This window comes from Pseudodesulfovibrio sediminis (assembly GCF_020886695.1).
Classification (GTDB): Bacteria; Desulfobacterota; Desulfovibrionia; order Desulfovibrionales; family Desulfovibrionaceae; genus Pseudodesulfovibrio; species Pseudodesulfovibrio sediminis.
The window spans coordinates 2,613,567-2,726,824 of sequence record NZ_AP024485.1; the positions used below are offsets into that span (position 1 = coordinate 2,613,567).

Sequence of the window (113,258 nt, forward strand, 5' to 3'; positions counted from 1 at the left end):
GGCGCTGGGCAGGTCCTTGTTGGTTGCCGCGATAATGCGCACATCGATGCGTTTGGCCTGTTTGCCGCCAAGGCGGGTGACTTCGCTCTCCTGAAGCAGGCGCAACAGGCTGACCTGGGCCTCCAGCGGCATTTCGCCGATCTCGTCGAGAAATAACGTGCCGCCGTCCGCCAGTTCGAACTTGCCCGGGCTGCCTTCCTTGAGTGCGCCGGAAAAAGCCCCGGCCACGTAGCCGAACAGCTCGCTCTGGACAAGGTTGCGCGGCAACGCACCGCAGTTGACCACGACAAATGGCTCCTTGCGCCGGTTGCTGGCGTTGTGAATGGCCTGGGCAAACAACTCCTTGCCTGTGCCGGATTCGCCCACCAGCAGCGTAGTGGCTCCGCTCTGCGAGGCGACCTGCGTCAGGCGGACGGTCTCGTGCAGCGCTGGAGAAGCGCCCACGATGTTGTCGAAGGTGTAGACCGCCTTGGCCCCGGCCACTCGTGCCGCGTAGTGGCGCATGCGTTTGACGCCCCTCAGGGTCAGGATCACCCCGGCGTCGCCGAACGGGACACAGGACAGGGCGCAGACGAGTTTTCCCCTGCGCAAATCAAAGGAGACTTCCCGGTCATGAAAGGCGGTTCGATCGGTCAACATGGATTGGAGCACCCCACTGGAAGGGATGTAGGCTTGTATCTTTTCACCTGTGGGCTGGGTGTCCAGACCGAGCATCTTGCTGGCCTGCGGGTTGATGTTGGTGATGACACCGTCGCCCCCCAGGACAATGACGCCTTCGTCCAACTGTTCGAGGATGACCTTGTTGTTGTGCATGAGGCTTCGCAGCCGGAGATGCTCCTCAATGGCATGCGCGGCCGCTTCCACCAGTCCCAGAGTGTGCTGGTGGAAATTTTCCGTGTTGATGGCCAGATTCAATGCGCCGATCAACTGGCCGTCGGGATCATGAATAGGGGCGGCGGAGCAGCTGAGGTAGTGCAGCGAGGAGCTGTAGTGTTCGGAGGCGACAACATGGACCGCCTTTTTCTCGATGATGCAGAGCCCCATGCCATTGGTGCCGATGGTGCTCTCATCACACCGCCGTCCCGGCATGCCATAGGGAACGTTGTCGAGGTCCTGGCTTGTGGCAGAGGCATACAGCACCAGTCCGGTCGTATCGACCAGCGTCACAACGCTTTTGGACAGGTGGATGGAGTGGGCCAGCTTGTCCATGATGCGCTTGGCACTTTCCACCAGATGTCTATTGACAACAGTGGCCTTTTCAAGGGCGAGGGTGTCGATGGGGCAGAGCGGCAGTGAACCGCTGTGCATGTTGGCTCGGCGGCACCGCTCCCAGGAGGCGTGGATCATGGGACGCACAAGACTGGTGTCCACGGGGCAGCGGGCCTGAAAGCGCTGCCATTGTTTGGAAACCTTGGTCCTTTGGTTCATGGAGAAAGGAGGACAGACTGTTTTTTCCATTGATCAACCTCACTGAGACTATGTCATGACCCGGGTGGTCGGTACGTGTGCTTCCACCATAGGATCGCTTGGCGGAAAACAGTGGATACGCCTGCATGGACAGGGGGGCTACTGGCACACTATCCCGATGACCATACTGCGGAGTTTAATAAAACAGTATGAAATGGAGGGAATAATGACAAGTGCATATGCGGACTCTTTTGCATTGAAATAGAGCTTCAATATCAGACGTATACAGTATGAAATGTGGTGTCGGAACAGATGGTGGGTGTGCAACCGAGATGGGTAAGAAAGAAAGCGGCTACGACGAGCTGTCGTAACCGCTTGAAAAAATCGGTCAGGTCGGATTCTGGTTCGATTGAACACAAGGGCCTGTGACCTGAAATCCAATAATCAGGCTCGGGCTCTGTCTGCGCACAAACAGGGGGCTTTTCCCGCTTATTGCGTCGATTCTTTTACCTCAAGGAAGGCATTGACGGCAGAGATGAACACTTCCGGCGCCGCTTCATAGGCCGCATGGCCTGCATAGGGAATGTTGAGGAAGCCGGATTCGGCTATCCGGTTGCGTAATTCGGCGGCCTCCTCAAGCGAAAAGAGATGGTCGTCGTCGCCGCGGGCTATCAGCACGGGGGCCTTTATGGCGCAGACGCTTTCGCCCGGGTAGCCCGTAGGCTGTACGTTTGTCCATAGCCCCACAACGGCCTTCTCCAGTGCGTCGAAATTCGGTTGGGGATTGATCTTTGTATAGTACGCCACTGATTCGGGGAATAATTTTGACCATTTTTTGGCGGTCAGGCTCCGCAATATGGGCAGGGCCATGTCATCAGGCAACAGTCTCCAATGAGAACCCAGGGTGATCAGCTGCCGGACCTTGACGGGACTGCTCGCCGCCATGCGGTAGCCGACAGTGCCGCCGTCGTCGACGCCGAGGATGGAAACATTGGTGATGCCGAGCTTTGTCAGCACGGCTTCGACGTCTTCCTGGTGCTGGGCGTATGTCAGCGGGGCTGTGCCCATGGTGGATTTGCCATGACCACGAAAATCAATGGCTATCATCCGGTATTTGGTGGGCAGTTTTCCGACAAAGCCGTTCAGGTCCGTCATGCTGCCAAGACCACCGTGCAGCAGGAGGAGTGGCTTCCCATCCGCTTTGCCTTGTATCTCATAATAGATGTCAGCCCCTTTTACAGCCAGTGTATGGCCACTCTTGTGGTCGAATTTGATAAGGGCTTTTTTCTTTGGTTTTGCAGGCTTTGGTTTTACTGCCGCCGGTTTTACTTCAATCGGTTTTGCTTCCGTTGTTGTAACTTCCGCCGGTTTCTCCGGTTGTTGTGGCTCTACAGGCGTGGGAGTATGGACGCAGCCAAACCCGGTCATGGCCACCAGCAGCACCAGGAAAAATGTCAGTGTTTTGGATCGGTTCATATCCCTTCCTCTCCGTTGTGGACCGGTTTACTTTCGCCGGACGGCAGCCCTGCTTTCCAGCAGACCGCCGCACCTCTTTCGTGCGAAGTGGCTGGCAATTAAACATATTATGAGAACAATGTCGATGAAAGGAGGGGATTGTGCAAATGCTGTCGCACCGGAAGAATGCGTCGGGGGTCTGCCCTGGTCATTCCTGAGAAAAAGTGGTGCGCCAGGGAGGATTCGAACCCCCGGCCGTTGGCTTGGAAGAGGGCTGCTTCGAGTCGGTTCTTTAAGTGTGTTACGAGGTTGGTCCGTTCGACAGGCGCGTGAAACGTATGAGATTCAACTCGTTTTGTGGTCGGTCTTGTGGCTGAATGTTTGGTAAGCGTTCAATTGGAATGCAGGCCATGGCTCTGTGATCAGCATGCGAGAGTTTTGATGAATCGATCCGAACACAATATGAACAGCCCCGAAGCCAAAACTCCGGGGCTGTTCCTGTCGGTCAAACCTACCAATGAACAAGCCAGGCGTTCATTAGCCCTCCCACAACGAGATAGATGCCGAGAATTACGGCGCTTAGACCTATAACGTAGGACATCGCGATTTTGATTGTTGGTGCGTCCGAAGCAATCTTGTTTTCCAGTTCGTTGTTTGTACGCAATCGGGTAATCCAGGCAGGACGTTCTTGAGAAGACGTTTCAAGATCGGCATCGCCGGAGAACATGGCCCGGTCCATGGGGAAAGTGTGTCTCCGTAGATGGGCGACGGCAAAGTGGATGATGAATATATGCAGCATGGCCAGGCATGCCTCAATGCGGTGTACCCACAGGGCTACATTGAGCCCCCATCCCTTGAAGTACCGAGAGGTTTCAATGGGTGAGTAGAGCATGAGGCCGGTGCCACCCAAGATGAGCATGCCCCAGAATACGGCCCAGTAATCGAATTTTTCCCAATAACCCCACCGGTCGAAGCGGGGGTGCTCGCCACCAAACATCCAACGCAGGTGGGCAAAGGCTTGCCTGATATCCTTGCCTTGCGGCCAGAGCGAGTCGTCGCGGTCAACCTTGTGGGCAAAGACAACGAAGAGTGCATAGATCAGGTGGCACAGGAAGAGGAAGAGCATGAACAGCCCTACATATTTGTGTACGACCAAGCACCCGTTATACCCGTTAAATGGTGCCGCCAGCATCCGGCCCCAATGAGTCTCGATGTACATCCTGGCTGTGCCGGTAACGGCCTGCGTCAGGAACGAGAGCATCAGAAGGATGTGGAAAGCCTTTTGGATCGAGGTGAATCGTTTCAGCCTCATTCTTCACCTCCCGTGTTTTTGCGGGTAAACAATTCTCGCAACATCCACAGTCCTGTGTGGGGAAGGAAGAGTGCGAAGGTTGCCACGGCAATGCAGAGCAGTGTCCATACCGCCCAGTAGAGGACCGGGAAGCTCTCCGCAGTTCCTGCTAGCAGGGGCGATGGCTCGTGCACCACATACATGGCGAACGATCCGCTTGCACCTTGGTGGCACTTTGCACAGACCATGGCATGCCTGCGGATGGGGTTGAGGGGGGAGAAGTAGTAGTTTACCCCTGCAATGGGTTCGCTACCATGACATTGGCGGCATGCGATGTTGTTCCGAGTGACGTGTCTATTGTTCTGCGCATGCGGTTTATGACAGCTTTCGCACCGCTGGCGTTCATAATAGGGCACCAGGGCGTGGGAATCTGCCTGATAGGTGGCTGCAGGCGTCCGTCCACCCAAAGTCACAGGGGTGACAGGAGCGTTCCATTGCAGGAACGGACTGCCTCGGTTGGGCATGACCTCATATTGTTCATAGTAGCCCGTGCTTTCTTCCCACATTCCATACCGGTCAGCCCCGGCGACCTCCTCTTGCGCTGCGCATGGCAATGCAAGGAAGAGGCCCGCCAGGAGCAGGGCTATACGTTGTGCTAATTGTTGCATGACCGCCCCCTATTTGTAGGCGTTCACTGACTCAATGGCCTTCCCCTTTGGGGTCGGCATGGAGGCCAGAACCTCAAACCGCTTTTGTAATTCGATCAGATTGGCGTCCTTGTGCTTGTGACACGTCTGGCAGGAGTTGGGGATTTCCGGATTCTGCAAGGTTTCGGATGGCAGCAGTGTCTTGAAGACGTGGCTGTGAATGTCTGCCGATTCCGCACTTTTAGCGATACGCGGCATATGACAGCCTATGCAATTGGCAAACGAGTGAATGGAATGCGCCATGTTTTGGCTTGTCTGTACATGGCAGCTGAGACAGGATTTGGAACCGGCTTCCTTTGTCTGGAAGCGCGTCGTAGGCATACCCAACTGATGCACGGAATGGCATGATGTACACGTAACACCTTCGCGGCGGTGTTCGGATTGCATCCAGTCAATGTATTGCTGATGGTGTTTCTTGGCAAATTCGTTGGGATAAACGTGGCTTTTGTCTCCGGCGGCGTATGACGTGGAGGTGTAGTAGGGCTCAAGCGCCTTGCCGGGCATGTAGCCCACGGGCCATCCCGCGCCTTTCTGCATGGTGGATTTGCCTCGATTGTGGCAACTGCCGCAGATCTGGACAGCGGTGCCGCGAGGAAGCTTGGCCGGATTGACTATGGTCTGGCGTTTTTCGAACAGCGCTGTTTTGGGCAGGGCAACGTGCCAAGACCCGGCACCATGGCATGCCTCACACCCAACTCCAGGCTCGGTAAATGAACCCATGGCAGGGTTGTCCTTGTCGAGCTTGACGCCAGTGGTGTGACACCCGCCACACTTGAGCAGCCAGGGGCGCTTGTCCCAATCATGTTCATGGTAGTTCACCCAGCGGCCACTTTCGGTGTTGAATTGGATGGGCGTGATATACAGTACACCCTCTTTCTCAACGATGAATCGCTGTTTCCACTCGTTGCCAAGGGTGTATTTAATTTCGTCTTTTTTTGGGAAATATATCTTGTCTATCGGTAGCTTGAGTTTGCCTGCGGCTTCCAGCTTTTTGAAGTCGGCCGTTATAACCTTCTGGTTTATGTCCACGATAAACGCATCTTCGTTTTCGGTTACATCCTGAGCCATACGGCTGTGGTTGGTGGCTTTCCACGAATCGTAATGTTGCAGATGGCATGTTTTGCATGTTTCCGATCCGACATATTCCTTGGGCTGTGATGTTATTTTGGCCACATCCACCATCTGTTCACCAGAGGTACATCCGATAATCAGCAATCCTATCGCAGCAATGACAATGATTGATAGACACCCGTTTTTCATGTCCCCTCCTATAATTAATAGATAGATTCCTATTGTGGAATTATTGGCACATTTAAAACATGTGGAGTATTATAATTGTAATTAGATGCACGAGTTCATTGAGGGAAAATCGAGACAATGAATATGAGGGGTGAGATGATCAGTACATCCAAGCTTGTGGCCGGTACGAAAAAGGGGCTAGCAATTTCTCGCTAACCCCTTGATTTCTTATGGTGCGCCAGGGAGGATTCGAACCCCCGGCCGTCGGCTTAGAAGGCCGATGCTCTATCCAACTGAGCTACTGGCGCACTGGTGGTCTTGATAATAACGAGGGGCAATAAGGTCAAGGATATTCGTACGGTCTTTTTGATGGGGTGGTCTGGTGTCAGACCGTAACGAGAACACAGAACGTGCGCGGCTGCATATAATCATGGCATTGTTGTGTCTGGATTTGGCATGGTCACATAACAGGATGTTTGATTGGAGCAGTTATGATGAGTCCGTCCGAGAGGTATGGTTATGAAGGCATATGTTGATAGGAAAGGGACCCCGGAGGCATTGCAGGAGTTGTTCGAGACCGCCCTGCGCGAAGGGCCTGTCGGGTGTCTGCTCGTTCTTTCCTGTGATGAAAACGCCTTTACGCCCGAAGTGTTGGACCCGATCCTGAAAGCGGTCCCGGTTCCGCTTTTCGGCGGTACCTTTCCGGCGATTATCAGTGAGCATCAGGTCCTGACCCGCGGCAGCATTGTCGTGTCCATGGAGCGCAGCGCCGAGATCTACCACGTGTCGAACATAAGCGACCCGGAGGTGGACATCGAAGCTGTCCTGGATTCCCAGGTGGGCGAGGAAGAGTGCAAGACGCTGCTGGTGTTCATGGATGGGCTGGCGTCCCGCATCAAGGTTTTCATCGATTCCCTGTATACCATCTTCGGCCTTGAAATTAACTATGTGGGGGCAGGCGCCGGATCGGCGTCACTGATAAGGAAGGCCTGTCTGATCACCAACAAGGGCCTTGTGAAGGATAGCGCTGTTCTGGCCACGCTTGATATGGAGAGCGGGGTGGGGGTACGCCATGGGTGGACCTCCATCAGCGGTCCATACAAGGTCACCGAGTCCGAAGGCAACGCCATAATAAGTCTGGATTGGCACCCGGCCCTTGAAGTCTACAGAGCCGTTGTAGAGGCGTATTGCGGGTGTTCGTTTGACGATTCTCCTTTTCTGAATATTGCCAAAGGGTATCCTTTCGGCATCGAAAAGCTGGGGGCCGAGAAAGTTGTCCGCGATCCGGTTGGACTGGACAAGGACGGCAATATGGTCTGTGTGGGAGAATGTCCTGCCGGTGAGTATGTGGACATCCTGCACGGCAGGCCTTCGGGACTTGTCAAAGCCTCCGGGGATGCAATGCGGCAGGCCCGGGCCGATTTGCCAGACTCGGTCACGCCGGGGCTGCGGCTGTTTCTGGATTGCTTCTCCCGTCTGCTCTTTTTGGATGACGCATACGCGGCAGAGCTGGATGCCGTCACCTCCGACGATGTCATCAATATCGGCGTCTGTTCCATCGGGGAGATTGCCAACAGCGGCAAGGACTATCTTGAATTTTACAACAAGACCTCGGTGATTGCCCTTCTGGAGGGTGAATGAAATCATTGATCCAGGAGCGCCTCGCATACGAGATTGTCATGTCCATCGGCAACAGCCTGGAGCTTGTCCCCATGCTCAGGGAAGGACTGCCGACCTATTTACGCAAGCTCAACTGTCTGGCCGGGGCCGTGTTGCGTCATGTGGAGTCGGAAGGGACCCACTCCTTTGAGACCGTGTATGCCATCCCCAAGCGTATGGGGCGCAACAGTGTGCTCAAGACGGTGCTCGGCCTGATTCCTCAGGAACTCGACACGGATGCGTATGCCGCTTTCATGGATGGACTGCCCCATCTGGAAACATGTGACGACTATCGGTCCTATCTTCTGGATCTTCCCGGGTTCGGGTTGCTGCTTCTTATCCGCAGCGCGCCGGGATTTTCTGACACGGATATCAAATCCCTGGCCCCGATAAACGTCAAGCTGGGCGGGGCGTGCCGATCCTGTGACGCCAATGAACGGTTGCAGGCCGAGATACTGGAGCGCAACAAGGCCGAGGAAAAGTACCGTGCCATTGTCGATAACGCCATGGACGGTATCTATCAGACAACCCCTGACGGGCGATATGTCCATGCAAATCCGGCTCATGCGCGCATGATGGGGTATGCTTCACCTGAAGAGCTCATGGCCCAGGTGAATGACATTGGGAAAACCCATTATGTGCATCTTGAGGACAGGGAGCGGTTGATCGAGATTATTGAACGGGACGGGCAGATTCATGGCTATGAATTGGAATTTCGCCGAAAGGACGGCTCTATCGGATGGATGTCCACATCGGCCCGCCTGCATACCGACGCGCAGGGCAATGGCCTGTATTTTGAGGGGACGTCACAGGATGTGACCCGGCAGAAATTGGCGGAAAAAGCCCTGCTTGAAGCCAAACTGGAAGCGGAGCGGTTGAGTCAGGTGAAGTCAAACCTGCTCTCCATGGTGTCCCACGAGTTGAGAACGCCCCTGACATCCATCCTCGGATTTGCCAAGATAATCCGAAGAGGACTGACGCAACTTGATTCCAGGGATGAACAATGTCTTGAGTCCCTGACCCATTTCCTGAGTCGGCTGGAGGGGAATACGAAAGTCATCATCACCGAAGGAGAGCGGCTGACAGAGTTGATCAACAATGTCCTGGATCTGACCAAGCTTGAGGCCGGCCAGTATGAGTGGAATATAGAGCGGATGTCAGTCGCCGAGATGCTCAGGCATTCGCTCGACACGACGAACGTGCTTTTTCTCGATAAGCCCATCACCTTGGTACGGGATGTTCCCGATGATCTGCCGGAGATCGAGTCCGACCACGATCGGCTGGTGCAGGTGAGCATCAACCTCATTTCCAATGCCGCCAAGTTTACGCCGGAAGGCGAGGTGACCGTGTCCGCGCGGGAAGAAGGCGACCGCGTCGTGGTCCGGGTGGCTGATTCTGGCATCGGTGTCCTGGATGATGAAAAAGACCTTGTCTTTGAGACCTTCCGTCAACTGGGCAACACGCTGACGGACAAGCCCAAGGGAACTGGCCTGGGATTGCCCATCTGCAAGGAGATCGTGGAGTACCTGGGCGGGCGGATCTGGCTTGAGGACAACACGGGTGGTGGCAGTGTCTTTGCCTACTCGCTCCCTGTCAAGGCGTCATGCCCCCTGTCTCCCGAAACTGATTGATCGCTACCCGTCGCGGCAGCAGCGAATCGTCCCGATTGCGTTTAGTCGCAGTTGAGCCGACGTGCGATTTCCTTGGCAGCCTTGCGTCCGGCCCCGGCAGCCAGAATGACTGTGGCCGCACCGGTCACGATATCTCCGCCTGCAAACACGTTTTTCATGCTGGTCTCGGAGGTGTTATCGTCCACTTCCAGGTAGCCCCACTTGTTGCATTTGAGGTCGGGCTCGGTTTCCAGCAGTACCGGGTTCGAGGTGGTGCCCACGGCGATGATGGCCAGATCGGTTTCAAGGACGCTGACATCTCCACTCACAGGGACCGGGCTTCTGCGGCCTGATGCGTCGGGTTCACCCAGCTCCATGCGCTGAATGGAAACCGAGCCGAGCTGGCCGTCGCTGTTGGCGTGAAATTCCGTCGGGCCGGAAAGGCAGTCCATGATCACGCCTTCTTCTATGGCGTGTTCGATCTCTTCTTTTCTGGCAGGCATTTCTTCTACTGTCCGGCGGTAGACGATGCGGGTCTCTTCCGCGCCCAGCCGCATGGCGGTACGGGCAGCGTCCATGGCCACGTTTCCGGCTCCGAAGACCGTGACCTTGCGGCCACGCAGGACCGGGGTGTCGTAGTCGGGAAAATCATAGGCCCGCCCCAGGTTGACGCGGGTCAGGTATTCATTGGCGGAAAAGACGCCGCGCAGGTTCTCGCCCGGAATGTTCAGGAAACGGGGGAGGCCCGCGCCCGTGCCGATGAAGACAGCCTGATAGCCCTGGTCAAAGAGCTCCTTAATGGTGAAGGTCTTGCCCGCAACAGCGTTGGTCACGAACTCGACGTCCAACTCTTCCAGCGCCTTGATCTCCTTGGATACGATGCTCTGCTTGGGCAGACGGAATTCGGGGATGCCGTAAACCAGCACCCCGCCAAGCTCGTGCAGCGCCTCGAAAACAGTGACCTTGCAGCCGCTGATGGCCAGGTGTCCGGCTACTGTCAGGGAAGACGGGCCGGAGCCGATGCAGGCCACTTTCTTTTCGGGGTCGATGATGGGACAGGCCCGTTCGCCTGAAAGCAGATCGCAGGCATCGCGGTGCAGGTACACGTCGGCCACGTACCGCTCCAGACGACCGATGGCGATGGGGTTGCCTGTCTTGCCCAGAATACATTGTCCTTCACACTGAATCTCCTGAGGGCAGACTCGGCCACAGACAGCGGGCAGTGCGTTGGTTTTCTTGATGATCTTGTAGGCACCTTCAACATGGCCGGCAGCCAGCTTCTTGATGAAGGCGGGGATGTCCACTTCCACGGGACAGCCCTGAACGCATTTGGGCTTCTTGCATTGCAGGCAGCGTTTTGCCTCGCGCATGGCCAGATCCAGGGTATACCCCAGAGCGACCTCGTTGAAATTCGTGATGCGCACCTCCGGGGCCTGGTTCGGCATGGGGACGCGCTCTTCGATCTTTTTGGGCTTTTTCTTCTTGTTCTTGCCGCAGGTACATTTGTGGTGTTCCAGAGAAGAACTTTCTATGTCCTTGAAGGATTGCAGCCTGTTGCTCAATTCGTCGAAGTCCACTTCGTGGCCGTCGAACTCGGGGCCGTCCACGCAGGTGAATTTGGTCTTTCCGGCGATGGTCACACGGCAGGCGCCGCACATGCCGATGCCGTCCACCATGAGGGAGTTCAGAGACACGGTGGTCTTGACGTTGAAGGGTTTGGTGGTTTTGGACACGGCCGCCATCATGGGAACCGGGCCAACGGCCACGACCTCGAAGACGCTGGTGTCTTCCTTGAGCCGCTGTTCGAGTAATTCGGTGACCCATCCCTTGTGGCCGTAGCTGCCGTCGTCCGTGCAGATCAGCACTTCGTCGGCAAAGGCCTTGAGTTCGTCCTCAAAGAGCAGCAGGTCCTTGCTGCGTGCGCCGATGACGGCCACGACCCGGTTGCCGGACTCGTGATGGCCCTTGGCGATGTGGTGCATGGCCGCGATACCGGTGCCGCCGCCCACACAGATGACCGTGCCTTCTTTTTCGATATGCGTGGCCTTGCCGAGCGGGCCGCAGAGGTCGAGGATCTCATCGCCCTCTTCCAGCTTTTCCAGCATGAGCGTTGTCTTGCCCTGCACCAGATAGACGATGGTGATGGTGCCGTTTTCCTTGTCCGTGTCGGCAATGGTCAGGGGGATGCGTTCGCCTTTGGGGTCCACGCGAAGGATGACGAAATTTCCTGGCTTCGCTTTTGATGCGATCTCGGGTGCCTTGATGACCAGCTTGCTGGTTTGTCCAGGGATAAGCTTGTCTTTCTTGAGTATTTCATTCGCCATAGTATAGTCCTTCTATCCTTTCCAAAGTGAGTCCGGTTGAACAGAGCCTGTAGCTGCACAGGTGCGTATGTCGGGTCGAGGGTTTTTACGTAGATGTTGCAACTTTTGCAAGAAGAGGTCGTTTAAATTTGCTTTCTTCTGCTTATGCAGGGGGTAACCTGCCCTTGTATCGGCCGAAATGTCCAGTCAAAAACAGGTGTTTGAGTGGAAGTGAAGCAGCGAATTACCAGTGCACGATCGAAGAAGTGTCGGGGTTGTATGCCTTTGTCTGCATGAAACACAGGAGGTGATGGCAGAAAAAGAACAAAGCATGAGATTGGTCAGGGTAAGGCTGAAAAAAGAAAACAGCGATACTGCAAAAAAGATGTTTGAACGGAAAGAGTTGGCTCTGCCGAGAGGGTGTGACTATGTCTTCTCCCAGTCGGCGATGTCTCCTGCCTCCACGATGAACTGTGGGTGGGGTTCCGGCTGTGACGTCTTATGGCGCTCCCATCGGGCAGGGTCCCGTTTTTGGAGCTTGCGCAGCAGGTGTTTCCATTCGTAGGCAAGCTGGCCGGTGGTCGCTGCAACTCGGGGACTATGCGCGGATGTATCGATTTTGCTTGCATCGAATTTGTAGCCCCGCTCGCGGGATTCAGCCAGGACGGCGGCGAGGTAGGCGTCAATGGCCAGGAGGGGGTCGGATTGTGCTCGAAAGCGGATGAGCTGAGGGTGGTTGGTGTACCCTTTGGTTTCACCGTGCAGGACCTTGCGCGCCAGCAACCCTTCACGCCAGAGCGCTGTCAGGCCCTTGGCGTCGAGAAAGCGGGGGTGAACGGTCCAGAGCCGCATGATTGATTAGCGGGTTGCGGCCAGATAGCCGATTTCACAGGAGAAGTCGTTAGTATCCACGGGTCTGCCGTTGAGCAGGTGGCCCAGGCGCATCATGGGGCCGGCGGGAAAGTCCTTGTCCCAGCGTTCGTAATAGCCGGTGAAGCCATACATCCAGAGCATTTCCGAGGCCTGGGTGAAGACCTGCTGAGCCAGATCCTGCCACGTGGTCGAGGTCTCGATTTTCCAGACCGGATACTCGTCCCCGTGTACTTCGCGTTTGCCCTTGAACTCCACCGTGATGTCCAGAACGCCATTGGGTCTGGGCGTGATGTTCCAGTAATAGAGCCAGCCTTCGCCTCCCCACTCGAACTCGCAGTGGCGGTAGTCGGTGTCCATGTCAGTGGGCGCTTCCAGTCCGTGCACGTCGCACAGGCAGCGAAACAGATCCTTGATCGGCTCCGAAAAATTGGAGTGGATACTCAGATCATAGTGGGAGTCATCGTCTATGAGCCGAGCTTCCAGCCAGCCGGATCGCGCCTCGGTAAGATATATTTCAAAACGACCTTCAGACATGCACACGCCTCCAGGGACTAGGGACTATTGTACTTAAAGCGAATGGACTCTACACAACTCCGTCAAGATTATCAAAGGATGCCTTTCCCTTGGGTTTGCCCATTATCCGGTGTCAAACCTTGCGAGAAAAGAGTTTACAGCACACCTGATTTCCGCTACGTACATATCTCTTCTTTATATGGGAGGTCTTCTTTTCGCCAACCGGCTTGAATTCCAAGACTTCTTTTTTAGGAGCGTAAAGATGTCGGAATCAGTCCTCGGACTGACCGCGCTGTCGGGGCTCGCCTGCCTCGGAAACGATGACCCGGAAGCGCTGGTACCGTCACCTTCGAAATATACGTTAAATCTAATTTGACCGAGGTCCGTTGTGGAGGTAACCCATGGAAAAAACTACTGAATCTGTTGAAGTCCCTGAAATGGACATGGAAATGAATTTTGCTGATGCTCTTGATGAGTATCTCAATTCCGATTTCGGAGACCTGGACGAAGGCACCATTGTTGCGGGTGAAGTTGTCAAAGTTGACAAGGACTACGTGCTTGTCGATGTGAACTTCAAGTCCGAAGGCCAGATCCCCGTGTCCGAATTCACCGAGGCCGACGGCACTGTCGCTGTCCAGATCGGTGAAAAGGTCGACGTTTTCGTCGCCCGCAAAAACGAAGCCGAAGGCACCATCTACTTGTCCCGTGACAAGGCCAAGCGGATGCAGCTTTTTGATAAATTGGAAGAGCTGCAGGAGAAGGACGGCGAAGTCGTCGGCCGCATCATCCGTCGCATCAAGGGCGGTTACACCGTCGATCTCGGCGGCATTGAAGCATTCCTGCCCGGTTCTCACGTTGACCTCCGTCCGGTCCCCGACATGGACGCTCTGGTCAATCAGGAATTTGATTTCAAGATTCTCAAGATCAACCGCCGCCGCAGCAACGTCATCGTTTCCCGCCGCGTGCTTCTCGAAGAGCTCCGTTCCGAACAGCGCGACAAGCTGCTCGGCACCCTCGAAGAGGGCCAGGTCGTGGAAGGCAAGGTCAAGAACATCACCGAATACGGCGTGTTCATCGACCTCGGTGGCCTCGACGGTCTGCTCCACATTACAGACATGTCCTGGAAGCGTATCAAGCATCCCAAGGAAATGGTCAACCTGGGCGACGATCTCGAACTGAAGATTCTGAACTTCGACCGTGAAGGTCAGAAGGTCTCCCTCGGCCTCAAGCAGCTCGTTGCTGACCCGTGGGAAAATATCGCTGAAAAGTACCCCGAAGATTCCCGTTTCAACGGCACCATCACCAACCTCGCCGACTACGGCGCGTTTGTTGAGCTGGAGAACGGCGTTGAAGGTCTGGTTCACATCTCCGAGATGTCCTGGACCCGCAAGCTCCGTCACCCCTCCCAGATGGTCAAGGTTGGCGACGAAGTCGAAGTCATCGTGCTCGGCGTCGATCAGGACAAGAAGCGCATCTCCCTGGGCATGAAGCAGATCTCCCCGAACCCGTGGGATGTGGTTGCAGAGAAGTACCCCGAGGGTACCGTGCTCGAAGGCGCCATCAAGAACATCACCGAATTCGGCGTGTTCATCGGCATCGAGGAAGGCATCGACGGCCTGATTCACGTGTCCGACATCTCCTGGACCAAGAAGATCCGTCACCCTTCGGAAGTCTACAAATCCGGCGACGCTGTGCAGGCCAAGGTCCTCACCGTGGACAAGGAGAACGAGAAGTTCACCCTGGGCGTCAAGCAGCTGACCGAAGACCCCTGGACTCAGGTTCCCTCCAAGTACCCTGTAGGTCAGAAGGTCAATGGAACCGTCACCAACATCACTGACTTCGGTCTGTTTGTTGAGGTCGAGGAAGGCATCGAAGGTCTGGTTCACGTTTCCGAGATCAGCCGCAAGAAGATCAAGTCCCCCTCCGAGATGTTCAAGGAAGGCGACGTCATCGAAGCCAAGGTCATCCACGTTTCTGCTGATGAGCGCCGTCTCGGCCTGTCCATCAAGCAGACCACCGAGGAACCTGCTCGCTCCGGCGGCGGCAAGTCCAAGTCCTTTGGCGGCGGCAGCGTAGACGCTGGCTCCACCCTGGGCGATCTGCTTCGCGAGAAGCTGGAAGAAGCCGCTGGCGAAATCCCCATGGATGAGCCTGTCGCAGAAGCCGCCCCTGAGGCAGCTGAAGAAGAAAAGTAAGGAACTCCATCATGCGCGTTGAAGGAACCAGAACTCGTTTCTCTCAACGTCACCCCTTTGTCTTTGGGGTATTGATGATTATATTGGCCGTGGTCCTCTTGATGGGGACCATGGCCTTTTTCCGTTCCATGGGCTGGACGCCTGAATCGCTGGCCATGTCCGGCAAGGACAAGATCGGTGTGGTCCATGTAGAAGGCATGATCTTCGACTCCACCGAGGTGGTTCGCTGGATCAAGGAACTCAAGGACGACACCTCGGTCAAGGGCGTGCTTCTGCGCGTCAATTCGCCTGGCGGGGCCATCGCGCCTTCCCAGGAGATGTATCAGGCCGTCAAAGAGCTGAACATGGTCAAGCCGGTGGTCGCGTCCTATGGATCGGTGGCCGCATCGGGCGGGTATTACTGTTCCGTTCCTTCCCAGCTCATTTTTGCCAATCCCGGTTCCATCACCGCGTCCATCGGTGTCATGGCCGAGTTCGTGACCGTCACCGAGTTCATGGAGAAGGTCGGTATCAAGCCGGAAGTGTTGACCACTGGCAAATACAAGGCCGCGGGAACGCCTATCCGTGATCTCACCGATGATCAGCGGGCCCAGATGCTTGACTTGATGCAGGACCTGCACGAGCAGTTCGTGGACCATGTGGCGGCAGCCCGGCATATGGATCGGGACAAGGTCGCAGCCGTTGCAGACGGACGTGCCGTATCCGGTCGTCAGGCGTTGCAGCTGGGGCTTATCGACGAGCTCGGGTCCATGTCGCAGGCCGTTGTCAGGCTCAAGGAACTGAGCGGCATTCAGGGCGAAGCGGTTCTGCTCGAAGGGCCGGTCAAGGAATACAGCCTCATTCAGGAAATTCTGGGGGCCGTGCATATTGATATTTCATCCGGCATGCCGTCGGGCGTGTCCTTTTCCTATAAATAGCGTACACGCGCTGCTTGTTCAGTCAGCAGGAAAGCCGCCTTTTGGCGGCTTTTTTTGTGGTCACGAAGGGAGCCGGATGAGAGGTGAATGAGAGACGGGAACGCGGTGCTGGCAGCGGAGTCGAGGCCGGGCTGTTCGTGGCGAGAGAGTGTTTCCGTATTGGCTTGAGGTCGTTCGGGCAGGAAGGACTATGCGCGAATCGTCGGTGCCGTGTGGAGAAAAGGACTGGGAGGCTGGCGCTGGATCGGCGCTGTTCAGGAGAGCGGCGTAGCAAGGGGGAGCGTGACCTTGATGGTCGTTTGTCCCGGTAAATCCGTATCCACCGTAATATCACCGCCATGGGTGCGCGCTATCAGTCGTGCGGAGTAGGTTCCCAGCCCGGAGCCGCTGGCAGTGTTGGCGGTTGAATATTTTTCAAAGAACGTGTCGCGTATGGCCGCGGGCACTTCGCCCTGGTTGCGGATGGAGAGACTGATCTTCTCCCTCTTGTCCAGCGTGATGACGATGGCCCCTGAATCTGGTGAGGCTTCCAGGGCGTTGAGCAGCAGATTGGAGAGCATGGAGCACAACAGCTCCTCGTCGCCATTGACGGGGAAATGCCTGTCCGACTGGTGCGAGAGCATCTCAAGACCAATGCTGATGCCCTTGTCTCGTATCTGGGGCTGTACTTCGGCCTTGATTCGTTCGAATATGGCCAGCACATCCACGGTTACGCGATTGAGCACGTAGGTGCCGCACTCCATCTTGTAGAGATCAAGAGAGCGGTTGATGAGTTGCAGCATGGTCTTGCCCGCATTCTCCACGGTTTCAAGCATTGTCTTCTGGGCAGGGCTCAGTCCGCCCCGGCTCCGTATTTCAGCAGGCAGGCCGATGACGGCGCCCAGCGGAGTCTTCAGGTCATGTTTGGCCATGCGTTCGACGTCTTCGCGCAACGCTTCAGCCAGCTTCCTGTCCGTGATGTCTCGTCCGACGCCTTGCATGCCGATTTTTTCGCCGTCATCGTTGAGGAGCAGGCCGATGTGCACCTCCAGCCAGACCGTGGAGCCATCCGCGCAGATGAATTCCATGTCTTCCGTAATGGATGGTATGGTGCCCTCGCGTACCATCTGTCCGTCCAGCGCAGCCACGCTTTCCATAAACCGGGCCTTGGAAGCCGGAGACAGAAATTCTTCCACATGCCGCCCCAGCACGTCGTAGCGCTTGAAGCCGCGCACGGTTTCATCCGACGGGCTGACATAGGTGAAACGAGTATCCGCATCGAGTCCCCAGATCACGTCGCTGACGTTCTCGGCCAACAGTCTGTACTGTTTTTCACGTTGCCGAAGGGCTTCTTCCATGAGCTTGCGGTCCGTGATGTCAGTGCCCACGCACAGCAGGCCGATGGTGGTGCCGTCAGAGGCCACAGTGGCGTCGTTGGCCCAGGCGACCCAGACGATTTCGCCGTTCTTCCGCATATTGACGGTTTCGTTGAACGGGTGTGCGGAAGGCGTTTTGAGGAGTCGGTTCCAGTACCGCTTCATGGAGTTGCCTTCCAGGTCTTTCTCCGGGATCAGTGACCCGACAAGGGGTTTGCCTATCAGTTCTCCGGGGTCGTAGCCGTAAAATTCCTCGGCGTACTCGTTGCAGAAGGTGATGGTGCCGGCAAGGTCCATGTGCAAAATAATTGATTTGGCGTTCTGGACGAGTTGGCGATATTTTTCACGGTCCTTGAACCGTCCCATGATCATGATCAGTACGGCCCACAGTGACACCGGGATCAGGAAAATACAGACACCGCCTCCAGCCAGAATATAGGTGCCGTAGGGCGATCTGCCCCATCCCTGTTTGGGGACACCGGCCAGTTGCCAGATACCGGACGGGAGCGCTATCTCGCGGATTTCCGGGTTCATGTCGAAAACCACCGGGGCACCTGCCAGCATGATGCTGCCCGTCCCCTGCGACTCTGGCGAGCGCAATCCCAGGAGCAGGGGGCCGTCCCGCCTGTCCAATTCGCTTTCCCGGAAAAAGGTTGTGGCATCGGCCACCACTGAGACCACGCCGATCACGGTGTCTGTCTCTGCTGCAAAGACCGGCACAAGCACCGTGAGAATGGCGTCATGACCTTTTTCATGGGTAACAATCATTTGGGACTGGCCTTTCTCCATGGCCAGGAGAGCCAGCGCGCGAACGCCACCCTCTGCAAGACTGGACAGGGGGGCTCCCACTTTGCTCAGTTCACTGGCAGGGTAGACCAGTGAGATCGAGGTGCCGCGGGCAAAGTGCATTGAACGGATGCCCCCGACTTCGGCAAGCAGACCTTGTGAGAGGGCTTCAAATTCCTCTTGGGACATGGTGGGGCTGGCTGACAGGGAGTGGTTCAGGGAGTTTGCCAGATGGAGTCTGGCATTGAGTGCGCCATCAAGGGCGGACTTGTAATCGGCCAGAATATGCATGACCTCGGCGTGCTCCTGCTGCCGATATTTTTCACCGTCCGCATAATAGCCGAGCGCGGTCACACCGGCCACGAAGAGGGCGGCCAGGAGCGGTATGAGGTAGACAAGGCGTTTGAACATGGTGACTGGTTGTATGGTATTGCGACGACCCTTATGGCCGCCTCGCGTCAGTCATAGCAAAACAAGGGGGAAAATGAAATAAACCCGGTGAATGCGTGTGGTCGCGCATCAGCCGACCACGGAGGCCGTGCTCTCCGGGCTGCGAGTGAACGCAGGACGGTCCAGGCAGGTCAGTTTTTTCGGGAGCACAAAGGGGAACTCCACCGTGGTTTTCGCGCCCGCCCGCAGGTCCCGGACCACGCGCAGGTTCCGGCTGCCGATGGGGTCATACGAGACGGCCGGGGATTGTTTGGGGTCGGCCAGAAAGTCGAATACGATATTTTCGGACAGGGTATACATCTCGTCAAACTGTCGGTTGGCGAGCGGCCCGGGCAGCAACCTGTCGGCCAGACGCAGGGAGCGTCCCCACGACTTGCGACCGGTGAAGACCAGGCTGCCCTTGATGATCTGTTTCTTGATCAGGAACGGCCAGCGTTTTTTTTCCATGGTGGACAGCAGGGTGTCGTCCGGGGCGCGGTTGGGCGCACGCAGCACGGCCAGCGCTGTCTCGTGTTCGGCACGGAAGCAGCGATCTGCCTGCATTTCCACATAGATATGCGATAATTTGGAGCCGGCGTTTCTGGCAACCATGGCATTGGGCACGAAATAGTTGTGCGCCACCACGTCGGCGGCGAGGTGGGCCAGATATCCGTAGCCGTATGCGAGGACACGGGCGTCCTGTGCGGATTTGAGCAGCTTGAATCCGGTCACCCAGTTATGGCTGTGGCCCGGACGGAAATCCGTTCCCTTGCCGATGAATATATCAGCGGACAGACAGCCATAGAGGAAAGCGTTGGGATGACGTCCCAGCAGACCGGCAACGAGCGGGGGCAGCGCACCGATGTTCGACAGCACGGAGTTGCCCAGAGCAAGGTGCACACCCGGACCCCAGGCAAAGGCCTGATCCGGCATGATGGCTGCGATGACAAATACGCATATGGCTATAAAGAGCTTCATAAATGATGTTCCCCGGACAAGGACTGTAAGGCTCTGACCGGGAAAGTCAATAAAAGGTGTGTAACAATCCGCTGGCAGAATATCTAGGCCATGCCCTTTTCCCTGATGTCGGTGATGAGGACTTCCACCAAGTCTGCGTCAGCGTAATTGCCTGCCAGTCGGCGGAGGCTTTCAAAGGCTTCTTCGCCTGTCACGCCTTTTTTGTACGGGCGGTCCGTGGTCATGGCGTCAAAGCAATCGGCCACGGCGAGGATGCGCGCCCCCAGCGGAATGTCGGGGCCGTGCAGGCCGCGAGGATACCCTTTCCCGTCAATGCGTTCGTGGTGCGCGTATACATAGTCCAGGGCCGGGCCGAGGAAATCGAGCGCCTTGAGGATGTCGCATCCCCACTGCGGGTGGCTGTGGATTTCCTCCAGCATGGACTTGGTGAGCGGGGTGTCGCCATGGTTGAACATTTGGTCGCTGAAGCCGATCTTGCCGATATCGTGCAGGCTTCCGGCGATGCGGATGTATTCCACTTCGGCGGACGGCAGCCCGAGCCGCTGGGCCATGCGGCGGGCATAGATGCTGACCCGTTCGCCGTGCCCTTCAGAGTAGGCGTCGCGTGCGCCGAGGGCGTGCACGATTGCACCTATGGTATTGATCGAGTCCTGTTTGATCTTGCGCAGCAGTTGCTCAAGTCGGGCCTCTCTCGCCTCGATCTTAATCATCATTATGCCCATGGCCTCGGCCAGCTCCTGAATCTCCGGCTCGATCTCCGGGCCGGTCAGTTCCATCAGGTCTTCGGTGTAGTCGCCCAAGGATATCTTGCGGATAATCCTGAGCAGTTCATCCTGGCCTTTGAGCGGAGTCATGCTATTTCCAGGCTTCGGCGTTGTCGGCAACGAAGTCGGCAAAGGTGCGGGCAGGAGAGCCTGTGAGGTATTCAACGGCCTTGGTCACGTTGCCCGCCATGCCGAGCTTGACCACGCGGCTCAGGCTGACAAGCATGTCGATGTTCCACTGGGGCAGGCCAGCGCCCTGAAGGTTCTCGATGAAGGCTTCCTCGGAGATGGGAGTGTACGTGACGTCAAGACCGCTTGCCGCCGCTATCTGCCCGGCCACCTGGGAGAGAGAAAGCCCCTCGGGACCTGTCAGTGCGTAAAAATTGTTTTCGTGTCCCTCGCTGTTCAGCAACAGCCTGGCCGCACAGTCTGCGATGTCGCGTACGTCGGTGTAGCTGACCGAGGCGTCCTCCTCGGGCAGCGCGATGACGCCGGATTTGATCATCCCTGCGTAGGGGCCGATGAAGTTCTGCATGAAGGTGTTGGGGCGCAGGATGGTGAAGGGAATCTTGGAGTCTTCGATGAACTGGTCCACCATGCCGTTTTCGCGGCCGAGTCGCCAATGGGCGTCAGATGAAGCGGCATAGCCGGAAGAGCGGACGATATATTCGATGTCTGCCTGCTTGGCGGCGTCCACGGCCAGACGACCAAAACGGGTCAGCCGCTCCTGCAGGGGAATCACCAGGAACAGGCGGTCGCATCCGTTCATGGCCTGGACCATGGAGTCGACGTCAGCGAAATCGAAAACGCGCGCGTCAATACCGGTGGCCGCGAGGGCGTCGCCCTTGTCCTGGGAATGGACACCCGCGACCACATCGACATCTTTTTCCGCCAACACGTTCATCAGGGCCGAACCGATGTTTCCGGCGGCTCCTGCAACAAATATCTTACTCATCCATGGCTCCTTCCCCTGTCAGGCAGGGGGCTGATTCGTTTTGACCGGCTCACGCTACACGAATATGCGGGGCCATGGCAAACCCTTGACCACTCCCCGGACCATTTTGACCACTGACCGATAATCGTTGCGCCTTTGGCGCAGGCGGTGATAAATCCAGTCTACACTTGTAAAAAAGTTTGGAGCACACATGCTTTTAGGAATAGACGTAGGCGGCACGCACACGGACGCGGTCGCCATTGATACAGAGGATGGTGTCGAGGTTGCCGCTTCCTGCAAGGTCATCACCCGCCATGATGATCTGCTTACCTCGATCACCGAGGCGCTTGCAATCATACTCGGCACTGTGGACAAGGACGCTGTGACCCAGCTGAATCTGTCCACGACCCTGTCCACCAACGCCATTGTTCAGGGCAAGACGGAAGACGTCGGCGTCATTGTTTCGGCAGGACCGGGGATCGACCCGCACAACTTCATGCCGTGCAAGGATTTTCATGTCATTGACGGGTCCATTGACCATCGCGGCAACGAGGTGCGAGCGCTGTCTACCCGGCAGCTTGCCAAGGCCATTGATTCCTGTAGGGAAAACGGCGTGCGCGTGTTTGCCTCGGTGGGCAAGTTCTCCACCCGCAACCCGCGTCATGAAAATTTCATCCGGCGTACCATTGCCAGCAAACAGGATGCGAACGGTGACCCCTTGGCTGATTTCGTGACCCTGGGGCATCAGCTCGGCGGGGCGCTCAACTTTCCCAGGCGCATGGCCACCGCCTATTTCAACTGCTCGGTCTGGCGACTTTACAATGATTTCGCCACTGCCGTGGAGAACGCGCTGGCCGATATGGGGCTGTCCCATGTCAAGGTGAACATGCTCAAGGCCGATGGCGGGACCATGCCTCTGGCCCAGTCGCGCACGCTTCCGGTACAATCCATTTTCTCCGGTCCGGCCGCTTCGGTCATGGGCATTATCGCGCTGACCGACATCTTCCATGACTCGGTCATTCTCGATATCGGCGGCACCACAACGGATATCGCCATCTTTGCGGATGGAGCGCCGCTCATCGAGCAGGACGGCATCACCATCGGTTCCCATCCAACGCTGGTCTCGGCCCTGAAAGTCCATTCCATCGGCATTGGCGGCGACTCCTCCATTTCCGTGGTGGGCGACGAGGTTCGTGTGGGACCGCACCGGCTCGGCCCGTCCGTGTGTCGGGGTGGGGAGCGGGTGACGCTCACCGATGCCCTGAACTGCATAGGAGATTGTACCGTCAATGATGTGGCCGCGTCGAAAGCCGCCATGGACGCCTTTGCCGCAGAGCATTCCATGTCCGGCGAAAAACTGGCTGAAAAGGCCGTTGCCTATGCCTCGGATGCCATCCATGAGGCCACGCGCGGGCTTATTGACGAGATCAACTCCAAGCCGGTGTACACCATCCATGAACTCATGGAAGGCAAGAAGGTCATCCCCAAAAAGGTCTATCTCATGGGCGGCCCGGCTCAGGCCATGAAGATGAATCTCTTCAAGCGGTTCCAGATATCAACCGAGGTTCCCGAAAACTTCGACGTGGCCAACGCCATCGGTGCGGCCCTGACCCGAACCACATGGGAGCTGGAGCTGTTCGCCGACACGCAGCGGCATGTGCTCTTCATCCCCACGTTGTCCTACCGGGAGAACGTCCATTCCAGCTATGATCAGGCGGACGCGGAAAAGGATGCGGTCAACCAGCTGATCATGCAGCTCGACTCCATGGGGGTTTTCCTCCGGACCGAGGACGCCCAGATTACCCATGCCGAGAGTTTCAACATGGTCAAGGACATGGAGCAGGTGGGCAAGAACATTCGCGTCAAATGCCAGGTTCGCCCCGGCGTTGTGAACACACTGGTGGGGAGATAGGACAATGCTCAAGGCAAACAACAAACTCGGTATCATCTTTTTCCCGGCCTTTGACTGGGCCATCTCGTCCACCCATCCGGAGCGGCAGGAGCGGCTCCTGTACACGCAGGACCAGCTGCGCGAGGAAGGGCTTTTCGAGATAGACGGCATCAGCGAATACAAGCCGGATGTGGCGACCATCGAGGACGTGGAGCGCGTGCATTTCTGTTTTCCGGAAGTGTCCAGCGTGGCCACTCGGTCGCATCTCATCTCCGCAGGCGGGGCCATGAAGGCCGCTGATTTGGTCATGGAAGGGGAGCGTGATTGCGCTTTTGCCATGGTGCGCCCGCCCGGACACCACGCAATGAAGGTGGTCCACGGTTCGCGCGGGTTCTGCACCATCAACATCGAAGCCGTGATGATCGAGCATATCCGCGAAAAATACGGGCGCAAGAAGATCGCCATCGTGGATACCGATTGCCATCACGGTGACGGAACCCAGGACGTGTACTGGCACGACCCGGACACCCTGTTCATCTCCATCCATCAGGATGGGCGCACCCTGTATCCCGGCTCTGGTTTTCCGCAGGAGCTTGGCGGGCCGAACGCCATGGGCAGGACGCTCAACATCCCCTTGCCGCCCAATACCTCGGACGAGGGGTTCCTCATGGCCATGGAGCGGATCGTCATGCCCATTCTCGATGATTTCAAGCCGGATTTGATCATCAATTCGGCAGGACAGGACAACCATTTCACGGACCCCATCACCAACATGAACTTTTCGGCCCGTGGCTATGCCACCATGAACGAGATGCTCAAGCCCGATATCGCGGTGCTCGAAGGCGGCTACTCCATTCAGGGAGCGTTGCCGTACATCAATCTCGGCATCTGTCTGGCCATGGCCGGGGTGGATTATTCCCAGATCAGGGAGCCGAATTACAACCCGGACAAGATCAGGCAGGACGCGCAGACCACGGCCTACATAACCGAACTGTGCGAGCAGTTGCCGGATCTCTATTTCAACCCGCCCAAGTTCAATGCCAAGGATGATGGCAAGCAAGGCGTGATCTCCGGTGATTCACTCCTGCGTCACAAGCAGATTTATTATGACACCGACGGCATCAATGAGGTGCAGCTCGAAACCGTGACCATGTGCAGCGATTGCCGTGGATTGTTCAAGGTCGAGACCCGCGCGGACTCGGGGCCGCTCTGCCTCGGCGTCGAGATTCCTATTGATGCCTGCCCCAAGTGCCGGAATCTGGGATACCATCTTGTGGAGGAGGGGTTGATCAAGGGAACGTACCGCTATATTCAATTGATCAATCGGCTGGACAAGGAATACCTCCGATACGGCTTCTAGGTGGGGGCTTCGAGCAGCCGGCCTTTTAAGAGAAAAGGATTGCTGCCTGCGGCAGCGATGCAGAATGAGAGGAACGCTCCTTTGGAGCGAGATCCACTCTTGGGTGCGTACCGCACCCAAATTGTTCCATGCCCTTCGCGGGCGGCGGTCTCTTTTTGAGGAGCAAAAATAGACGCAAAAAGCTCCTTGCGCGAGCTTGCCCGCCCACGGTTTGACGGCAAGAAGCTGATCAACTCGGGACGGCTCCATGCTGGAGTAATAAAGGGATCCCTTCTGCGAATTCTGCCGGGGTGAGTCAGCGCATGTCGTATTGCCTAGCCGGAGCCGCCGTCCCGTCGTTGTCAGCTTCTACTCCTTACAAACAGGGCTAAGCGAGGACGAGTTGAGCAGAGCCTATTCGGCAAGACTACCCAATAGGCTCCCGACAGCCTCAAATCCAAACATCCCACACCAAGAAAATCCTTACGTACAAAGACGAGCAATCGGAAGCGAACCTTAGAGCCTGTCTTGGGCGACGCAGCGTAGCCCGACCGAGTCTGATTATCAAGACATCCTGTCGGGCAGTGCAGTCGCCTACAGGCTCTTGGGTTCACTTCCTCGCTCACACACAAAAAAAGCGTTTTTTGCCTCCTTTTTGCCGCTTCGCAAAAAGCAGGTCGCCGTAAAGGCGAAACCTTTGGAATAAATTCGTTTGAACTTTCACCGCGCAGCGCGCAAACCATCAAGGACCAAGCACGCAAAAAAAGCGTTCTTCATTCTGCATCGCTGCCGTAGGCAGCCTCCCAGCTCTTCAACAAAAAAAAGGCCCCCCGCCAGGGGAGCCTTGGGTGTCTGCGTTAGTCGTTCAATTTTTTTAGCAACCACGCCATGTTATCCCCCAACACTGTCATTGTCAGGACGCCTTCCTCGTCGTTGAGGACATCGCCCTTGTCGCGACCTTGAGCCATATTCCAGTATCTGGAACCGGGAATCACCATCTGCTCGATGAGGAAAAAAGCATTCAGGGCGTTGAAGGCCTGAATCGCCCCGGCGCGTCGATGCGCGACCACGGCCGCCCCGACTTTGCGGACAAAGATATCGCCATTGGCGCGGGCAACCATGCCGCAACGGTCGATGACGCACTTTGTCTCTGGGGTCAGGTTGGCAAAATAGGTGGGCGACCCCAGGATGATGCCATCTGCTTCGTCCATGGCACTCATGCACTCATTGATGAAATCGTTGTCCACCGCACATTTGCGATCCTTGTTTTTGAAACACTTGTAGCAGGCGATGCACCCGTGCACGTTCTTGCCGCCAAGCTCAATAAGCCGGGTCTCGATGCCGTGTGTTTCCAACTGGGCAAAGACTATTTTGATCATCTCCGCAGTATTGCCGCCCCGGCGGGCAGAGCCGTTTATTCCGACGACATTCATGGCAGTCTCCTAAAATGTATTGTAGTGAATGCGATCCTGCTTGAACCGGCTTTCGGATTTGACTGTCTGGGCAGGCCAGCCAATGGGGGCAAAGCCCAACGGAATGACGTGATCCGGCAGTTTGAACTTGGCGCGGAAGGCCGCAACCCTGTCTTCTATGGGGTGGATGCCGGTCCAGACCGCTCCCAATCCCAAGCCGTGGATGGCCAGCAACATGTTTTCCATGGCAGCAGAGCAATCCTGAACCCAGTATCCCGGATATTTTTCTTCGTTCAGGTCCGCACACACGATGATGCCAAGCGGCGCCTGTTTGACCATGCTCACATACGGGTGCAGGTCGGCTATGGAGTCCAGAATGGCCCGGTCCGTGACTACGATGAACCGCCACGGCTGGGCGTTCCCTGCACTGGGGGCCATCATGGCCGCGTCCAATATCTCGTGGATCAACTCATCGGAAACAGGTTTGTCTTCATATTTACGAATACTGCGTCGGGTGCGTAGCGCTTCCATAACTTCCATTATACAGTCCTCCTGTTTGTGCCTGAGCACGTTATTTACGGTCGTATTCTTTTCTGCTATTGGTATAAGAAGGTCAAGTATGCACTAATAAGTACTATAGTTACCAAAAGGATACTATGCGGAATGCCCGAACAGACCGTACATCAGTCGGGCTTTTGGCGACACTATAAACGGAGCAGATATGCCAACTCCATGTTCTCTCAAATGTCTCGGTGAAAAGAAATACTACTGCACTGTAGAACTGACGTTGCAGGTCCTGGGCGGTAAATGGAAGCCTATCATCATTCACCGGCTAGGCGAACAGGGCACCTTGCGATTCAGCGAGGTGAAACGCGCCATCCCCAATATCACGCAGAAAATGCTGACACAGCAACTGCGGGAGCTGGAGACAGACGGCGTGGTGCATCGAGAGGTATACGCCCAGGTGCCGCCCAAGGTGGAGTATTCCCTGACTTCGTTAGGGCAGACAGTGTTGCCGGTCATTGCCACGCTGGGCATGTGGGGCAAAACATACGTCCAGTGGTACGAGGAAAACACCTGCACCGAGGCCGTGATATGACCGTTTTCATGAATAGGATTTAAGGACTTTCATCATTCTGTATTATAGTGTACGTTGCGCCCAATTTGGAGGCGTAGGATGTTTGATTTCTGTTTGGATTCCCCCGGCAGCACCCCTGTGCTCGACCTGAATCGTGTGTGTGACTACCTTGACATGAGTGTCGAGGAGGTCATGCTTTTCATTCCGGGAGCCATGGAAGAGATTGGTTTGCGGCTGGGACTTATCGGTACGGCCATGTTGTCCGGCAACCTGTCCGATATAGCCCTTCACAGCCACACGCTGAAGAGTGTCACCGCCTCCATCGGCGCCCCTGCCGTGCACGTTGCCTTTGTTGCCCTTGAACAAGCCGCCAGAAACAATGACCCAGCTGAGTGCATGCAGTACATCCGGGTGCTCAAAAGAGAAACAGAGCGGCTGACCTCAGAAATTTCCCGACTTTAGGCGACCAGCCATTCAGGCAAAGAAAAGGGCGCATCGGAGATCCGATGCGCCCTGTGTTGTTCTGCGGTGACTGGAAAGGGATGCTATCCCTTGCAGTTATGTTTCATCGAGGTGCCTTCCACGATGAAGACCACGGATTCGGCCACGTTGGTTGCCAGGTCGCCGATGCGCTCCAGATGGCGTGCGCCGATGATGGAGTGCACTCCCCGTTCGACGATGCGTGATTCAGTGACCATTTCGCTGACCATCTGGCGCAGGATGGCGATGTTGAGATCGTCTGCGCGGTCGTCCATGCGGCAGACCTGAGCAGCCAGGTTGACATCGTCGTCAACATAGGACTTCAGGGCGTCGGACAGCATGGTCTTGCAGATGGTAGCCAGTTCTTCCATCTTGGGGTTGTTGGGCATGGGCGGACGAGTGGACAGGAACATGGCTCTGTGGGCCAGGTTCACGGCTTCGTCGCCCAGTCGTTCCAGGTTCACGGTAATCCGCTGGGCACCGATGATGGTACGCAGGTCAACTGCCATGGGCTGGTCAAGGGCGAGAAGTTCCAGACTGAAATTATCTATTTCGTCTTCCATTTCGTTAATGACATCATCGCCGACAATGACGGATTCAGCCAGGTCGGAGTCGTTCTCAAGGTATGCTTTGACAGCCTTGTGCACGGCGGACTCACTGAGTGCGGCCATACGCAGGGCCATTACTTTGAGGTCCTCAAGTTTTTTTGAAAAATGTGCTCTCTGTTCCATATACGTATCCCCTCCAGGAGAACCAGCTTAGCCGAAACGGCCAGTAATGTAATCTTCAGTCTGCTTGTTCGCCGGGTTGGTGAACATGGCCTTGGTATCGTCTACCTCGACGAGCTTGCCCATGTAGAAAAAGGCGGTGCGGTCCGAGACACGGGCTGCCTGCTGCATGGAGTGGGTCACGATAATGATGGTGAACTCTTTTTTCAGTTCGTGAATGAGGTCTTCGATCTTCTGGGTTGCGATGGGATCGAGCGCGGATGCAGGCTCGTCCATGAGCAACACTTCAGGTTCTACAGCCAGGGCGCGGGCGATGCACAGACGCTGCTGCTGACCGCCTGAAAGACCGAGCGCGGAGGTGTGAAGACGGTCTTTGACTTCATCCCACAGGGCGGCGCCCATGAGGGATTCTTCGACTTTCTGCTCCAGAAACTGTTTGTCCTTCACTCCGTTGACGCGCAACCCGTAGGCGACGTTTTCAAAGAGGGTCTTGGGGAAGGGGTTGGGTTTCTGAAACACCATGCCGATGCGGCGGCGCAGGGAAACGACGTCAATGCCGGAAGCATAGATGTCTTCGCCGTCCAGGACCAGGTCTCCATCCACGCGGGTACCGGGGATGAGGTCGTTCATTCTGTTGATGCATCGAAGGTAGGTGGACTTTCCACAACCGGACGGGCCGATGAGGGCGGTCACCTTGTTGCTTTCAAAGTCGATGCTGATATCTTCCAGCGCCTTGAAGTCTCCGTAGTGGAAATCAAGATGTGTGGAAGCTACTTTGATGGCGGTTGTCATGCCGTATTGTCTCCGTAAAGAAAAGATGTGTCGCACAAACTATGCGAAGCAACAACAGTACCCTCGGGGAGTTACGTCACAATGACCTGAAAGTTACAGTTGCGTGACAGAGATGTTATCGGAGCGGCACTGAGATCGTTACGTTGTCGCCTTTTTGGGTAAAGACCGGCTGCAACTTTCCCTTGGGCGAGGTGTTGAAATAGATGACCAGGCGCAGCTTGTCGGCATGTTCGCCAACCACCACATGTTTGACCACGCCATTGGTGCGGATCACGTTGTCGCCCTTGAACGTCCAGATGCCGAGCAGGTCGACGGCCAGCCGTTTGGGATCGCTTAGATTCATATAGGCCATGTCAGCGACCGGGGCAGTGGCCTTGAGGGTGAGGACAAAGGTGTCCGGGTCCTCGGACGTGGAGGTCGTGCTGATGGTTCCGGGTGTGGATTCCTTGATCTCGACAAGAGCGGGTGTCGTGTCCGCCTCGGGTGCGGGAGCGGCGCTGTCGGCGGGGGGAGTTTCAGCCTGCCTGTCTTCCTGTCCGTCCTGTTCCGGCGCGGCAGTGGTGTTGGTCTGGTCCGCAGTGGCCGCTGTCGTGTCTTCACTCATGAGGGCTTCCGATCCATCGGGCAGGACCTTGGGCAGCACTGTGAAGTCCACAGGCATGCGCACCTCATGACCTGGCTGCTCCTGGGCCGGAGCAGAGACGGCGCACAGAACGGTGAGCAGAATTCCCGCTGTCAGGCAGAGAGCGGTATATACTATCCATTGCCGGAATGATTTCGACATCCATTGACCTCGCTTGATGAAATCTGAAAGGGATATACTGGAATCGGCCTGAAATGGAAAGTCGGATGTAAAATCAAATTGCCTCATAGACTTCGGCAAGGTGCTCGACGATCCGCTTGTCCGACCAGTGATTCTCCATGAACGCGCGCCCTTTGTCCCCTGCCGCCTGACAGCGTGCGTGATCCAGGGCGAGCGCATTCAGGAGCGCGGTCAGTTCGTCCCTGTCATAGGCCAGGAGCCACGGGAGATCGTCTGTCCCGGCGAATTCACTGACCCTGGCCATGTTCCATTCGTCCAGCCCGGTGATGACGGCCACACCCTGCGACAGGCCTTCCAGGCTGGAGACACCATAGTATCCCTGCATGTGATCAAACAGGACATGGCAGCGTCGTTTGCGGGCCAGGCATTCATGGTTGGGTACATCGTCGATGAGGTCCACGGAGAGGTAGGTTTTGCGTTTGTTGACTTCCTTGACGGCGGCCAGAAAGTCATCGGTGTTCTTGAGGTCCTTTCTGGTGGGGGAGTGGCAGACCTTGAGCTGTCCTGTATCGTCATAGCGCCCCCACAGGGGGGTGAACAGCGGCTCGTTGATGGGCACCAGGTTCGGCTGCCATCTTGCTTCGGGCAGCAGTTTCAGCAGATCAGGGGTGGAGACCAGCAGGTTGGTGCGGCCCAGTTTCCTGTATTTGTCGCTGAACGCGCTGGGGTTGGACCGGAAATCGTGATGGCCGTGATGGTGGTGGACAATCCCCTTGCCCTTGAGAAAGTCTGCCGGGACAAGGCCGCCAAAGGACTGGTGCTCGTCGCAGGTCATATGAAAATGGAAGATGTCCGCCTCCTGCATGAGTATGCGGACTTCCTCCATGCCGTCAGGGCCCAGATCAGGGATGTGGAGATCTTTTTCCCAGGCATGGGTGTACCGGGTTTCCAGAGTGACCAGGCGGGCCGAGTGTTCCGTGTAGGTGTTGAGAGCCTTGCAGAACTGGATGGCTGTTCCGGCAGGGTCGTTTATGGCGAGCATGAGGATACGCATGAGTGGTCCTTGAGTTGTTCTACTGCTTTTGGGGGTGACCTTTTTCCACTGCTTCAAGTTCCCTGCCCTTGTCTTTTGACAGGTCCAGTGTGTCGAATTCGCGAGAGTCCGGCAGGGAGACAGTCAAAGAGCGGAGGGCGTCCAGGTGCGCAGTGGCCGGGCCAAAGGCGCAATCCAGAACGTGTCCGCCTCCGGAGCGGTCCCGGGTCAGGAAATGCCAGTGAAAGCCGGGAACATTAACACCTTTGACAAAGGGGGGCGAGTAATATCCCACCAGTGTGCCCGGCCCGGTAAACGGCACAACCACCTGCTCTTTGACCACCACATGGAGCGGGGCATAGGGCGGCTGCTGTTTGGGAATGGCCCGAGCCTCGACCTGCGAGAATGTGGTGTCGATGCGAAGGGCGTAGAAGACGTTTTGTGACGGCAGGCTTTTCAGGACAGCGGCATTCAGCGCCTTCAAGGAGCTGACGGCGGGCAGGTCGAGCGAGGTTTCAGGGGTGAAAAAGGAGACCGTGGCAAAGGGCACGCGGGTCTGATCGTCCGGGATGGAGGCGGTGCCTCCGGCTGCGATGTGGTAGGCCGTGCCGTCGAGCACCACCAGCTCGCCGTCAATGCCGTTCAACGTGCCAAGGCCGAAGTCGCCCTGTCGCTTGAGGGCCTGCATGGTCAGGTCTCCGTCATAGAATCCGGCCAGCAGGGCGTCGATGGTGGAGTATTGAAACAGTGTTTCTCCGGCCATGGCAGGCTGGAGCAGGCACAGAGCCAGCAGCAGAGGAAGACAGAGTCGAGAAAGGTGCATTGTGATCCGGTGTACTGGGGGCTTCATGGTGTCTCCTAGTATTTTGATCCAGGCGCGCCCATGCCCTCCATTTCCTCGAAGTGCTTGCGCAGCTTCTTGACCCAGACTTCGCCGGTCTGGGTATTGAACATGAGCTTGCGGCCTCGAGAACCACCGACATCCTCCACCTGAATGGGGAGTCTGACGAAGTTGAGGAGCTTGCGCGCCATATCTATATTGCGCTTGCCGATATTGAAGGTGCTGGAGCTTTTGATATTCTGTACAGCAACGCCGGAGCCGCCACCAAACATCTTGACGACCAATTCCCGACGCGGGACGCCGATTTTATCCATGGTTTCAAGCATGTTCTGTAAGGCTGTGTCCACATATCGGCAAATCTGCGGCTCTCGTCCCTTGAGTGGAGTGGATTCCATGCTGTCAGGCAGGAAAGCGTGGCAGATGGTCCCGATGCCGACCTTGGGTGCGTGTATGGTCACTGCCAGACAAGAGCCCAATACCGTTGTGACCAACGTCGGTTGGACACCGATGTAACAGTCACCGGTTTGCAGAAAAACTTTTGGAAGTCCCAATCCCATACCTTTCATTTCTTTAGTCCACTGGAATACGTGTATGCAGATTAATATGTGTCTTTGATAACCAAAAGTACCAAGATACTACGTTAAGTCAATGGGTTGATTGACTTTCTGCGTAACTGTGCAGGGATAATCTGAGCCAATAGTAATGATATCAATGACATGGCTACCGCAGCCAGAAAAACCGATCGGTAGTTGGATATCCAGACCAGTCCTCCCATTGCCGGAATGAATACAGCGGCCACATGATTGATGGTGAATCCGACAGCCATGCCGGATGCGATGTCCTGAGGATCGGCGATCTTTTGGTAGAAGGTCTTGATTCCCATGGAGAAGTTGAAAAGGATATTGTCCAGCACATAGAGCGACGCTGCAAGCCAGGCACTCTCGGTGTAGGCGTAGCCAAGGAAAACCAGGATCAGGGAGCTGTATTCAATGGTCAACACGGCCCGTTCGCCGAACCGGTTCACGGCCTTGCCGATCAAAGGGTTGGCGAAATAGTTGAGCACGTTGTTGAGCACAAAGAGTATGGTGATGTGCTGGATGGTGAAGCCGAATTTCTTCACCAGCAGGAACACGGCAAAGGCCACGAAAATCTGCCGTCGCGCTCCTCCCATGAACGTCAGGGCATAGTACAGCCAGTACTTCATTTTGAAGGTCATCTTCTTGCGCTGCGGCGGAAGGTCGCTCTGCGACGGATCACGGGTCAGTCCCCAGAACCCTGCGGCCACGGCGACAGTACCGAGGATGGCGAACATCTGGGAGTATTCGAAGTAGCGGGCCATGACATAGATGGCGCCGCCCACAACGATGTTCGTCAAGGCACCGACGCTCCGTAGACGCCCCATGACCAGCGGGGCTTCCGTATGGCTGAAGTATTGGAGGGTCAGCGACTGGTTCATGGTCTCGAAATAGTGGAAGCCGAAACTCATGAGCAGGGTTGTCAGGATCAGGCCCGAAAGGGAAGGCAGCAGGCCGGTCAGGACCACGCCCAGCCCCATGATGGCCACGCTCAGTGCAGCCAGTCGGTGCTCCCGGATGAAAAGAATGAGGTAGATGGCCAGCAGGGCCAGGAAGCCGGGGACTTCACGCACGGATTGGATGATGCCGATACCCAGACCATCCAGGCCGCCGACATCCACGGCAAAGTTGTTGAGCAGCGTGCGCCATCCCTGGAAGGCTGCACCGCTGCCGATAGCAAGCAGAAGGAGGAATATATACATCCCCCGTTTCTTATATTGGTCTGTCATAGAGGTTCCTTTGTGCGGTTGGCAGACAATAGGGCTTTGAATCAGGAAAAATCAAGGGTAGACTTATCGTCATGAAGCACTCTCCCTGTATTGTCTCTGCCTGTCTGATTGGCATGTTCTGTCGCTATAGCGGCGAGGTTGTATCCTTTGGCCCTGCGGTCGAACTGGTCAGACAGGGACGCGCGATCCCTTTTTGTCCCGAGGCAATGGGTGGCCTGTCCACTCCCCGAAAACCCTGTGAAATCAAAGATGGTCGTGTCGTCGACAGTGACGGCGTGGACCAGACCGCCGCGTTTCGGCGCGGCGCCGAAGAGGGCTTGCGGCTGGCCAAGCTCGCAGGCTGCACCGAGGCGATTCTCAAGACCCGGTCTCCCTCCTGCGGGTGCGGAATCATCTATGACGGGTCCTTTACCTCCACCTGCATTCAGGGTGACGGGGTGTTTGCCGCATTGCTCAAGGAGCACGGCATCACTGTTCGCTCCGAAGAGGATCTGGTCGGGTGAAGACGTACGCCGGTCTTCCGTTGAGCATCAAGACACATCCACGCGCCAAGCGGGTGTTGGTCAAGCTGATACCCGGCAAGGGATTGGAAGTAGTTACTCCCAAAGGTTTTGGCAAGCATTTGGTCGCTGGAATCCTGGATGAGAAACGACCATGGATAGAGCGGACCCGTGATCGGCTGCTGGCTGATGGGATGGACTTGTCAGGTTCGATACCTGATCTGCCCAATATCCTGGATTTCAAGGCCATGGACCGGATATATCAGGTCGATTATCTGGATCGCCCGGTCAAGGTCAGCGTGATGGAGAACGTGGCTCGACTTCAGGTCAAGGGACCGGTGGAGGATCGACCCGCCATCTTTGAGGCCCTGCAACGATACACGGTGAAAAAAGCACGCGAAATAGTGCTGCCCATGCTTATCGCCATGAGCCGGCGGACCGGTCTCGAATACACGGCCTTGCGTGTTCGACGACAGAAAACCCGCTGGGGCAGCTGCTCCGCCCGCGGGACCATAAGCGTCAACGCCAAGCTCCTGTTCCTTCCTCCGGAATTGGTGAACCACCTGCTTCTGCACGAACTCTGTCATACGCGCCATCTCAATCATTCACAGGCATACTGGGACTGCGTGGCCTGCTACGAGCCGGACTATCACCGTCTGGAAGAAGAACTCCGGTGCGGCGGCAGGTTCGTTCCGGACTGGTTTGCATGAATCCGATGCCGAAACACTGTTGACAGTGGCTGCGGTTTTCCATAATGTTCGAAACATGTCGAAGTCCGAAACGAATAATCAATGCCCGCCCGTTCCTGATGAAGAACTCGAACAGATGGCGCGGATGTTCAAGGCGTTGTCCAATCCACACCGTTTGCGGATATATCGCGAGTTGGCAGGCTGTGTAACCAGTACGTTGTCGAAGTCTTCCGAGGAATTCCAGAACTGCCAAAGCAGTTTTGCCGAACGTCTCGGGTTGGCTCCGTCCACGGTTTCGCATCACTTCAAAGAATTGCGCGAGGCGGGTTTGGTCCACACGAAACGTGAGGCCAGGAACGTCCTTTTCTGGGTTGACCGGGAGGCCGCACAGAAACTCAGTCATTTATTGAACGGATAGGTTTTTTTTACCATGTATATTCGATGTGTTTCGAAGTGTAAAACATTCAATGCGCCATGTCATACTTTGTGGTGCATGAAGGAGTCACCATGAACGTATTGGCATTCAACGGCAGTGCGCGGAGGAAGAATTGGAATACCGTGACCATGCTTGAGCATGCTCTTGAGGGAGCGCGTGAGTCAGGGGCTGAAACCGAGCTGATCAACCTTTATCAACTCGATTTCAAGGGATGTTCGAGTTGTTTTGCATGTAAGCGGCTTGATCGAAAAAAAACCGGGGTGTGTGCGTTCAAAGATGATCTGCAACCTATTCTTGAAAAGGTGCGTGAAGCCCACGCGATCATCCTGGGCACTCCAGTGTATTTCGGTAGTGAAACAGCGACCACGCGAGCCTTTCTTGAACGGTTGCAGTTCCCCTATCTGAACTACAAGGATTACAATAATTCCCATTTCCCTCGCCATATGCCCACAGGGTTGATGTATACGATGAATGTGACAGAGGAACAGCAAACCGTGTTGGGATACGAGAGCGTTTTCGAACGGACGCGGAATTACCTGGCCAGAATCTTCGGCTCCTGTGAGTTGGTCATTGCGAACAATACGACGCAGTATACTGATTACGATAAATTCGAGGCAGCCTACGAGAAGAATGAAAAGGCCCGGTACAGGGAGGCATTTTTCGCTAGTGACTGTCAGCGTGCACGAGAAATGGGTGCCCGGCTTGTCTGCGGGGAATCGGCATAGGGGAAACAGAATATTGGCGAGATACCGCCAAAGATATGCATTTGAGGAGTGTTCAGGGAACTTACACCTGGTTCCCTGCACTCCTGAGGTTAACTCTCGACGTCTTCAAACTTGTCGCGGATGATGGCGGCATCCTCTTTCCGGGCGGCGAGCGCCAACCCTTTGGACTGTCCGTGACAGCGGAAGCCGTCGGGACCGTAGGAAATGTATCCGGCAGAAACTGCCTTGGTGTAGGGCATCTGTTCACGCATCTCGCCGAAATTGATGCGATTGGGGAATATGATGGGCACATCAGCGCCGGAAAAGTCTTCGAACATGATATATTTCATGAATTGTCTCCTATTTGATGGGTGCAGGGTACTGACAACCGGCCTTCAGATCAAGCTGTTGCCTGAAAATCCCAGACAGGATACACCTGACCTCAATGCAGGAATATACTAAAATTGCCATCTGGCAAACCGCGTTTTTGGGGGATGCCGTCCTGACCCTGCCGCTCGTACGTGCTGTGAAGGATCGTTACCCCGACGCTGAAATACATTTTTTTGTCCGAAGCGGTGTTGAATCCATTTTCGAAGGCCAGCCTGAGATTGCGCAGGTGCATCCCTTTGCCAAGCGTGGAAAGCAAAAATCCCTCAGCGCCGCTATACGCTTTGGCAGGGAGATCGGCCAGCAGGGCTTTGACTTGTGGATTTCCACCCATACCAGTCTACGCACGGCGTTGATCAGCAGGGCCACTGGGATACAGCGGCGTATAGGCTATTCCGCGCCGTGGTATAACCGGTTCGCCTACACCGAAACCGCTGATCGCCGCTTTACCGAACTGGCCGAGATCGAGCGGCTCATGCAGCTGCTGACACCGCTGGGCATCACTGGTCCGGCTCCCAAGGCAGCGCTGGTTGTGGCTGCGGAAGCCCAGGTGCAGGCGGAGACATTCTGGGCCGAATCAGCCTTTGATCGACCTGTTTTGGGGTTGCACCCAGGGTCGACCTGGCCGACCAAGTGTTGGCCTGTGGAATATTACAGTGAGATCGTGCGAACTGCCTCGGAGAATGGAGCACATGTCCTCATCTTTGCGGGTCCTGATGAACAGGAAGTCGCGCGCAAGGTGGAGCAGGGGGCCAATGCTGACCCGTCACATGTGACAAATCTGGCGGGCAAACTGAATCTGCCTGCGCTGGCAGCTTATCTCGGCAAACTTGACGCCTATCTCACCAATGATTCCGGTCCCATGCATCTTGCCTGGACACAGGATACGCCGTTGGTGGCGCTCTTTGGTCCCACAGTGGAAAAACTCGGGTTCTTTCCCCGCGGTGAGAACTCCACGGTCATGCAAATCGATCTGGAATGCCGTCCCTGTGGCCTGCATGGTCCGAAGAAATGCCCGAAAGAGCATTTCAAATGCATGAAGGAACTCACGCCGGACAGTGTCTGGCGGGTCTTGCGCAGCAAGCTCGGCCTGTAACAAGGTTCCCCTCTTCCCAACGCGCTCATTGAACGCACCGCCTTGCAGCTATCCTGCGGGGTACTTACTCACATCATACGGCGTCCCTGTACGCATGTCCCCGGTTGGTTCTTTCGACTCAACGTAAAAAGGGCAGGCTCATATGAGCCTGCCCTTTTATTTGTAGGGTGAGGATCAGAATCGACTAGCAGGTTCCTGCGGTCTTTCCGGAGGACTTGCAGTTGATACGCGAGACAGCTCGCTTCAATGCAGCCTGGTTCCGGGCAGCTTCGATCTTTTCCTTGGCTGTGGCAGCGCGCTGTTCGGCACGCTCCTTTGCCTTGGAGGCGCGGTCGTGATCGATCTCAGTGGCCATTTCAGCGACTTCAGCCAGGATGGTTACCTGATTGTTGCTGACTTCGGCGAATCCACCGGACACGAACACATAGTGCGTCTTGCCATTTTGATTATAATGAAGATTGCCAATTCCCAGAGCGGACAGGAAGGGAACGTGGCTCGGCAGGATACCGAATTCACCCATGATACCGGGTGCGCCAACGTATTCCACGTCCTCGGAAAGTACTTTCCGATCGGGAGTGACTATCTCAAGCTTCAATGTTGCCATGAATTACCTCGCTTACTGCTTGGCTTTTTCGATGGCTTCCTCGATACCGCCGCACATGTAGAAGGCCTGCTCAGGCAGGTCGTCGTACTTGCCGTCGAGAATGTCGCGGAAGGCCTGAACAGTGTCTTCAGTCTTAACGTACTTACCAGACACACCAGTGAAGACCTCAGCAACGTGGAACGGCTGGGACAGGAAACGCTGGACGCGACGTGCGCGAGCAACAGTGCTCTTGTCTTCGTCGGACAGCTCATCCATACCGAGGATGGCGATGATGTCCTGAAGGTCTTTGTACTTCTGCAGTACGGACTGGACTTCACGAGCGGTAGCGTAGTGCTCTTCACCGATGACATCGGGGGAGAGGATACGAGAGGTGGAGTCAAGCGGGTCAACAGCAGGGTAGATACCGAGCTCGGAGATGGCGCGAGACAGAACCAGAGTACCGTCAAGGTGAGCAAAGGTCGTTGCCGGTGCGGGGTCAGTCAAGTCATCAGCAGGGACGTAAACAGCCTGAACAGAGGTAATGGAACCCTTGTTGGTGGAGGTAATACGTTCCTGCAGACCACCGAGGTCAGTACCCAGAGTCGGCTGGTAACCAACTGCGGAAGGCATGCGGCCGAGAAGTGCGGAGACCTCTGCGCCAGCCTGGGTGAAGCGGAAGATGTTATCAACGAAGAGGAGCACGTCCTGGCCTTCTTCGTCACGGAAGTACTCAGCGCAGGTCAGTGCGGTCAGAGCAACACGAGCGCGGGCTCCCGGAGGCTCGTTCATCTGGCCGTAAACCAAGGCGGCTTTCTCGAGAACGCCGGCTTCTTTCATTTCGTAGTAGAGGTCGTTACCTTCACGGGTACGCTCACCAACACCAGCGAAGACGGAGATACCACCGTGCTGCTTGGCGATGTTGTTGATCATTTCCATCAGAATAACGGTCTTGCCAACGCCGGCGCCGCCGAAGAGGCCCATCTTGCCGCCTTTCGGGAACGGGATGAGCAGGTCAACGACCTTGATGCCGGTTTCGAGCAGTTCAACCTTGGTGGACTGATCGGTGAAAGCAGGAGCTTCACGGTGAATGGGGAGACGCTTTTCACAAGGAATCGGTCCCATTTCATCGGAGGGCTCACCAACAACGTTCATGATGCGGCCCAGAGAGCCGGAACCAACAGGAACGGAGATGGGCTGACCGAGATCGACTGCTTCCATGCCGCGGACGAGACCTTCGGTGGCGTCCATGGCGATGGTGCGAACAACGTTGTTACCCAGGTGCTGAGCGACTTCGCAGACGAGCAGCGGAGCGTCAACGTTGTTGGGATTTTTAATCTCCATCGCAGACAGAATGTTGGGAAGATTCCCTTCGGCAAATTCGACGTCGACAACGGCGCCAATTACCTGAACGATTTTACCAGTATTAGCCATTTTCATAGCCCCCTTTTATCCTTTCAGCGCTTCCACGCCGCCGACAATGTCCATAAGATCGCCAGTAATGGCGGCCTGCCTTGTCTTGTTGAAGAGCAAGGTCAGGGAATCCGTCAGTTCGTCACACGCCTTGGTGGCGTTGTCCATGGCAGCCATACGTGCAGCATGCTCGGAACAAGATGTGTCGAGCAGGCCACGATAGACCTGGACCTTGATGAACCGAGGCAGCAGCTCGGCCAGAAGGCCTTCAACTGACGGTTCGTATATGTAGTCTCCTGCGCCACCTTCAGCTGCTTCGGTCTCTTCTTCCTGGGCTGCCATGGGCAGAACCATGAGATCCTTAGCCGGCTGTTTGGCCATGGAAACGAATTCACCAAATACGACATGAACTTCGTCTAGCGCTCCGGAAATGTAGCCATCGATGAGCTCGTTACCGACGCTTGCCGCGAGGGTAAAATCGAAACTTCCCATGGCTTCGGTTTCGGCACGCACCATTTCGTATTCAGTCTTCTTAAAGGTATCGTAGGCTCTCTTGCCGATGCAGTACATCTTGACAGTCTTGCCTTCAGAAGCCTTCTTTTTGGCCAGTTTCAGGGCCATATTGATAATATTGATATTAAATGCGCCACAGAGGCCGCGATCTGAAGTGGTGACCATGATACCCACGGTCTTTACTTCGTCCCGGACTTCCAGCAGCGGATGTACCGATTCGTCAGCGCCGGCTGCCAAGTCTCCGAGCATCTCATAAAACTTGTCGGCATACGGGCGGAACCGTTCGATACGGTCCTGCGCGTTCCGCAGTTTTGCCGAGGCCACCATATTCATGGCCTTGGTGATCTGCTTGGTTTTCTTGACGCCAACAATCTGATTTTGGACGTCTCTTAACGATGCCATTCGTTACCCCTTAATTAAGCGCTGAAGCCTTTCTTGAACTCTTCGATAGCGGCCTTGAGGTCAGCTTCGACAGCGTCGTCAATCTTCTGCTTCTCAACGATGGAGTTGAGGACAGCGGATTTGGTGTTAGCCATGAATTCGTGGAACTCAGCCTCGAACTTCTGGACTGCTTCAACAGGAACGTCATCCAGGAAACCGCGAGTAGCGGCGAACAGGATGGAAACCTGCTGCTGAACGGTCTGAGGCTTGTACTGGCCCTGCTTCAGGACTTCAACCATACGTGCTCCACGAGCCAGCTTCTGCTGGGTAGCGGCGTCGAGGTCGGAACCGAAGGATGCGAATGCGGCGAGCTCGCGGTAGGTAGCGAGGTCGAGACGCAGAGTACCGGCAACCTGCTTCATGGCCTTGATCTGTGCGGAACCACCGACTCGGGAGACGGAGAGACCGACGTTGATGGCCGGGCGAACGCCGGACAGGAACAGGTTGGGCTCCAGGTAGATCTGACCGTCAGTAATGGAGATAACGTTGGTCGGAATAAATGCGGAGACGTCACCGGCCTGGGTTTCGATAACGGGCAGGGCGGTCAGAGAACCGGCACCGAGGCCATCGTTAACCTTGCAGGAACGTTCGAGCAGTCTGGAGTGAAGGTAGAAAACGTCACCAGGGAAAGCTTCACGGCCCGGAGGACGACGAAGCAGGAGGGACATTTCACGATAAGCAGTAGCCTGCTTGGAAAGGTCATCGTAGCAGATAAGGGCGTGCTTGCCGTTATCGCGGTAGTATTCAGCCATGGTTGCGCCGGTGTATGCAGCAATGAACTGCAGCGGTGCAGGCTCGGATGCGGTTGCGGAAACGATGGTGGTGTATTCCATTGCGCCGTGCTGACGGAGAATGTCGGCAACCAGAGCGACAGAAGCTTTCTTCTGACCGATAGCTACGTAGAAGCAGTGCACATCGGTGGTCTTCTGAGCCAGGATGGCGTCGACGCAGACAGCGGTCTTACCGGTCTGGCGGTCACCAATGACGAGCTCGCGCTGGCCGCGGCCAACAGGAGTCATGGCGTCAACAGCCTTGAGGCCGGTGTAGCAGGGCTCGTGAACGGACTTACGAGCGATGATACCGGGGGCCTTCATTTCGACCGGACGGGTCTCAGTGGATTCGATGGGGCCCAGACCGTCGATAGGCTGACCGAGGGGGTCAACAACGCGGCCCATGACGCCGTCGCCAACCGGGACGGAGTAAATGTTGCCGGTACGCTTGACCGGGTCACCTTCTTTAACACCGGTATCAGAACCCAGAAGGGCGACACCAACGTTATCTTCTTCCAGGTTGAGCACCATGCCCATCAGGCCGCCGGGGAATTCCAGCAGCTCCATGGCCATGACGTTCTCAACGCCGTGAACACGAGCAATACCGTCACCAACGTAGAGGACGGTACCGGTCTCGCTCATTTCAACACGAGACTCATAATTCTGAATCTGGTCCTGAATGATTTTGCTGATTTCTTCTGCTTTGATCTGCATTGCCCTACTCACCCCTTTTAATATTTTCTTTCAAAATCTGCAGCTGAGCCTTGAGGCTGGCATCCATAACCTTGTCCCCCACCTTGAGGACAATACCGCCAAGGATTTCCTTGTCGGTAGCGAAAGACAGTTCCAGCTTTTTGCCGGCCTGCTTTTCGAGATTGGCTTGGATTGCGGATTTTCTTTCCTCGTTGAGTTCGCTCACCGTGATGAGCTCACCAGCGATGACACCGGAGACAGCGTCAATCATTGCCTTATAGTCAGAAGCGATGGCAGGGAGCATCTCGATGCGGCTTTTGTCAGCCAGCAATCCACAGAAGTTCTTGACCATCGGGTCTACCGAAACTTTATCGATCAGCTGATTCAGGACCGCTTTCTTCTCATCGACATTGAATGCCGGATTTTTGAAGAACGCGGCGGCCTCGGGTGCATCTTCAATGGATGCACCGATGGCGACCAGCTGCTCACCGTATTTCGCCTGTTCTGCTTCGCCCTTGGCAGCGCCAACGGCAAACAGAGCTTTAGCGTAACGGCGGGAAACTACGTTACCAATCAATTGAGCACCACCTTCGTTAAATAGTCATCCACGAGTTTGTCGTGGTCTTCGGCGCTCAGCTTCTCGGCAACGATCTTCTCGGCTGCCTCAATAACCATGTCGGCCATTTCGCCGCGGATGGTTGCGATGGCTGCTGCGGCTTCGTTGGAAGCGGTGCGCTTTGCCTGTTCAGTCAGCGCGGCGGCATCTCTCTTGCCTTTCTCGATGAGCGCGGCTTTCAGGACTTCGCCCTGCGCTTTGGCGTCTTCAAGTATCTGAGCTTTTTCGGCAGCCATGTTGGCGATGCTGGATTCCACTTCCTTGAGCTTCTTCTCAGCTTCTGCCTGGCGGGCCTGCAGATCATCAAGCTCCTGCTTGATGCCATCACGACGGCCAACGAAAAATGCTTTGATCTTGGATCCGGCCGCCCAGTACAGGACACCGAGGAAGATAGCGAAGTTGCCTAAGCGGAAAGCATAGTCTTTCAGCTTCTCTGCCGTGAAAAGTTCGTGGGTGCCTTCTGCCGTGTTAGCAAATGCTACAGAGGAGACAGCCAGTGCGGCGATGAGTACCGCAAAAAACACATTAAACCGTTTCAAGATGAAACCCTCCTCTCTCTAAGCCTGACCCAGGATCTTGCCTGTAGCCTGCTCAGCGAATTTGTCCACATCCTTAGTCAGCTGGTCCATGGCGCCTTTGACCTGAGACTTAATCTCGGTACGTGCGGCCTGAATGGTGCTGGAAGCCTCTTTGCCTGCTTCGGCCAGCAGCGCCTGCTCTTCAGCAGTGCCTGCATCCTTGGCAGCGTTGCGGATTGCTCCGGCTTCCTTGCGCGCGCTGGTCAGAGCGGCCTCATAGTCGACCACTTTTTGTTCGGCGCTTGCGTTGAAGCCTTCGATTTTTTCCAGCTGTCCATCCATCAACCCCTTGCGTTTACTGATGATCTGGCGAATAGGATCGATGAGAATCTTATTCAGCAAGAAGATCATAACCAAGAAGTTGACACCTTGGATTAGAATTGTTGAATCAGGTATAACCATACCGTATGCCCCCGATGAGGTTGTGAATTTTAGCGCAAAGTCACTGGGAAGTACCCAATTTCAAAGACTGTGTCAAAGGCTTTTTGCCTCTGCACCGCTTGAATTTATGGGTCCCGTGACCAATCTGCGACTCTTAGGAATCCTCTTCCGGCTTTTCCGTGGAAACAGTACCCGTGCTACCCATGTTGAGTTGGCCTTGGAGAACTGCACCTTCTTCGACTACCAGGACGGGCGTCCTGATATTCCCATGCAAATTGGCAGTCTTGTGCAGGACTACCTTGTTCTTTGCCTCGACTTCGCCCTTGATGCTCCCGGAAAGGACGAGCTGACCTACTTTGATCTGGCCTTCCACAGTTGCCTCCTGGCCTATGACCAGCGTTCCTTCGGACACCACCTCACCCTTGAAGTTGCCATCTATGCGCACTGCGCCTTGAAAGTGCAACTTACCGTGATAATTGGTTCCGGCCCCCAAAAACGCATTGATCTCATCTCTCGCCATGGAAAAGCACTCCTGCTCACATCAGATTGTAATAACAGGACTTGTTCTGCAGTGGCTACGCCTGTTTAAACAGGAATCGTCGCATTGACACATTTAGCACAAGCCCGACGAGGCAAAAATTTACCAGAGTAGCACTTCCCCCGTAGCTGATGAACGGGAGAGGGATGCCAACTACTGGCATCAGCCCGAGGACCATACCCGTATTTATAAGGATTTGCCAGAAGAAATAGAAGAACACTCCTGCCGCAAGATAGGAACCGAAAAGGCCGCGAGCGTCACGAGCTATCACTAGCATTTGATAGAGAAAAATACAGAAAAGAGAGAGCAGAATCATCGTTCCGACAAAGCCCCATTCCTCTCCGAAAACCGCGACGGCAAAGTCTGTGTGACGTTCAGGTAAAAATCGTAACTGTGACTGTGTGCCCTGCAGAAAACCTTTGCCCCAGAAGCCGCCTGACCCGATGGCGATTTCCGACTGGATGATATGATATCCGGCCCCCAGCGGATCGGTGGTCGGGTCCAGAAAGGTCATGATGCGTTGTTTCTGGTAGTCGTGCAAAAAGAACCAGGACAGGGGCAGCAGGGCCGGGATGGCCACCAGGGCGGTCTTGAACACGCGCGGGGTGACGCCGCGGAACAGGATCATGCCGCCGAGGATCATGATGATGGACAGGCCGGAACCCAGGTCGGGCTGTTTGATGATCAACCCGGCCAGGATGAGGCCCACGCCCAGGACATACCCCAGGCGAATGAAGTCAAGCGGTTCCCTTTCCTTGGATAATATGCGGGCACCCACAAGGAGGACGGCGATTTTCGCCATCTCCGATGGTTGGAAGTTCATGAAGCCGAGATCAAGCCAGCGCCGCGCGCCGTATATGGTTTTACCCACCAGAAAAACCGCGATGAGAAAACAGACCGTGGTCCAGAACATGGGCCAAGCCAATGTTTTCAAGTGGCGGTAGTCAAAGAACATGAACAGGACCATGGCGAACACACCCATGAATCCCCACAGGAGCTGGCGGTGATAGTAGGGGGCCATGTTCATGCCTTCCTCCAGCCGGGTGCCGCTGGCGGAATAGAGATTCAGTACACCCATGAGGAAGAGTATGAGAGCCAGGCCGAACAGGGGCCAGTTGATGTAGAGCAGTAACCTGCGATCAATTGGCATTGGTTTTCACCTTCTTTTTCTTTGGCTTGTATGAGAGTGCGCGGGCGGCGCGCGCCTTGGCCTTGCGTTCCTCGGGCTTGGGTGTGACCTTGCCGTAGAAGAGATAATCGATAACCGCCTTGACGATCGGCCCTGCGCCGGACCCGCCATGCAGACCGTGCTCGACCAGTACGGCGATGGCGAACCGTCGGCCGTCCTTTTCGGCAATGGCTGCCATCCAGGCGTGATCACGGAACCTGTAGGGGATCTGATCGTCTTTGAGTTTCTTGAGCTCGTCGGTCAGTCGGACAACCTGGGCCGTACCGGTCTTGCCACCCACCACGACATCCTTGGTGCGGATGCGGCGACAGGTGCCATGGTCGTCCTGGACCGTCTGAATCAGCGCTCTTTTGATGAGTCCGAGCTGGTATGGTTTCAGCGGAATCTCGGCCTGCACAACGGTCTTTTCATCCTTGAGCAGAAGCGGCTTGAGCAGCTTGCCGCCATTGAGCACGCCGCCAAAGAAGCGCACGACCTGCAGGGGGGTGACCAGTGTGAAGCCCTGACCAATGGCCATGTTCAGGTTGTCGCCACCCTGCCAACTCTCGCCGAACCGTTTACGTTTCCATTCGCGGGTGGGGATGTTTCCCGACTTTTCATGGGGCAGGCGGATGCCTGTTTTCTGGCCGAAGCCCACGGCCTTGGCGAATTCGCTCATGCGGTCCACGGTGAGCTTCTTGCCCATCTTGTAGAAATAGACGTCACAGGATTGGACCAGAGCCTTCTCCAGATTGACCTTGCCGTGGCCGCCCCTGCGCCAGCAGCGGAAGATGCTGCGTCCCAGCTTGATCGCTCCCCCGCAGTGGACGGTTTCATTGGGATCAAGCATGCCGTAGTGCAGTCCGGCCCCGGCCACGACGTGCTTGAAGATGGACCCCGGAGGATACACGGACTGGATGACCCTGTTCTGCATGGGGTGCAGGGGGTTGTCCCGGAGTGCGGCCCATTGTTCCGGGGTCAGGCCCGAGGAAAAATCATTGGAGTTGTATGACGGTGCAGTGGCCAGGGCCCAGAGCTGGCCCGTGTCGGCATCCATGACGGCGACACCGCCCGCTTCTTCGGACAGCCAGTCCATGGCGAGTTTTTGCAATCCGAGGTCAAGGGAGAGAGATATCTCATGCCCGGCACGAGGGTGCTTGATGATGCGCTCCTGCAAGCGCCGTCCGGTGACATCGACCTCATATTGCATGCGACCCTTGATGCCGCGCATGCGGTCTTCAAGCATGTATTCAATGCCCTGTTTGCCGACATTGTCGCCCAGTGCCAGTTCAGGCTGTTTGCCCATCTCTTCTTCGTTGGCCTCGGCCACATAGCCGAGTACATGGGCGAACAGAGTGCCGTACCGGTACAGTCGGCGAGGACGGAACTGGATTTCCAGACCGGGCCAGCGGACCTTGTTGGTGTCGATGAGTGCGAGTTGATTGTAGGTCAGGTCAGGGATGACGATCAGCGGCTCGAACGGCTTCACTCGTTTCTTGTTCTTGTTGTACAGCGTCTTGAGGGCGAAATAATCCTTGCCGGTCCACATGGCGATCTGGTGAATGAGCCTGTCGATGTCCGGGCAGTCCTCGCGGATGATGCTGAGCGCATAGGCGGGTTCGTTCACGGCCAGGAGTTCGCCGTTGCGGTCGCGGATCAGGCCGCGAGGTGAAAATATGGATTCCTGACGAAGCTGGTTGTCGCGGGCCTTGAGCGCGTACTCTTCACCCTTGTGGATCTGGAGGTACCACAGGCGTATGGCAAACAGACAGAACAGACCGAGAATGAGCGCCTGGAGCAGGAGCAGACCTGACCTGGGTGGCTGCTGGTCGGTTTCGCTATAAAGATCTGACATCCTGCCTCAGTCTTGTTGGATAGAAGTAGTCGATCACCAGCCAGATGATCGGGAACGTGATGGCCTGGAGGCCTCCTTCGATAAGCACCGGCTTCATGAGGATGGTCAGGTCGGCCAGGCTGGCCATGGCGTAGATCAGGAACGGGTGCAGGACGCCCAGTGCCAGCCCGAGCAGTCCCATGAAGAGAAAGGACCTCGACTCGAAGAGCCACTGCCCGGCGAGGTAAAAGCCGATGAGCAGGCTGTACTCGGCCAGTCCGTAGCCAAAGGGGAGGTTGCCGGTTCCCTCTATGAGCAGCATCCATATGGCGGCCAGCCACAGTGTGCGGGTTCCTCCTTCCTTTTGCAGGCAGAGGATGATGCCGGGCGCAAAGAAGTCCATGCCGGGAAAAGTGCGGTGTCCCCAGACGCCGAAAATGGTATAGGTCCCCCACCAGAGCAGGGACAGGGCTTTATTGGTCGGAGGCACCGGTGTCGCCCTCCTCGTCTGCAGGAGTTGCATCCGTCAGCGGCAGCTCCTCGGGTTGACGGCTCAGAAGCAGGACTTCCTCAAGCTTGGCCACGTCCACCAGCGGCTCGGCCAGCACGGTGAGGAACAGGGAAATGTCGGAGCGTTGGACTTTGGTCACACGGGCCACGGGCAATCCCTTGGGGAAGATGCCGGACAGGCCGGATGTGAGCAGAAGCTCGCCAGGATCGATCTTGGCGTTCTGGTTGATGTAGCGGAGTCTGAGAGACTGGCCGTATCCCTGACCGGAGAGCATGCCCGGAGAGCGATGGGTGTCGCCGATGACGGCGATGCGGCTGTTGGTGTCGGTCAGGAGAAGGACGGTCGAGGTGCCCACGCCGGTACGCCATATGCGGCCTACCACGCCGTCAAGAGCGGTGACGGGCATGTCGTCCGCAATGCCTTGCGCGCTCCCCTTGTCCACGGTGATGGTGGCCAGTGCGCTGGCCGGCCCCATACGGTGGCCGATGACGCGCGTACCGGAAAACATCCATTGTTCGGGAGCGGTGAACCCCAGGATTTTTTCCAGCCGTCCGGCACTCTCGGCCTGGGCTTTCATGAGCAGGTTGGCCTTTCTGCACATGGCGGCTTCTTCTTTGAGAGCATCGTTTTCCTGCTTGAGGCCCACCAGATAGATGTAGCGTTCCCAGAATCCCACGACATTGTCCTTGACCCAGATGCCAGGCCGCAGGATGACGCCGGAGATATCCAGCCCCGTGTAGGTGGACAGGGCGTCGAGGTGTCCGGTGCGCAGGTTCCAGGTGTGCAGGGAAAGGTACACAAATAGACCTGCCACGATGATGATGGCTATTTTTTTTGGTCCGGTCATGTATTTCTACCTTTCAACTTATGAAAGCGCACGATTGCTGCTGTGGTGCAACCGTGCGCTTGTTGATAACCAGTGTGTGGTCATATCGACCCGGCTAGTCCGTGGTGATATCCTTGTACAGGTCAATATTGTCGAGCGCCTTGCCCGAGCCGAGGACAACCGCTGTGAGCGGGTCTTCAACCACGGTGATGGGCAATTGGGTCTCATGCTGCAACAGCTGATCAAGCCCCTTGAGGAGCGCGCCGCCGCCGGTGAGGACGATGCCTCGGTCAACGATGTCGGCCGCCAGCTCGGGCGGTGTCTGTTCCAGCGCGATGCGGACGCCCTGAACGATGCCTTCCACCTGCTCACTGATGGCCTCGCGGACCTCTTCGGCGGTGATGGGGCGGTTCTGGGGAATACCAGTGACCAGGTCACGACCCTTGACTTCCATGATCGGCTCTTCGTCACCCAGAGGGTAGGCGGACCCGATGTTGATCTTGATCTGTTCCGATGTGGATTCACCGATGAGCATGTTGTACTTGCGTTTGACGTGCTGCATGATCGCCTCGTCCATCTTGTCGCCGCCGATCCGGACGGAACGGGCGTAGACAATACCGGACAGGGAGATGACGGCGATCTCGGTGGTGCCGCCGCCGATGTCCACTATCATGTTCGAGGTCGGTTCAGTGATGGGCAGGTTGGCCCCGATGGCTGCGGCCATGGGTTCCTCGATGAGGTAGACCTCACGAGCACCGGCACTCTGTGCCGATTCCCTGACAGCGCGTTTTTCGACCTGCGTAATGCCCGTGGGCACACAGATCATGATTCGGGGACGGACAAGCCGTCTGGAGTTGTGGACTTTGGAAATAAAGTGGCGAAGCATGGCTTCCGTGACTTCGAAGTCGGCGATGACGCCGTCCTTCATGGGTCTGATGGCAACGATGTTGCCGGGCGTACGGCCGAGCATCTTCTTTGCTTCGGCGCCGACTGCCAGCACGGCCTTGCCACCGCGCGAGTCTTTTTTTACAGCCACGACCGACGGTTCACTCAGCATGACGCCCTTGCCTTTGACATAGACCAGCGTGTTCGCTGTGCCCAGGTCAATGGCAAGATCACTGGAAAAAGAGCCGATGATTCTGTTGAGCAGGCTACCCATGTATCCCCCGTTCAATACGGTGCTAATGTAAGATTTCTTATTCGACAGCGTTCTTCCCAAGTGAGGGCAAGTACGCTAGTTTGTATTTTCAACTGAAGATTCGTACCAAATGTAACCCGCTCTAGCAACAGACCATTGAAGGTTTGAGCAGTTTTTCTCAACTTTTTCTAAAAAAACATGTATCGCACCTTTGGACTTTCCTCATATATGCGTCAACGGTTTGGTCAGCGCGTCCAGAAAATCCCGCTGGACGGGGGCTTTTCCTGTCCGAACAGGGATGGCACCATTTCCCGCGAGGGGTGCGTCTTCTGCAACCCCATGGGCTCAGGTTCAGGCATGGCGGATCGCGGTCTTTCGCTGGAGGAGCAGTGGCGGTTTTGGCGCAATCACCACTATGAGCACCACGGGCTGGAACTGTTTGCCGCCTATCTTCAATCCTACTCCAACACGCACGGCCCCCTCGACAAGCTCGCTTCGATTCTGGAGAAGCTCGCCGGACTCCCCGGGTTGACCGCGTTGTCGTTGGGCACGCGCCCCGATTGTCTGGATGATGCCAAGCTCGATCTGCTGGCCGCCCAGCAGGAACGCCTTGGACTCGGCGAGATTTTCCTTGAGCTGGGGTTGCAGTCCGCCTGCGACGTCACTCTCGATCATATCAACCGTGGACATGATGCCGAGGCCTTTGCCGTGGCCACCCACGCGGCTGCGCAGCGCGGGCTGACCGTGGTGGCCCACATCATCGGGGGCCTGCCCAGGCCGGGCGGTCGCGAAGGACTGACCGAGATGGTCGATTCCGTGAGGTTCATCAACTCCCTGCCCGTTCGGGGGGTCAAGTTTCACAATCTGTATGTGGCTCGCGGCACACGGCTTGCCAAATGGTATGAGAGCGGAGCCTATGTCCCCCCCTCCCAGGACGAGTATCTCATGTGGCTGGCCGAGGCTGTCATGCATCTTGATCCGAAGATCGTTGTACATCGCCTCAACGGCAACCCTGCCAAGGGGGAACTGCTGGCCCCGGACTGGGCGGCCAATATGCGGGGCCTGCACAACGCGGTGCGCGGGTATTTCAAACGGCATGACATCTGGCAGGGACGGAAGAACGGTGCCGAAGAAGGGCCGTCCGCGTGGTTTGATCCGGCGTATGACAGGACCGCTTCAGACGAATCCTGATTCTGTTTTTCTGAGATATTTCAAGACAATTTTTTTTCTTTGTAGTAGGAAAAAAAGCAATAACCATCGCAGTGTTTATTACCAGCGGTTATTGTCTGGACGTTAAGCGGGCATCGGGTCCGTGTTCATGGCTGACCGTCCGACTCATGCAACGTTGATATTCCACTATCTAAGAAAGACATCTTGCGTTCTTCCGAAGGAGATATGACCATGCCGAAATATGTTATCGAGAGAGAAATTCCCGGTGCAGGGAACCTGACTGCTGAAGAATTGCAGGGTATATCCAAGCATTCCTGTGGCGTATTGCAGGATCTTGGCCCCCAGGTTCAATGGGTCCAGTCCTATGTGACCGACGACAAGATCTACTGCGTCTACATTGCCCCCGATGAAGCCGCGGTGCGTGAACATGCCGAAAAAGGCGGTTTCCCTGCCAATTCGGTAGCCGAAGTCAGGACCATTATTGATCCGACAACGGCTGAATAACAGTCGAAAGACGACGAAGTAAAAACCCCCGGCGCAATGGCGTCGGGGGTTTTTGTCTCGTACGCGGCGCATGTCACTGTTTGTTTAAAATGGTTTCGAGACTTCCGTCGGTGCGCATGGCTTCCAGTGCGCGATTGATGTCGTCCAGGTGCTGTACCAGAGGCGATTTTCGAGACAGGCCGATATGCCAGTAATAGCTGGAAACCGCCCTCTGGGTCGGGCGTATGTCTTTGGACCAACGCGGGTGCCTGTCCAAAAGCGGTCCGGCCACGGTCTCGTCTTCGACAATGATATCGACGCGCCCGGCATGCAGCATGCTGAAATTCAACTCGGAATCCTTGGCGTATCTGACAGGGATGTTGTGGTGGCGAATGGTTTTGAGGAGCCTCTCACTGTATGTATATCCTCGTACCAGTCCAATGGATAAATCCTTTAAATCATCAAGGGTGTTCCACCGGAAATTACCCAGTCGGTCAGGCCGATAGTATATTAGATCACTGTTTTCCACGACAGGATCACTGTAGGTCAAAAAAGCTGCTCGCTCTGTGTTTTTCATCAGCAGGGGAATGCCGTCACATTCTCCATGTTTCGCACAGTACAAAGCCCGTGCCCAGGGGACAAGCCTGATTTCATATCGTATCCCAAGCCGGCCAAAGAGTTCATCAAAGATTTCTTTTGTGATGCCCCGTTTGCAGATGCCGTCCTCTTCGCTGAATATATATGGGGGGATTGGCTCATCCATGAATATGTACGTGTCTTTATCCATGGCATGGCCTGGTGCAGGCATCAGGCAACAGAAAGCTGAAAGCACGATGCAAAGAACGGCTGTTGCAAGATTCTGTTGACGCACAAAAGACATTGTCCCTCCCTGGCAAGGTTTATCAGTATTCCGTTGGACGGAATTGGTACTGTCGGACATTTCTCTTCAAGCACATACTCATGACAAGGTCGGAGTCCTCAACCTGTAGCATGTTTTTTCAGTTTTAGACAGTATGGCAGACAACATGAGCAGGCCCGTGAAATCAGCGTGTAACCGTTGCTGACTCCGCGGGCCTAGTTGTTTTGCAGTAATATGGTCGCTCACGGGACGCGAGGGGAGCCAGGCCTGGGTTGCTGATTACTCGACAACCTCGAAGCCGATTTTGGTGACAGCCTCTTTGATGGCGTCAAGAGCGATGGGAGTGTCTTCTGAATAGGTGACATCTCCGGAAAGGAGGTCGATGGACACGTCTTTAGCGCCCAGCTTCTCCATGGCTTCGGTGACAGACTTCACACAATGCTGGCAGCTCATGCCTTTGACTTTGATGACGGGCATATCAGTACTCCTTGTTGAGTTGATGCGATGTATTCTATGAAAAGGATAAGCCTATAATGCGCCGAGGTCCATCTTGTCGGCTATGGCGGTCAGAGCGTTCATGTCCGGGTCCTCGTCCGCGTCCATGCCGACCATGCAGAGGATGGTCAGGCTCTTGTCATTGCCCAGCAGAATCATGAGTCCGCCTGAACCGGGCATGCCGACCTCGAAAAAGAACGCCTTATGCCCTTTGTAGCTAAAGGGGTGCACGGTCGGTGCCTGCGGGTCCTGATCCGTGGAAAGGGTGAACTGGTAATTGGTGCCTTCGGCCTGCACGCCGACGAGCGCGCCGTATTCATCGGCACTGGAAGCCATGACCTTGCCGTCAGGCACGGCCTTGGCAGCCTCGGCCTTGAGCGCGGTCAGGTTCCATGTCGCAGCGAGAGCAGCCGCACAGAGAAGCAGGGTAGCCAACAGTATCAGGGGAATCGCAATCTTTTTCATATGAACTCCAGAGTGGTTATTATGTGGATGCACGAAAGGGTCTCTCATATCGTAAACCGCACAATAAGCAAATAAAAAAAGGTGTTGTCTAGGCCCCTTTGAACCAGCGCAGCCTGAGGGCGTTGGAGACCACGGTCACGGAGCTCATGGCCATGGCCGTCCCTGCCAGCATGGGGTCGAGGGTCGGTCCGCCGAAGATGTGCAGCACACCGGCTGCCACGGGAATGCCAAGGGTGTTGAAGGCAAAGGCCCAGAACAGGTTCTGCTTGATGTTCGTCATGGTGGCACGGGAGAGCCGCAGGGCCGTGAGCATGGCGTTCAGGTCGGATTGCATGAGCACCACGTCGCCTGATTCCACGGCCACGTCGATGCCGGACCCCATGGCTATGCCGATGTCCGCCTTGGCCAGGGCCGGGGCGTCATTGATGCCGTCGCCCACCATGGCCACGGTACGGCCTTCGGCCTGGAGTCGGGCCACTTCCTCGGCCTTGCGGTCAGGGAGGACTCCGGCGATGACCATGTCGATGCCTGCCTTATCCGCGATGACGCGGGCATTGGTCTCCTGGTCGCCGGTGAGCATGACCGGGGTCAGCCCTGAAGCCTTGAGCCTGGCGATGACCGATGGCGTCTCCGTGCGCATCTCGTCGCCGATGGCGAACAGGGCCAGCACGGTCGTGCCGCTGGCAAGGTAGACCACGGTCGCCCCCTGCTCTTCGTGCAGCCGGACAGCGTCTTTGCTCGCAGCGGTCAGCGTGCAGCCGTGTTCCTCGATGAACGGGAAATTACCGATAATGATGTCCGTGCCGCCAATGGTGGCCTCTATTCCCTTGCCAAGCGTGGCAGTGAACGCTTCGGGCGTGGTCGGCGTGAGGCCTCGTTCTCTGGCGGCCTTGACCATGGCCTGGGCCAACGGGTGTTCGCTCTGGCTCTCGGCAGAGGCGGCCAGTGTGAGCGCGTCGTCCTTTGTGGTGTTGGTGTCCGTCAGGGTCATGCCGACCAGCGTGGGCTTGCCGTGGGTGAGGGTGCCGGTCTTGTCAAAGACCACGGTGTCGAGGCTGCCTGCTTCCTGCAAGGCGCGACCTGACTTGATGAGCACCCCGAGCTGGGCGCCGCGCCCGGTGCCGACCATGATGGAGACCGGAGTGGCCAACCCCATGGCGCAGGGGCAGGCAATGACCATGACGGCCACGAAAATGCGCAGGGAGAACGGGAAGTCCGCCCCGCCGATGAAATACCAGGCCAGGCCGGAGATGAGGGCGATACCCATGACTGCGGGGACGAAATAATAGCTGATTGTGTCTGCCAGATTGGCGATGGGGGCCTTGGACCCCTGTGCGTCCTGCACCAGCCTGATGATGCGGGACAGCATGGTGTCCGCGCCCACACGCTCGGCCCTGAGCGTCAGCGCGCCGTGGGTGTTGAGTGTGCCGCCTGCCACGGGATCGCCGATCTCCTTGGTCACAGGCATGGGTTCGCCTGTGAGCATGGATTCGTCCACGGAGGATCGGCCGGCCACCACCTCGCCGTCCACGGGGACCCGTTCGCCCGGTTTGATGAGCAGCAGGTCGCCCGGCTCCACCTCATCAACGGAGATGGTGGTCTGTTCTCCATTCACCAGCAGGGTGGCGGTGTCCGGGGTGAGCTGCATGAGCGCCCGGATGGCGTCCGAGGTCTTGAGCTTGCTGCGCGCCTCGAAGTATTTGCCCATGGAGATCATGGCGATAAGCACGGCGGCGGATTCGTAATAGAGGTCCATGGCCAGCAGGTGCACATCGCCCAGCCCAAGGCCGAGCGCGATGGTGTTCCACAGGGAATATATGAAGGCCGCGCCCGTGCCCATGGCAACCAGCGAGTCCATGTTCGGGCCGCCGCGCAGGAGGGCGGGGATGCCCTGAAGGTAGAAATTCCGGCCGGACCAGATCACGGGCAGCGTCAGGCAGAGCTGGGTCAGCGCAAAGGTCAGGGGTGCGTGCATGGGATCGAGAAACGCGGGCAGCGGCATGCCCCACATGTGCCCCATGGAAAGGATCAGCAGTGGCAGGGCAAAGAGAAAGGCGGGGATGAGTGCCCGTTTCTGGGCGGTCAGTCTGTCTTCGGCTTCCCTGCGGCGTTCTTCAAAGATATTGGCCGTGTCGGTCTGGACCTCGGAGGAAAATCCTGCGTCACTGATGGCCTGTCTGATGGCGCGTCGCGAAACCAGCGAAGGATCAAAGACAAAGGTGCCGGAGTTGGTGGCCAGATTCACGGCGGCGGTGTCCACCCCGTCCATGTTGCCCACCACGCGCTCGATGCGCCCCGAGCAGGCCGCACAATGCATGCCGCCGAGGTCGAGCTTCAACTCGGCAAGGGGATCGTCAGAGGCAAACAGGGCTTCGAAGCCGAGGTCCTTGATACGTTCGCCCACGGCCTCGGCAGTGATGATGTCCGGGTCAAAGGACAGTTTCATGCTTTCGGCAGCCAGATTCACCGCGACTTCGTCTACGCCGTCCATGCCGGAGACGACACGTTCGATTCGCCCGGAGCAGGCGGCGCAGTGCATTCCTTTTATCTGTGCATGTTTTGTTTTCATTTGATTTTTCCTTTTATACATAGTGCGCATTCGGTTTTGTTTTGGCAAGCCGGTGGAGTGTAAAATGCGGCATGTGGGGCCTGCACCGGGCTGTCAGCCTTTGTTGCGGAAAGATTAATTGGTGATATTTATTGACCACATATTTTCCCTGTTGTTACTACTACAGTAGTATTCCGTTCTTCACATGTGTGCTTGTGGGCGGCTACAAAGGGGTACCCTTGGATAGTAAAGAACTTGAAAACCGCATTTCTGAGTTGCGGCGTGAACTGAGTCTTGCTGAGGCGGAGCTGGAATCGTTGACCGGTTCCTCTGCTCCTCATAAGGGAATCTCGTTTTCCGATCTCTTTGAGGTGGACGAGATTCAGGCCATTCAGGACGCTTTTGCCAAGGCAACAGGCGTTGCCTCCATCATCACCCAGCCCGATGGCACTCCCATTACCAAGCCGAGCAACTTCTCGTTTCTCTGTGAAAATATTATTCGTAAAACAGAGAAGGGATTCTCCAACTGCATGCGATCCGACGCCTTCCTCGGCCAGTTCAACTCGCGGGGACCGACCATTCAGCCCTGTCTGAGCAGTGGCTTGTGGGATGGTGGAGCCAGCATTTCCGTCGACGGTCAGCATATCGCCAGTTGGCTCATAGGCCAGATTCGCAATGACTATCTCGATGAGGAGCGGATGATCAGCTATGCCCGGGAAATTGGTGCGGATGAGACCGAATTTCTCCGGGCCTTGAAGCAGGTCACGGTCATGCCGCTGGAGCAGTTCAAGCAGATCGGCCAGGCCTTGTTTCTGCTGGCCAATCTCATGTCATGGACCGCCTACCAGAACCTGCAGCTTGAGAGTCATATTCAGGAACTCAGGACCTCCCACGAAGAAGTCTCTACCTTGCGGAATCTATTGAGTAACATTATTGACTCCATGCCTTCCATCCTCGTGGGTGTGGATACGGAGGGGCGGGTAACGCATTGGAACATGCGCGCTGCCGATATCACGGGCTTTACGCAGGAAGAGGCTCAGGGGCGCCTGCTTGTGGACGTGCTGCCTAACATGGCCGATGAAATGAACCGGGTGACTGAGGCCATCACGGAGCGCAGGCCGCTGGTGCAGGAGAAGGTCGCCGAAGACGTGGAAGGGGTCCTTCGCTACAAGGACGTGTCGGTGTATCCCCTGATCGCAAACGGCGTGCAGGGAGCCGTGCTCCGTGTGGATGACGTGACCGAGCGCGTGCGAATCGAGGAGATGATGATCCAGTCCGAGAAGATGCTCTCGGTGGGCGGACTGGCAGCGGGTATGGCCCATGAAATCAACAACCCCCTGGCAGCCATTCTGGGGAGCGCACACCTTTTGAGAAAGCGTCTTCTGGAGGAGACAAAGCTGAATAAACGGGTGGCGGCCGATTGCGGGATCACTTTTGACGCGGTCGCGGAGTATGCGGATAAGCGGGATGTCCGGGCCATGATTGAATCCATCATCACGTCGGGCGAACGGGCTGGCAATGTGGTCACCAACATGCTTGGATTCAGTCGTATGTCTGACGGGTGTTGTCGTGACGAGAATGTCGCGGAGATCCTGGATAATGCCGTGGAACTGGTCAAGAGCGGGCATGACCTCAAGCAGAGTTACAATTTCAAGGATATCGAGTTCATCCGGGATTACGACGACCCGCCGCCGCTGGTCAATTGTGAAGCGAGCAAGTTGCAGCAGGTGTTTTTCAATGTCCTGAACAACGGCGCCCAGGCCATGACGCTGGCCCACAAGGAAACGGAACGGGTACCCGGCTTCGTGCTGCGGTGCAAGGCCGTGGACGGTCGGGTCAGAATCGAAATCGAAGACAACGGTCCCGGAATGGAAGAACCTGTGCGTCATCGGGTGTTCGAGCCGTTCTTTACGACCAAGAATGCGGATGTCGGCACCGGGCTGGGCATGTCCGTATCCTATTATATCGTCACCGAAGGGCTGGGCGGAACCATGGCCGTGGAGTCACAGCCGGGATTGGGCGCCACCTTCATTATCGAGCTGCCCCAGGCATAAACGGGGGGGGCATGGATACAGTTGCTCTCCATACCTACAGGCCGGACAGCGTCCCGGAGGGTCGCTCCTTTCTCCTTGAAAATGTGGTTCACCATCATGCCGCATATTATGGCGAGCACTGGGGGTTCGATGCGCGTTTTAAGGCGCAGGTACTTCGCGAATTCACCGAGTTTCTGGAGACCTTATCCCCGGACCGGGATGGCTGCTGGTGGGTGCGTTCCGGCGACGGGTTTGGCGGTGTCGTGGCCGTGGATGGCAGCCGTTCAGGCGTGGGACAGGCGCGTGTGCGCTGGTTCATCGTGCCCGAATCCTGTCAGGGCAAAGGCGTTGGCGGCAGGCTTTTTGAGCGCGCCATGGTCTTTTGTCGGGAGCGTGGATTTTCTCAGGTGTATCTGTGGACGTTTGCCGGTCTGGGAGCCGCGCGTAGTCTGTATGAACGCAATGGTTTTGTTCTGACGGAAGAAGCCGTGGGTGATGGCTGGGGCCCGGAAATCACCGAACAGAAGTTCGTGTTGGAGCTTACGCGCACGCCCTGAGAAACCGGATCAGGTCGTAGGAATACTGCTTGTCCAGCGCCTCGAAGACCGGGGTCATGGACACGACGCCTTTGGCCTGGAAGGCCTTGATCGAGTTAAGGATCGTTTCCAGCTCCTCGTCGGGCAGGTCCACCACGTTTCGGTAGTCGATCTTGCCCCTCTTTGCGGCTTCACCCAGATGTTTCCAGACGGAAGGCGGCTTGAGACCGCGTTTTTCCGCCACCTTTTCCACGCTGCCCAACTCGACAAAGAGGTCCAGTGAAGTCTGTGCCGTGGAGGTAAATTCCACTTTCTTGGTTTTTTTCTTTTCGTGCTGTTCCCGTACTTCTTCCGGTATTTCCGGAGTTGACGCCGGGCGTCCATGTTCTGCTTCATGCGCTGTCAGGCATGCCAGAAACGTTTCGCCGTAGTGGTTGAGCTTGTTGAGCCCCACCCCGGACATACAGCCGAGTTCGTCGAGATCGCGTGGGCGGTAGCGCACGAAATCGAGCAGGGTCTTGTCTGCAAAAATGGCGTACGGCGGTGCGCCCTGCTCTTCGGATACGCGCAGGCGCAGATCGCGCAGGGCGTCGAACAGGGCCTCGGCTTCCCAGTTCGTGAGCACGTCCACGGCCAGTGCGGGCGCGCGTTTTTTCTTTTTGGAGGCGCGGGGCAGGACCGGGTCCGTGCGAAAGCGCACTTCCTGTTCGCCCTTGAGCACGGGCCACGAGCGTTCGTTCAGGGCCAGGGCGTTGAACCGGTCGAGGTCCACGGAGACCAGCCCGCTGGCCAGCAGTTGACGGTAGACCGATTTCCATTGTTCCTGCGTCATTTCCTGGCCGATGCCGAAGGTGGACACGCGGTGGTGGCCGAACTGTTTGATGCGGTCGTTTTCCTTTCCCACAAGCACCTGCGTGAGGTAGTTCACGCCAAACCGTTGCTCTGTACGAAAAATATTGGAGAGCGCCTTTTGTGCGGCCACGGTGCCGTCCCATGTGTCCACGGGGCTGAGGCAGTTGTCACAGTTGCCGCACGGCTCGATGTGTTCGCCGAAATAGCCGAGCAGGGCCTGCCTGCGGCACCCGGCGGTTTCCAGAAAGGCGAACAGCGAGGCGAGCTTGGAGTGTTCCACCCGCTTGCGGGTCTCATCGGCTTCGCCGGATTCGATCATGGAGCGCAGCACCGCGATGTCCTGCATGCCAAAGCACATCCAGGCCGTGGCAGGCAGTCCGTCGCGGCCGCCGCGGCCGGTTTCCTGATGATACGCCTCCAGTGATTTGGGCGGCTCAAGGTGGCAGACAAAGCGGACGTTGGGCTTGTCCACACCCATGCCGAAGGCGACTGTGGCCACGATGATCACCCCTTCCTCGCGCATGAATCGGTCCTGATTCCGGGCGCGATCACCGGGCGTCATTCCCGCGTGGTACGGCAGGGCATTGAAGCCGTTTTTTTGGAGAAATTCTGCGGTCGCATCCACTTTCTTGCGGCTGAGACGGTAGACGATGCCCGCGTCATTGGGATGGTTTTCCTTGATGAATCGTTTGAGCATGGCCGTGGCATTCTTTTTGGGCGAGACCATGTACCGGATGTTTGGGCGGTCGAATCCGGTGGCAAATACCTGGGCCTGTTCGAGCTGGAGGTTGCGGATGATATCCGCCTGGGTCGGCTCGTCTGCGGTGGCGGTCAGGGCTAGGCGCGGTACATGGGGGAACCGTTCCTTGATGACCGAGAGCTGCATGTACTCGGGCCGGAAGTCATGGCCCCACTGGGATACGCAGTGTGCTTCGTCAATGGCGAACAGGCTTGGATTGCACCGGCTCAAAAAGTCGAGAAAGCCGGGTTTGCACAATCGCTCCGGGGCCACATAGAGCAGGTCGAGCTGGCCGTTCTCCACCATGCGTTCAATGTCGTAGGCCGTGTTCGGGTCCATGGACGAGTTGAGGCAGGCCGCACGAATGCCCATCTGGGTCAGCCCCTGCACCTGATCGTGCATGAGCGCGATGAGGGGCGAGACACAGATACCCACGCCGTTTCGGAGCATGGCCGGGATCTGATAGCACAGCGATTTGCCGCCGCCCGTGGGCATGAGGACCAACGAATCGCCGCCACGCATGACATTGTCGATGATCGGCTCCTGCAATCCGATGAAGTCGGAAAAACCAAAGACGGAAGCGAGTATTTCGCGTGGGGAGGGTACGGTGTCTGACATGAAGGCAGAGCCTAGGGCAAAGGGTCGGGGAAGGCAATGAAAAGGGAAAGCGCGCCTGATGTGATGACGGTGAGAACCGGGATAGGATGCCGCCTTCGGCGGTGTATGTCGGGTGACTTCGCCTCTGACGGCCAAAGGATATATCCTTTGGAATCCTGTTTGGCGCCGTTGGTGCGGGTACGAGCTAGGTATCAGATCAGCACAGAAGGTGTACAAGAGGGATGCAAGGGCGAGAGTCCTTGCCCGTCGGAGACGAAATCACCCGACCAATTCCGCCGAAGGCGGTATCCTATCCTGATTTCAAAACAGAAGGAGCGAAAGAAGGTTCGTGCCGGGTTGGGTGGTGTTATCAGATCACTGATGCCAGCATGTTGCCCGGGGGCGGGTAGATGGTCTCTCCGCTTTTGGCATAGGCTGTGAGTGCGGTGCGGACGCGGTTTTGGGACGGCGAGTCCGTGGATGAGGATGCGGTTTCCTGTTCGCGGAACGAAGCGCCTTCGGCTCCGACCTTGGCGCGCAGGGATTCCACTTCGGCTTCGGTCTTGAATGCTTCGGCCTGTTCTTTCTTCTCGCGCACATCGCGGGAAAGGGAGGGATCGAGCGTGGTTTTTTCGGATTGATAGTCCAGGCCGAACTTGCCCAGCCGAAAACCGAACGACGTGGTCGTCGTCCTGGCCTGGGGCGTTACCGTCCGCTTTTCGCTCTTCTTTTCAGCCAGAGCGGAAGTCTTGCGGTATTGTTCTGATGCGTGGCCTGAAATGCGCACGATCGACTCCTACGATAGCAACCTGCTCGAATCACTGCTTGCGTCACTGTTCGTGAACACTGCACACTGTTCGGCTGTCTTGGCTCCGGCCCTTTCTTGCGAACAAAAAAAGGCCAAGGCGCATTATATCGCAGCCCGGCCATCCCTGCACTCATGTGAAAAAGAGTGCGCTCAATCCAGAGGGACCCGTGGTTTTCCGCTTCCCATCCGTGGGAATTGGCAAACTGAGTTCGTTCAATTCAAGTCATACCATACGCACTTTGCCCAGTATTGACAACCCTTCCCCTCCCGGGGGGGAGGGCAATCTGCGGTCTTTGCGTGGGTGTTTTCATAATAGTGTAACTTCTTCAGCCCTTGTCGCGATAAATCATGGAGCAGAGGATGGATTTGAAATAGTGGTGTGATGGTCTGCATTCATCGAGGGGATTGGAGAAAAAATTATATGAAGAAAACGCTTCTGTTGATTATTGGATTTGTTGTGGCGACAGGGCTTGCCGTGGCCGGGGTCAATTTGAAATACCCCATTGTCGATACGGGACAAAATGGTTGTTTCGATTCGCGGTCACAGAGAGACTGCCCGGAGCCGGGCAAGCCATTCAACGGCCAGGACTCCCAGTACAAGGGGAATCAGCCGCATTACAAGGACAACGGTGACGGTACGATCACCGATCTGGTCACCGGCCTCATGTGGGTCAAGGAGCGCGGTAATCCTGTTGGCTGGCAGCAGGGCATGAACGGCGCAAGTGAATGCCGCGTGGGTGGCTATGACGACTGGCGCGCGCCCACCATCAAGGAGCTCTATTCTCTCATTGATTTCAATGGCTGGGTACAGGGTGACGAGAGCAGCTCCACGGCCTATATCGATACGAGATTCTTTGATTTCAAATGGGGCGACACCAACAAGGGGCAGCGTCTCATTGATTGTCAGGATTGGTCTGCCACGGTGTATACCGGCACGACCATGGGCGATTTCAAGACCGCGTTCGGTGTGAATTTCGCGGATGGACGGATCAAGGGATACCCTGTGTATGGACAGGGCGGGCGTTCCAATCGCTATATGCGGTATGTGCGCGGCAACCCGGACTACGGCAAAAATGATTTTGCGCTTGGGGCCGAAGACACGGTGGTCGACAAGGCCACGAGCCTGATCTGGCAGCAGGCGGACGACGGCACCACCCGCAACTGGGAAGAGGCGCTTGCATACTGCGAGGAGTTGACTTTGGGCGGCCGGTCCGACTGGCGTCTGCCCAGTGCCAAGGAACTGCAATCCATCGTGGATTACACGCGCAGCCCGACGGCCACCGATTCGGCGGCCATTGATCCCATTTTCGATGTGACGGATATCGAATCCTATTACTGGACCTCCACCACACATCTGGATGGTCCCAGACCAAGGCATGCCGCGTATGTGGCCTTTGGCCGGGCCATGGGATATTTCGCTTCTCCCCGGAGCGGCGGAGCCAGGGAGTTCATGGACGTGCACGGAGCCGGCGCCCAGCGGAGCGATCCCAAGGCGGGCAATTCGGCCCGGTATCCGCAGGGGCATGGCCCGCAGGGTGACGACATTCGCATCGACAACTCTGTGCGCTGCGTGACCGGCGGCGGAGTGGCGTACTACGAACCGTCCAATGACCCGATTCCCTCGTGGAATAGAGGGAATCAGGAACAGCGTCCCGGCCGAGCCGGACATGGCGGCGGACCGGGTATGCAGAGCGGTGGCCCTGGCATGGGTGGAGGAACACCTGGCATGAGCATGGGCCAACGTCAGGGACCGCCTCAGGAAGCGTATGCTGCGTGTAATGAAAAGGAACAGGGTGACGAGTGCATGGTGGAAACGCCCCATGGCACTGTGAAAGGTATTTGTCGTGACACCTCTGATGGCACTGTCTGCGTGCCGAAAGACGGTCGTCGTGGTGGAAAACCCATGTAAGAAACAGAATCGGAAAAAGAAGATACAACGCCGGATATCCTGGATGTCCGGCGTTGTTTTTGGGAAAGGCAGTCTGCGAGGCAGCGTCTTCGGCCCCTCGTGTTCCGATAAGGGCTTGTACGGGGTACGGCTGTTGCTTCGGCTTAGGTGATGGTGTCCTCTTTCGTTTCTCCCATGATTCTTTCCAGACGGCGTTGAATCATGCGGATGTGCAGGCGCAGGGAGTAGATGTAGTCGGTGTACGAGAGCGGCACCGAGGTCTCCAGCACCATTCGGTCCATCTCCTCCAACTGATCCAGCATTCTTTGCGCGTCTTCCTTGCAGGTCATTTCATAGGCTTCGGTATCGAGCTGCTTGAGGTGCTTGTACCACTTGAAGATGCGACGTCTGATCTGCCAGCGGTAGGCGGGCGGCGTGATCTTGAACAGCGGGAAGAGCAGGGTCAGCAGCGGGATGAGCAGAATCTTGAGCCGTTCGATGGTGATGGCGAGCTGAAAGGGCAGATAGCGCATGAGGAACGGCGGGCCGGATTTGTAGAAATTTTCGCCCTCGCTGCTCAGCGGGAAGAGCAGGGCGTCCCCGTTGGGAAAGGTGCCGGGCGCGGCGAACAGGTCGCCCTTGCCGTGGACCTCGTTGGCGGCCAGCAGGAAGAGGTATTTCAGGGACGGGTGGAGGTCGTCCTTGACCACGAGGTTGGCCGTGGGCGCGAGCAGGGTGATATCGTGGTCCGGCAGATTCTCGACCAGATCAATGCCGCCCTGCGGCAGGACCAGCTTGCGCATGTAGTGATGGGTGCGGGTGTAGGCTTCGGCGCGAGTGAAGGAGTACAGGTTCACGTCTTCATTGCGGATCAGCGTGCCGACCGAAGAGGAGCCGACCCCGCCTATGGTGAACAGGGCGTCGATCTTCCTGTCCAGAAGTTGAGGGATGGCTTCTCCAGCCCCAATTTTCTTGAGCGTGGCGGTGTCCGGGGTGACGTCGTTTTCGGCCAGCAGGGCGGAGACCAGATGTTGCGTGCCGCTGCCTTCGGAACCCACGGCGATGGTTTTGCCCCGGAGGTCGGGGAGGGTCGCTGTGTCCAGCCTGGCAGACTGGAAGAGCCAGATTGGCTCGTAATAGAGGCTGCCCAGGCTTTCCAGGTTGGGATGGTCTTCGGGGGCGGCGATGCCTCCTTGAATAAGAGCGGCCTGGACAGTGCTTTCAGGGTCGGACAGCAGTGCCAGATTGTCGGTGGAGCCGCCTGTCTCCAGGACTTCCAGCTCATATCCCTGCTTCTTGAAATAGTCGGCGTATTGCTGGGCAAAATCGTAATAGGAGCCGCCCGGTCCGCCGGTGGCGATGGTCACCTTGGTGGGAGGCAGCGGGTCGACATATTGAAATGCGACCCAGAGCGAGAGGGCGAGCAGTGCCAGCGCGGTGCCGTATATGAACAGGGTCATGGTCTGATGCGACTTGAATATCTTGAGGAGTGTTTTCAGCATGGTAGTTGGGGTGGTTGAGTTGTGATTGTTTACATGTAGAGAAAATGGCGGGATGGGGCAAGACGTGCGCGTAATTAATTGCCTGTTTGATATCGCAGGGCAACTGTCTGTGCGGCGGGGACGTCCATCCTTGCGCCTTGCTCCAAATATGGGTAGAGATAACGAAGGATTGTAGATACCCGTAAAAATACAACACCGATGCGTCATCCATGCCCAAGCTGAAAACATTGCTCGTCCATACTGACCCGGAAGTGAGAGCCGCTCTCCGGGAAATCCTCGCCGAAGTCCACTTCATCCAGGTGCTGGGTGAAGCCGCGACCGCGTTTGAGGCTCTGGAGATGCTCGAAGCGATCCCTTATGGCGTTTTTTTCGTGGGCACCGAGCTGACAGGGGACGCCAGCGGGATCGAGATGGCGCAGATGCTGGCCGGTCGCAAGAACAAGCCCGCCCTGGTGTTTATCTCCGACTCGGAGAATCAGGCGTACGCCGCCTTTGAACTCGGTGCCACGGATTATCTGTTGTGGCCTCCGGCGCCCGGACGTATGGCCCGGACCATGGACCGGCTCCAGACGTTCAAGTCCAAGTTTCGCGAAGTGCCGCCGCCCGCTGCCTACCCGGACGATCAGGACGCCGATCCCGGTCACGATGAGCTGACCGTGAAGCTGCCCCTGCCTGAAGACGAGCAGGATTCCTTTCTGGCCGCATTGAAGTCCGCATGGGACCAGACCGCCAATCGGCGGCCGGAAATCGAAAAGCTTGCCGTGACCCAGGACGGACGCACCATCCTCATTCCCTACGATCAGATTATTTTCGTGGAGGCGTTCGAGGATTATTCGTATGTGCACACGGCCAATCAGAAATTTCTCTCTTCCTACAGACTCAAGAATCTGGAAGACAGACTGGAACCGCATCGCTTCTTCCGGGTCCACCGGAAGTACCTCGTGAACCTTGACATGGTCACGGAGATTGCTTCAATGCCCGGCTCCAACTTCATGTTGCGAACAGCCGGACGAACCCGCATCGAGCTGCCCATTTCACGGCGGCGTATTGCGGAGCTGAAAAAGATCATAGGTTTGTAACCGTTCATCTTCCCCCGTCAACCGCTGACCGAATATGGCGGGTATTGCGGTGGGAAGCTGGTATGAAAGAGACTCGCAGAATTGCCAAAGGGTTGGTCGGCGAGGAGGATGTATGGATCAGAAAGGAACCGTAGACAATCTACTGCAGGAAGAACGGGTATTCCGTCCGCTTCCGCAGTTGGTCATCGAAGCCAACGTCAATCCCCAGGAGCTGGAGGGGGCGCACAAGTTTGCGCGCATGGACCCCACCGGATACTGGGAGGAAGCCGCTGACGAACTTGACTGGTTCAAGAAGTGGGATCAGGTGCTCGATGACAGGGACGCGCCTTTTTATCGCTGGTTCCCCGGTTCCCGCTGCAACATCGTCTACAACGCCCTTGATCGGCACATTGAAACCGCCAACAAGAACAAGCTCGCGCTCATCTGGGAAGGTGAACCCGGCGATCAGCGCAAATATACCTATTTCGAACTCTACCGCGAGGTGAACCGGTTCGCCAATGCCCTGCGCAGTCTCGGCATCAAGAAAGGCGACCGCGTGGTCATCTACATGCCGCCCCTGCCCGAGACCGTGATTTCCATGCTGGCCACCGCCAAGATCGGGGCCATCCACTCCGTGGTCTTTGCCGGGTTCTCGGCCAAGGCGCTTCGGCAGCGCATCAATGATGCCCAGGCCAAGCTGCTGATCACCGCGGATGGGTTCTACCGCAACGGGCAGATCATCAAGCTCAAGGAGACGGCTGACGAAGCCCTGGTCGGCGCGTGTGCCGACTGCGTGGACTCCATGGTCGTGGTCCGTCGGTGCAATATAGGCGTGGACATGGTGGATGGGCGTGATTTTCAATACGAGGACCTCGTTCGTCAGGAGCGCAACGAAGCGCCCACCGAGGTCATGGACGCGGATGATCCGCTGTTCCTGATGTACACCTCCGGCACCACGGGCAAGCCCAAGGGCGTGGTCCATTCCCATGCCGGATACATGGTCGGCGTGCATCGGACCCTGACCACGGTGTTCGACATCAAACCCACGGATATCTTTTGGTGCACCGCTGATCCGGGCTGGGTCACCGGTCATTCCGCCGGAGTCTATGGCCCGCTCATGGCCGGCACCACTTCGGTCATGTACGAAGGCCACCCCAACTATCCGCAGGCCGACCGCCTCTGGTCCATCGTGGCCAAATACGGCGTGACCATTTTCTACACCGCGCCCACCATGATCCGTATGCTCATGCGCTTCGGCGCCCAGTATCCCAAGCAGCACGATCTCTCCAGCCTGCGTCTGCTCGGCTCCGTGGGTGAGTCCATTTCACCCGAGGCCTGGACTTGGCTGTACAAGAACATCGGCCGCAGCGAGTGCCCTGTCATCGACACCTGGTGGCAGACCGAGACCGGCATGTTCATGATCGCGCCCATGCCCATCTCCCTGCTCAAACCGGGGAGCGTGACAAAACCGCTGCCCGGCATCGAGGCGGATGTGGTGGACAGGGACGGCAATCCCGTGCCTCCTGGCAAGGGCGGGCTGCTGGTCATTACCAAGCCCTGGCCATCCATGATGACCGGCATGTGGAATGACGACGAGACCTACAAGGAATACTGGGAGCGCATCCCCGGCGTGTATCTGGCCGGAGACGTGGCCCGCAAGGATGAAGACGGCTACATCTGGATTCAGGGCCGGGCCGACGATGTCATCAACATTGCCGGACACCGTATCGGATCTGCCGAGCTGGAAGCCGCGTTCGGCATGCATCCGGCGGTTTCCGAGTGCGCGGTCATCGGCGTACCGGACAAGATCAAGGGTGAAGCCGCCAAGGCGTTTGTCCAACTCAACATCGACTTTGAGCCGGATGACGATCTCATCAAGGACCTCAAGAGGACCATACGCAATGAGTTGGGGCCGGTCGCGGTGATCAAATCCATTGAATTTCGCGAGAGCCTGCCCAAGACCCGTTCGGGCAAGATCATGCGCCGCGTGCTCAAGGCTGAAGATTGTGGCTACGAGATCGGTGATCTCACCGGGCTCGAAGAAGACTAACCCTCCGGCGGTTGCTCCGACAGCATGGATTCAACTGGATTCTTGCCGTGCTCTCCACAAGGGTATAGGTTGGGCACATGACCCGTTTCGCCATTCTTTCCGACCCCCACGCCAATTTTGAGGCCCTGAACGAAGTCTTCAAGGATATCGAGACCTTTGGCGTAGACAGAATCTATTGTCTGGGCGACGTGGTGGGCTACGGTCCCGAACCCCAGAAGTGTGTGGATCTGGTGCGCGAGAAAGGGGCCAAGGTGGTCATGGGCAACCATGAGCAGGGGCTTATCAACATCCACTATCTTCGGCGTTTCAATCAGCCGGCCATGGATGCCCTGCGTATGACGCGGGAACTGGTCACCGAGGAAACCTACCAGTGGCTGGTTACACGGCCCAAGGCCATTGCCGAGGACGCCTGCCGTTTTGTCCACGGTTCTCCACCTGATTCAGTGAATGAGTATATCTGGAAGCACGCCGAGGACATGACTCCCGTGTTTCGGCGGTATACCGAGGAATTCTGTTTTGTGGGCCACACCCATGAGCTGGTCCGGTACAGCTACCGGGGGGGCGTATCGGAAAAGCTGCCGCTGCCTCAGGGAGAGACCCTGCTCGTGCCTGACATGCGCCACCTGTTGAACATGGGGTCCGTGGGGCAGCCGCGTGACGGTGACAGCCATGCGAAGTACGGCGTGTTCGACCTGGAGGCACGGACCATGCATATCCGTTTCGTCAAATATGACATTCAGAAAACCGTGGATCTTCTCAAACAACACGGGTTCCACAGCGCTTTTGGAGACCGTCTTTGGTAGGAAGGGGCCGAAGGGTTTCCACGGATACTTTCATCAAATTTACCCCCTCACATACGGAGAGTACGTGAGGGGGTATTGTCTGTGTGTCTTTCCCCATTTTTCTTGGAGCGCCTGTGGGGCGGTTTCGTGTCTGGTCTGTTATCTGACCAAAACTTCCACTCGTCTGTTTTTTGGTTCGTGCTTGTTGTCCGCAGTGGGAATGATCGGGTTCTCTTCGCCATGGGATATGGTCTGAATGACGTCGGCAGGCATGCCCTTGTCAAGGAGCATGGCCCTGACCTTGTTGGCGCGCCGGAGTGACAGCTTGTAGTTGTAGTCCTTGTCACCGGCCCTGTCCGCATGCCCAACCACCGAGACGTCTGTTGACGCGCGGTCATGGAACGCCTGCATGATCTCCGGGAAGAGTTTGACGGATTCATTGGTGAGCGTCGTGGAATCACTGCGGAAATAGAGCAGGAATTTGGCGGTCGGCTCCGGCCGGGCTGCGATGGCACCGCCAAAGGTCTTCTGTACATCTTCGTCAGACATGGTGACCACGGTGTCCTTGCCTTTCACGGCCTGGTTGGCCTGGACCAGCGTCACGGTTTCTCCGGTTTCGGAAGTCACGTCGACCGTGCCCACATGGCCGTCCATATCGGGCAGCAGCACAACGGTTTGGCCGTTGCATCCGGCCAGCATCATGAGAAACAGGGTAATGAGTATGATTCGTTTCATGTCTTGGTCCTAGTCCACTTTGATAAGGATATGGGTGCCGCGGATTCCGATAGTGGAAACCGGGGTTTCAATACGCATGTTGTCTGGCGAAATCTTGGCTATCTGGCCGGAGAAGAGTTCCGCTGATCCCTTGCCGATTTTGACCAGGAAATTCATGTTTCCCTCTGCGGGTTCAAAGAGAAAATCGTCAACCGTCACTTCGGATCGGGGGCCAAGAGAAAGCATGGAGTCGTCACGAAAAATGAGGCCCAGGCTCGACTTGTCGTCCGTTGTCAGTATGTCGCCATTGTAGAGACGGCTCCCCTTTGCGGCTTGAATGTCTCCCCCATTGCGTTTGATGACGGGGGTTCCTGATGTCGTTTTTACCGTGCCGACGACCTCGGCATTGGCTCTGGTGGATTGTTCCGAGGCTGTAGCTGGGGAACCCAAGGCCAAGGTGAGGGTCAGCGCAATGATGAGAATCGGGAAGAACAAAAGCGATAAGCAACGGTTGCAGAGCCGGACTTTGAGCAACATGGGACCTCCAGAATTTATGAAATTGTTATCTACATATAAAGAATCACATGGGTTGTCACACAAAAAAATAACTTGCCCCTCCTTGACACCTATACCCCGTATGGGTATATGGAAAGAAACAGAGCCCGTACCGGGTAGAGGTTATAATGTCCATTTGCATACATGTTTTGTATGTGAGGGCTATGTTCAGACAGATATTCTTGATAGGTAAAAACACAAATTTGGAGGAAACATGAATCGTAAAATCGTTCTGGCCGTTGCTTCGGCGCTGGTTACCGCCTTTGTCTTTTCCATGGCCTTTGCCGCAGGTGGAGAAGGCAACGCCCGCAAGGGTAAATTTCTGTACCGCAAAAACTGCCGTTCCTGTCACGGCAAGACAGCCAGCGACCTGAGCCCGGCAACCAAGACGCAGGCCGAATGGGAAGCGTTGTTTGCCGACAAGGCCAAGATCAAGTGCTCCGGCGACTGGACCATCAAGGAAAAGGACCTCATTGATATTTATTCGTACCTGCATGGCTATGCCAAGGACTCTCCGTCCCCGGCCAAGTGCTCCTAGTGGTTCGAAAGAGGGCCGCCTCGACCTGGTCCGGGCGGCTCTCATGTCTCCTCTATGAGGGTATGAGGGGGCGTATCAAGTGACTCTTTTTCGGTGGGGTGCATCTTCAGATTCCTGCCGAAAGAGGGATGCGATACACGTCTGATCAGTGGATATCCGGAGGTATTCAGTGTCACATTCCAAACAAAAAATGTCTCGTCGTGATTTCTTTCGGGCTTCCGGTCTGGTTGCGGCCGGGGCAGTCGGCGGTCCGGCTCTGCTGGGCGGGCTGACAAAGGCTCGGGCAGCGACACCGGCCGCACCGGCCTGGGAATCGAAATTCTCGGCCTGCGACATGTGCTTCAACAAATGCGGGCTTATTGCCCAGGTTGAAGACGGCGTCATCAAGAAGCTTGATCCCAATCCCAAATTTCTGAAATCGCGCGGCATGCTTTGCGCCCGTGGCAACGCGGGCCTTGCCCAGGTCTATGACCCTGACCGACTCAAGCACCCCCTGCTCCGCAAGGGTGAGCGCGGCGAGGGCAAGTGGCAGCGCATTCCCTGGGATGAAGCCATCGACATGGCCGCCCAGAAGATGGAAGAGACCCGCAAGAAGTATACCCCCTGTGGGCACCTTTTCTCTGCCGGATCAGACCTGCATTCGCAGTTTGTGGGGCGGTTTGCCGAAGTGTATGGTTCATTCAACGTCACCTCGCACGAATCCCTGTGTCTGGTGTCCGGCAACCGCGCCTTCCTGGACACCTACGGAGAGGTCCCTTTCCCGGACGTGCTCAACTCGAAATATATCGTCATGGCCGGTGCCAACCGGTTCGAGGCGCTGGTCACGCCGGATTCCATTGACCTGATGACCGCCATGCGGGAGCACGGCTGCAAACTGGTGACGCTTGATCCGCGATACACCAAGACCGCGTCGTTGTCCGATGAATGGTATCCCATCAAGCCGGGAACGGACATGGCGTTCATGCTCGCTGTCGCGCATGTTATCATTGGCGAAAAGCTGTATGATCCCCAGTGGATTGAAGAGAAGACCTACGGCATTGAGCAACTGACGGAACACGTCAGACAATACACTCCCGGGTTTGCCGCGGAAGAGTGTGGCATCCCGGCCGAGGCCATCGCGCGCATTGCTCGCGAGCTGGCTGCCGCCGCGCCCGCCTCCATGATCTATCCCGGCCGTCGCACATCCGACTATGAAGACTCCACGCAGATTCGTCGCGCTTTTGCCATCGTCAATGGCCTGCTCGGCAACTGGGACAGGCCCGGCGGGTTGCTGGCTGCCCGTGCCGTGGGTCTCAAGGGTGTTCCCTATGACGCGCCCTGGTACGATGAGAATCAGGAAGACCGGATAGACGCGGACAAGGTGCCGATGATGTTCGAGCATGAAGGCTCCTTCCTGGTCACTCGCGACTCGGTTCTGGCCGATGATCCGTATCCCGTCCGTGGCTGGTTCATCTACAAGACCAACCCCATGGGCACGGCTCCCAATCGCAGGAAGACCATCGAAATGATGAACAAGATGGATTTCGTCACCGTGGTGGACATCGCCATGAGCGATACCGCCTGGTATGCCGATCTGGTCCTGCCGTCCCAGAGCTATCTGGAGCGTTTGGACCCATGCTCCGGTCTCCAGGGGTCCGTGGCCTGCGCCTGTGTGGTCAAGCGCGACCCGATCATCGATCCCCTGTACGAGTCCCGGTCCTGTTTCGATATCATGAAGGATATCGCGGGCAGGATGGATCTGGGCGAGTACTTTGATTTTACCATTGAAGAGTTCAGAAAGAAGCAGACCCGCGAGATCCCCGAGGCGCTTGAAGTCATGGATCGGGACGGCGTCTACTATAACCCTTCCAAAGTGTACGGCATCTACGAAGGCAGGATCTACAAGACCCTGTCCAAGAAGATCGAGCTGTATAACCAGCGCTACGAGCAGATGGGCCTTGATCCCCTGCCGATATATACGCCGCCGACCAAGGTGCCGAAAAATCAGTTCCGGCTGGTCCTTGGCAGGAATGCCATGATCACCCAGAGCTCCACGACCAACAACGCGCTGCTGCATCAGTTCATTCCTTCGAACACGTTGTGGCTCAACCCGGACGCTGCCCTGTCGCTCGGCATCAAGGACGGCGATCTGGTGGAGGTGTCCAGCTCTGTCGGCAGGCAGGAGCTGCGGGCCGAGGTCACGAAGAAGATCAGAAAGGACACGGTGTTCATGCTGTCCGGGTTCAATACGCTGTCCACGATGCAGTCGTTGTCCCACGGCAATGGCGCTTCCATCAATGAAGTGCTGGAAGATGATTATGACGCTGTCACGGGCAATGCCTCCATGCACACGACTTTTGTCACTGTAACAAGGAAGGTGGCGTAATGGCACAACAGTTGGCAATGGTCATCGATGCGGCCAAATGCATCGACTGCAAAGGGTGTGTGGCTGCCTGCAAGGTGGCCAACGATGTTCCGACAGGACAGTGGCGAAACTGGATCAAGCCGACCGTGGAGGAGGTTCCGATCCCCGGTCTGCTCAAGTCCAAGCCCAAATTCCAGCCTGGTGCCTGCATGCACTGCGAGAATCCCACCTGTGTGGACGCGTGTCCCACTGGTGCCACCTACAAGGACAAGGAAACAGGGGAAGTGGTCATCAACAATGCCTTGTGCATCGGGTGTGGCAACTGTATTCCGTCGTGTCCTTACGACGCCCGCTTCCGTAACGAAGTCACGCGCAAGGCAGACAAGTGCAACTACTGCCCCGAACGCCGCGCCGCAGGATTGCCGCCGGCATGTGTGGATACCTGCCCGACCAAGGCCCGCGTCTTCGGTGATATCAACGACCCGGAAAGTGCGGCTGGTATTTTGTACCGCAAGAACAAGGATCGACTGACCCGCATTTCGGCCCGGACTGATACCAAGCCGAACATGTTCTACGTTGGCGATCCCGGTCACGGCGACTGGGGAGGAGAGGCCGTTGTGCCCGCTTCCATGGTGGCCATGAAACAGTCCGCGCCGCTTATCAAGGGTATTGTCGGTCTGTCAGGTCTTGGCGTCCTCGCCATGCTTGGCCGTCAACTCTTGGTCGGTTCCGATGCGGAACACAAGGAGGACTCCGATGCCTAAGGTCCATAAACGGCACGACCCGTCCGATATCTTCATTCACTGGTTCAATGCTGCCTGCTGGTTTTTGCTGTTGCTCACCGGCATCGGCCTTATCAGGAATCCGGCCATAGACCCGTTCGGCTCAGGATACCCTGAAGCCATGCGCGCCATGGTCGGCGGGGGCGGGAACCTGCTCCTTATCCATGAATTCATCGGCCTGGCCTGGCTGGTCGGCTTCCTGCTGTATCTGGTCGTCAATTTCAAGGGCGCCCTGTTTTTTCTGTCCGAAGTCTTCCCGGTCTCCATGGGCCGTGATATGACATGGATGATGAAGAAAATAGTGCTGATGACCCTAGGGCCCAAGGCGCTGAAAATGGTCGGTCTGGACCCGGAGCTGCCTGATCAGGGATATTACAACATGGGCCAGAAGGCCTTTGCCCAGGCTTCGGTGGTCGGTGGTGTGGTCATTGCCGTGACCGGCGTGATCATGTTTCTGTCCGACCGCTCCTTCGGGGCTGAGGCGACCGGTATGATCAGTTGGTCCATCGCCCTGCATTTCATTGCAGTGGGGCTGGTCTTTGCCGGTCTGCTGGTTCACATTTACATGGCCGCCATCTCGCCCGAAGAGCGTCCTGGCTTCAAGTCCATGTTTACCGGCGTGGTGCCCGACGGCTACGCCAAGCATCACCACAGATTGTGGTGGGAAAAGATCAAGACCGAGGGTGAATAGGTCTCGGAAAAGATAGGGAAGAAGAGGGACTCTGCCGATTGTCGGGCAGGGCTGAACACAATCCTAAGAGAAAGGGAGTGTCGTATGCACAAGAGAGTGATTGCCGCAGTTGTTATGCTGATGTTTGCCATGGTGGCATTCGCTGGCCCGGCTGCTGCTGAAGAAGCCAAGAAACCCAAATTCAAACAGTTTCATTCCATCGTGGACTACGCTTACGTGGCGCAGTATGCCAAGATGCCCAAGACCGATGATGCTATGATTGTCGACTCCAGGCCCTACAAGCCCAAGTATGTTGACGGGTATATCCCGACAGCGGTCTCCATTCCTGCCAGTCAGTTTGACAAGATGGTGGACAAGCTGCCCAAGAACAAGGATGCCCAGCTGATCTTCTATTGTGGTGGACTGGCCTGCGGCCTTTCGCACAAATCCGCGTTCAAGGCAGAGAAGCTCGGGTACACCAATGTCCACGTCTATGCAGCCGGTTTCCCGGACTTCAAGAAGTGGGCGCCGTATTACTCCATCGGTCTGGAGAACCTGCAGGCCCGCATCGCCGAGGGTGGGAAGTACATGCTCATCGATGCCCGTCCGTACCAGAAGTTCCTGGCTGGCTCCATCCCGTCCGCCATCGGCATCCCTGATTCCGCGTTTGACAAGAAGCTCGGCATGCTGCCCATGGACGTGGTGAACACCACCCTGATCTACTATTGTGGCGGGTACAAGTGCGCCCTGTCCCACAAGTCCGCCCTGAGGGCCAAGAAGTACGGCTACAGGAAGGTTGTGGTCGCCGAAGCCGGGTATCCCGGTTGGAAGAAGATGTTCGGCGGTGCCGAAACAGCCGTCAAGGCCGGTGAAGCCGAAGGCGCTGTGGACACTGCATGGTTTCTGGAAACCATCAAGTCCAACCCGGACGCCATCACTCTGATCGATGTCCGTGATCCTGCCGAGTATGCCGCCGGTCACTTCCCGTCCGCCATCAACATGCCTGTTGACGTGATTGAGAAGGACGGCAAGTCCATTCCGACGGACAAGCCCATCGTCTTCTCCTGCGCCACAGGTGCGCGTGCTGGCGAGGCTTATTATATGTATATGGATATGTTCCCGGATGCGAAGAATGTCTATTATCTGGAAGCCACCAACGACTTTGGCTCCGACAACACATACATGGTCAAGCCCAACAAGTAAGCGGACTGACCAGAGGGCAACACGCCCGTAAGAAACCGTAAAAAGGCGGGGAGCGATATGCTGAGACATCTTTTCTCAAGTGCATGGATGCTCCTCGCCTTATGTCTTTGTATAGTGCTGCCTGCGCATGCCGGAGACAAGGAGGTCTGGTGGAGCGCGGCTCTGGATGAGGCGAACAGGGATGGGTACAGACTCATTGATGACGCGGCCATGCTGGTTTTGGTGCAGTCCGGGACCAAAGCCGTTATTCTGGATGCCCGGGCTGATTATGAATTCGAGGCGGGCCATATTCCCGGTGCTTCAAATCTGGAGTTTGATCTGGGGGACCGCATAGAGCTGCCTTCGGCAAAACGGGCGGCCTTGAAAAAACTGATCGGCCCTGACAAGAAGCGGACCCTTGTCATTTACTGTCGGAGTTTTCGCTGACTGCGCAGCTCCATCGCGGCCCGTTGGGCTGCGCAACTCGGATACACGGATGTGTATCGGTATCCGGCCGGATTCCACGGCTGGAAAACAGCCCACCCCCGGTTGATTGACGGGGTGGAGATGAAACAGCACATCCTTGCGGTGGGCGATACGTTCCCGGCCTGTCGGGTGGCGGTGCTCAACGGAGAAGAGGACAGGGAGTACCTGGCTCTTCCGGCTGGTTCGAAGTGGTTGCAGCTGTCTGAACTGTCGGCGCGTTTTGTGCTGATCCAGCTCTATAACACCATGTGCAACGACTGCGTGAATGAGACCAAGTTGCTTTCACGCTTTTTTGAGAAAGTGGAGGCAGACCCGGTGTTGTCCGGTCGGCTCAAGATCATCGGGCTGGGCATATACGATTCCAACAGGGACGTGGTGCATTTCAAGCGGCATTATGAAGTGGCGTACCCGTTGTTCTCTGACAAAAGTGGCCAGATATTCGAATGTCTGGGCCAGGCGGAGTTGCCGCTGGCCTATCTGGTGCGGGCCGAAGGCAACGGCGAGTGGACCATCGAGCTGATCAAGCGCGGGTATTTCGTGCCGGACGAGACGTTCCTTCAGGTTCTCAAGGATGCCGTTATCCGGGCGGAGGGAACGGATTAGGCCGTGTCCACGGCTTCTACTGCGTACAGGGCAATGTCCGCTGTCTGCAGGAATACGGGGTGCGGGTCGCTCTCGGCCAGAGCGTCGCGGAAAAGACGCATCCAGGGGAGCATGATGGTTTTGGCGAAATCCGCGCCCATTGCGGCCTGTGCGTCATTGCCGAACCAGCCTTCGGAGAGCAGGAAGAAAAGGTATTCAAGCTCAATGGTCAGGTGATCGGGTGGCTCGTTGGAGTCGAGGGATACTGCCAGTCCGACCTGTTCGAGGCGAGCGCGCATCTCTTGGGCGCTGTGGCCCATGGTTTGTGGTTCGTCTGCATGGTAGCAGGACTCGTACAGAGGCGCGGGGACGCCACCTTGTCCGGCGATGAACAGGCGGACATATTCGGTTTCCAGAGAGCTGATGCCCTCAGCGGAAGCGAGACTTTGATCGAGGACGGAGCGCATTTCCTGAATAACAGACGCGACAGGGAGAGAAAATTTCTGGACACGTTCGAGGAGTTCAGGCAATCCAGCGGAGTTGATTTTGTCCCATGTGGCCGCATCAGGACCACGGAAAACGGCAACGGACAGCTCAATGAGCTTGAGCAGAGTTATTTTTGTATCGGTACTGGACATGAATGGGCCCCTTTACAGCTGTGTTTATACCGTACCAGAGTAAGGTAAAGCCTGCGTACAGGCAATGTGAAGCTGATGAAAAATCAAGGAGAGAATGATGACTGATACAACCACTGAAGATCAAGAAATCAAAAAAAACGTCCTCTCCCGCATGAAAAGAATTGAAGGTCAGGTCCGAGGCATACAGGGCATGGTCGAGGCTGGCAAGGAGTGTGAGGCCATTCTGGTACAGGTGAGAGCCGTCAGGAGCGCCTTGCAATCAGCGAACAAGCTGATTTTGAAGCGGTACATGCTCCGGTGCTATGCCGATGCCATGAAAGAAGGCGCAGACGAGAAAGAGGCGCTGGATAAATTCATCAAGGTCCTGACTGGATTTATAGAAGGATAGGGATATATCGAAATATGGAGTTAATAATGAAAAAACTGTTTTTTGCCATGGCATTTGTCTCGCTCATGTGTCTGCCTGCGCAAGCCAATACCAATTACAATGTCTGTTTCAGCTCTCTTGATGCGGACATGGACGGGTCGCTTTCCAAGTCCGAATTCATCGTCGCCTTTTCAGACGGTGACATGGCGGTCTTTACGGCTGCCGATACTGACGAAGACAACGTGGTGACCCACGAAGAATGGGAAGCGTACAAGCAGAGTCAGGGTTGGGAGGAGAACCACTAGTCTACTGGTGTTCATTCCCAAAAAAAACCGCTGTCCCGAAAGGAACAGCGGTTTTTTTTGTTCTGAAATGAATGGGATTATTCGCCCAGGCCCATGGCTCGGAGGAAGCCCGGATCTTCGGTCCAGCCTTCGCGGACCTTGACCCACAGCTCCAGGTGTACCTTGGTGCCGGTCAGCTCGCTGATATCCTTTCTGGCATCCGTGCCGATGCGCTTCAGGTTTGACCCCTGCTTGCCGATGATCATGCCCTTGTGACTTTTGCGCGAGGTGTAGATGACCGCGTTGATGATGACCATGTCGTCGCGCGATTCTTCATCCCACTGTTCAATCTCCACGGCTGTGGAGTAGGGCAGCTCCTGCCTCAGGGAGTAGAAGAGCTTTTCCCGGATGATTTCTGAGGCCATGAAGCGGAGAGGAGCTGTGGAGATCTGGTCCTCGGGGAACATGGGCGGTCCCTCTGGAAGCAGCGTGAGGATCTGCTTCATGAGGTCGTCCGTGCCTTTGCCGCGCAGGGCGGAAACCGGGATATACTGGGCCTCGGGCCAGAGCTCGGCCACACGCGCCATGAGCGGCAGCAGCCTGTCCTTTTCCTTGACCCGGTCGATCTTGTTCACGGCCACCAGCACCGGACGGCCGGATTCGCTGATGGGTTTGACCAGCGGAGCGATCTCTTTTTCCAGCAGGTGCGGTTTGGTGCAATAGAGCGCGGCGTCGATGAGCACCACCACGGCGTCGGAGGAGCTGAGCGCGTTCCATGCCGATTCCAGCAGGAAGCGGTTCATCTTGCCTCTGAGCTGGTGGATGCCCGGCGTGTCCAGAAAGACGATTTGGGAATCATCGGTGGTCAGGATGCCGCTGATCCGGTTGCGGGTGGTCTGCGGTTTGGGTGATACAATGGCCACCTTCTGCCCCAGATACTGGTTCATCAGGGTGGATTTGCCCGCATTGGGCGGGCCGATCAGGGCGACCATGCCGAATTTATGCATATTATTTCTCTTTGGTTTCAGTTTGACCGAACCGTTGTTCGGCAATGCGCACCTTTTCCACGATGCGGCGATAATATTCTTCCGAGCCGTCCAGATGCACCGTACGACCTCTTTTCTCGTTCATTTTCATGATCATGATGTTCAGCTTCTGTATCTGTTGATACCGCTCCCCCTCGTCCTTCATGTAGGCGAGCAGGTCGATGGTGCGGGTTATCTCCTGTTCCTCGGCTATTTCAGCCGGGACATAGCCGGAATTTTTGAGCACTCTGTAGGCCATGCGCAATTCAGGCGGCAGGTTTTGCGCCTCATCGGGTTTGAGGGGTTGCCCCTTTCCTTCGAGATTGTCAAATTTGCCTTCCTTGATGGCCCTTTTGATGAGGTCTTCCGAGACTATTTGCGAAAAGGTGAACATCCCGTAATTTCCCACACACAAAGGCGAGTGTCAAAGTGTGTGTTGTTTTGCCCTGCGGGCTGACTAGAGTGAGGGGAGGGGATTTTTCTTTATTGTTGGGGGGTGCGTTTCTTTGATTTTAAGGTTTGCGCGCTACGCGGTGAGAATGCAATCGAAATTTATTGAATAGTTTTCGCCTTTACGGCGACCTGCTTTTTGCTAAGCGGCAAAAAGGAGGCAAAAAGGAGGCAAAAAGCGCTTTTTTGTGTGTGATCGAGGAAGCGCACCCAAGAGCCTGTAGGCGACTGCACTGCCCGACAGACTGTCTGCGATGCAAACTCGGTCGGGCTGCGTTGCGTCGCCCGAGACAGGCTCTAAGGTTCGCTTCCGATTGCCCCTCGTTGTAAGTGACTGCACTTTTGGTGTGTGAGGCGTGGATTTTTAGGCTGTCGGTAACCTGTTGGGCGGCCTTGGATGCCGAAAACAGTTTGCTCAAGTCGTCCTAGCTTAGCCCTGTTTGCAAGGCCTAGAAGCTGACAACGAAAGGACGGCGGCTCCTGTAAGGCAATACGAATGCAGCCACTCGCCTCGGCAATTCACGGAAAGGGAGATCCTCTACTTTTCCCCGCGTGGAGCCGTCCCGAGTTGATCTGCTTCTTGCCTGCAAAACTCGGGCGGGTATGCTCGCGCAAGGAGCTTTTTGCGTCTCTTTTTGCTCCTCAAAAAGAGACCGCCGCCCGCGAAGGGCATGGAACAATTTGGGTGCGGAACGCACCCAAGAGTGGCTCTCGCACTGCAGGTGCATGGAAGTACGCAGTACTGCCTCTCCTTCTCGCGCAGCGAGAAGCCTGGAAGTGCAGCGCACTGACTCTTTCTCATAAAGGAATCCAAAAGCGAAAGGCCACCCATAAGGTGGCCTTTCATCTTTTTAGGAGGTTCCCGCTGCTCGAAGCGGAAATATCAATACTATACGCTCAGCCCAAGAGCTTCGAGATAGAACTCTCCCTTGAATGTCAGTTCGGCTGCTCCCTGGAGAAAGATGTTCCCTTCTTCCAGAAAGACGGTCAGTACTTCATTGCCGGTGGTGGTCAGGTTGGCATACTCGTCGGTCAAACCGAGCGCGTTGGCTAGCAGCTGGGTAGCCGAGGCGCCGGTGCCGCAGGCAAAGGTCTCACCCTCCACCCCGCGTTCGTAGGTGCGCAGCAGCATGGTGTTCCTGTCGAGAACCTGGGCAAAGTTGACGTTGGTCCCGGCAGGGGCGAAGTGCTCGTGGTAGCGGATTTTGGGACCGATATCCATGATATCAAGCGTCTTGATATCGTCGACGAACACGACAACATGGGGCACGCCGGTGTCGGAGTAGTGAACGGTCAGCGGCTCGCCGTCGATATCCAGCACGATGTTGGTTTCCGTGTTCTGGGGCGGGGTAAGCTGAACCTTGACGCGACCGGCATCCGGGCCGTCGAGCAGCACCTGGGCCTTGATGGACCCTGCATCTGTGCCGAAGACATGTTCGGCAGGAGCCAGCCCGATGGCGTGGGCGAGCTTTCCGGCACACCGAGAGGCGTTGCCGCACATCTCGGCGCGGGAGCCGTCGGAGTTGTAGAAATGCCAGCGGTAATCCTGATCGGGATCATCGGAGTTTTCCAGAAAAAACAGGCCGTCTGCATAGATGCCGAAGGCGCGGGCGCACAGGGCGATGGCCCAGTCCTTCATGGAGGACTCGGGGACGCCCAGTTCGCGGTTGTCGATGATGACGAAGTCGTTGCCGCAACCCTGCATCTTGTAGAATGAAACGGATGTGCCGAATATGGTCATGAAAAATATCTCCAGTCTTTTGTTATGGGATAAATGAGGCTGTTGGATATGGTCCAATTCTTTTTGCCTATTGATTGATTCAGGTTCAGGCTTTGTAGGGAAAAGTCAAGTATGGCGGCTTGCATTTCATGTGTGCCAAGGGTATCGCTTGATCACGTCAATCAGGAGAATCTCATGTCTAAACCCTGTGTGGGATGCGGGTGGTGCTGTCTGCAGGACCCCTGTATGGAATCACATCGAAGATACGGCTACATGCCTCGCTGCCCCGACCTCTTCTGGGATGAAGAGCAGGGACGGTATCTGTGCGGTCTCATGCTCAACCCGGAAACGGCTGAGCAGTTCAAGCGTTCCCAACATGCCGGCGAAGGGTGTTATGCCCCCCTTAACGGCTGGCGTGATGATGTTCGCAATAGAGATAACAAGAAATAGTAATCCTTACTTGCTCTATGCTCCTTTTCAGGGAATAATATTCTTCTATATCTGAATACTCAGTCGTGGGAGACATATATGATAGTGAGTTTTGCCGGGGTGGGCGAAGCCTTTGATGAGACTTTGCCCAATACTTCAGTATTGGTGGAATCCGGTTCCTCCTCCATACTGCTTGATTGCGGTTTTTCAGCTTCCTGCGGGTTTTGGGGGTTGGCAAAAAACCCGCTCGATCTGGACGCAGTCTACATTTCACATTTTCACGGAGACCATTATTTTGGCCTGCCGTCGCTTATTGTCCGTTCCGTTGAAGAAGGACGCAGAAAACGCTTGACCATCCTCGGCCCGAGTGGAATTGAATCTCGAGTCAACCGATTGCTTGAGCTGGCGTATTCCAATGTTCGGACCAAGGCGAAATTCGAGCTGTTTTTTATCGAGTGCGATCCTGATGAGGATATCAAACACTCCGGTTTCAGATTTCGTTTTGCCATGAGCAGCCACTCCATGCCTTCACTTGGTGTTCGTCTGGATGCCGGGGGTAAATCGCTGTTCTATTCCGGCGACGGAGCCCCCACTTTCGCTACTGCGGAGCTGGCCAGGGGATGTGATATGCTTATCATGGAATCGTATATTCTGGATGCGGATGCGCCCGGCCACGGCTCGGTGGACTCCTCTCTTGAGCTTGCCAGGCAGACCGGGGCCGGTATATGTGCGTTGGTCCATGTGCAGCGCATTGTCAGACGGACGCAGAAAGGGCGCATCATGGCCAAGCTGAACGGTGTCGATGGTTTCAAGGCCGTCTTGCCTGAAAGCGGAGATAGTTTCGACCTTTAATGCACCTCAAGAGCCAGTCTGTATCAAGATTATCATTCCAGATGATGTTGACCTGTAGCACACTTTCATAATGCCATTTAGGATCAACCTGTGATGATAAGAGGATTGCATGTCAGGTAAATATGATCTGATAGTTCACGATTATTTTGAGAAGGCCCAGGGAACCGTTGTCTTGATAAGTGAGGATTCGCTGTTCAAGAAGACGTTGTCCTCGACCATTTTCAAAACGTTGGGCGTGAAGCGCAACTGCTTTTATTCTTTCGAGAATGTGCAGTCTGGGCTCAATAAAATTAATGAACTGGAAAAAAACGGTATCGATACCATCCTTTTTCTTGAACGGAGTTTTAACGGTCGCGCCAGTTCGGATACGGTCATTACGTTGAAACGGATGTTGCCCGAACTCAAGATTATCGTATTGGTTGGTGAGGTCAAACGGGAGAACATCGCCTATTTCTATGAAGTAGGCGTGGCCAACGTCATTTCCAAGCCCGCCTCCATGAACAACATCATCGAGAAGCTCGCCTTTACGGTTAAACCGCAGGGTAAGCTGAGTGAGTATATGTCCATCGGCAAGCGGTGCCTGGCTGCCGGTCGTTTCATGGAAGCCATGAAGATTTCGGACAAGGTTCTGCGTGTCAAGCCGGAGAGTCCGGCCGGCCTCATGCTCAAGGGCGATGTCTACACGGCCGAGGGGAACCTGGACAAGGCGCTTGAGTGCTACCACCGGGCACATGAAAGCTCACACCTGTATCTGGAGCCTATCAAGAAATTGGTGGCTGCCTACCATGGCGTGGATGAGGAGAGCTGTTTGAAATACATGAAGCAGCTCGATAGGCTCAGCCCGCTCAATGCTGAACGGAAAACGGAAATCGGCAAGATCTACGTCAACCGCAAGGATATGAAGCTGGCCGAGAAATATTTTGACCAGGCCATTGAAACCGCCACCCGTGAGGCCATGAGCCTGATCAGCCTGGTTGCCGAAGAAATCTCTGGCGCAGTGACCAATTCCTCTCCGGAGCTGTCAGAGAAATATCTGACTCAGGTGCTGGAAGCGCGGGTCAAGAATCTTGGCCCTGATGATATCACCCTGTTTAACAAGCTCGGTATTGCCTTGCGCAGTCAGGGAAAATGGAAGGAAGCCGTGGAAAATTATACCACGGCGTTACGCATTTCTCCTGAAGATGAAGGGCTGCATTATAACATGGGCATGGCCTATTATGACGGTCGACAGAATCGATTGGCAGCCAAATGCTTCAGTAACGCCCTGGAAAAGAATCCGGGGTTTTATCGGGCCAGTGAAACGGTCTCCATGAACCTGGGCACCATCTTTTTTGATCTGCGCGAACATGAAAAAGCCAGGCCGTGCTTTCAGAGTGCCCTTGCCCTGAACCCAAACAATGCGGAAGCGCAGCGTATGCTGGAAGCCCTGCCGGATTCGTAGCCCTGGGTTCTCCTCTGCAAGAGCGCAGAATCTCTGCCGGAATCGTCCTTGCCGGAGGTTCTCGCGCCCTTCCTTGACCCGCTTCCGAAAAATCACGTATCTTCTAATTGAAAAGTGGTTGCCTGTATCCGGCTGGCGGGGAGTAAGGAGCATCTATGAACATTGCACGCTATGACACCATAGTACGTGACTTCATCGAGAGAGATGGCGGGGTTATCGTCTATGTTTCGGACGATTTGGTTTTTACCCGCGCCCTGCGTAATATCGTGTCACGCATCATCGGTCTTCGGGGCGAGACGCTGCTGCCTTTCTCTTCCGTTGATATGGCCATGACCAGATGTCTCGAACTCAAGGAGCAGGAGATCCCCTGTGTGGTCTTTATCGAGCGGATGATCAACAACCGTCCTTCCACGGATTTCATCATTCACCTGAAGCGGGAATATCCGACAGTGACAATGGTCGTGCTCACCTGGGAGGTGACACAGGAGACCGTGGCCTATTTCTTCGAGCTGGGTGTGAGCAGGGTGCTGATCAAACCCGCTTCGGCCAACAAGGTGATACAGGAACTGGCCGGTGCGCTTTCACCGCCGTTGGAGCTGGGGGAGCACCTGGAAAAATGCCAGGAGCTGCTGGATGAAGAGCAGTATGATGAAGCCCTTGGAGCCTCTGATCACATTCTGTTGATGCAGCCCGACAGCGCACGCGGACTCGCCATGCGCGGGGACGCCCTGATGGGCATAGGCAAGACCGATTCAGCCATGCAGGCCTATATCGCGGCCCATGAGGCCAAACCGATTTTCATGGCTCCGCTCATCAAGCTGGCCGAAGCCTTTCGCGAGATGGAAGATGAACGTGCGCTGGAATATCTGAAGGAACTCGACGAGATCAGCCCCCTCAACCCTGAGCGCAAGATCGACATTGCTCAGGAGCATCTGCGGATGGGTGACCCGGAAATGGCCGAAGCCTATCTCGACAAGGGCATGGCCGTGGCCGAACGCGAGACCGGCTCCATGGTCGGCGATCTGACCCAGCGTATCGTGGACGCCGTGTCCGGCATTGCGCCCGAACTGGCGGTGAAATATCTCAGTCGGGTCATTGACTCCAAGCGCGTTCTGGGGCGTGACGATCTGGTTCATTTCAACCGTCTCGGCATCCTCCTGCGTGGTGGAGGGCGGTGGAAGGATGCCGTGGAAGTCTACGAGAAGGCGCTTTCCATTGCTCCGAAAGATCCTGTTATTCATTACAATATGGGGCTGGCGCATTGGGAGGGCGAACAACGGCTGTCCGGTCTGGATTGTTTTGAGCGGGCGCTGGACATTGATCCTCATTTTTATGCCGGGAGCGTGGGGGCGGCCTTGAATATAGGGTCACTCTATTTTGATCTGCGCGAATACAATAACGCCATGCCCTACTTTGTGCATGTCCTTGAGATCGATCCTGAAAACAGTATGGCCATGGCCAAACTTCAGGAAGCCCGCATCAAGGCCAAGACAGCCTCTGTTTCCGTGCGCAGCGAATCAATGAAGATCGTTGATTCGGATGACGATGCTACGCTTTTTGACCTGTCCGAACTGTCGCCGTCCAAAAAGAAAAAGAAGAAAAAGAAGCGCAAGCCGTTTATCAATCTCGAATTGTAACACCTGTTTTCTTCCCGGTTCCTGTTGCGTCCTTGTGGTGACAGACAGGCCCTTTGTCTGTTGGCTACACTTTTGCTCAGCCTATCCCGTCGCAAGGCGCTCCCAACTCCTATCTTTTCGATATCAGAACAATGCCGCTTAGGACGCAGGCGCAGCCGGTCAGTTGCGGCCAGCCTATGGGCTCGCCCAGTATCAGGGCTGACAGGATGAGGGCGGAGACCGGCATGATGGCCGTGAACACGCCCGCGGTGGAGGCCGGAACGCGGGTGATGCCGGCGAACCAGAAAATATAGGCCAGCACCGTGACAAACGCGCCGTAATAGAACACCACCAGCCAGCCGGTGAGGGTGATGGCGGCAAAGTGCATGTGCCCCGCTTCATATAGGCCCATGGGCAGGAACCAGAGCAGACCGAAGAATGAGATGATGGTGGAGACGGCCAGCGGAGAGAGTGGCTCGGGCACGGTCTTGCGGACGAGCAGGAAGAGGGATTCGAAGAGCACGGCGCCGAGTACGAGCAGGTTGCCGAGTACCGGATTGGTGCCTGTCACCGCGCCTCCCTGCACCAGATTGATGACCAGCACGCCGATCACGGACAGCAGGATTCCCATGCCGGTTTTGGTGGATGGACGATCCTTGAAAAAGAGCCAGGCAATAATGCCCATGCTGGCAGGGGTGGTGGAAGTGATGATACCTGCAGAGGCCGGCCCTGTCCGGGTCAGTCCCCAGAGCAGGAAGACCGTGAAGAGAAATGACCCGCACAGGGATTGTCCGGCCAGCATGAACCAGGAGCGGCCCGAGAGACGCGGCAGGCCACCTTCTCGCAGATAGATGATGGGGACAAGGATGACCAGCGCCAGAACGAACCGGAGCGCCGAGGCCAAGAAGATCGGCAGCTCGTCCACCATGATCTTTCCGGCCACCACTGAACTGCCTACCAGTACCATGGCCAGTGCGAGATTGAGATATGCTTTTGCGTTGTGTGACATGGCAGGACCATGCCCCAAACAACGTCAGGAGTTTTGAATGATCTTGCGGTATTTGCCCGGTGTGATGCCGAGTTGACGTTTGAAGAGCCGGGTCAGATGGGCCTGATCCGAGAACCCGCATTCCATGGCGATATCCGCCATGCGATCCGTGCCGGCCAGTCGCTCCCGGGCACGCTTCACCCGTGTCTGGGTCAGATGGGCATGGGGCGTGACGCCGAGCTGTTTTTCGAACACCCGCACCAGATGGTACGGCGACAGACCGGACAGGCGAGCGAGCTCCGTCAGGGAGAGGTCTTCGGAAAAACGGTCTTCGATGATCTCGCGGGCGCGATTGACCGCTCCATGCTCTGTGGTGTCCTTTGGCCACGAGCCTGCGTCTTCCGCATACCGGGATATCCAGTTGGTCAGCAGCCAGAGCAGCTGTGTTTCCTTTTCAATGAGGGAGATGTCAGGGCATTCCATCAAGGTATGCGTGCGAAGAATGCACGAGGCAAGGGCGGGGTCGTCGATGACTCCCATGCGAAAATGGGGCAGGCGGGGTTTGGCCATCAATGCCGTGGCCGCCTCCATGAGCGCCTCTGGCCGGAGGTAGAACATGCGATAGGCCCAGCCGGTTTCATCGGCGCTGTGCCCGTCGTGGACTTCGCCCGGCACCACCAGGTTGACCTGCCCTCTGGACGCGACCACATTTTGACCAAGGTAGTTGAAACGCATGGCCCCGTGGTCGATGCACCCAACAGCGAATCCTTCGTGGAAATGTCTGGAAAAAGATTGGGTCACGAACCGGGCGCGTAGCATCTCCACGCCGCCCAGAATGGGGAGGGTGCTGACATGGGAATGTTCTTTGGATCGTTCGCGCGCCATAGCGAGAGTATGCCAAGAGTGGGGAAAAAAGCCAATGTCTCCCTGTTGACGTGATGCGGAAAATTTGCCACCGATAGACTGAACCAAAGGGTTCCTATGAAATATACGAATAAAGATTTGGATTGGGCAGTGGAGAAACAGATCATCGCGGCAGAGACCCGTGACGATCTGGTCGCGGCTTTCGTAAAAAAAAATGAACATAAGCCCTCACTTTCGTTTGCAAATGTCTTCTTTTATCTGGGTGGTCTCATCGTCATCATGTCCATGACGATGTTTGTCGGCTCGGTATGGGATGATATGGGAGGCGGAAGCCATCTGTTTGTCGCGCTGCTGTATGCCCTGGTCTTTCTTTCAGTGGGCAACTGGCTCTGGAGAAAGGGACAACGAATTCCGGGCGGCATCCTGATCACGGCGGCGGTCTGTATGACCCCCATGGCCGTGTGGGGTTTTCAGGAGATAACCGGTTTGTGGGTTTATTATAAATCCGGAGAAGACCTTTTTGCATGGATGGCAGCCGGCTGGTTGTTTATGTACGTCGCCACTGTGATAACCGGGCTGGTGGCGCTGCGTTTTTATCGCTTCCCGTTCATAACCATGCCCATAGCCTGTGCCCTTTGGTTCATGGTCATGGATCTCGTGCCCATTATTTTATATGGTGATATAACCTGGGGAAGGAGTTGGCTTGTCTCCGTCTGGTTCGGGCTGGCCATGGTTGTGGGCAGCTTTTTGATTGACCGGCGCATCAAAGAGGATTTCGCCTTTTGGGGGTATCTTTTCGGCATGATCGCTTTCTGGGGCGGCCTGACGGTTATGTACATCGACTACTTACCGGAAATGTTTTTCTATTGCTGTATCAATGTCGGGCTCATGATTGTCTCAGTCCTGTTGCAACGCCGTATCTTTGTCATTTTTGGCAGCATAGGCGTATTCCTCTATTTCTGGTTTCTGGTCGACAGAGTTTTTAATGACGTTTTTGGCTTTTTTGCTTTGAGTGTCATCGGCTTGGTTGTCATGTTTCTTGGCTTCCAGTACCATAAGCACAAGCATTTTATCGAAGAAAAGGTCATACGCGCCCTTCCTGAAGGGGTGAGAAACACCCTCCCTCAATACCGACGACGATAACCTCCGCCTCCACTCCGCAAAGCGGTGCTATCGCGTTGAGAAAAGAGAGGGGGATGCGACTGGTGAACGGCGAGGCAGCCGCCTAAAGACAAGAAATTCGGCGATATGTCCGTGAACGTGGCCATGATGCTGGCCAAGCAGTCCAAGAAGGCCCCGCGAGCCATTGCCGAAGATATCCAGGGCGCCATGCAGAGCGATGCGCTGATCGAAAAGATCGACATCGCCGGGCCCGGATTCCTGAATTTCACTTTTGCCCCCACTTTCTGGCAGGCGACCGTTGGTGTCGTGCAGGAAGCCGGCGAGGCATACGGCAGCTCGGATATGGGAAAAGGCACCAAGGTGCAGGTGGAATATGTTTCCGCCAATCCCACCGGTCCGCTGCATATCGGGCATGGCCGCGGTACGGCTCTGGGCGATTCCCTGACCCGCATCCTTGAGAAGGCCGGGTATGATTTGTCGAGGCCGAATATTACATCAACGACGCCGGTCGTCAGATGCTGATTCTGGGCGGCTCCATCCTGTACCGTGCCAAGCAGTTGGCGGGCCAGGACGTGGCCGAGCCGGAGAATTACTATAAAGGCTCGTATATCACTGACATCGCCCGCGAGGTGATGGATCTGAATCCCGGCCTGCTCGACATGGACGAAACCGAGGCCACCGAGATCTGCAGGGTTGACGAGACCTTTGCTGACCTGACCGCTTCCGGCATGGGATACGAGGCAGACGGCGCCTACTGGTTCAAGTCCACCGAGCTGGGCGACGACAAGGACCGCGTCCTGCGCAAGAGCAACGGCGACACCACCTATTTCGCTTCTGACATCGCCTACCATGACAACAAGTTCAAGCGCGGCTTTGATCTTGTCGTGGACATATGGGGCGCGGATCATCACGGGTATATCCCGCGCATGATGGCCGCCTGTGAAGCTCTGGGCAAGAAAGGGGAGGGTGCTGACATGGGAATGTTCTTTTGATCGTGCGCGTGCCATGGCGAGAGTATGCCAAGAGTGGGAAATAAACCAATGTCTCCCTGTTGACGTGATGCGGAAAATTTGCCACCGATAGACTGAACCAAAGGGTTCCTATGAAATTTACGAATAAAGATTTGGATTGGGCAGTGGAGAAACAGATCATCGCGGCAGAGACCCGTGACGATCTGGTCGCGGCTTTCGCAAAAAAATATGAACATAAGCCCTCACTTTCGTTTGCTAATATCCTCTTTTATCTGGGTGGTTTTATCATCATCATGTCCATGACGATGTCTGTCGGCTCGGTATGGGATGATCTGGGAGGCGGAAGCCATCTGTTAATCGCGCTGCTGTATGCCCTGGTCTTTCTTTCAGTGGGCAACCGGCTCTGGAGAAAGGGACAACGAATTCCGGGCGGCATCCTGATCACGGCGGCGGTCTGTATGACCCCCGTGGCCGTGTGGGGCTTTCAGGAGATAATCGGTTTGTGGGTTTGTCATAAATCCGGAATAGACCTTTCTGAATGGATGAAAGCTGCCAAGTTGTTTATGTACGTCGCCACTGTGATAACCGGGCTGGTGGCGCTGCGTTTTTATCGCTTCCCGTTCATAACCATGCCCATAGCCTGTGCCCTTTGGTTCATGGTCGAGGATATCGTGCCCCTTATTTTTTATTTCGATATAATCGGGGGAGGGAGTGAGCTTATCTCCGTTTGGTTCGGGCTGGCCATGGTTGTGGGCAGCTTTTTGATTGACCGGCGCACCGAAGAGGATTTCGCCTTTTGGGGGTATCTTTTCGGCATGATCGCTTTCTGGGGCGGCCTGACGAATTTTTACACCGACCAATACTTGCATGAAATGTTTTTCTATTGCTGTATCAATGTCGGGCTCATGATTGTCTCGGTCCTGTTGCAACGCCGTATCTTTGTCATTTTTGGCAGCATAGGCGTACTCCTCTATCTCGGCCTTCTGGCCGATAGAGTTTCTAATGACTTTCTTGGCTTTTCCATTGCTTTGAGTGTCATCGGCTTGGTTGTCATGTTCCTTGGCTTCCAGTACCATAAGCACAAGCATTTTATCGAAGAAAAGGTCATACACGCCCTTCCTGAAGGGGTGAGAAACACCCTCCCTCAATACCGACGACGATAACCTCCGCCTCCACTCCGCAAAGCGGTGCTATCGCGTTGAGAAAAGAGAGGGGGATGCGACTGGTGAACGGCGAGGAAGACCCCCTCTGCAAGCGGGGGCCTGCCTCCTTCTCCCCAGCCGCCTGAGGGTCCCCCTCAACACTTGGATTGCGTGGGGTTTCGTGCTAGAGCGTTCGTCCACGACCTATGTTTAAGGAGATATATACTCATGAGAGCTAAAATACATTTGGAAGGCGCACTGAAAAAAGTGCTGGCAGATTTCGGCTGGGAGTGGCCGGAAAAGGCGGTTATCGAGCCGCCTAAAGACAAGAAATTCGGCGATATGTCCGTGAACGTGGCCATGATGCTGGCCAAGCAGGCCAAGAAGGCCCCGCGAGCCATTGCCGAAGATATCCAGGGCGCCATGCAGAGCGATGCGCTGATCGAAAAGATCGACATCGCCGGGCCCGGATTCCTGAATTTCACTTTTGCCCCCACTTTTTGGCAAGCGACCGTTGGTGTCGTGCAGGAAGCCGGCGAGGCATACGGCAGCTCGGATATGGGAAAAGGCACCAAGGTGCAGGTGGAATATGTTTCCGCCAATCCCACCGGTCCGCTGCATATCGGGCATGGCCGCGGTGCGGCTCTGGGCGATTCCCTGACCCGCATCCTTGAGAAGGCCGGGTATGATGTCGAGGCCGAATATTACATCAACGACGCCGGTCGTCAGATGTTGATTCTGGGCGGCTCCATCCTGTACCGTGCCAAGCAGTTGGCGGGGCAGGACGTGGCCGAGCCGGAGAATTACTATAAAGGCTCGTATATTACTGACATCGCCCGCGAGGTGATGGATCTGAATCCCGGCCTGCTCGACATGGACGAAGCCGAGGCCACCGAGATCTGCAAGGTGTACGGAAAGGATCAGATTCTGGAAGGCATCAAGGTCGATCTGGCCGCATTCGGCGTGCGTCACGATGTTTGGTTTTCAGAGAAATCCCTGGTCACCGACGGCAAGGTTGACGAGACCTTTGCTGACCTGACCGCTTCCGGCATGGGATACGAGGCAGACGGCGCCTACTGGTTCAAGTCCACCGAGATGGGCGACGACAAGGACCGCGTCCTGCGCAAGAGCAACGGCGACACCACTTATTTCGCTTCTGACATCGCCTACCATGACAACAAGTTCAAGCGCGGCTTTGATCTTGTCGTGGACATCTGGGGCGCGGATCATCACGGGTATATCCCGCGCATGATGGCCGCCTGTGAAGCTCTGGGCAAGAAAGGGGGGCTGCATGTCATCCTGGTCAATCTGGTCAACCTGCTTCGCGATGGCGAACCCATTGCCATGTCCACGCGCGCCGGTCAGTTCGAGACCCTGAAGGACGTTGTGGACGAGGTCGGCAGTGACGCCGCCCGGTTCATGTTCCTGTCCAGAAAGTCCGACTCCAAGCTTGATTTCGACCTGGAGCTGGTCAAGCAGAAGTCCATGGACAACCCGGTCTACTATGTGCAGTACGCCCACGCGCGCATCTGTTCGCTCAACGCCAAGGCCGCAGGTGCAGGCATGGCCGCCGCCAGTGTCAACGATGACTCGCTTGCGCTTCTGGATACCACATACGACATGGATATCCTGCAGTTGCTCGACCAGTATCCCGACTTTGTGGAGGTCGCCGCGCGGACCCAAAGCCCGCATATGATCTCGATGTATTTACAGGAACTTGCCTCAACGCTTCACAGATACTATAGTAACTGTCATGTTCTCAGTGCCGAGGCCGATGTGGCTTCAGCCAGGCTTATGCTGTTGAACTGCGTGGCCGGAGTGGTCAAAAACGGCTTGGGGCTGCTCGGCGTGCATGCACCCGAGTCCATGTAAGTCAGCAATTCGGTAGGAAAATGGCAGAACAGAAAGAACCCAAATACAAGGTCAAAGTTCCAAAGGGCAACGTGGTAAAAAAAACGTATGATTTCTCCTTTTCTTTGTCCGGAGTGATCAGTGCCACCGGTGTCCTCGTGGTCGCCCTGACATTCTTCTTTGTCATGGGCATCCTCATCGGACGCGGGTATCGGCCTGAAGCGGATATCCCGCAGCTGGAGCCGATCATGCCGAGTAAGGGACACGGCTCGTTGGCAGATGAGAAACAGGCTCCCACTGTGCTCACACCGGAAGAACTGGAGTATCCGGATCGACTCAAGGCTTCTGCCGCACAGATCATGGACGAGACCGCAGCTCATCAGGACACAAAGAGCAAGAGTGTGGCGCCTGAGGCAAAACCGGTGCAGCCCAAAGCTGTGGAATCGGTCAAGACCGAGACCAGGGACAAGCCTGTCGAATCTGCGCCTGTTCAGTCCGGCGATCCTGTGTTTGACTATGTGTATCAGGTGGCTTCGTTCAAGCAGGCTTCCATGGCTGAATCCCTCAGCAGCAAGCTGGTGGCATCTGGTCTGCGGACCCGTATTCAGACTGGGCAGGCCAAGGGAACGACCTGGCATCGTGTCCAGGTGCTGTATCACGGCACTCCGGCTTCCACGGCAGACATGAAGGCCGTACTGGCAAAGCATGGCATAAAGAAGCCCCTTCTCAAGAAGAAGACAGCAGCTCAATAACGTTCTGTTTCATTGATTCAATAAAAAAAAGGCGACCCGAACGGGCCGCCTTTTTTCATGGGATTACGCTGAAATTATGCGTTGTTTTCCACGGCGTGGCGCGAGGCAAAGAGACGTCGTGCCAGATAGATGAACGGGGTGTCCAGACAGGCGACCACGAGCTTGATGATATAGGTGGAGAACAGGATTTCCATGAACACGCCAAAGGGAAACAGGCCCCAGAAGGCGATGGTGCAGAAGATGAGCGAGTCGAGCAACTGGCTGATCCAGGTGGACAGGTTGTTGCGGAGCCACAGGTGCCTGCCTTCGGTCCATCTCTTGACCAGATGATAGGCATATACATCGTGCATCTGGGAGACCAGGTAGGCAATGACGCTGGCAACGGCTATGCGCGGCATGAACCCGAACAGAGCGGCCAGGTGGGGCTGGGCGAAATCATCGGCAGCCGGAATGAACTTGAGGGCAAGCTGCATGTAACCGACCATCATGACCAGCGAGATGAAGCCGAGAAGAACGCCTTTGCGGGCTTCCTTTTTTCCATAAAATTCACTGAGCATGTCAGTGGCCAGGAACACGCTGGCATAGAGAATGTTACCAAGCGTGGTGGTCAGGCCGAAGAGCTCAATGGTTTTGAGCACCTGGATATTGCACAGCAGGAGGTTGAACACCATGAGGCCGAATAGGCCAACGCGACCGAAAAAGCGGTACACGACCAGGACCATACACAGGTCCACCAACGCGAAAGAGATCCATAACATTTCATTCATGAGGGGTGGTTTGCCTGTCTTTTTGGGTAAGGTCAAGGGGCGCTTCGAGCAGCGGGCCTTTAAGCGGTAAGGGATGCCGCTCTTGGCGGCTATGAAGAATGAAGATGCGCACCTGCGGTGCGAGAGCCACTCTTGGGTGCGTGCCGCACCCAACTTGTTCCATGCCCTTCGCGGGCGGCGGTCTCTTTTTGAGGAGCAAAAAGAGACGCAAAAAGCTCCTTGCACTATCTTGCCCGCCCGGGGTTTGACGGCAAGAAGCAGATCAACTCGGGACGGCTCCATGCCGGAGTAATAAAGGGATGCCCTCTCCGTAATCCGCCTGGTTGAGTCGATGCATTCGTGCCGCCTTACCGGAACCGCCGCCCTGTCGTTGTCTGCTTCTAAGCCTTGCAAACAGGGCTAAGCCAGGGCGACTTGAGCAGATTGCAGGCGAGATCCAAGACTGCCCAATAAGTTGTCGGCAACCTAAAATCTACGCCTCGCACACAAAAAGTGCACTCCCTACAACTACGAGCAATCGGAAGCGAACCTTAGAGCCTGTTTTGGGCGACGCAGCGTAGCCCGACCGAGTGTGCATCGCAGACATCCTGTCGGGCAGTGCAGTCGCCTACAGGCTCTTGGGTGCGCTTCCTCGCTCACACCCCAAAAAGCGTTTTTTGCCTCCTTTTTGCCGCTTCGCAAAAAGCAGGTCGCCGTAAAGGCGAAACCTTTTAAATAAATTTGGATTGAACTTTCACTGCGTAGCGCGAAATTCTTAAAATCAAAGGCAAGTACCTCTGGGTGCATGTGCCCAAGGACGGGGCGAATCGAACCTTTTGAATACATTTCGGTTGAACTCCAACCGCGTTGCGCGCAAACCCAAAGAACCACAGAGAGCCCCCTTCCACCCCAAAAAAAAGCGGGCCACTCACTTGAGCAGCCCGCATTTATTTCTTCTAAAGGCGTTGAGCTATATTTTACTAATAAGCCCGTAGTTCTTTTTCCCCTTGCGGATGACAAGCAATTCGCCAGCCATGAAGTCGCTGTCAGTAATTTCATGTCCGTCTTCAACGCGATCTCCATTGATATACACGCCACCGCCCTTGATGTCCTTGCGGGCCTGTCCCTTGGATTTGACCAGACCGAGGTCCATCAACATCTGGGGCAGATCGGGCACATCGCCGGGAGCGTAGCGGAAGTTGGGCGCGGATTCGAGCGCGGACCGCAGGGTGGCGGTGTCGATGGTCTTGAGATCGCCTTTACCGAACAGGGCGTCAGTGGCTGCCAGGACTCGTTCCAGTTCGTGCTTGCCGTGGATCATGGTAGTGATTTCCTCGGCCAGCCTCTTTTGGGCGGCGCGCAGGTGCGGAGCTTCTTCAAGCTGTTTTTCCAGATCAAGGATTTCATCCTGTTCAAGGAAGGTGAAGAGCTTGAGGAACTTGATCACATCGGCGTCATCGGTATTGATGAAGAACTGATAGAAGGCATAGGCCGACGTCAGTTCAGCGTTCAGGTAGACCGCATTGCCTTCGGACTTGCCGAATTTTTTGCCGGATGCGGTGGTGATGAGCGGGAAGGTCAGGGCAAAGGCCTCGGCCTGCTCCTCATCGTGGGCATAGCGGCGGCGGATGAATTCACAGCCTGCCGTGATGTTGCCCCATTGGTCGCCGCCACCGATCTGCAACTTGCAGTTGTAGTTCTTGTACAGATGAAAGAAGTCATAAGACTGGAGGATCATGTAGGAAAATTCGGTGTAGGAGATACCGGACTCTTCGCGGCCGATGCGCCCTTTGACCGATTCCTTCTGGAGCATCCAGTTGACCGTGAAGTGCTTGCCCACGTCGCGCAGCAGCTCGATACAGGTCATGTCCTTGGTCCAATCGTAGTTGTTGACGATATCCGGACGTTCGCCGGTGTTGCGCTCAACAAAACGACGGACCTGGCGTTTGATCAGCTCCAGGCGTTCTTCAAGTTTATCGTCGTCGGATAGCTCGCGTTCCTTGTCCTTGCCCGAGGGATCGCCGATACGGCCGGTGGCTCCACCCATGAGGTAGAGCGGGTTGTGGCCCGCTTTTTTCATGCGGACCAGGCAGAGCAGGGGAACGAGATTGCCAACATGCAGGGATTCGGCGGTGGGGTCAAAGCCGCAATACATAGAGGCCCCGGGCGTAGCCAGATACTCCCGTACCTTGTCTTCGTCAGAAACCTGATTGATCAGCCCTCGCCACTTCAAATCATCGTAAATATTCACTGTAATCCTCATTATTGCAGTGCTGGAAATGTCTGTTTCACGGTCTGTCGTTCTGCTTGAACGTGGTCATGGAGACCGCGTTGCCGGTGCTATCATCTATGTCAAAAATCGCGCCTTGTAAAATCCCTTTTCCGCTGGCGGCTTCGAGTTGCCTGGGCAGGCCTGTCAGGTATCGGTCAAGGATGATTTCAGGCTTCATGCCCAGGCAGGAATCTTCGGCCCCGCACATGCCAAGATCGGTCAGATATCCTGTGCCGCCGGGCAGTACCTTGGCATCATTGGTCTGCACATGCGTGTGCGTGCCGACCACGGCAGAGACCTTGCCTTCAAGGAAATAGCCCATGGCAATCTTTTCGCCTGTGGCTTCGGCATGGAAATCGACGATCTGCACAGGAATATCGGCTGGCAGGGCGTCGATAACGGTTTCGATGGCCGCGAACGGACAGTCGATGGGCGGCATGAAGGTTCGACCGATGATATTGATGACCGCTACCGGCGGGAGCCCGTCTTTTCTGAATATCTGGACACCCGAACCGGGCAGGTGTTCCGGGTAGTTGTGCGGCCGCAGCAGACGTCCGTCCGAGTCGAGCATGGAATAGAGGTCTTTGAATTTCCAGATATGGTTGCCGCCGGTAATACCATCCACGCCCGCTTTGAAGAGCTTTTTTGCGTGTTTGGATTTGAGGCCGTAGCCGCCGCTGGCGTTTTCGCCATTGGCAAAGGCGAGATCAATACCTTCTTCCCGTTTGATGCGGGCAAGGTTATCCGTGACGGCCCGCATACCAGGGTCGCCAACGATATCGCCGAGAAACAGAATGCGCATGATACTCCTTGAAAATGGAACGAAAGAAAGAAAAAGGGCGTGCCGGTCTGCTAGAGACGTTGGAAGACTGTGGGCGCGACCTGTTTGATGGGCAGGTTCATGCCGGACAGGGACTCTGAATGGCCGATGAACAGATAGCCGTTAGGCTTGAGATTATTGCAGAATTTGTTGAAAAGCATGGTTTGTGTGTTGCGGTCGAAATAGATGACCACATTGCGACAGAAGATGATGTCCTGTTTCTGTGGCAGTTTGAAATCTTCCATGAAATTCAGCTGTTTGAACGAAACCTTGTTTCGCAGGATGGAGTCCATCTTCACTTTGGTCTTGTCTTTGGACTTGAGCATGTACTTTTTCTTGTATTTCATGTCCACGTCGTCGACCTTGTCGATGGAGTATATGGCGCGCTTGGCCTCGGCCAGAATCTTCTGGGAAATGTCTGTGGCGAGAACAGAAAAATCAAAACCGGAGTGCGTGTCTGTCCACTCGTGCAGGACCATGGACAGCGTGTACGGCTCTTCACCGCTGGAGCAACCGGCAGACCAGATGTTCAGGGGAGAGTGACGCCCGATGCCGCGTTGCCATAGCTCGGGAAGTACTGTGTTGTTCATGATGTCCCAGTGTTTGGGCTCGCGGAAGAAATGGGTGGTGTTTGTGGTGACCACGTCGATAAGGTTGGTCCGCTCGGCTTCACGGCCTTCCTTGGAAAAAACGTAATCACAGTACTCCTTGTAACTGGACATGCCCAGCGCACGCAGGCGTTTCTGGAAACGGCTTTGAAGCAGAATTTTCTTGGTGGGCGGCATCTTGATGCCGAATTCGGAATGGATAAGCTCGCTGAATCGTTTGAATTCAGCGTCACCCATTTCCGAACGAAAGACTTGCAGATTTCCAGCTTCAGCAGAATTGTTTCCGGCCATGCCATTTTCTCCATGTCGTGAAATACACACTCTCAATCATACTACGCAAAAACATCACTGTGTTCCATGATAAAGTTTATGAACAACAGAGATGCCTTCAGGGGAAGTCTGAATTAAAAGGCCCCGAAACTACATGAAGTTCCGAGGCCGTTTGTTTGCGTGACTATTTGGCGTACCCGACGGCCCGCTTTTCCCTGATGACCGTTACCCGGATCTGGCCGGGATAGGTCATGTTGTTCTCTATTTTTTCCGCTATATCCTTACAGAGCACGTATGTGTTCTCATCACCGACCTTTTCGGAGTCGACCATGACGCGAATTTCACGGCCAGCCTGGATGGCGTAGGCCTTTTGCACGCCGTCGAACCCGGTGGCCAGCCCTTCCAGCTCCTCAAGGCGCTTGACGTAGTTCTCAAGCAGCTCCTTGCGTGCACCGGGACGTGCGCCGGACAGTGAGTCCGCGGCCTGGACCAGATTGGCCAGGATGGACATGGGCGGCGTGTCTTCGTGGTGCGCGGCGATGGAATGGATGATTTCCTTGGATTCGCCATGCTTCTTGGCGAGGTCTGCGCCGATGATGGCGTGGGGGCCTTCAATTTCGTGATCAACGGCCTTGCCGATATCATGCAGCAGACCTGCGCGCTTGGCTTCTTTTTCGTTGAGGCCGAGTTCGGCTGCCATCACGCCACACAGGAACGCGACTTCCATGGAATGTTGCAGGACGTTCTGCGAGAAAGAGGTCCGGTAGTGCAGGCGTCCCAGCAGGTTGATGACCTCGGGGTGGATGCCGTGGACTCCCACGTCAAAGGTGGCCTGTTCGCCGATCTCCTTGAGCTTGGTGTCCATTTCGCCTTCCACCTTGCGGACGATCTCTTCGATGCGGGCCGGGTGAATGCGGCCATCGTGGATGAGCCGCTCCAGCGCCTGCTTGGCGATTTCGCGCTTGAGGGGGGAGAATGCGGACAGCACCACGGTCTCCGGGGTGTCGTCGATGATCAGGTCCACGCCGGTGGCGGCCTCCAGGGCGCGGATGTTGCGCCCCTCACGACCGATGATGCGGCCTTTCATATCTTCGGATGGCAGGGTCACCGCGGTCACGGTCTGCTCTCCGGCATAGTCGCCGGCATAGCGTTGCAGGGCCAGAGAAAGGACTTCCTTGGCCTTTTTGGAGGCATTTTCCTTGGCCTCCATCTCAATGTTGCGAATCATCTTTGCGGCTTCATGGCGGGTGCGGGATTCGATCTCCTTGAGCAGGTTCTCTTTCGCTTCTTCCACTGTCAGGCCGGAAATTTCCTGAAGCTTGCGTTCGTGTTCGTCCGCTTTCTGTTCCAGATCTTCTTCAAGATCACCCAGTTGTTTTTCCTGTTTGATGAGCTGTTTTTCCAGCTCTACCATCTGGGCTTCCTTGTCAGCGACCTGTTCCCGTTTGGCATCCAGGCGCTCTTCTTTGGAATGGAGTCGCTTCTCCTCGCCTTTGAGCTGGGCCTCCCGGTCCTTGAATTCCCGTTCAAGCTCGGTTTTCTGACTATAAATTTCATCCTGTGCCTGAAGGCGGGTCTCTTTTTTCAGAGCCTCGCTTTCTTTTCTGGCTTCTTCAATTATGCGGTCTGCCAGACCCCTGGAATCTTCTACTTTTTTATTGGAGATGAATTTGCTGAGAATGAGTCCGATTCCCAGCCCTGCAAAAACTCCACCGCCAACTATGGCGATTTCGGTTATCATGGGGTTACTCCTTATTGTATGTTGACAGGCTAAAGGGCGGCCTGTTGACGCCATCACTGTAAGCAACTCGGAGAGCACAAAAAAGCGCTCCATCGCGAAGAGAAGGAGTAGGGGTGGTTTGGAGGAAAGGTCGCAGTCAATATGATCGTCTGAAAACGCCGGCATGGCCGGTCAGACAATATAAGATCCCCGGGGAAGCCGTGTTGCCTGTTTGTTTTGAACCTGGCATATCCAGGTGGGCATGTCTCGTGTCCCTTCAGGCTTCCCGGTCGAACCGGGCCTGCACACCAGGACACTGGAGTCGTCGCCCTTTTACAGAGTATTGGCTCAATAACACTCCGGGCAATCACGCGCGCCCCAGGGTAATTCCTTGCCAACCTCGGTATCGGACAGTTATCAGTCCGATTCCGTTGAGGTTTTTTCCAAAATCTCTCCGATCTTCTCTTCCTGTCGCGTTCGTTTTTCTTCCGCGACAAGGAAATCATCCGCCAGACTCAGAAGGAGGTAGGTGAGCAACCTTTCTTTGCTGATATCACCCGCGCCTTCAACAAGCTCCTTGTGCTTGTTCTCAATAAGCGTCTGTGCGGCTTTGATGCGAGTACTGTCCGCATCTGTCTTGAAGGATATATCAAGTCCCAATAGGGTCAACGTATAGCGTGGCATCGTAAAACGCTATCATTCCAGCTCGTTTTGGATTTTCTCCAAAAGCAAATCGATGCGAGATTCGATTTCGCGACGTACCGTTTTCTCGGTCTCGATCTCTTCCCTCAAGCGCTGGTTATCGTTCTTTAATTCACTAATTTTATTCAACAACAAGTTGAATCGCTCTTCAAGTTGGGTAACTAGTTCCATGATTAATATCTATTCTTTTTTTGCAAGCAACGCAATCCTTTCTTTCCCAATTAGAGGGTGCAAAAACGGACTTATTTCTTGAGGCGTCGCTTAATGTTGATCTGCTTTCCACGCGCAATGCCGGCCTGGTTTTCAGGCACGTCCTTGGTGATGGTGGAACCCGCGCCCACCAAGGCGTTTTTGCCGACAGTCACCGGGGCAACGAGCGCGGTGTTGGAGCCTATGAATGCGCCTTCACCGATCTCGGTTTGAAACTTGTTCTTGCCATCGTAATTGCAAGTAATGGTACCGGCTCCGATGTTGGCTCCGCCTCCCACAATGGTATCGCCGAGATAGGTCAGATGTCCAGCCTTGGCGCATTCGCCCAGAGTGGCTTTTTTCATCTCCACGAAGTTGCCCACCCGTGCGTCTTTTTCGAGCTTCGCGCCGGGCCGCAGTCGGGCATAGGGGCCGACCCAGCATCCTTCGCCGACCTCTGCGCCTTCGATGTGATTGAACTGGCGCACGTCACACCCCGTGGCAAAGGTGGAATCCGTGATGTACGAATATGACCCCATACGTGCGCCGGTGGCCACGAACGAGTCACCGTAGATTTCGCAGTGGCCGAATATTTCCGCGCCCGGCTCCACCTTGACGCGGGGACCGATGATCACGGTGTCCGGGTTGTGAATGAGCACGCCGGAGTCAATGAGGTCGTCCACCACCTGCCGTCTGAGAGCTGTTTCCGCCGTGATCAGCTCGCGGGGGGAGTTGATGCCCATGAGGGAGATGTCGTTTCCGCACTGGACGCCGTCCACGCTCAGGCCTTCCTCGACCGCCAGTTCAACGAGGTCGGTGATATAGTATTCGCCTGATTTGTTGTCGTTTCTCAGCCGGGACAGCAGCGGGCCTATGGTGTTTATCTTGAGCAGGTAAATGCCCGCATTCACTTCACCTGTGACCGGGCCATGCACGGCCATGTCAAAGTCCTTGGCCTCCACAATGGCGGTGATCTTGCGGCCTTCGCCACGGACCACTCGACCGAACTCGCCGGTTTCGCGGGGGGTGATGGTCATGAACGCCAGATCGCAGCAGTTTTCGGCCTTGAGCAATCGATCCAGAGCCTCTACGGTCACGAGCGGGGTGTCGCCGTTGATGACCAGGCAGTGGGTGGCGCCGGTTTTTTCCACTGCGTCCCAGGCGACCTGAAGCGCGTGGCCCGTGCCGAGCTGCTGCTCCTGCATGACAAAGCGGTCGCACATGTCCGGGAAGGCAGTCTTTACACCATCGGCATCATGGCCGATGACGGTCAGGATGCGTTCTTTCATGATCGGTGTGAGCGCGGCATATACATAGTGCAGCATGGGTTCGTTCATTATGGTCTGCAGGACTTTGGCTTTCTGGGAGTGCATTCGTGTACCCTTGCCGGCAGCCAGAACCAGTGCGGTTATTACATTCTTAGGCATATATTCTCCGTGGTTGCGGATTGTTACTACAGTGTCGAGGCGTTAAAATACCTGCTTGGAGAGAAAAGGACAAGCCGCAAAGAGAGACTCTTTGCCGATTCGATGATACGGCATGCATACGTCAATACAAATACGAAATGGAAGGACTTGAAAAATGGCGATCAATGAGAACACCATTCCGAATATACTCGATTTTCTTCGTCGGGCCGAGGGACTCAAATCCACGCTGCGGACCTCCTGGACACGGAATGGCCGCCAGGAAAGTACGGCCGAGCACAGTTGGCGGCTGGCCTTGTTCGCCATGCTGATAACGGATCAGTACCCGGACCTCGATGCCCTCAGAATACTCAAATTGTGTCTTGTCCACGATCTCGGGGAGACCATCAACGGCGATATCCCGGCTCCCAAGCAAAACGGCTCCAAGACCGAAGATGAGCGGGCGGACATGGTCGATCTGTTGCGTCCGTTGCCTCAGTCCATGCAGGACGAGTTCATGAGCCTGTGGGAGGAGTACGAGTTCATGCAGACCCCGGAAGCGCAGGTGGTCAAGGCGCTTGATAAGCTTGAGACCCTGCTCCAGCACACGCAGGGCATCAACCCCCCGGATATCGATTACGCCTTTAATTTGGACTACGGCACCAGGTATACGGATTGTGATCCGTTCATCCGTGAGCTTCGGGCAATCATCGACACCGAGACCCGCTGTTGCCAAAAGGGTTCCCTCGGCAAATAACCGGTTTTATCTTCTCCTGCAGACGAGAGCACAGCTCTCCCACCTCCTCTGCAAACTGGCAATACAACCGTTTTGGAAAAAGCGAGATAGGGTCGTCAGAAGCGCGTCAATATGCCAATCGGCCCAGCGATTTCATGATCAGGGTGCAGCCCATGGCGAACATGCCGGTGAGGCCCATGCCGCAGGAGAACCCGGCCAGCAGAACTGGGGCGTAATGCCGCCACTGCTTGCCGTATTTTTTCATGAAATAGAATCGTCCGAGCAGTGCGCCGATCACTTCGAGGAGCAGGCCGTGAGGCGTGGACTGGCCCAGGCCGCGCACCACGCCATAGACAAGCAGTACGGGCAGGCCGAGTACGTTGAGCACCGAGTAGAGGATCAGCCCGAGACCCAGCCCGGACGCCACGACCGGCCCGGAGAGCGCCTCGAAGAAGAGCGAATTGCCTTCCAGGGTGGAGGTCTGCATGAGCAGGGTGTTGAGGGCCTGCAAATGCCAGAGTTCCTGGGCAAAGGGATATTCCGGTGAGGGGATGGGTGCCAGTTGCCACAGGAATTGCGAGAAGAGCAGCGAAGAGATCATGACGATGGGAAAGACGATGATCTCCGCCTTGATGATCCCGCGCAGGCTGGTTCCGGTCAGTTCGATCTGACGGAACTGGACAGTGGCCTCGCCATAGTTGTGGATGGGAATGGGGGCGTACCAGATCTCCAGTCCCTGATAGCCGAAGAACTTGGCTCCGGCGATGAAGGAGAATTCCCGAACCATGGGGAGCGAGATGAATTGACCGGCCACACCCTCCATGCGTGCGGTGATGTACGAGATCACCGGGGTGTAGATGAAGCCGTAGAGCACGAAGAAAATCCAGGGGAAGGACGGCACCAGCCAGACGCAGAAGGCGATGTAACAGAGCGTGGAAAAGACATAGATGCCGATGGACACCCAGAAGTTGATGTCGCCCCGGCCTTCCGGCGGGTTGAACAGCACTGAAAAATCAAGTCCTTTACCGCTGGTGTCGCGGAAAGATTTGATGACGTAATAGATACCGACCACACCGATGGCCAGACCGAGCCCGATACCGAAACTCATGTAGAAATCAAAGTTGTTGGCAAAGACCGTTTCCACGGTGGCCATGCCCGGATGCCAGCGATGCAGGATGCCGTGGGCGTAGAGAATGGGGTTGGCGATGATGGTGACGATGAGGCCGACCAGCCCGCCGATGACCGCCCAGAACGGCAGCACCATGCCTATGAAGACCAGCCCGAGATCGAACTGAATACCTGTCGCCACGGCCGGCAGCGTGTCCTCGGTGTGCATGGTCAGCTCTATCCACGGGATGGGGATGAGCCGTATCGGTTCGGTAAAGAGCAGCCCCGAGAGCGCAGGCAGGAGCACATAGAAGAAGCCGAAAGCGAGTCCGATGACCCCGCCTATGGAGAACACCCGCCACTTCCAGCCGGTTTTCTTGTCTTCAGTGGATTCGGCCAGGGCCATGGTGCCCAGTGCGCCCACCGGAGCCATGGGGAAAGGCAGTTTTTCCACGTCCGAGGTGATGCGATACAGGGAATAGCCCAGCCCGAAATGGTCGATGCGCTGCACGAGCTGCGCGCCGATGAGCAGCATGATCGGCACCAGCCAGTCACGATGCATGAACGTGCGTTCGAGATAGGAGCCGGAACCGAGGGCCGGGGCGATCCAGTGCGGGATGAATTCGGTCAGGCCGAGCATGCGGGCCGCGTCGGACTGCACCAGATACTGGTTCCAGAGAAGCCCCTGAAAGGGCGATGCCAGCGCTGCGCCTGCCATGTAGTACAGCAGGAAAATTTCTTGTTGTTTCAGATGGGTATACGATCTCTTGGCGATCTCGGCAAAGAGGATGATGGTCACCCACCGGGCCGCCGGGCCGATTCCCTGTCCGATGACCAGTTGCAGATACATGGAGCCGGGCATCATCAGGAAGCCAATGAAAATGGCACCGACAATAGTCTTCCAGTCAAAGCCCTCTTCGAACTTGTCCGGCGGCTTCATCAAGTCGCGATATTCTTTTAACTCTTTATCGTCGTACATGGGTGTGGCTCCGACGGTTCCGTTTGTTACCTGTATTGATCGAGAATGGCGGGCAGGGTGCCATCACGTTTCATCGCTCTGAGCTGTTTGTTGAATTCGACGACAAAGCGTTCCCATTGTGGCGTTTTGATGAAGACATATCGATACCAGGCGCTGTCGAAAGGGGTTTGGTCCATTCTGAATCGCTCTGGCTCAAGGTTGGGGTGGTTCCTGAGAAACCACTGTGTTTCAGCGCGGTTGACCATGGCGGCATCCACTCTGTGGCGCGAAAGCAACTCCAGCATTGTATAGGGCGAGTTCGTGTCCACCCGGGTTATCTGGCCGGTGGCGAAATAGGGCTCAAGGGCCGGATACACAAACCCGGTGATGGCGGCGACCGATTTGCCGAACAGGCTCTGGGGCGCGGTGTACTGCAGATCACTGTCGGCCAGGTACAGCAACACGTCCTCGTTGAGCATGAAGGGTTCGCTCCATAGGAATTGATCCGGGTTGGCTGTCCACTCCTTTGCCATTGCAAGCGCGTTTACCTCTCCTGTTCCCAACAGCTCCCATGTTCGTTTGTCAGGAAGGTGGACGGCGCTTGTCGTGTACCCCATGGGCTCGGTGATGGCCCTGAAGATGTCGATAAGCACGCCTTTGTGCTGGTTGTCCGTCGTGGAGATGAGATAGGGCGGCCAGTCGGTACTCGGCATGCCGATAGTGATGTCTTTCTTTTGCAATGCGGTTTGTGCCGCGTGCGTCATGTCAAACGCGCTCGCGATGAGCGCCATGGTAAGGGTGAATGTGGTTATGAGGAATGTACGTTTCATGAGTGTCCAGTCAAACGGTTAAAGTGGGAAGACTGTGTATGCCTGTTCGTTGAACAGACCGACCACGGCATAGGCTCCGCCCATGAGGAAATCGCCCAGAATCAGCCCGATAAACAGGAACCGAACCCGATTGAACAGGGAGGTTCCGCCATAGTGTAACACCAGATGGTTGCACAGCCAGCCAAGGAAAAACGGAAACCACAGGATTTTCATGCCTGCGGAGTAGGCCACGAGATACCCCAGCGGATGCAGGGGCCACCATGGCAGCTTGTAATAGCAGTAAATGAGTACGACCATGATCAGTGCGCCCACACCGGCATAGGTGAGGAGCCACTTGTTGGGACCGACGGGCAGGTCCACGAGGCGTTGCGCGTTTTCATAATTGGCCAGCACGGTCTGGGTCGCCCATTCGAGATTCAGCTCGCGCAGACCGTATTTGTAGCCGAGATAGAGCATGGTCACAAAGGCGGTGGCCAGGGCCAGGACTAGAGATAGGCCGATGGCGACCAGGACGAGATTGCGCCGTCGGGTTTCCTGGCGGATTTTTGATCCGTGGAAGAGCGTGGGGGCCACGGCTTCACGGACATCCAGAAAGAGGATCTTTTGCATGACAGCGGTGGCGGCGATGCCCACAGGGCCAAAGAACGGTGTGCCGAAAAGCCCCATGAGACCGTCCGATGGCGCGGCGGTGAGCGTGAAGTAGGGCAGTCCTCCCTGGCAGACGATACGGCTGGAGACCAGCATGACCAGCATGAAGGCGAGCGGCAACAGAACGGCCGCGCTGATGGACAGCCCGAACCACCAGCACCAGGCCATGAGAAAGGCCATGCCGATGACCAGCCCCCACAGGGGCCAGATGGGTGGTCCCCATTCCTTGGGCGGGATGCCGAATTTGGGCTCATGGAGGTTCTCCCCGCCAAGACAGCTGGGGCGGAGAAAACAGGTGACGGTTTCCATGAGGTGATGGCGCGCCAGCCAAATGAGGAAGATGAAGAAAATGGCATAGGAACCGATGGTCTGTGCACCTTCCGGGCGGGCGAGATCAGGGCCGAACGTGGTGCCCAGCGCGGCCTCGGGCAGTTGCCACCCGAACACGTAGAGCAGGCCGAAGAGGAGACAGCCGAGCAGATAGAAAGCCCACATGGAAAAGGATATCTGCCGTGTTGTCAGGAAGGCGAAGCCCACAAAGGCGGGCACGAAGTAAAGCTTGAGTTTGTAGAAACCGGAAAAAAGCCCGAACTTGGGAAAATAGGAACCGGCCAGTATCAGGGTCGGCAATTGCGGGACTGACGGATAGTAGAAATGCAGGCCGTTCAGCAGGTGGAGCAGCCCGGCAAAGGTCAGGCCGATGAGCAGGTATTTATTGGACCACCACGAAATGAACTGTTTCTGGTCCAACGCCTCTCCCATGAGCATGGGCACGCGGATCAGGGGAAAGTCCACCCGCTCATTGACTACCCACTGGCGACCGAACAGGTTCATGAGGCAGATCATGACAAAGAATGCGGCCAGGATGAACAGCGACCAGACGGATAGGACCGGCAGCCAGACATCCCAAGGGATGGCGGAGAGTACCGCGGTCAGGCCCATCTCCTTGCCACCTTCGAGCCCTTCGAAGAAGAGGGTGACGGCGTCCGGCGAATGGGGGAACCACGCCTGTGGCAGCATCGGCGTCAGGGCTTCGGTCCAGCGGTAGGCGTCTTTGGCGAACCGTTCGGGAGCGGTGATGTTGATGAAAAAGGTCTCGCCCAGTCCGGCAAAGCCTATGGCCGAGAACAGGACCATCATCAGCCAGACGACCATGAGCTCCACGCCGGAGAAGAAGGGCGGGCGTTTGGTCAGCCTGGAGGCCAGGGCGTCGAAGACGAACAGCCAGGTGACGATGAAGAAGGGGGCCAGCGGAAAGTGCCCGCCGCCCAGGGGGGCGTTGTGCAGGAGCGCGTTGTTGATCGGCGTGTATATGCACAGCCCCAGGCCCAGGATCAGGCCGGTCAGGAGCGCGCGAAGGCGGAGTCGTCCGTTCATGCTTCAGCCTCCTTGCCATTCTGGTTTTTGATCACGCCGTTCAGATCCTCCGCATATTTGCCCACGGCCTCGTCATCCAGCGAGCGCCAGGCCAGAAGTTGTTTTCTCAGATCATTAAGGAAACTCTTGTTCAGGTTCTCCCATGCCTTCAGCTCGCCCGCCTCTCGATGGAGGACAACCTTGATCTGCCTGAAGCCGTGATAGATGGTTGACGGGCAGAACACGAGCTTGACCTTCTGGCGCACGCCGAAGTCAAAGGGGGCCAGCCAGACACGCAGGTCCATGGAGAAGCAGAGATCGTCCGACACGTTCGTCTGTTCCGGCAACCCGACCAGGAGTCCGGTCTGGAGTTCGTGCTGTTCGAGGTCCAGGAAATTGCATTGCATGTCATCGGTGCAGAAGAGCCCGTGCGATACGTCGTGGTGCGCCATGTAATACTGGTGTAGAAATCCGCCTGCCGAAGGCATCTCATTGAGCTTTATCAGGAAAGGCAGGGTGATGATGAGTTCATCGCCGGTGGGCTTGGGCATGGTCCACGATTTGTTGACGTCGGGGATGGCGATGCGCGCAGCGACCCTGGCCGGATAGATGGCGGAGACGAGTACTACGCCGATGACCAGAATCATGGCGGCCACGCCCGCAGTGGACGAATAGTTGGCGGTCATGCCTGCCCACAGGGCGGTCCCGGCAAGGAAGGCGGAAGAGATCTGTGCCAGCAGATAGCCCACCACCACGGAAATGACCGCAAAGGCCAGCGCCTCGGCGATGAACAGGAAGGCCACATGGGGCGGAGCCAGACCGACCGAGGTGTAGACCGCGATCTCCGGCTTGCGTTCATAGACCGAGCCGATCATGGTGTTGAGTACGATGAGTATGGAGATAGCCAGTGGTATCAGGATGTTGGAAACACCTGAATAGCTGACGGCGTCGTTGGCAAAATAGAGAGACGTGCCAGATGAGCTACCCTTGAAAAGGAGCATGCCGAAGCGGTCTCCAAGGTCTCCCGATCCGGTAAAGAAGCCATCTAGGGGCTTGATGGCAATACCCTTGAGCTTGCCTGCGCCAGTGCCGATCGCGAGCATATCTTCAGCCGGGATAATGACGGTTTCGAAGCCCGGCACGTGTTGATAGCGGGACTCGGTCGAGACCACGTCCTCGCCGTTCTCAATGGCTTCAGCCTCCACTTCGGAAAGCTGTGTGGCCGCCTGGTTGGGATAGGTGATAGGCGTGATGGGTTCGCCGTCCAGATCGGGGTTGTCGCGCAACCCGTCGTCGGCAAAGACGCCCACCAGCGTGAGCTTGAGCCCCCAGACGGTGAGGGTGTTGCGCGTGGGGTCATCGGGGTCAGCGCCGAGCTGGTCGGCCATGCGTTCCGGCAGCATGACGACAAAGCGTTCGCCTTCCTTGAACCAGCGGCCTTTGACGAGGATACGGTCCAGGCCGGAGACCTGCGGCTCCAGATAGGAGAGGCCGATCATGCCGCGGCCACGGCTTTTCTTGTCGCCCATATGCACGGGGATGAGCGGAGCGCGTGACTTGTCCGAGGTAAACCCGGTATCATACCACACGCGAGGGGCCACGATGCCCGTGGTCGAGTAGGTGTTTTCGATCACGCCCAGGGCCTCGGGCAGGACGTCCTGCCAGTTGAGATATTTGAGCATCATGCCCGTGTAGGTGGCGTGATCGCTGAAGTTGGCCCATCCTTTCTGCCGTACGGATTTGACCGTGGTGAAGTTCATGATGGTGAATGTCAGGATGACCAGCGTGGCAAAGGTCAGGAACGTGCGCACAGGGCGTCGTTTCAGGTTGCCCACGCCAAGCACGAAGGCCGCGCCAAAGGCGGCCATGGGCGAGATGCCGGTCAATTTCACATGCGCGCTGCGCTTTTGCAGTTCGACCATCTCCCGCTCGAATCGGAAGAAGATGATCAGGGAAACCAGAAGCGACAGGGCCAGGATGAAGAACGCGAGGATGACCACCATGGGCGAGTAGGTGAGCTGGAACGCGGGATGCACCAGATAGACCACGGTGATGATCAGCCCCAGAAAACCGAGGAAACCCATGATCCGTTTCCTGATGTCCACAAAGGAGAAGAACAGCCGCTCCATGCAGTAGGCAAAGGGGACGAACAGGGCCACATAGAAGAGCACGCCGAACAGCACGTCCTTCTGGGTCTTGTCCACGTCATTGTAGACCCGGCTCGCCTTTGCCAGAGAGGCGCGGGACGCTTCCACGAATTTGTCCCACTGTTTCTGCTCCTTGAACTGGCGGGCCTTGGTCAGGTCCTCTTCACCCAGCCTGTGCAGCAGGCGGATGCGTTCGTTGACAATGCCTTTCTGTTCCAGGTTGTTGATGCGCGGATTGAGCAGGCCCCACATGTCCTTGGCGGACTGGTATTCAGTCATGGGAATGACCGGCCACTGGCGGGCGATGAAGCCCAACCCTTGCGGGTGTTTCTCGTCCGTGTTCAGGAGCAGGACCTTTTTTTCCAGCACCGTGTCCGACAGGGTCAGCTTGATGGGCGTGTCCGGTTCGAGAAACAGGGTGCCCATCGTGGAACGGCGTGTGTCCATGCGGCTGTACCAGTAGCTGACGGGCGGGCCTTCGGTGCGGCCATCGATCAATGTCGGGCGATAGAGAAACTTGAAGGTCCTCGGGTCGTACATGTTGAACAGCGTGGTCTGGGTGCAGGCGAACAGGATGAGGTCCGTGGCCTGCACGGAGCGATTGAGCTTGATGCGGTAGGCGGACTTGCCGGTCTTGGGCTTGTTGATGGCCCAGTCGGCCAGCCCGTTCTGCTTGTTGAACTTGAACGCCTCGACCACCGCCTTGTGATAGCTGACCTTTTTGGAGGCCAGGCCGGGAATGCGGAAGTTCCCCTGCGTGTCCACCATGGCGTAGTTCCTGGTCATCCACTGATAGGCCAGGACCACCATGCCGGTGCCGGGACGGTCCGGGAAAATTTCACCCTTGCGGAGCAGGTTGGCGCGTCCTTCCACGGTGACGAATCGGTTGTTGCTCCGCTTGCCAGCATCGCTGATGGGATCATTGATCAACGCACTGACGAGATGCCTGACCAGTGTGGTCTGTCTGCGCAGGAAGTCGAAGTCGACCCGGCTCGCCTTGTCATAGGGGGTGCCCCAGGCAGGGCGGACATCGTGCACGGTGGCCAGTGTGAAACCGGGCAATCCGGCCAGGGCCATGGGTTCGCCACCCAACTGCGGTCTGTCGGGAAGATAGGACTGCCAGGCGCGTTTGCCGGGTCTCAGGGTGTCCTTGAACAGCCCCGCCGTTTCGGGATCATTGGCTTCCAGTTGCTTGACAGCGTCCTTCATGGCCGTGTCAATGGGGCGGAAGAAGGCGGTTCGGTTCACGTCGGGCTTGAGGTCGATGAGCCAGCCCTTGTCAAATCCGCCCAGACCGTCGCCATGGCTGGACAGATACAGGGAGACATGGGCCGCGATGGAGGTGTCGCCCAGCGTGTCCCGCAGCTCGCGCGCTGTCTTGATATCCTTGAGCTGCCCGGTGGCGTCGGCCAGGATGGCAGCCTGATGCAGTGTGGCCAGTTGAATGAAGTCGTTCAGGACCACCCGTTCCTTGTCCGTGAGGCGGTAATCCTTGACCGAAGAGTTGATCCAGACGAATCGTTTGAGCTTCATCCGCTCGGCAGCCAGATGTTTGATGCGCTGCTGCCGATCAGCCTCGGCCCCGGTGGGCTTTCCGGTATCGTTTTGCGCCATGAGTCGCAGACGCATGAGTTCGCGGGTTATGTCGTCTTCGGCATTGCGGACCACGGCCTTGAGGGCCTTGCGCATAAGCGCCCGGTCTTCGTCATTTGTCATGCTGCCTTTGGACAGGGGATTGGGCTTGCGCAGGAGCTCCAGGGTGCGCCCGGTGTGTATGACCAGCTCTTCGAGTTCTATTTTGCGCGCCTTGAGTCGTTTGCCCTTGCTCACCAGGGCCCAGGTAAATTCACGCATGCCGGCCTGGGCACTGGACTTGCCGGACGTTGCCACCAGCAGCACAGACCGTTTGGGCGGGGCGGCAGCCAACATCTCGGCCACGTCCATGAGGGTGGCGATGGAGACGGCTTCGTCCGCTCCCGGCGCTTCTCCGGCCACCAGGGCCGTGGAGTCGTAAAAGGTTTCGACAATGGTGGTCTGTCTGGACAGTTCGGGATCGGTTCCGGGGATGCGACAGTAGATCGTGTCGCTCTTTACTTGGTGCCAGGTCGCCTTGCTTGTCAGTCGGACCGAGGCTACCTGCTTGGGGCCGTTGCGGATGATGCCGGTGCCGAATATCCCTTTGGCCTGTTCCCGTGACATCCAGAAAATGGGGAAGTCCACGGGAGTCAGTTCGAATTTGGATTCGAAAAGGGCGCGGGGAGCTTCGCCGCCGTCACCGCCTCGACCCACGAATATGAGGGCGCGTGCGCCGAGCATGGCCGCGTTGTTCCAGTTCTTGCCGGAATCCATGTCCATGAGCACCACGGAGCCGAGGACGTCCAGACCGTTGAAGTCGGCGATCCGGCCCTGGGCCACGTAAATAAGCGGTCCGTCGATGCCTGGCGGGGCGATGGCGCCCGGTGACAGCGCATTGGCCCGGAGCTGCTTGAGGTGCACGGTCCGGTTGGTGTCCTGTATGGCCAGCTGCGCGCCTTCCTGTATGACCACAGGGAGATGAAATGTCTGGCGGCCGATGGTGCTGCCGGGCAGGAGGCTTCGCAACTCCGCTTCCACCAGGTCCGCGGCCTTGTGCGCACCGGGACTGCCGATGGACCGGTCGCCAAGGTTCGCAAGGGTGTGCAGAAACTCCGCTCCGTCTGCCAGAGCAGGGGTCCCCATCGCACAGATCAGGGCGATGAGGAGAGCGCCGAACAGGCCGCGCCTGATCATCTACGCGCCCGCCTGTCCGTTTTTCCGGCCGGTGAGTTTGTCGCCGATGCCGCCAATGGTGATGTCCAGTTCGTCTCGTCTCTCGACCCTGTCCACCATGCCGTCACGGACCCATATCACGCGGTCGGACACATTGAGCATCTTGTAGTCATGGGTCGCGGAGATGATGGTCACTCCCCGTTCCTGAGAGAGCATCTGCAACAGCTCGATGATTTCCTCGCCGGTGGTGAGGTCCAGGTTGCCCGTGGGTTCGTCGGCCAGGACAATGGAAGGATCGTTGGCCAGGGAACGGGCCACGGCCACGCGCTGCTGCTGGCCGCCGGAAAGCTCCAGCGGCTTGTGCTGGAACCGCTCGCCGAGACCGACCAGCTTGAGCAGTTCGATGCCTTTGTCCTGCGCGTCATCCGCATGCATGCCGGCAAAGGTCATGGGCAGGGTCACGTTCTCCAGCGCGGTCATGACCGGAATAAGGTTGAAGGTCTGAAAGATGTAGCCGATCTTGCGGTTTCTGAGCCAGGCCAGTTCAAAGGCGTCCAGTTGGGAGATATCCACCTCGTCGATGAACACCTTGCCTTCCGTGGGCTTGTCCAGCCCGCCGATCATGTTGAACAGGGTCGACTTGCCGGAGCCGGACGGCCCCATGATGGAGACGTATTCCCCGGCATAGATTTCCAGGTCCACCCCTTTGAGCGCTTCCAGTTCCACCTTGCCCATGGTGAAGGTTTTTTTGACGCCGATGACGCGGACGATGGTTCTTTTATCTTCTGTCATGAATATCCTTAGTGTTCCGCTCGAATGGCGTTGATCGGTTCCATGCGTGCCGCCAGCCAGGCTGGATAGAAGACGCCGATGAGGCTTAAAAGGCATCCCGCCAGAATGGCCAGCCCCACCGAACCGAGCATGGACAGGAGCGACAGATCGCCCAGTGAGCCAAAGCCGAATCGGATGCCGCCTGCCAGCAGCGAGAAGAAACAGCCGAGCAGTGCGCCTGCCGAGGCCCCGGCCAGCCCCTGCATGGTCGCTTCCAGCAGAAAGAGCCGCAAAATCATGGAGTCGAGCGCACCCAGACACTTCATGACCCCGATTTCGGAGAAGCGTTCGGTCACGGACATGAGCTGGGCGTTAATGATGCCCACGGTGCAGACCAGCAGGGAGAGGATGACAATCCACCGCTCCTTGGCCGACATGGCCACGACCCCCTGCGCAAGGTCCACGTCATAGCCCGCCTGCGAGAGTGCGCGTGCAGCTTCGCGTCCGCCGTGCTGGAGCATGCCGGTGGCAATATCCAGATTCACCAGTACGAAACTGAGGAACGACACCGCCAGCACCAGACTGGAGATGGTGATCATGGATCGGAAA

Annotated in this window: 102 protein-coding genes, 1 tRNA gene, 1 other RNA gene and 2 pseudogenes (2 of these 106 cut by a window edge); 39 read left to right on the plus strand and 67 right to left on the minus strand. The window is 56.4% G+C overall.

Going from position 1 to position 113,258, the window contains the following annotated elements:
* From SRBAKS_RS12485 to SRBAKS_RS12510, 6 genes are all read right to left on the minus strand, one after another.
* A protein-coding gene (locus SRBAKS_RS12485) for a sigma-54-dependent Fis family transcriptional regulator (RefSeq protein WP_229591228.1) crosses the window boundary here: on the minus strand, positions 1–1,458 show its 5' portion. 504 nt of this gene lie to the left of the window's left edge; only the first 1,458 of its 1,962 coding nucleotides appear in the window; its start codon is at positions 1,456–1,458; the stop codon falls past the left edge of the window.
* 438 nt (positions 1,459–1,896) lie between these two features.
* On the minus strand, positions 1,897–2,883 hold the full coding sequence (locus SRBAKS_RS12490; protein ID WP_229591229.1) for an alpha/beta fold hydrolase: 987 nt from the start codon (positions 2,881–2,883) through the stop codon (positions 1,897–1,899).
* Between the two features lie 490 nt (positions 2,884–3,373).
* On the minus strand, positions 3,374–4,174 hold the full coding sequence (locus SRBAKS_RS12495) for a formate dehydrogenase subunit gamma (RefSeq protein WP_229591230.1): 801 nt from the start codon (positions 4,172–4,174) through the stop codon (positions 3,374–3,376).
* Entirely contained in the window at positions 4,171–4,821 is a 651-nt protein-coding gene (locus tag SRBAKS_RS12500; protein ID WP_229591231.1) for a cytochrome c3 family protein, read from the minus strand. Before SRBAKS_RS12500 ends, SRBAKS_RS12495 begins: the two co-directional genes overlap by 4 nt.
* Before the next feature lie 9 nt (positions 4,822–4,830).
* Positions 4,831–6,120 carry a multiheme c-type cytochrome gene (locus SRBAKS_RS12505; RefSeq protein ID WP_229591232.1) on the minus strand — a complete coding sequence of 430 codons (1,290 nt, stop codon included), beginning with the start codon at positions 6,118–6,120 and terminating at the stop codon, positions 4,831–4,833.
* A gap of 210 nt (positions 6,121–6,330) precedes the next feature.
* Positions 6,331–6,407: transfer RNA gene (locus SRBAKS_RS12510), tRNA-Arg, on the minus strand.
* Positions 6,408–6,618: 211 nt separating this feature from the next.
* On the opposite strand from SRBAKS_RS12510, the gene SRBAKS_RS12515 reads away from it, so the two are divergent.
* Positions 6,619–7,740 carry an FIST signal transduction protein gene (locus SRBAKS_RS12515; RefSeq protein WP_229591233.1) on the plus strand — a complete coding sequence of 374 codons (1,122 nt, stop codon included), beginning with the start codon at positions 6,619–6,621 and terminating at the stop codon, positions 7,738–7,740.
* Positions 7,737–9,389, plus strand: coding sequence for a PAS domain-containing sensor histidine kinase (locus SRBAKS_RS12520; protein WP_229591234.1), 1,653 nt, complete (start codon positions 7,737–7,739; stop codon positions 9,387–9,389). Before SRBAKS_RS12515 ends, SRBAKS_RS12520 begins: the two co-directional genes overlap by 4 nt.
* A 41-nt stretch (positions 9,390–9,430) precedes the next feature.
* Here SRBAKS_RS12520 and gltA read toward each other — a convergent pair whose 3' ends face one another.
* From gltA to SRBAKS_RS12540, 4 genes and pseudogenes are all read right to left on the minus strand, one after another.
* A complete protein-coding gene (gene gltA, locus SRBAKS_RS12525) occupies positions 9,431–10,813 on the minus strand; it encodes an NADPH-dependent glutamate synthase (RefSeq protein ID WP_229596973.1) in 1,383 nt (460 codons plus the stop codon).
* A 48-nt stretch (positions 10,814–10,861) separates the two neighbouring features.
* Positions 10,862–11,692 (minus strand): annotated as a pseudogene (locus SRBAKS_RS12530) (sulfide/dihydroorotate dehydrogenase-like FAD/NAD-binding protein); the annotation flags it as partial.
* Between the two features lie 405 nt (positions 11,693–12,097).
* On the minus strand, positions 12,098–12,523 hold the full coding sequence (locus SRBAKS_RS12535; protein WP_229591235.1) for a pyrimidine dimer DNA glycosylase/endonuclease V: 426 nt from the start codon (positions 12,521–12,523) through the stop codon (positions 12,098–12,100).
* A 6-nt stretch (positions 12,524–12,529) separates the two neighbouring features.
* Positions 12,530–13,078, minus strand: a complete 549-nt coding sequence (locus tag SRBAKS_RS12540; protein ID WP_229591236.1) for a hypothetical protein — start codon at positions 13,076–13,078, stop codon at positions 12,530–12,532.
* Positions 13,079–13,458: 380 nt separating this feature from the next.
* Between SRBAKS_RS12540 and SRBAKS_RS12545 the strand changes: the two genes are divergently transcribed.
* Both SRBAKS_RS12545 and sppA read left to right on the plus strand, forming a co-directional pair.
* Complete coding sequence (locus SRBAKS_RS12545; RefSeq protein ID WP_229591237.1) at positions 13,459–15,252, plus strand: 30S ribosomal protein S1; 1,794 nt, start codon at positions 13,459–13,461, stop codon at positions 15,250–15,252.
* A gap of 11 nt (positions 15,253–15,263) precedes the next feature.
* On the plus strand, positions 15,264–16,169 hold the full coding sequence (sppA, locus tag SRBAKS_RS12550; protein ID WP_229591238.1) for a signal peptide peptidase SppA: 906 nt from the start codon (positions 15,264–15,266) through the stop codon (positions 16,167–16,169).
* Positions 16,170–16,423: 254 nt separating this feature from the next.
* Here the strand turns inward: sppA and SRBAKS_RS12555 are convergent, their stop codons facing one another.
* From SRBAKS_RS12555 to SRBAKS_RS12570, 4 genes are all read right to left on the minus strand, one after another.
* Complete coding sequence (locus SRBAKS_RS12555) at positions 16,424–18,721, minus strand: PAS domain S-box protein (protein ID WP_229591239.1); 2,298 nt, start codon at positions 18,719–18,721, stop codon at positions 16,424–16,426.
* A 108-nt stretch (positions 18,722–18,829) separates the two neighbouring features.
* A complete protein-coding gene (locus tag SRBAKS_RS12560) occupies positions 18,830–19,717 on the minus strand; it encodes a zinc dependent phospholipase C family protein (RefSeq protein ID WP_229591240.1) in 888 nt (295 codons plus the stop codon).
* Between the two features lie 83 nt (positions 19,718–19,800).
* The gene (locus SRBAKS_RS12565; protein ID WP_229591241.1) at positions 19,801–20,571 is read right to left on the minus strand and encodes an HD-GYP domain-containing protein; all 771 of its coding nucleotides are present in this window, start codon (positions 20,569–20,571) and stop codon (positions 19,801–19,803) included.
* Position 20,572: 1 nt separating this feature from the next.
* On the minus strand, positions 20,573–21,436 hold the full coding sequence (locus SRBAKS_RS12570) for an SDR family oxidoreductase (protein ID WP_229591242.1): 864 nt from the start codon (positions 21,434–21,436) through the stop codon (positions 20,573–20,575).
* A gap of 190 nt (positions 21,437–21,626) precedes the next feature.
* On the opposite strand from SRBAKS_RS12570, the gene SRBAKS_RS12575 reads away from it, so the two are divergent.
* Together SRBAKS_RS12575 and SRBAKS_RS12580 are read left to right on the plus strand one after the other, a co-directional pair.
* Positions 21,627–23,327 carry a hydantoinase/oxoprolinase family protein gene (locus tag SRBAKS_RS12575; RefSeq protein WP_229591243.1) on the plus strand — a complete coding sequence of 567 codons (1,701 nt, stop codon included), beginning with the start codon at positions 21,627–21,629 and terminating at the stop codon, positions 23,325–23,327.
* A gap of 4 nt (positions 23,328–23,331) precedes the next feature.
* Complete coding sequence (locus tag SRBAKS_RS12580) at positions 23,332–24,666, plus strand: histone deacetylase family protein (protein WP_229591244.1); 1,335 nt, start codon at positions 23,332–23,334, stop codon at positions 24,664–24,666.
* A gap of 836 nt (positions 24,667–25,502) precedes the next feature.
* On the opposite strand, the gene SRBAKS_RS12585 is transcribed toward SRBAKS_RS12580, so the two are convergent.
* Both SRBAKS_RS12585 and SRBAKS_RS12590 read right to left on the minus strand, forming a co-directional pair.
* Entirely contained in the window at positions 25,503–26,078 is a 576-nt protein-coding gene (locus tag SRBAKS_RS12585; protein WP_229591245.1) for a flavodoxin family protein, read from the minus strand.
* A gap of 9 nt (positions 26,079–26,087) precedes the next feature.
* A complete protein-coding gene (locus tag SRBAKS_RS12590) occupies positions 26,088–26,597 on the minus strand; it encodes a nitroreductase family protein (RefSeq protein ID WP_229591246.1) in 510 nt (169 codons plus the stop codon).
* A gap of 181 nt (positions 26,598–26,778) precedes the next feature.
* Here SRBAKS_RS12590 and SRBAKS_RS12595 point away from each other — a divergent pair, with 181 nt between their 5' ends.
* Both SRBAKS_RS12595 and SRBAKS_RS12600 read left to right on the plus strand, forming a co-directional pair.
* Positions 26,779–27,156 carry a winged helix-turn-helix transcriptional regulator gene (locus SRBAKS_RS12595; protein ID WP_229591247.1) on the plus strand — a complete coding sequence of 126 codons (378 nt, stop codon included), beginning with the start codon at positions 26,779–26,781 and terminating at the stop codon, positions 27,154–27,156.
* Between the two features lie 78 nt (positions 27,157–27,234).
* Positions 27,235–27,597, plus strand: a complete 363-nt coding sequence (locus tag SRBAKS_RS12600; RefSeq protein ID WP_229591248.1) for an Hpt domain-containing protein — start codon at positions 27,235–27,237, stop codon at positions 27,595–27,597.
* Positions 27,598–27,680: 83 nt separating this feature from the next.
* Here SRBAKS_RS12600 and phoU read toward each other — a convergent pair whose 3' ends face one another.
* From phoU to SRBAKS_RS12635, 7 genes are all read right to left on the minus strand, one after another.
* Positions 27,681–28,346, minus strand: a complete 666-nt coding sequence (phoU, locus tag SRBAKS_RS12605; RefSeq protein WP_229591249.1) for a phosphate signaling complex protein PhoU — start codon at positions 28,344–28,346, stop codon at positions 27,681–27,683.
* Between the two features lie 27 nt (positions 28,347–28,373).
* On the minus strand, positions 28,374–29,135 hold the full coding sequence (gene pstB / locus SRBAKS_RS12610) for a phosphate ABC transporter ATP-binding protein PstB (RefSeq protein ID WP_229591250.1): 762 nt from the start codon (positions 29,133–29,135) through the stop codon (positions 28,374–28,376).
* A 115-nt stretch (positions 29,136–29,250) separates the two neighbouring features.
* Positions 29,251–29,919: an AMIN domain-containing protein gene (locus tag SRBAKS_RS12615; RefSeq protein WP_229591251.1), complete on the minus strand. Its 669-nt coding sequence runs from the start codon at positions 29,917–29,919 to the stop codon at positions 29,251–29,253.
* A 73-nt stretch (positions 29,920–29,992) separates the two neighbouring features.
* Positions 29,993–30,952 carry a glycosyltransferase family 1 protein gene (locus SRBAKS_RS12620; RefSeq protein ID WP_229591252.1) on the minus strand — a complete coding sequence of 320 codons (960 nt, stop codon included), beginning with the start codon at positions 30,950–30,952 and terminating at the stop codon, positions 29,993–29,995.
* A gap of 19 nt (positions 30,953–30,971) precedes the next feature.
* Positions 30,972–31,781: an acetolactate decarboxylase gene (budA, locus tag SRBAKS_RS12625; protein ID WP_229591253.1), complete on the minus strand. Its 810-nt coding sequence runs from the start codon at positions 31,779–31,781 to the stop codon at positions 30,972–30,974.
* An 8-nt stretch (positions 31,782–31,789) separates the two neighbouring features.
* Positions 31,790–32,329, minus strand: a complete 540-nt coding sequence (locus SRBAKS_RS12630; protein WP_229591254.1) for a chemotaxis protein CheD — start codon at positions 32,327–32,329, stop codon at positions 31,790–31,792.
* A gap of 83 nt (positions 32,330–32,412) precedes the next feature.
* Positions 32,413–33,576 carry an MFS transporter gene (locus tag SRBAKS_RS12635; RefSeq protein WP_229591255.1) on the minus strand — a complete coding sequence of 388 codons (1,164 nt, stop codon included), beginning with the start codon at positions 33,574–33,576 and terminating at the stop codon, positions 32,413–32,415.
* Between the two features lie 71 nt (positions 33,577–33,647).
* Here SRBAKS_RS12635 and SRBAKS_RS12640 point away from each other — a divergent pair, with 71 nt between their 5' ends.
* From SRBAKS_RS12640 to SRBAKS_RS12655, 4 genes are all read left to right on the plus strand, one after another.
* Positions 33,648–34,079: a 2-thiouracil desulfurase family protein gene (locus SRBAKS_RS12640; protein ID WP_229591256.1), complete on the plus strand. Its 432-nt coding sequence runs from the start codon at positions 33,648–33,650 to the stop codon at positions 34,077–34,079.
* Entirely contained in the window at positions 34,076–34,786 is a 711-nt protein-coding gene (locus SRBAKS_RS12645; protein WP_229591257.1) for a M48 family metallopeptidase, read from the plus strand. The genes SRBAKS_RS12640 and SRBAKS_RS12645 overlap by 4 nt, the downstream gene beginning before the upstream one ends.
* Before the next feature lie 55 nt (positions 34,787–34,841).
* Complete coding sequence (locus SRBAKS_RS12650; RefSeq protein WP_229591258.1) at positions 34,842–35,183, plus strand: ArsR/SmtB family transcription factor; 342 nt, start codon at positions 34,842–34,844, stop codon at positions 35,181–35,183.
* A gap of 89 nt (positions 35,184–35,272) precedes the next feature.
* Positions 35,273–35,926, plus strand: coding sequence for a flavodoxin family protein (locus SRBAKS_RS12655; protein ID WP_229591259.1), 654 nt, complete (start codon positions 35,273–35,275; stop codon positions 35,924–35,926).
* Positions 35,927–36,015: 89 nt separating this feature from the next.
* On the opposite strand, the gene SRBAKS_RS12660 is transcribed toward SRBAKS_RS12655, so the two are convergent.
* On the minus strand, positions 36,016–36,255 hold the full coding sequence (locus SRBAKS_RS12660) for a hypothetical protein (RefSeq protein ID WP_229591260.1): 240 nt from the start codon (positions 36,253–36,255) through the stop codon (positions 36,016–36,018).
* 95 nt (positions 36,256–36,350) lie between these two features.
* Here SRBAKS_RS12660 and waaF point away from each other — a divergent pair, with 95 nt between their 5' ends.
* The gene (waaF, locus tag SRBAKS_RS12665) at positions 36,351–37,388 is read left to right on the plus strand and encodes a lipopolysaccharide heptosyltransferase II (RefSeq protein ID WP_229591261.1); all 1,038 of its coding nucleotides are present in this window, start codon (positions 36,351–36,353) and stop codon (positions 37,386–37,388) included.
* 184 nt (positions 37,389–37,572) lie between these two features.
* Here the strand turns inward: waaF and SRBAKS_RS12670 are convergent, their stop codons facing one another.
* The 13 genes from SRBAKS_RS12670 to SRBAKS_RS12730 all read right to left on the minus strand — a co-directional run bounded on the left by SRBAKS_RS12670 (position 37,573) and on the right by SRBAKS_RS12730 (position 49,409).
* Positions 37,573–37,992, minus strand: a complete 420-nt coding sequence (locus tag SRBAKS_RS12670) for a F0F1 ATP synthase subunit epsilon (RefSeq protein WP_229591262.1) — start codon at positions 37,990–37,992, stop codon at positions 37,573–37,575.
* 12 nt (positions 37,993–38,004) lie between these two features.
* Positions 38,005–39,402 carry a F0F1 ATP synthase subunit beta gene (atpD, locus tag SRBAKS_RS12675; protein WP_229591263.1) on the minus strand — a complete coding sequence of 466 codons (1,398 nt, stop codon included), beginning with the start codon at positions 39,400–39,402 and terminating at the stop codon, positions 38,005–38,007.
* A 15-nt stretch (positions 39,403–39,417) separates the two neighbouring features.
* Complete coding sequence (locus SRBAKS_RS12680) at positions 39,418–40,296, minus strand: F0F1 ATP synthase subunit gamma (RefSeq protein ID WP_229591264.1); 879 nt, start codon at positions 40,294–40,296, stop codon at positions 39,418–39,420.
* 14 nt (positions 40,297–40,310) lie between these two features.
* Positions 40,311–41,819, minus strand: a complete 1,509-nt coding sequence (gene atpA / locus SRBAKS_RS12685; protein ID WP_229591265.1) for a F0F1 ATP synthase subunit alpha — start codon at positions 41,817–41,819, stop codon at positions 40,311–40,313.
* 4 nt (positions 41,820–41,823) lie between these two features.
* Positions 41,824–42,375 (minus strand): ATP synthase F1 subunit delta, encoded by a 552-nt coding sequence (atpH, locus tag SRBAKS_RS12690; RefSeq protein ID WP_229591266.1) that lies wholly within the window; start codon positions 42,373–42,375, stop codon positions 41,824–41,826.
* Entirely contained in the window at positions 42,372–42,953 is a 582-nt protein-coding gene (locus SRBAKS_RS12695) for a F0F1 ATP synthase subunit B (RefSeq protein ID WP_229591267.1), read from the minus strand. The genes atpH and SRBAKS_RS12695 overlap by 4 nt, the downstream gene beginning before the upstream one ends.
* A gap of 18 nt (positions 42,954–42,971) precedes the next feature.
* Positions 42,972–43,394: a F0F1 ATP synthase subunit B gene (locus tag SRBAKS_RS12700; RefSeq protein WP_283816478.1), complete on the minus strand. Its 423-nt coding sequence runs from the start codon at positions 43,392–43,394 to the stop codon at positions 42,972–42,974.
* A 133-nt stretch (positions 43,395–43,527) separates the two neighbouring features.
* Positions 43,528–43,893: a bactofilin family protein gene (locus SRBAKS_RS12705; protein WP_229591269.1), complete on the minus strand. Its 366-nt coding sequence runs from the start codon at positions 43,891–43,893 to the stop codon at positions 43,528–43,530.
* Positions 43,894–43,948: 55 nt separating this feature from the next.
* Positions 43,949–45,061: a rod shape-determining protein RodA gene (rodA, locus tag SRBAKS_RS12710; protein ID WP_229591270.1), complete on the minus strand. Its 1,113-nt coding sequence runs from the start codon at positions 45,059–45,061 to the stop codon at positions 43,949–43,951.
* Positions 45,051–46,934, minus strand: a complete 1,884-nt coding sequence (mrdA, locus tag SRBAKS_RS12715) for a penicillin-binding protein 2 (RefSeq protein ID WP_229591271.1) — start codon at positions 46,932–46,934, stop codon at positions 45,051–45,053. Before mrdA ends, rodA begins: the two co-directional genes overlap by 11 nt.
* The gene (locus SRBAKS_RS12720) at positions 46,918–47,403 is read right to left on the minus strand and encodes a hypothetical protein (protein WP_229591272.1); all 486 of its coding nucleotides are present in this window, start codon (positions 47,401–47,403) and stop codon (positions 46,918–46,920) included. The genes mrdA and SRBAKS_RS12720 overlap by 17 nt, the downstream gene beginning before the upstream one ends.
* Complete coding sequence (mreC, locus tag SRBAKS_RS12725; RefSeq protein ID WP_229591273.1) at positions 47,387–48,271, minus strand: rod shape-determining protein MreC; 885 nt, start codon at positions 48,269–48,271, stop codon at positions 47,387–47,389. Before mreC ends, SRBAKS_RS12720 begins: the two co-directional genes overlap by 17 nt.
* Before the next feature lie 94 nt (positions 48,272–48,365).
* Positions 48,366–49,409: a rod shape-determining protein gene (locus SRBAKS_RS12730; RefSeq protein WP_283816479.1), complete on the minus strand. Its 1,044-nt coding sequence runs from the start codon at positions 49,407–49,409 to the stop codon at positions 48,366–48,368.
* Between the two features lie 207 nt (positions 49,410–49,616).
* Here SRBAKS_RS12730 and mnmL point away from each other — a divergent pair, with 207 nt between their 5' ends.
* The gene (mnmL, locus tag SRBAKS_RS12735; RefSeq protein WP_229591274.1) at positions 49,617–50,579 is read left to right on the plus strand and encodes a tRNA modification radical SAM protein MnmL/YtqA; all 963 of its coding nucleotides are present in this window, start codon (positions 49,617–49,619) and stop codon (positions 50,577–50,579) included.
* 210 nt (positions 50,580–50,789) lie between these two features.
* Entirely contained in the window at positions 50,790–51,062 is a 273-nt protein-coding gene (locus tag SRBAKS_RS12740; RefSeq protein WP_229591275.1) for a DUF4242 domain-containing protein, read from the plus strand.
* Positions 51,063–51,135: 73 nt separating this feature from the next.
* Here the strand turns inward: SRBAKS_RS12740 and SRBAKS_RS12745 are convergent, their stop codons facing one another.
* From SRBAKS_RS12745 to SRBAKS_RS12760, 4 genes are all read right to left on the minus strand, one after another.
* Complete coding sequence (locus tag SRBAKS_RS12745; RefSeq protein ID WP_229591276.1) at positions 51,136–51,828, minus strand: substrate-binding periplasmic protein; 693 nt, start codon at positions 51,826–51,828, stop codon at positions 51,136–51,138.
* A 351-nt stretch (positions 51,829–52,179) separates the two neighbouring features.
* Positions 52,180–52,377: a heavy-metal-associated domain-containing protein gene (locus tag SRBAKS_RS12750; protein WP_229591277.1), complete on the minus strand. Its 198-nt coding sequence runs from the start codon at positions 52,375–52,377 to the stop codon at positions 52,180–52,182.
* A gap of 51 nt (positions 52,378–52,428) precedes the next feature.
* A complete protein-coding gene (locus SRBAKS_RS12755; protein ID WP_229591278.1) occupies positions 52,429–52,860 on the minus strand; it encodes a hypothetical protein in 432 nt (143 codons plus the stop codon).
* Between the two features lie 88 nt (positions 52,861–52,948).
* Entirely contained in the window at positions 52,949–55,429 is a 2,481-nt protein-coding gene (locus tag SRBAKS_RS12760) for a heavy metal translocating P-type ATPase (RefSeq protein ID WP_229591279.1), read from the minus strand.
* Between the two features lie 218 nt (positions 55,430–55,647).
* On the opposite strand from SRBAKS_RS12760, the gene SRBAKS_RS12765 reads away from it, so the two are divergent.
* Positions 55,648–57,462, plus strand: coding sequence for a PocR ligand-binding domain-containing protein (locus SRBAKS_RS12765; protein WP_229591280.1), 1,815 nt, complete (start codon positions 55,648–55,650; stop codon positions 57,460–57,462).
* A gap of 11 nt (positions 57,463–57,473) precedes the next feature.
* Positions 57,474–57,998, plus strand: coding sequence for a GNAT family N-acetyltransferase (locus SRBAKS_RS12770; RefSeq protein WP_229591281.1), 525 nt, complete (start codon positions 57,474–57,476; stop codon positions 57,996–57,998).
* On the opposite strand, the gene recQ is transcribed toward SRBAKS_RS12770, so the two are convergent.
* Both recQ and SRBAKS_RS12780 read right to left on the minus strand, forming a co-directional pair.
* Entirely contained in the window at positions 57,982–60,186 is a 2,205-nt protein-coding gene (gene recQ / locus SRBAKS_RS12775) for a DNA helicase RecQ (protein ID WP_229591282.1), read from the minus strand. The genes SRBAKS_RS12770 and recQ overlap by 17 nt on opposite strands.
* A gap of 349 nt (positions 60,187–60,535) precedes the next feature.
* Entirely contained in the window at positions 60,536–60,952 is a 417-nt protein-coding gene (locus SRBAKS_RS12780) for a hypothetical protein (RefSeq protein ID WP_229591283.1), read from the minus strand.
* A 442-nt stretch (positions 60,953–61,394) separates the two neighbouring features.
* On the opposite strand from SRBAKS_RS12780, the gene SRBAKS_RS12785 reads away from it, so the two are divergent.
* Complete coding sequence (locus SRBAKS_RS12785; RefSeq protein WP_229591284.1) at positions 61,395–62,882, plus strand: Lcl C-terminal domain-containing protein; 1,488 nt, start codon at positions 61,395–61,397, stop codon at positions 62,880–62,882.
* A 143-nt stretch (positions 62,883–63,025) separates the two neighbouring features.
* Here the strand turns inward: SRBAKS_RS12785 and SRBAKS_RS12790 are convergent, their stop codons facing one another.
* A complete protein-coding gene (locus SRBAKS_RS12790) occupies positions 63,026–64,363 on the minus strand; it encodes a TAXI family TRAP transporter solute-binding subunit (protein WP_229591285.1) in 1,338 nt (445 codons plus the stop codon).
* A 209-nt stretch (positions 64,364–64,572) separates the two neighbouring features.
* Here SRBAKS_RS12790 and SRBAKS_RS12795 point away from each other — a divergent pair, with 209 nt between their 5' ends.
* The 3 genes from SRBAKS_RS12795 (at position 64,573) to SRBAKS_RS12805 (ending at position 68,274) form a co-directional block, all read left to right on the plus strand.
* On the plus strand, positions 64,573–65,442 hold the full coding sequence (locus SRBAKS_RS12795) for a LytR/AlgR family response regulator transcription factor (protein WP_229591286.1): 870 nt from the start codon (positions 64,573–64,575) through the stop codon (positions 65,440–65,442).
* A gap of 112 nt (positions 65,443–65,554) precedes the next feature.
* Positions 65,555–67,471, plus strand: coding sequence for an acetate--CoA ligase (gene acs, locus SRBAKS_RS12800; RefSeq protein WP_229591287.1), 1,917 nt, complete (start codon positions 65,555–65,557; stop codon positions 67,469–67,471).
* 77 nt (positions 67,472–67,548) lie between these two features.
* Positions 67,549–68,274, plus strand: coding sequence for a metallophosphoesterase family protein (locus SRBAKS_RS12805; RefSeq protein ID WP_229591288.1), 726 nt, complete (start codon positions 67,549–67,551; stop codon positions 68,272–68,274).
* 138 nt (positions 68,275–68,412) lie between these two features.
* Here SRBAKS_RS12805 and SRBAKS_RS12810 read toward each other — a convergent pair whose 3' ends face one another.
* On the minus strand, positions 68,413–68,988 hold the full coding sequence (locus SRBAKS_RS12810; protein ID WP_229591289.1) for an OmpA family protein: 576 nt from the start codon (positions 68,986–68,988) through the stop codon (positions 68,413–68,415).
* Positions 68,989–68,997: 9 nt separating this feature from the next.
* The gene (locus SRBAKS_RS12815; protein ID WP_229591290.1) at positions 68,998–69,504 is read right to left on the minus strand and encodes a FecR family protein; all 507 of its coding nucleotides are present in this window, start codon (positions 69,502–69,504) and stop codon (positions 68,998–69,000) included.
* A 232-nt stretch (positions 69,505–69,736) separates the two neighbouring features.
* On the opposite strand from SRBAKS_RS12815, the gene SRBAKS_RS12820 reads away from it, so the two are divergent.
* The 6 genes from SRBAKS_RS12820 to SRBAKS_RS17870 all read left to right on the plus strand — a co-directional run bounded on the left by SRBAKS_RS12820 (position 69,737) and on the right by SRBAKS_RS17870 (position 76,127).
* Positions 69,737–70,060 carry a c-type cytochrome gene (locus SRBAKS_RS12820; protein ID WP_229591291.1) on the plus strand — a complete coding sequence of 108 codons (324 nt, stop codon included), beginning with the start codon at positions 69,737–69,739 and terminating at the stop codon, positions 70,058–70,060.
* A 190-nt stretch (positions 70,061–70,250) separates the two neighbouring features.
* On the plus strand, positions 70,251–72,425 hold the full coding sequence (locus SRBAKS_RS12825) for a molybdopterin-containing oxidoreductase family protein (RefSeq protein ID WP_229596977.1): 2,175 nt from the start codon (positions 70,251–70,253) through the stop codon (positions 72,423–72,425).
* Positions 72,425–73,168 carry a 4Fe-4S dicluster domain-containing protein gene (locus SRBAKS_RS12830; protein WP_229591292.1) on the plus strand — a complete coding sequence of 248 codons (744 nt, stop codon included), beginning with the start codon at positions 72,425–72,427 and terminating at the stop codon, positions 73,166–73,168. Before SRBAKS_RS12825 ends, SRBAKS_RS12830 begins: the two co-directional genes overlap by 1 nt.
* Positions 73,161–73,877 (plus strand): formate dehydrogenase subunit gamma, encoded by a 717-nt coding sequence (locus SRBAKS_RS12835; protein WP_229591293.1) that lies wholly within the window; start codon positions 73,161–73,163, stop codon positions 73,875–73,877. The genes SRBAKS_RS12830 and SRBAKS_RS12835 overlap by 8 nt, the downstream gene beginning before the upstream one ends.
* Before the next feature lie 84 nt (positions 73,878–73,961).
* Entirely contained in the window at positions 73,962–75,059 is a 1,098-nt protein-coding gene (locus tag SRBAKS_RS12840) for a rhodanese-like domain-containing protein (protein WP_229591294.1), read from the plus strand.
* A gap of 57 nt (positions 75,060–75,116) precedes the next feature.
* Complete coding sequence (locus SRBAKS_RS17870) at positions 75,117–76,127, plus strand: rhodanese-like domain-containing protein (RefSeq protein WP_271121214.1); 1,011 nt, start codon at positions 75,117–75,119, stop codon at positions 76,125–76,127.
* Here SRBAKS_RS17870 and SRBAKS_RS12855 read toward each other — a convergent pair.
* Positions 76,124–76,744: a TorD/DmsD family molecular chaperone gene (locus SRBAKS_RS12855; protein WP_229591297.1), complete on the minus strand. Its 621-nt coding sequence runs from the start codon at positions 76,742–76,744 to the stop codon at positions 76,124–76,126. The genes SRBAKS_RS17870 and SRBAKS_RS12855 overlap by 4 nt on opposite strands.
* Positions 76,745–76,841: 97 nt before the next feature.
* Here SRBAKS_RS12855 and SRBAKS_RS12860 point away from each other — a divergent pair, with 97 nt between their 5' ends.
* Together SRBAKS_RS12860 and SRBAKS_RS12865 are read left to right on the plus strand one after the other, a co-directional pair.
* On the plus strand, positions 76,842–77,132 hold the full coding sequence (locus SRBAKS_RS12860; protein ID WP_430708943.1) for a metal-sensitive transcriptional regulator: 291 nt from the start codon (positions 76,842–76,844) through the stop codon (positions 77,130–77,132).
* 26 nt (positions 77,133–77,158) lie between these two features.
* Positions 77,159–77,416 (plus strand): EF-hand domain-containing protein, encoded by a 258-nt coding sequence (locus SRBAKS_RS12865; RefSeq protein WP_229591299.1) that lies wholly within the window; start codon positions 77,159–77,161, stop codon positions 77,414–77,416.
* 77 nt (positions 77,417–77,493) lie between these two features.
* Here SRBAKS_RS12865 and era read toward each other — a convergent pair whose 3' ends face one another.
* The 3 genes from era to dapF form a co-directional block, all read right to left on the minus strand.
* Positions 77,494–78,402, minus strand: coding sequence for a GTPase Era (era, locus tag SRBAKS_RS12870; protein ID WP_229591300.1), 909 nt, complete (start codon positions 78,400–78,402; stop codon positions 77,494–77,496).
* 1 nt (position 78,403) lies between these two features.
* Entirely contained in the window at positions 78,404–78,814 is a 411-nt protein-coding gene (locus SRBAKS_RS12875; protein WP_229591301.1) for a DnaJ family domain-containing protein, read from the minus strand.
* 945 nt (positions 78,815–79,759) lie between these two features.
* Complete coding sequence (gene dapF, locus SRBAKS_RS12880; RefSeq protein ID WP_229591302.1) at positions 79,760–80,611, minus strand: diaminopimelate epimerase; 852 nt, start codon at positions 80,609–80,611, stop codon at positions 79,760–79,762.
* A 174-nt stretch (positions 80,612–80,785) separates the two neighbouring features.
* Here dapF and SRBAKS_RS12885 point away from each other — a divergent pair, with 174 nt between their 5' ends.
* The 4 genes from SRBAKS_RS12885 to SRBAKS_RS12900 all read left to right on the plus strand — a co-directional run bounded on the left by SRBAKS_RS12885 (position 80,786) and on the right by SRBAKS_RS12900 (position 84,949).
* A complete protein-coding gene (locus SRBAKS_RS12885) occupies positions 80,786–81,040 on the plus strand; it encodes a hypothetical protein (RefSeq protein WP_229591303.1) in 255 nt (84 codons plus the stop codon).
* A gap of 78 nt (positions 81,041–81,118) precedes the next feature.
* A complete protein-coding gene (locus tag SRBAKS_RS12890) occupies positions 81,119–81,871 on the plus strand; it encodes an MBL fold metallo-hydrolase (protein WP_229591304.1) in 753 nt (250 codons plus the stop codon).
* A gap of 109 nt (positions 81,872–81,980) precedes the next feature.
* On the plus strand, positions 81,981–83,312 hold the full coding sequence (locus tag SRBAKS_RS12895) for a response regulator (protein ID WP_229591305.1): 1,332 nt from the start codon (positions 81,981–81,983) through the stop codon (positions 83,310–83,312).
* 155 nt (positions 83,313–83,467) lie between these two features.
* Positions 83,468–84,949 (plus strand): tetratricopeptide repeat protein, encoded by a 1,482-nt coding sequence (locus SRBAKS_RS12900; RefSeq protein ID WP_229591306.1) that lies wholly within the window; start codon positions 83,468–83,470, stop codon positions 84,947–84,949.
* A gap of 109 nt (positions 84,950–85,058) precedes the next feature.
* Here SRBAKS_RS12900 and SRBAKS_RS12905 read toward each other — a convergent pair whose 3' ends face one another.
* Both SRBAKS_RS12905 and SRBAKS_RS12910 read right to left on the minus strand, forming a co-directional pair.
* Positions 85,059–85,937, minus strand: coding sequence for a DMT family transporter (locus tag SRBAKS_RS12905; protein ID WP_229591307.1), 879 nt, complete (start codon positions 85,935–85,937; stop codon positions 85,059–85,061).
* Positions 85,938–85,961: 24 nt separating this feature from the next.
* Entirely contained in the window at positions 85,962–86,801 is an 840-nt protein-coding gene (locus SRBAKS_RS12910) for an AraC family transcriptional regulator (RefSeq protein ID WP_229591308.1), read from the minus strand.
* Between the two features lie 96 nt (positions 86,802–86,897).
* Between SRBAKS_RS12910 and SRBAKS_RS12915 the strand changes: the two genes are divergently transcribed.
* The 5 genes and pseudogenes from SRBAKS_RS12915 (at position 86,898) to SRBAKS_RS12935 (ending at position 92,618) form a co-directional block, all read left to right on the plus strand.
* The gene (locus SRBAKS_RS12915) at positions 86,898–87,923 is read left to right on the plus strand and encodes a DUF2157 domain-containing protein (RefSeq protein ID WP_229591309.1); all 1,026 of its coding nucleotides are present in this window, start codon (positions 86,898–86,900) and stop codon (positions 87,921–87,923) included.
* An 81-nt stretch (positions 87,924–88,004) separates the two neighbouring features.
* A pseudogene (gene argS, locus SRBAKS_RS12920) lies at positions 88,005–88,879 on the plus strand (arginine--tRNA ligase domain-containing protein); the annotation flags it as partial.
* A 125-nt stretch (positions 88,880–89,004) separates the two neighbouring features.
* Entirely contained in the window at positions 89,005–90,036 is a 1,032-nt protein-coding gene (locus tag SRBAKS_RS12925; RefSeq protein WP_229591310.1) for a V-type ATP synthase subunit I domain-containing protein, read from the plus strand.
* A gap of 207 nt (positions 90,037–90,243) precedes the next feature.
* Positions 90,244–91,887: an arginine--tRNA ligase gene (gene argS, locus SRBAKS_RS12930; protein WP_229591311.1), complete on the plus strand. Its 1,644-nt coding sequence runs from the start codon at positions 90,244–90,246 to the stop codon at positions 91,885–91,887.
* A gap of 20 nt (positions 91,888–91,907) precedes the next feature.
* Positions 91,908–92,618: an SPOR domain-containing protein gene (locus tag SRBAKS_RS12935; protein WP_229591312.1), complete on the plus strand. Its 711-nt coding sequence runs from the start codon at positions 91,908–91,910 to the stop codon at positions 92,616–92,618.
* A 74-nt stretch (positions 92,619–92,692) separates the two neighbouring features.
* On the opposite strand, the gene SRBAKS_RS12940 is transcribed toward SRBAKS_RS12935, so the two are convergent.
* From SRBAKS_RS12940 to glmU, 9 genes are all read right to left on the minus strand, one after another.
* Entirely contained in the window at positions 92,693–93,385 is a 693-nt protein-coding gene (locus SRBAKS_RS12940; protein ID WP_229591313.1) for a queuosine precursor transporter, read from the minus strand.
* A 949-nt stretch (positions 93,386–94,334) separates the two neighbouring features.
* Positions 94,335–95,615: a tyrosine--tRNA ligase gene (gene tyrS, locus SRBAKS_RS12945; protein WP_229591314.1), complete on the minus strand. Its 1,281-nt coding sequence runs from the start codon at positions 95,613–95,615 to the stop codon at positions 94,335–94,337.
* 37 nt (positions 95,616–95,652) lie between these two features.
* Positions 95,653–96,438: a TIGR00282 family metallophosphoesterase gene (locus SRBAKS_RS12950; protein WP_229591315.1), complete on the minus strand. Its 786-nt coding sequence runs from the start codon at positions 96,436–96,438 to the stop codon at positions 95,653–95,655.
* Positions 96,439–96,488: 50 nt separating this feature from the next.
* Complete coding sequence (locus SRBAKS_RS12955) at positions 96,489–97,355, minus strand: CheR family methyltransferase (RefSeq protein ID WP_229591316.1); 867 nt, start codon at positions 97,353–97,355, stop codon at positions 96,489–96,491.
* A 163-nt stretch (positions 97,356–97,518) separates the two neighbouring features.
* A complete protein-coding gene (gene rny, locus SRBAKS_RS12960; protein ID WP_229591317.1) occupies positions 97,519–99,075 on the minus strand; it encodes a ribonuclease Y in 1,557 nt (518 codons plus the stop codon).
* 182 nt (positions 99,076–99,257) lie between these two features.
* A non-coding RNA gene (gene ssrS, locus SRBAKS_RS12965) (6S RNA) lies at positions 99,258–99,442 on the minus strand.
* 29 nt (positions 99,443–99,471) lie between these two features.
* Entirely contained in the window at positions 99,472–99,738 is a 267-nt protein-coding gene (gene zapA, locus SRBAKS_RS12970) for a cell division protein ZapA (RefSeq protein ID WP_229591318.1), read from the minus strand.
* Between the two features lie 12 nt (positions 99,739–99,750).
* Positions 99,751–99,927, minus strand: a complete 177-nt coding sequence (locus SRBAKS_RS12975) for a hypothetical protein (RefSeq protein WP_229591319.1) — start codon at positions 99,925–99,927, stop codon at positions 99,751–99,753.
* A gap of 71 nt (positions 99,928–99,998) precedes the next feature.
* Complete coding sequence (glmU, locus tag SRBAKS_RS12980; protein ID WP_229591320.1) at positions 99,999–101,372, minus strand: bifunctional UDP-N-acetylglucosamine diphosphorylase/glucosamine-1-phosphate N-acetyltransferase GlmU; 1,374 nt, start codon at positions 101,370–101,372, stop codon at positions 99,999–100,001.
* Between the two features lie 154 nt (positions 101,373–101,526).
* Here glmU and SRBAKS_RS12985 point away from each other — a divergent pair, with 154 nt between their 5' ends.
* Positions 101,527–102,105, plus strand: a complete 579-nt coding sequence (locus SRBAKS_RS12985; protein WP_229591321.1) for an HD domain-containing protein — start codon at positions 101,527–101,529, stop codon at positions 102,103–102,105.
* Positions 102,106–102,211: 106 nt separating this feature from the next.
* Here SRBAKS_RS12985 and SRBAKS_RS12990 read toward each other — a convergent pair whose 3' ends face one another.
* The 6 genes in view from SRBAKS_RS12990 to SRBAKS_RS13015 are tightly spaced (at most 26 nt apart) and all read right to left on the minus strand, a layout consistent with a single transcriptional unit that may run on beyond the window.
* Positions 102,212–104,170 carry an OPT/YSL family transporter gene (locus tag SRBAKS_RS12990; RefSeq protein ID WP_229591322.1) on the minus strand — a complete coding sequence of 653 codons (1,959 nt, stop codon included), beginning with the start codon at positions 104,168–104,170 and terminating at the stop codon, positions 102,212–102,214.
* 26 nt (positions 104,171–104,196) lie between these two features.
* Positions 104,197–104,979, minus strand: coding sequence for a substrate-binding periplasmic protein (locus tag SRBAKS_RS12995; protein ID WP_229591323.1), 783 nt, complete (start codon positions 104,977–104,979; stop codon positions 104,197–104,199).
* An 18-nt stretch (positions 104,980–104,997) separates the two neighbouring features.
* A complete protein-coding gene (locus tag SRBAKS_RS13000; protein ID WP_229591324.1) occupies positions 104,998–107,004 on the minus strand; it encodes a DUF6785 family protein in 2,007 nt (668 codons plus the stop codon).
* The gene (locus tag SRBAKS_RS13005; RefSeq protein WP_229591325.1) at positions 107,001–111,899 is read right to left on the minus strand and encodes an FtsX-like permease family protein; all 4,899 of its coding nucleotides are present in this window, start codon (positions 111,897–111,899) and stop codon (positions 107,001–107,003) included. The genes SRBAKS_RS13000 and SRBAKS_RS13005 overlap by 4 nt, the downstream gene beginning before the upstream one ends.
* Positions 111,900–112,670: an ABC transporter ATP-binding protein gene (locus tag SRBAKS_RS13010; protein WP_229591326.1), complete on the minus strand. Its 771-nt coding sequence runs from the start codon at positions 112,668–112,670 to the stop codon at positions 111,900–111,902.
* Between the two features lie 8 nt (positions 112,671–112,678).
* A protein-coding gene (locus tag SRBAKS_RS13015) for an ABC transporter permease (protein ID WP_229591327.1) crosses the window boundary here: on the minus strand, positions 112,679–113,258 show its 3' portion. It continues 92 nt past the right edge of the window; only the last 580 of its 672 coding nucleotides appear in the window; its start codon lies beyond the right edge, outside the window; its stop codon occupies positions 112,679–112,681.

Excerpts from the sequence above, each read along its gene's own strand:
- SRBAKS_RS12975 (WP_229591319.1), bottom strand. The coding sequence starts at position 99,927 with ATGGAACTAGTTACCCAACTTGAAGAGCGATTCAACTTGTTGTTGAAT.
- SRBAKS_RS12950 (WP_229591315.1), bottom strand. The coding sequence starts at position 96,438 with ATGCGCATTCTGTTTCTCGGCGATATCGTTGGCGACCCTGGTATGCGG.
- SRBAKS_RS12805 (WP_229591288.1), top strand. The coding sequence starts at position 67,549 with ATGACCCGTTTCGCCATTCTTTCCGACCCCCACGCCAATTTTGAGGCC.
- SRBAKS_RS12595 (WP_229591247.1), top strand. The coding sequence starts at position 26,779 with ATGCCAACTCCATGTTCTCTCAAATGTCTCGGTGAAAAGAAATACTAC.
- zapA (WP_229591318.1), bottom strand. The coding sequence starts at position 99,738 with ATGCCACGCTATACGTTGACCCTATTGGGACTTGATATATCCTTCAAG.
- SRBAKS_RS12935 (WP_229591312.1), top strand. The coding sequence starts at position 91,908 with ATGGCAGAACAGAAAGAACCCAAATACAAGGTCAAAGTTCCAAAGGGC.
- SRBAKS_RS12825 (WP_229596977.1), top strand. The coding sequence starts at position 70,251 with ATGTCTCGTCGTGATTTCTTTCGGGCTTCCGGTCTGGTTGCGGCCGGG.
- SRBAKS_RS12750 (WP_229591277.1), bottom strand. The coding sequence starts at position 52,377 with ATGCCCGTCATCAAAGTCAAAGGCATGAGCTGCCAGCATTGTGTGAAG.
- SRBAKS_RS12640 (WP_229591256.1), top strand. The coding sequence starts at position 33,648 with ATGAAGCACTCTCCCTGTATTGTCTCTGCCTGTCTGATTGGCATGTTC.
- SRBAKS_RS12985 (WP_229591321.1), top strand. The coding sequence starts at position 101,527 with ATGGCGATCAATGAGAACACCATTCCGAATATACTCGATTTTCTTCGT.
- SRBAKS_RS12620 (WP_229591252.1), bottom strand. The coding sequence starts at position 30,952 with ATGCGTATCCTCATGCTCGCCATAAACGACCCTGCCGGAACAGCCATC.
- SRBAKS_RS12785 (WP_229591284.1), top strand. The coding sequence starts at position 61,395 with ATGAAGAAAACGCTTCTGTTGATTATTGGATTTGTTGTGGCGACAGGG.
- SRBAKS_RS12795 (WP_229591286.1), top strand. The coding sequence starts at position 64,573 with ATGCCCAAGCTGAAAACATTGCTCGTCCATACTGACCCGGAAGTGAGA.
- SRBAKS_RS12740 (WP_229591275.1), top strand. The coding sequence starts at position 50,790 with ATGCCGAAATATGTTATCGAGAGAGAAATTCCCGGTGCAGGGAACCTG.
- SRBAKS_RS12820 (WP_229591291.1), top strand. The coding sequence starts at position 69,737 with ATGAATCGTAAAATCGTTCTGGCCGTTGCTTCGGCGCTGGTTACCGCC.
- SRBAKS_RS12840 (WP_229591294.1), top strand. The coding sequence starts at position 73,962 with ATGCACAAGAGAGTGATTGCCGCAGTTGTTATGCTGATGTTTGCCATG.
- SRBAKS_RS13005 (WP_229591325.1), bottom strand. The coding sequence starts at position 111,899 with ATGATCAGGCGCGGCCTGTTCGGCGCTCTCCTCATCGCCCTGATCTGT.
- SRBAKS_RS12680 (WP_229591264.1), bottom strand. The coding sequence starts at position 40,296 with ATGGCATCGTTAAGAGACGTCCAAAATCAGATTGTTGGCGTCAAGAAA.
- SRBAKS_RS12630 (WP_229591254.1), bottom strand. The coding sequence starts at position 32,329 with ATGGGATTGGGACTTCCAAAAGTTTTTCTGCAAACCGGTGACTGTTAC.
- SRBAKS_RS12755 (WP_229591278.1), bottom strand. The coding sequence starts at position 52,860 with ATGAAAAAGATTGCGATTCCCCTGATACTGTTGGCTACCCTGCTTCTC.
- rny (WP_229591317.1), bottom strand. The coding sequence starts at position 99,075 with ATGATAACCGAAATCGCCATAGTTGGCGGTGGAGTTTTTGCAGGGCTG.
- phoU (WP_229591249.1), bottom strand. The coding sequence starts at position 28,346 with ATGGAACAGAGAGCACATTTTTCAAAAAAACTTGAGGACCTCAAAGTA.
- SRBAKS_RS12830 (WP_229591292.1), top strand. The coding sequence starts at position 72,425 with ATGGCACAACAGTTGGCAATGGTCATCGATGCGGCCAAATGCATCGAC.
- SRBAKS_RS12535 (WP_229591235.1), bottom strand. The coding sequence starts at position 12,523 with ATGCGGCTCTGGACCGTTCACCCCCGCTTTCTCGACGCCAAGGGCCTG.
- SRBAKS_RS12905 (WP_229591307.1), bottom strand. The coding sequence starts at position 85,937 with ATGTCACACAACGCAAAAGCATATCTCAATCTCGCACTGGCCATGGTA.
- dapF (WP_229591302.1), bottom strand. The coding sequence starts at position 80,611 with ATGACCATATTCGGCACATCCGTTTCATTCTACAAGATGCAGGGTTGC.
- SRBAKS_RS12650 (WP_229591258.1), top strand. The coding sequence starts at position 34,842 with ATGTCGAAGTCCGAAACGAATAATCAATGCCCGCCCGTTCCTGATGAA.
- atpD (WP_229591263.1), bottom strand. The coding sequence starts at position 39,402 with ATGGCTAATACTGGTAAAATCGTTCAGGTAATTGGCGCCGTTGTCGAC.
- SRBAKS_RS12660 (WP_229591260.1), bottom strand. The coding sequence starts at position 36,255 with ATGAAATATATCATGTTCGAAGACTTTTCCGGCGCTGATGTGCCCATC.
- mnmL (WP_229591274.1), top strand. The coding sequence starts at position 49,617 with ATGCGTCAACGGTTTGGTCAGCGCGTCCAGAAAATCCCGCTGGACGGG.
- SRBAKS_RS12575 (WP_229591243.1), top strand. The coding sequence starts at position 21,627 with ATGCTTTTAGGAATAGACGTAGGCGGCACGCACACGGACGCGGTCGCC.
- SRBAKS_RS12915 (WP_229591309.1), top strand. The coding sequence starts at position 86,898 with ATGAAATATACGAATAAAGATTTGGATTGGGCAGTGGAGAAACAGATC.
- SRBAKS_RS12990 (WP_229591322.1), bottom strand. The coding sequence starts at position 104,170 with ATGTACGACGATAAAGAGTTAAAAGAATATCGCGACTTGATGAAGCCG.
- SRBAKS_RS12890 (WP_229591304.1), top strand. The coding sequence starts at position 81,119 with ATGATAGTGAGTTTTGCCGGGGTGGGCGAAGCCTTTGATGAGACTTTG.
- SRBAKS_RS12855 (WP_229591297.1), bottom strand. The coding sequence starts at position 76,744 with ATGTCCAGTACCGATACAAAAATAACTCTGCTCAAGCTCATTGAGCTG.
- SRBAKS_RS12500 (WP_229591231.1), bottom strand. The coding sequence starts at position 4,821 with ATGCAACAATTAGCACAACGTATAGCCCTGCTCCTGGCGGGCCTCTTC.
- SRBAKS_RS12520 (WP_229591234.1), top strand. The coding sequence starts at position 7,737 with ATGAAATCATTGATCCAGGAGCGCCTCGCATACGAGATTGTCATGTCC.
- SRBAKS_RS12925 (WP_229591310.1), top strand. The coding sequence starts at position 89,005 with ATGAAATTTACGAATAAAGATTTGGATTGGGCAGTGGAGAAACAGATC.
- SRBAKS_RS12910 (WP_229591308.1), bottom strand. The coding sequence starts at position 86,801 with ATGGCGCGCGAACGATCCAAAGAACATTCCCATGTCAGCACCCTCCCC.
- pstB (WP_229591250.1), bottom strand. The coding sequence starts at position 29,135 with ATGACAACCGCCATCAAAGTAGCTTCCACACATCTTGATTTCCACTAC.
- SRBAKS_RS12585 (WP_229591245.1), bottom strand. The coding sequence starts at position 26,078 with ATGAATGTCGTCGGAATAAACGGCTCTGCCCGCCGGGGCGGCAATACT.
- mrdA (WP_229591271.1), bottom strand. The coding sequence starts at position 46,934 with ATGTCAGATCTTTATAGCGAAACCGACCAGCAGCCACCCAGGTCAGGT.
- glmU (WP_229591320.1), bottom strand. The coding sequence starts at position 101,372 with ATGCCTAAGAATGTAATAACCGCACTGGTTCTGGCTGCCGGCAAGGGT.
- gltA (WP_229596973.1), bottom strand. The coding sequence starts at position 10,813 with ATGCCGAACCAGGCCCCGGAGGTGCGCATCACGAATTTCAACGAGGTC.
- SRBAKS_RS12565 (WP_229591241.1), bottom strand. The coding sequence starts at position 20,571 with ATGACTCCGCTCAAAGGCCAGGATGAACTGCTCAGGATTATCCGCAAG.
- SRBAKS_RS12885 (WP_229591303.1), top strand. The coding sequence starts at position 80,786 with ATGTCTAAACCCTGTGTGGGATGCGGGTGGTGCTGTCTGCAGGACCCC.
- SRBAKS_RS13010 (WP_229591326.1), bottom strand. The coding sequence starts at position 112,670 with ATGACAGAAGATAAAAGAACCATCGTCCGCGTCATCGGCGTCAAAAAA.
- SRBAKS_RS12790 (WP_229591285.1), bottom strand. The coding sequence starts at position 64,363 with ATGCTGAAAACACTCCTCAAGATATTCAAGTCGCATCAGACCATGACC.
- SRBAKS_RS12860 (WP_430708943.1), top strand. The coding sequence starts at position 76,842 with ATGACTGATACAACCACTGAAGATCAAGAAATCAAAAAAAACGTCCTC.
- SRBAKS_RS12745 (WP_229591276.1), bottom strand. The coding sequence starts at position 51,828 with ATGGATAAAGACACGTACATATTCATGGATGAGCCAATCCCCCCATAT.
- rodA (WP_229591270.1), bottom strand. The coding sequence starts at position 45,061 with ATGCCAATTGATCGCAGGTTACTGCTCTACATCAACTGGCCCCTGTTC.
- SRBAKS_RS12900 (WP_229591306.1), top strand. The coding sequence starts at position 83,468 with ATGAACATTGCACGCTATGACACCATAGTACGTGACTTCATCGAGAGA.
- SRBAKS_RS12670 (WP_229591262.1), bottom strand. The coding sequence starts at position 37,992 with ATGGCAACATTGAAGCTTGAGATAGTCACTCCCGATCGGAAAGTACTT.
- SRBAKS_RS12705 (WP_229591269.1), bottom strand. The coding sequence starts at position 43,893 with ATGGCGAGAGATGAGATCAATGCGTTTTTGGGGGCCGGAACCAATTAT.
- SRBAKS_RS12875 (WP_229591301.1), bottom strand. The coding sequence starts at position 78,814 with ATGTTCACCTTTTCGCAAATAGTCTCGGAAGACCTCATCAAAAGGGCC.
- SRBAKS_RS12505 (WP_229591232.1), bottom strand. The coding sequence starts at position 6,120 with ATGAAAAACGGGTGTCTATCAATCATTGTCATTGCTGCGATAGGATTG.
- SRBAKS_RS12515 (WP_229591233.1), top strand. The coding sequence starts at position 6,619 with ATGAAGGCATATGTTGATAGGAAAGGGACCCCGGAGGCATTGCAGGAG.
- SRBAKS_RS12490 (WP_229591229.1), bottom strand. The coding sequence starts at position 2,883 with ATGAACCGATCCAAAACACTGACATTTTTCCTGGTGCTGCTGGTGGCC.
- acs (WP_229591287.1), top strand. The coding sequence starts at position 65,555 with ATGGATCAGAAAGGAACCGTAGACAATCTACTGCAGGAAGAACGGGTA.
- SRBAKS_RS12835 (WP_229591293.1), top strand. The coding sequence starts at position 73,161 with ATGCCTAAGGTCCATAAACGGCACGACCCGTCCGATATCTTCATTCAC.
- SRBAKS_RS12600 (WP_229591248.1), top strand. The coding sequence starts at position 27,235 with ATGTTTGATTTCTGTTTGGATTCCCCCGGCAGCACCCCTGTGCTCGAC.
- budA (WP_229591253.1), bottom strand. The coding sequence starts at position 31,781 with ATGAAGCCCCCAGTACACCGGATCACAATGCACCTTTCTCGACTCTGT.
- SRBAKS_RS12495 (WP_229591230.1), bottom strand. The coding sequence starts at position 4,174 with ATGAGGCTGAAACGATTCACCTCGATCCAAAAGGCTTTCCACATCCTT.
- SRBAKS_RS12635 (WP_229591255.1), bottom strand. The coding sequence starts at position 33,576 with ATGACAGACCAATATAAGAAACGGGGGATGTATATATTCCTCCTTCTG.
- SRBAKS_RS12655 (WP_229591259.1), top strand. The coding sequence starts at position 35,273 with ATGAACGTATTGGCATTCAACGGCAGTGCGCGGAGGAAGAATTGGAAT.
- SRBAKS_RS12580 (WP_229591244.1), top strand. The coding sequence starts at position 23,332 with ATGCTCAAGGCAAACAACAAACTCGGTATCATCTTTTTCCCGGCCTTT.
- waaF (WP_229591261.1), top strand. The coding sequence starts at position 36,351 with ATGCAGGAATATACTAAAATTGCCATCTGGCAAACCGCGTTTTTGGGG.
- SRBAKS_RS12570 (WP_229591242.1), bottom strand. The coding sequence starts at position 21,436 with ATGAGTAAGATATTTGTTGCAGGAGCCGCCGGAAACATCGGTTCGGCC.
- SRBAKS_RS12760 (WP_229591279.1), bottom strand. The coding sequence starts at position 55,429 with ATGAAAACAAAACATGCACAGATAAAAGGAATGCACTGCGCCGCCTGC.
- SRBAKS_RS12895 (WP_229591305.1), top strand. The coding sequence starts at position 81,981 with ATGTCAGGTAAATATGATCTGATAGTTCACGATTATTTTGAGAAGGCC.
- atpA (WP_229591265.1), bottom strand. The coding sequence starts at position 41,819 with ATGCAGATCAAAGCAGAAGAAATCAGCAAAATCATTCAGGACCAGATT.
- SRBAKS_RS12700 (WP_283816478.1), bottom strand. The coding sequence starts at position 43,394 with ATGGTTATACCTGATTCAACAATTCTAATCCAAGGTGTCAACTTCTTG.
- SRBAKS_RS12940 (WP_229591313.1), bottom strand. The coding sequence starts at position 93,385 with ATGAATGAAATGTTATGGATCTCTTTCGCGTTGGTGGACCTGTGTATG.
- SRBAKS_RS12555 (WP_229591239.1), bottom strand. The coding sequence starts at position 18,721 with ATGTTCAAACGCCTTGTCTACCTCATACCGCTCCTGGCCGCCCTCTTC.
- SRBAKS_RS12560 (WP_229591240.1), bottom strand. The coding sequence starts at position 19,717 with ATGAAGCTCTTTATAGCCATATGCGTATTTGTCATCGCAGCCATCATG.
- SRBAKS_RS12540 (WP_229591236.1), bottom strand. The coding sequence starts at position 13,078 with ATGTCTGAAGGTCGTTTTGAAATATATCTTACCGAGGCGCGATCCGGC.
- SRBAKS_RS12810 (WP_229591289.1), bottom strand. The coding sequence starts at position 68,988 with ATGAAACGAATCATACTCATTACCCTGTTTCTCATGATGCTGGCCGGA.
- recQ (WP_229591282.1), bottom strand. The coding sequence starts at position 60,186 with ATGTCAGACACCGTACCCTCCCCACGCGAAATACTCGCTTCCGTCTTT.
- SRBAKS_RS13000 (WP_229591324.1), bottom strand. The coding sequence starts at position 107,004 with ATGAACGGACGACTCCGCCTTCGCGCGCTCCTGACCGGCCTGATCCTG.
- era (WP_229591300.1), bottom strand. The coding sequence starts at position 78,402 with ATGCATAAATTCGGCATGGTCGCCCTGATCGGCCCGCCCAATGCGGGC.
- SRBAKS_RS12865 (WP_229591299.1), top strand. The coding sequence starts at position 77,159 with ATGAAAAAACTGTTTTTTGCCATGGCATTTGTCTCGCTCATGTGTCTG.
- SRBAKS_RS12955 (WP_229591316.1), bottom strand. The coding sequence starts at position 97,355 with ATGGCCGGAAACAATTCTGCTGAAGCTGGAAATCTGCAAGTCTTTCGT.
- SRBAKS_RS12615 (WP_229591251.1), bottom strand. The coding sequence starts at position 29,919 with ATGTCGAAATCATTCCGGCAATGGATAGTATATACCGCTCTCTGCCTG.
- argS (WP_229591311.1), top strand. The coding sequence starts at position 90,244 with ATGAGAGCTAAAATACATTTGGAAGGCGCACTGAAAAAAGTGCTGGCA.
- mreC (WP_229591273.1), bottom strand. The coding sequence starts at position 48,271 with ATGACCGGACCAAAAAAAATAGCCATCATCATCGTGGCAGGTCTATTT.
- SRBAKS_RS12730 (WP_283816479.1), bottom strand. The coding sequence starts at position 49,409 with ATGGGTAGCCTGCTCAACAGAATCATCGGCTCTTTTTCCAGTGATCTT.
- SRBAKS_RS12545 (WP_229591237.1), top strand. The coding sequence starts at position 13,459 with ATGGAAAAAACTACTGAATCTGTTGAAGTCCCTGAAATGGACATGGAA.
- SRBAKS_RS12770 (WP_229591281.1), top strand. The coding sequence starts at position 57,474 with ATGGATACAGTTGCTCTCCATACCTACAGGCCGGACAGCGTCCCGGAG.
- SRBAKS_RS12815 (WP_229591290.1), bottom strand. The coding sequence starts at position 69,504 with ATGTTGCTCAAAGTCCGGCTCTGCAACCGTTGCTTATCGCTTTTGTTC.
- sppA (WP_229591238.1), top strand. The coding sequence starts at position 15,264 with ATGCGCGTTGAAGGAACCAGAACTCGTTTCTCTCAACGTCACCCCTTT.
- SRBAKS_RS12590 (WP_229591246.1), bottom strand. The coding sequence starts at position 26,597 with ATGGAAGTTATGGAAGCGCTACGCACCCGACGCAGTATTCGTAAATAT.
- SRBAKS_RS12995 (WP_229591323.1), bottom strand. The coding sequence starts at position 104,979 with ATGAAACGTACATTCCTCATAACCACATTCACCCTTACCATGGCGCTC.